Annotated in this window: 89 protein-coding genes and 1 pseudogene (1 of these 90 cut by a window edge); 63 read left to right on the forward strand and 27 right to left on the reverse strand. The window is 52.1% G+C overall.

Annotated elements, in window-relative coordinates:
* The 6 genes from KIH86_RS14130 to KIH86_RS14155 all read left to right on the forward strand — a co-directional run.
* Nucleotides 1–664: CPBP family intramembrane glutamic endopeptidase (locus KIH86_RS14130; protein WP_223110520.1), on the forward strand; the 664-nt coding region annotated here is incomplete at its 5' end.
* Between the two features lie 367 nt (nucleotides 665–1,031).
* Complete coding sequence (locus KIH86_RS14135) at nucleotides 1,032–1,934, forward strand: aldo/keto reductase (protein WP_223085461.1); 903 nt, start codon at nucleotides 1,032–1,034, stop codon at nucleotides 1,932–1,934.
* A 159-nt stretch (nucleotides 1,935–2,093) separates the two neighbouring features.
* Entirely contained in the window at nucleotides 2,094–2,840 is a 747-nt protein-coding gene (locus KIH86_RS14140) for a ThuA domain-containing protein (RefSeq protein WP_223085460.1), read from the forward strand.
* 106 nt (nucleotides 2,841–2,946) lie between these two features.
* Entirely contained in the window at nucleotides 2,947–4,356 is a 1,410-nt protein-coding gene (locus KIH86_RS14145) for a GMC oxidoreductase (RefSeq protein WP_235775415.1), read from the forward strand.
* 544 nt (nucleotides 4,357–4,900) lie between these two features.
* The gene (locus KIH86_RS14150; protein ID WP_235775416.1) at nucleotides 4,901–5,986 is read left to right on the forward strand and encodes an HD-GYP domain-containing protein; all 1,086 of its coding nucleotides are present in this window, start codon (nucleotides 4,901–4,903) and stop codon (nucleotides 5,984–5,986) included.
* A 12-nt stretch (nucleotides 5,987–5,998) separates the two neighbouring features.
* Nucleotides 5,999–6,274: a hypothetical protein gene (locus KIH86_RS14155; RefSeq protein WP_223085458.1), complete on the forward strand. Its 276-nt coding sequence runs from the start codon at nucleotides 5,999–6,001 to the stop codon at nucleotides 6,272–6,274.
* A gap of 106 nt (nucleotides 6,275–6,380) precedes the next feature.
* Here KIH86_RS14155 and KIH86_RS14160 read toward each other — a convergent pair whose 3' ends face one another.
* A complete protein-coding gene (locus tag KIH86_RS14160) occupies nucleotides 6,381–7,208 on the reverse strand; it encodes an AraC family transcriptional regulator (protein WP_223085457.1) in 828 nt (275 codons plus the stop codon).
* A 199-nt stretch (nucleotides 7,209–7,407) separates the two neighbouring features.
* Here KIH86_RS14160 and KIH86_RS14165 point away from each other — a divergent pair, with 199 nt between their 5' ends.
* The 6 genes from KIH86_RS14165 to KIH86_RS14190 all read left to right on the forward strand — a co-directional run bounded on the left by KIH86_RS14165 (nucleotide 7,408) and on the right by KIH86_RS14190 (nucleotide 16,820).
* Nucleotides 7,408–9,591 (forward strand): alpha-galactosidase, encoded by a 2,184-nt coding sequence (locus KIH86_RS14165; protein WP_223085456.1) that lies wholly within the window; start codon nucleotides 7,408–7,410, stop codon nucleotides 9,589–9,591.
* A 115-nt stretch (nucleotides 9,592–9,706) separates the two neighbouring features.
* On the forward strand, nucleotides 9,707–11,509 hold the full coding sequence (locus KIH86_RS14170; protein WP_223085455.1) for a sensor histidine kinase: 1,803 nt from the start codon (nucleotides 9,707–9,709) through the stop codon (nucleotides 11,507–11,509).
* Entirely contained in the window at nucleotides 11,484–13,034 is a 1,551-nt protein-coding gene (locus tag KIH86_RS14175) for a response regulator transcription factor (RefSeq protein WP_223085454.1), read from the forward strand. The genes KIH86_RS14170 and KIH86_RS14175 overlap by 26 nt, the downstream gene beginning before the upstream one ends.
* Before the next feature lie 85 nt (nucleotides 13,035–13,119).
* A complete protein-coding gene (locus KIH86_RS14180) occupies nucleotides 13,120–14,076 on the forward strand; it encodes an ABC transporter permease (protein WP_223085453.1) in 957 nt (318 codons plus the stop codon).
* A gap of 13 nt (nucleotides 14,077–14,089) precedes the next feature.
* Entirely contained in the window at nucleotides 14,090–15,028 is a 939-nt protein-coding gene (locus KIH86_RS14185) for a carbohydrate ABC transporter permease (RefSeq protein ID WP_223085452.1), read from the forward strand.
* A gap of 82 nt (nucleotides 15,029–15,110) precedes the next feature.
* On the forward strand, nucleotides 15,111–16,820 hold the full coding sequence (locus tag KIH86_RS14190; protein WP_223085451.1) for an ABC transporter substrate-binding protein: 1,710 nt from the start codon (nucleotides 15,111–15,113) through the stop codon (nucleotides 16,818–16,820).
* A gap of 261 nt (nucleotides 16,821–17,081) precedes the next feature.
* Here the strand turns inward: KIH86_RS14190 and KIH86_RS14195 are convergent, their stop codons facing one another.
* The 9 genes from KIH86_RS14195 to KIH86_RS14235 form a co-directional block, all read right to left on the reverse strand.
* Nucleotides 17,082–18,539 carry an MFS transporter gene (locus KIH86_RS14195; RefSeq protein WP_223085450.1) on the reverse strand — a complete coding sequence of 486 codons (1,458 nt, stop codon included), beginning with the start codon at nucleotides 18,537–18,539 and terminating at the stop codon, nucleotides 17,082–17,084.
* A 29-nt stretch (nucleotides 18,540–18,568) separates the two neighbouring features.
* Nucleotides 18,569–19,897: a pyridoxal phosphate-dependent decarboxylase family protein gene (locus tag KIH86_RS14200; RefSeq protein ID WP_223085449.1), complete on the reverse strand. Its 1,329-nt coding sequence runs from the start codon at nucleotides 19,895–19,897 to the stop codon at nucleotides 18,569–18,571.
* A gap of 48 nt (nucleotides 19,898–19,945) precedes the next feature.
* Nucleotides 19,946–21,574 (reverse strand): amidohydrolase, encoded by a 1,629-nt coding sequence (locus KIH86_RS14205; RefSeq protein ID WP_223085448.1) that lies wholly within the window; start codon nucleotides 21,572–21,574, stop codon nucleotides 19,946–19,948.
* 54 nt (nucleotides 21,575–21,628) lie between these two features.
* Nucleotides 21,629–22,426 (reverse strand): ABC transporter permease, encoded by a 798-nt coding sequence (locus tag KIH86_RS14210; protein WP_407672282.1) that lies wholly within the window; start codon nucleotides 22,424–22,426, stop codon nucleotides 21,629–21,631.
* Between the two features lie 2 nt (nucleotides 22,427–22,428).
* Nucleotides 22,429–23,274: an ABC transporter permease gene (locus KIH86_RS14215; protein ID WP_223085446.1), complete on the reverse strand. Its 846-nt coding sequence runs from the start codon at nucleotides 23,272–23,274 to the stop codon at nucleotides 22,429–22,431.
* A gap of 13 nt (nucleotides 23,275–23,287) precedes the next feature.
* A complete protein-coding gene (locus KIH86_RS14220; RefSeq protein ID WP_223085445.1) occupies nucleotides 23,288–24,382 on the reverse strand; it encodes an aliphatic sulfonate ABC transporter substrate-binding protein in 1,095 nt (364 codons plus the stop codon).
* 25 nt (nucleotides 24,383–24,407) lie between these two features.
* Nucleotides 24,408–25,193: an ABC transporter ATP-binding protein gene (locus KIH86_RS14225; RefSeq protein ID WP_223085444.1), complete on the reverse strand. Its 786-nt coding sequence runs from the start codon at nucleotides 25,191–25,193 to the stop codon at nucleotides 24,408–24,410.
* Nucleotides 25,194–25,208: 15 nt separating this feature from the next.
* Nucleotides 25,209–26,369 carry an FMNH2-dependent alkanesulfonate monooxygenase gene (ssuD, locus tag KIH86_RS14230; RefSeq protein WP_223085443.1) on the reverse strand — a complete coding sequence of 387 codons (1,161 nt, stop codon included), beginning with the start codon at nucleotides 26,367–26,369 and terminating at the stop codon, nucleotides 25,209–25,211.
* 106 nt (nucleotides 26,370–26,475) lie between these two features.
* Complete coding sequence (locus KIH86_RS14235) at nucleotides 26,476–27,861, reverse strand: aminotransferase family protein (protein ID WP_235775417.1); 1,386 nt, start codon at nucleotides 27,859–27,861, stop codon at nucleotides 26,476–26,478.
* A gap of 226 nt (nucleotides 27,862–28,087) precedes the next feature.
* Here KIH86_RS14235 and KIH86_RS14240 point away from each other — a divergent pair, with 226 nt between their 5' ends.
* The 4 genes from KIH86_RS14240 (at nucleotide 28,088) to KIH86_RS14255 (ending at nucleotide 33,213) form a co-directional block, all read left to right on the forward strand.
* Nucleotides 28,088–28,813: a GntR family transcriptional regulator gene (locus KIH86_RS14240; RefSeq protein ID WP_223085442.1), complete on the forward strand. Its 726-nt coding sequence runs from the start codon at nucleotides 28,088–28,090 to the stop codon at nucleotides 28,811–28,813.
* Nucleotides 28,814–28,928: 115 nt separating this feature from the next.
* Nucleotides 28,929–31,406: a (2S)-3-sulfopropanediol dehydratase gene (gene hpsG, locus KIH86_RS14245; protein ID WP_223085441.1), complete on the forward strand. Its 2,478-nt coding sequence runs from the start codon at nucleotides 28,929–28,931 to the stop codon at nucleotides 31,404–31,406.
* 42 nt (nucleotides 31,407–31,448) lie between these two features.
* Nucleotides 31,449–32,360 carry a glycyl-radical enzyme activating protein gene (locus KIH86_RS14250; RefSeq protein ID WP_223085440.1) on the forward strand — a complete coding sequence of 304 codons (912 nt, stop codon included), beginning with the start codon at nucleotides 31,449–31,451 and terminating at the stop codon, nucleotides 32,358–32,360.
* Nucleotides 32,361–32,556: 196 nt separating this feature from the next.
* Nucleotides 32,557–33,213, forward strand: coding sequence for an FMN-dependent NADH-azoreductase (locus KIH86_RS14255; protein WP_223085439.1), 657 nt, complete (start codon nucleotides 32,557–32,559; stop codon nucleotides 33,211–33,213).
* A gap of 284 nt (nucleotides 33,214–33,497) precedes the next feature.
* Here the strand turns inward: KIH86_RS14255 and KIH86_RS14260 are convergent, their stop codons facing one another.
* Entirely contained in the window at nucleotides 33,498–35,498 is a 2,001-nt protein-coding gene (locus KIH86_RS14260) for an oxidoreductase (protein WP_223085438.1), read from the reverse strand.
* A gap of 223 nt (nucleotides 35,499–35,721) precedes the next feature.
* Here KIH86_RS14260 and KIH86_RS14265 point away from each other — a divergent pair, with 223 nt between their 5' ends.
* The 3 genes from KIH86_RS14265 to KIH86_RS14275 all read left to right on the forward strand — a co-directional run bounded on the left by KIH86_RS14265 (nucleotide 35,722) and on the right by KIH86_RS14275 (nucleotide 44,143).
* Nucleotides 35,722–36,273, forward strand: coding sequence for a TetR/AcrR family transcriptional regulator (locus KIH86_RS14265; protein ID WP_223110522.1), 552 nt, complete (start codon nucleotides 35,722–35,724; stop codon nucleotides 36,271–36,273).
* A 357-nt stretch (nucleotides 36,274–36,630) separates the two neighbouring features.
* Nucleotides 36,631–42,957, forward strand: coding sequence for an OmpL47-type beta-barrel domain-containing protein (locus KIH86_RS14270; protein ID WP_223085436.1), 6,327 nt, complete (start codon nucleotides 36,631–36,633; stop codon nucleotides 42,955–42,957).
* Nucleotides 42,958–43,210: 253 nt separating this feature from the next.
* The gene (locus tag KIH86_RS14275; protein WP_223085435.1) at nucleotides 43,211–44,143 is read left to right on the forward strand and encodes an NAD-dependent epimerase/dehydratase family protein; all 933 of its coding nucleotides are present in this window, start codon (nucleotides 43,211–43,213) and stop codon (nucleotides 44,141–44,143) included.
* Here KIH86_RS14275 and KIH86_RS14280 read toward each other — a convergent pair.
* Both KIH86_RS14280 and KIH86_RS14285 read right to left on the reverse strand, forming a co-directional pair.
* Nucleotides 44,140–44,919 (reverse strand): AraC family transcriptional regulator, encoded by a 780-nt coding sequence (locus KIH86_RS14280; RefSeq protein ID WP_223085434.1) that lies wholly within the window; start codon nucleotides 44,917–44,919, stop codon nucleotides 44,140–44,142. The genes KIH86_RS14275 and KIH86_RS14280 overlap by 4 nt on opposite strands.
* A gap of 24 nt (nucleotides 44,920–44,943) precedes the next feature.
* Nucleotides 44,944–45,519 (reverse strand): LysE family translocator, encoded by a 576-nt coding sequence (locus tag KIH86_RS14285; RefSeq protein ID WP_223085433.1) that lies wholly within the window; start codon nucleotides 45,517–45,519, stop codon nucleotides 44,944–44,946.
* 183 nt (nucleotides 45,520–45,702) lie between these two features.
* Here KIH86_RS14285 and KIH86_RS14290 point away from each other — a divergent pair, with 183 nt between their 5' ends.
* The 10 genes from KIH86_RS14290 (at nucleotide 45,703) to KIH86_RS14335 (ending at nucleotide 54,794) form a co-directional block, all read left to right on the forward strand.
* Nucleotides 45,703–46,692 (forward strand): hypothetical protein, encoded by a 990-nt coding sequence (locus tag KIH86_RS14290; protein ID WP_223085432.1) that lies wholly within the window; start codon nucleotides 45,703–45,705, stop codon nucleotides 46,690–46,692.
* Between the two features lie 27 nt (nucleotides 46,693–46,719).
* Nucleotides 46,720–47,637 carry a hypothetical protein gene (locus KIH86_RS14295; protein ID WP_223085431.1) on the forward strand — a complete coding sequence of 306 codons (918 nt, stop codon included), beginning with the start codon at nucleotides 46,720–46,722 and terminating at the stop codon, nucleotides 47,635–47,637.
* 538 nt (nucleotides 47,638–48,175) lie between these two features.
* The gene (locus KIH86_RS14300) at nucleotides 48,176–49,399 is read left to right on the forward strand and encodes a hypothetical protein (protein WP_223085430.1); all 1,224 of its coding nucleotides are present in this window, start codon (nucleotides 48,176–48,178) and stop codon (nucleotides 49,397–49,399) included.
* A 104-nt stretch (nucleotides 49,400–49,503) separates the two neighbouring features.
* Complete coding sequence (locus KIH86_RS14305) at nucleotides 49,504–49,863, forward strand: ArsR/SmtB family transcription factor (protein WP_223085429.1); 360 nt, start codon at nucleotides 49,504–49,506, stop codon at nucleotides 49,861–49,863.
* Between the two features lie 19 nt (nucleotides 49,864–49,882).
* Entirely contained in the window at nucleotides 49,883–50,704 is an 822-nt protein-coding gene (locus tag KIH86_RS14310) for an N-acyl homoserine lactonase family protein (RefSeq protein ID WP_223085428.1), read from the forward strand.
* 22 nt (nucleotides 50,705–50,726) lie between these two features.
* On the forward strand, nucleotides 50,727–51,323 hold the full coding sequence (locus KIH86_RS14315; protein WP_223085426.1) for an NAD-dependent epimerase/dehydratase family protein: 597 nt from the start codon (nucleotides 50,727–50,729) through the stop codon (nucleotides 51,321–51,323).
* Between the two features lie 233 nt (nucleotides 51,324–51,556).
* Entirely contained in the window at nucleotides 51,557–52,039 is a 483-nt protein-coding gene (locus tag KIH86_RS14320) for a DUF6323 family protein (protein WP_223085425.1), read from the forward strand.
* Entirely contained in the window at nucleotides 52,036–53,424 is a 1,389-nt protein-coding gene (locus tag KIH86_RS14325) for a DUF6179 domain-containing protein (protein ID WP_235775418.1), read from the forward strand. The genes KIH86_RS14320 and KIH86_RS14325 overlap by 4 nt, the downstream gene beginning before the upstream one ends.
* 65 nt (nucleotides 53,425–53,489) lie before the next feature.
* Entirely contained in the window at nucleotides 53,490–53,978 is a 489-nt protein-coding gene (locus tag KIH86_RS14330) for a pyridoxamine 5'-phosphate oxidase family protein (protein WP_223085423.1), read from the forward strand.
* Nucleotides 53,979–54,251: 273 nt separating this feature from the next.
* Entirely contained in the window at nucleotides 54,252–54,794 is a 543-nt protein-coding gene (locus KIH86_RS14335; protein ID WP_223110524.1) for a hypothetical protein, read from the forward strand.
* Nucleotides 54,795–55,066: 272 nt separating this feature from the next.
* Here the strand turns inward: KIH86_RS14335 and KIH86_RS14340 are convergent, their stop codons facing one another.
* Nucleotides 55,067–57,037, reverse strand: coding sequence for a glycoside hydrolase family 127 protein (locus tag KIH86_RS14340; RefSeq protein ID WP_223085414.1), 1,971 nt, complete (start codon nucleotides 57,035–57,037; stop codon nucleotides 55,067–55,069).
* A gap of 132 nt (nucleotides 57,038–57,169) precedes the next feature.
* Here KIH86_RS14340 and KIH86_RS14345 point away from each other — a divergent pair, with 132 nt between their 5' ends.
* Nucleotides 57,170–57,988: a helix-turn-helix transcriptional regulator gene (locus KIH86_RS14345; RefSeq protein WP_223085411.1), complete on the forward strand. Its 819-nt coding sequence runs from the start codon at nucleotides 57,170–57,172 to the stop codon at nucleotides 57,986–57,988.
* A 15-nt stretch (nucleotides 57,989–58,003) separates the two neighbouring features.
* Here KIH86_RS14345 and KIH86_RS14350 read toward each other — a convergent pair whose 3' ends face one another.
* Entirely contained in the window at nucleotides 58,004–58,372 is a 369-nt protein-coding gene (locus KIH86_RS14350) for a hypothetical protein (protein WP_223085409.1), read from the reverse strand.
* A 432-nt stretch (nucleotides 58,373–58,804) separates the two neighbouring features.
* Here KIH86_RS14350 and KIH86_RS14355 point away from each other — a divergent pair, with 432 nt between their 5' ends.
* Together KIH86_RS14355 and KIH86_RS14360 are read left to right on the forward strand one after the other, a co-directional pair.
* Nucleotides 58,805–63,664 (forward strand): LamG-like jellyroll fold domain-containing protein, encoded by a 4,860-nt coding sequence (locus KIH86_RS14355; RefSeq protein WP_223085407.1) that lies wholly within the window; start codon nucleotides 58,805–58,807, stop codon nucleotides 63,662–63,664.
* 193 nt (nucleotides 63,665–63,857) lie between these two features.
* Nucleotides 63,858–64,757 (forward strand): aldo/keto reductase, encoded by a 900-nt coding sequence (locus KIH86_RS14360; RefSeq protein ID WP_223086062.1) that lies wholly within the window; start codon nucleotides 63,858–63,860, stop codon nucleotides 64,755–64,757.
* Nucleotides 64,758–64,891: 134 nt separating this feature from the next.
* Here KIH86_RS14360 and KIH86_RS14365 read toward each other — a convergent pair whose 3' ends face one another.
* On the reverse strand, nucleotides 64,892–65,968 hold the full coding sequence (locus tag KIH86_RS14365; RefSeq protein WP_223085405.1) for a M42 family metallopeptidase: 1,077 nt from the start codon (nucleotides 65,966–65,968) through the stop codon (nucleotides 64,892–64,894).
* Between the two features lie 426 nt (nucleotides 65,969–66,394).
* Here KIH86_RS14365 and spoVAC point away from each other — a divergent pair, with 426 nt between their 5' ends.
* Genes spoVAC through spoVAE form a run of 3 tightly spaced genes read left to right on the forward strand, consistent with a single transcriptional unit; the run spans nucleotide 66,395 to nucleotide 68,225 of the window.
* Nucleotides 66,395–66,847, forward strand: coding sequence for a stage V sporulation protein AC (gene spoVAC, locus KIH86_RS14370; protein ID WP_407672283.1), 453 nt, complete (start codon nucleotides 66,395–66,397; stop codon nucleotides 66,845–66,847).
* Nucleotides 66,844–67,878: a stage V sporulation protein AD gene (gene spoVAD, locus KIH86_RS14375; RefSeq protein ID WP_223085402.1), complete on the forward strand. Its 1,035-nt coding sequence runs from the start codon at nucleotides 66,844–66,846 to the stop codon at nucleotides 67,876–67,878. Before spoVAC ends, spoVAD begins: the two co-directional genes overlap by 4 nt.
* On the forward strand, nucleotides 67,875–68,225 hold the full coding sequence (spoVAE, locus tag KIH86_RS14380) for a stage V sporulation protein AE (protein WP_223085401.1): 351 nt from the start codon (nucleotides 67,875–67,877) through the stop codon (nucleotides 68,223–68,225). The genes spoVAD and spoVAE overlap by 4 nt, the downstream gene beginning before the upstream one ends.
* Before the next feature lie 100 nt (nucleotides 68,226–68,325).
* On the opposite strand, the gene KIH86_RS14385 is transcribed toward spoVAE, so the two are convergent.
* Nucleotides 68,326–69,039 (reverse strand): DinB family protein, encoded by a 714-nt coding sequence (locus tag KIH86_RS14385; RefSeq protein ID WP_223085400.1) that lies wholly within the window; start codon nucleotides 69,037–69,039, stop codon nucleotides 68,326–68,328.
* Nucleotides 69,040–69,244: 205 nt separating this feature from the next.
* On the opposite strand from KIH86_RS14385, the gene KIH86_RS14390 reads away from it, so the two are divergent.
* The 12 genes from KIH86_RS14390 to KIH86_RS14445 all read left to right on the forward strand — a co-directional run bounded on the left by KIH86_RS14390 (nucleotide 69,245) and on the right by KIH86_RS14445 (nucleotide 80,007).
* On the forward strand, nucleotides 69,245–70,201 hold the full coding sequence (locus KIH86_RS14390) for an AAA family ATPase (protein ID WP_223085398.1): 957 nt from the start codon (nucleotides 69,245–69,247) through the stop codon (nucleotides 70,199–70,201).
* Between the two features lies 1 nt (nucleotide 70,202).
* Nucleotides 70,203–71,444, forward strand: coding sequence for a DUF58 domain-containing protein (locus KIH86_RS14395; RefSeq protein ID WP_223085396.1), 1,242 nt, complete (start codon nucleotides 70,203–70,205; stop codon nucleotides 71,442–71,444).
* Nucleotides 71,441–73,684 (forward strand): DUF4129 domain-containing transglutaminase family protein, encoded by a 2,244-nt coding sequence (locus KIH86_RS14400; RefSeq protein ID WP_223085394.1) that lies wholly within the window; start codon nucleotides 71,441–71,443, stop codon nucleotides 73,682–73,684. Before KIH86_RS14395 ends, KIH86_RS14400 begins: the two co-directional genes overlap by 4 nt.
* A gap of 91 nt (nucleotides 73,685–73,775) precedes the next feature.
* The gene (locus KIH86_RS14405; protein WP_223085393.1) at nucleotides 73,776–74,303 is read left to right on the forward strand and encodes a YqeG family HAD IIIA-type phosphatase; all 528 of its coding nucleotides are present in this window, start codon (nucleotides 73,776–73,778) and stop codon (nucleotides 74,301–74,303) included.
* Nucleotides 74,300–75,427, forward strand: a complete 1,128-nt coding sequence (gene yqeH / locus KIH86_RS14410; protein ID WP_223085388.1) for a ribosome biogenesis GTPase YqeH — start codon at nucleotides 74,300–74,302, stop codon at nucleotides 75,425–75,427. The genes KIH86_RS14405 and yqeH overlap by 4 nt, the downstream gene beginning before the upstream one ends.
* A 16-nt stretch (nucleotides 75,428–75,443) precedes the next feature.
* The gene (locus tag KIH86_RS14415) at nucleotides 75,444–76,331 is read left to right on the forward strand and encodes a shikimate dehydrogenase (protein WP_223085382.1); all 888 of its coding nucleotides are present in this window, start codon (nucleotides 75,444–75,446) and stop codon (nucleotides 76,329–76,331) included.
* An 85-nt stretch (nucleotides 76,332–76,416) separates the two neighbouring features.
* Nucleotides 76,417–76,710 (forward strand): ribosome assembly RNA-binding protein YhbY, encoded by a 294-nt coding sequence (gene yhbY / locus KIH86_RS14420; RefSeq protein WP_223085381.1) that lies wholly within the window; start codon nucleotides 76,417–76,419, stop codon nucleotides 76,708–76,710.
* A gap of 83 nt (nucleotides 76,711–76,793) precedes the next feature.
* On the forward strand, nucleotides 76,794–77,396 hold the full coding sequence (locus KIH86_RS14425) for a nicotinate-nucleotide adenylyltransferase (protein WP_223085380.1): 603 nt from the start codon (nucleotides 76,794–76,796) through the stop codon (nucleotides 77,394–77,396).
* Nucleotides 77,368–77,946 carry a bis(5'-nucleosyl)-tetraphosphatase (symmetrical) YqeK gene (yqeK, locus tag KIH86_RS14430; protein WP_223085378.1) on the forward strand — a complete coding sequence of 193 codons (579 nt, stop codon included), beginning with the start codon at nucleotides 77,368–77,370 and terminating at the stop codon, nucleotides 77,944–77,946. The genes KIH86_RS14425 and yqeK overlap by 29 nt, the downstream gene beginning before the upstream one ends.
* Complete coding sequence (gene rsfS, locus KIH86_RS14435; protein WP_223085376.1) at nucleotides 77,943–78,290, forward strand: ribosome silencing factor; 348 nt, start codon at nucleotides 77,943–77,945, stop codon at nucleotides 78,288–78,290. The genes yqeK and rsfS overlap by 4 nt, the downstream gene beginning before the upstream one ends.
* Entirely contained in the window at nucleotides 78,287–79,213 is a 927-nt protein-coding gene (locus KIH86_RS14440; RefSeq protein ID WP_223085370.1) for a CvfB family protein, read from the forward strand. The genes rsfS and KIH86_RS14440 overlap by 4 nt, the downstream gene beginning before the upstream one ends.
* A gap of 29 nt (nucleotides 79,214–79,242) precedes the next feature.
* Nucleotides 79,243–80,007: a class I SAM-dependent DNA methyltransferase gene (locus tag KIH86_RS14445; protein ID WP_223085368.1), complete on the forward strand. Its 765-nt coding sequence runs from the start codon at nucleotides 79,243–79,245 to the stop codon at nucleotides 80,005–80,007.
* 119 nt (nucleotides 80,008–80,126) lie between these two features.
* On the opposite strand, the gene KIH86_RS14450 is transcribed toward KIH86_RS14445, so the two are convergent.
* Nucleotides 80,127–80,285, reverse strand: coding sequence for a hypothetical protein (locus KIH86_RS14450; RefSeq protein ID WP_038694558.1), 159 nt, complete (start codon nucleotides 80,283–80,285; stop codon nucleotides 80,127–80,129).
* A gap of 514 nt (nucleotides 80,286–80,799) precedes the next feature.
* Here KIH86_RS14450 and KIH86_RS14455 point away from each other — a divergent pair.
* Entirely contained in the window at nucleotides 80,800–81,300 is a 501-nt protein-coding gene (locus KIH86_RS14455; RefSeq protein ID WP_235775419.1) for a discoidin domain-containing protein, read from the forward strand.
* Nucleotides 81,301–81,522: 222 nt separating this feature from the next.
* Here KIH86_RS14455 and KIH86_RS14460 read toward each other — a convergent pair whose 3' ends face one another.
* A complete protein-coding gene (locus tag KIH86_RS14460) occupies nucleotides 81,523–82,476 on the reverse strand; it encodes an ArsR/SmtB family transcription factor (protein ID WP_223085367.1) in 954 nt (317 codons plus the stop codon).
* A gap of 377 nt (nucleotides 82,477–82,853) precedes the next feature.
* Entirely contained in the window at nucleotides 82,854–83,756 is a 903-nt protein-coding gene (locus KIH86_RS14465) for an ArsR/SmtB family transcription factor (RefSeq protein WP_223086060.1), read from the reverse strand.
* Nucleotides 83,757–84,074: 318 nt separating this feature from the next.
* On the opposite strand from KIH86_RS14465, the gene KIH86_RS14470 reads away from it, so the two are divergent.
* The 4 genes from KIH86_RS14470 to KIH86_RS14485 all read left to right on the forward strand — a co-directional run bounded on the left by KIH86_RS14470 (nucleotide 84,075) and on the right by KIH86_RS14485 (nucleotide 88,298).
* Nucleotides 84,075–85,319 carry an extracellular solute-binding protein gene (locus KIH86_RS14470; protein ID WP_235775420.1) on the forward strand — a complete coding sequence of 415 codons (1,245 nt, stop codon included), beginning with the start codon at nucleotides 84,075–84,077 and terminating at the stop codon, nucleotides 85,317–85,319.
* A 128-nt stretch (nucleotides 85,320–85,447) separates the two neighbouring features.
* Complete coding sequence (locus KIH86_RS14475; RefSeq protein WP_223085365.1) at nucleotides 85,448–86,326, forward strand: carbohydrate ABC transporter permease; 879 nt, start codon at nucleotides 85,448–85,450, stop codon at nucleotides 86,324–86,326.
* A gap of 48 nt (nucleotides 86,327–86,374) precedes the next feature.
* A complete protein-coding gene (locus tag KIH86_RS14480; protein WP_223085363.1) occupies nucleotides 86,375–87,280 on the forward strand; it encodes a carbohydrate ABC transporter permease in 906 nt (301 codons plus the stop codon).
* 46 nt (nucleotides 87,281–87,326) lie between these two features.
* Entirely contained in the window at nucleotides 87,327–88,298 is a 972-nt protein-coding gene (locus tag KIH86_RS14485; protein WP_223085362.1) for a glycoside hydrolase family 43 protein, read from the forward strand.
* 139 nt (nucleotides 88,299–88,437) lie between these two features.
* Here KIH86_RS14485 and KIH86_RS14490 read toward each other — a convergent pair whose 3' ends face one another.
* From KIH86_RS14490 to KIH86_RS14515, 6 genes are all read right to left on the reverse strand, one after another.
* On the reverse strand, nucleotides 88,438–88,962 hold the full coding sequence (locus tag KIH86_RS14490) for a hypothetical protein (protein ID WP_223085361.1): 525 nt from the start codon (nucleotides 88,960–88,962) through the stop codon (nucleotides 88,438–88,440).
* A gap of 134 nt (nucleotides 88,963–89,096) precedes the next feature.
* Complete coding sequence (locus KIH86_RS14495) at nucleotides 89,097–90,584, reverse strand: response regulator (RefSeq protein WP_223085360.1); 1,488 nt, start codon at nucleotides 90,582–90,584, stop codon at nucleotides 89,097–89,099.
* A 12-nt stretch (nucleotides 90,585–90,596) separates the two neighbouring features.
* Nucleotides 90,597–92,354 carry a cache domain-containing sensor histidine kinase gene (locus KIH86_RS14500; protein ID WP_235775421.1) on the reverse strand — a complete coding sequence of 586 codons (1,758 nt, stop codon included), beginning with the start codon at nucleotides 92,352–92,354 and terminating at the stop codon, nucleotides 90,597–90,599.
* A 175-nt stretch (nucleotides 92,355–92,529) separates the two neighbouring features.
* Nucleotides 92,530–93,363 carry a carbohydrate ABC transporter permease gene (locus tag KIH86_RS14505; protein ID WP_223085356.1) on the reverse strand — a complete coding sequence of 278 codons (834 nt, stop codon included), beginning with the start codon at nucleotides 93,361–93,363 and terminating at the stop codon, nucleotides 92,530–92,532.
* Complete coding sequence (locus KIH86_RS14510; RefSeq protein ID WP_223085354.1) at nucleotides 93,363–94,244, reverse strand: carbohydrate ABC transporter permease; 882 nt, start codon at nucleotides 94,242–94,244, stop codon at nucleotides 93,363–93,365. The genes KIH86_RS14505 and KIH86_RS14510 overlap by 1 nt, the downstream gene beginning before the upstream one ends.
* A gap of 148 nt (nucleotides 94,245–94,392) precedes the next feature.
* A complete protein-coding gene (locus KIH86_RS14515) occupies nucleotides 94,393–95,673 on the reverse strand; it encodes an ABC transporter substrate-binding protein (RefSeq protein ID WP_235775422.1) in 1,281 nt (426 codons plus the stop codon).
* A 644-nt stretch (nucleotides 95,674–96,317) separates the two neighbouring features.
* On the opposite strand from KIH86_RS14515, the gene KIH86_RS14520 reads away from it, so the two are divergent.
* The 11 genes and pseudogenes from KIH86_RS14520 to KIH86_RS14570 all read left to right on the forward strand — a co-directional run bounded on the left by KIH86_RS14520 (nucleotide 96,318) and on the right by KIH86_RS14570 (nucleotide 114,458).
* On the forward strand, nucleotides 96,318–98,483 hold the full coding sequence (locus KIH86_RS14520) for an alpha-galactosidase (RefSeq protein WP_223085353.1): 2,166 nt from the start codon (nucleotides 96,318–96,320) through the stop codon (nucleotides 98,481–98,483).
* A 435-nt stretch (nucleotides 98,484–98,918) separates the two neighbouring features.
* Nucleotides 98,919–103,259 carry a glycosyl hydrolase gene (locus KIH86_RS14525; protein ID WP_223085350.1) on the forward strand — a complete coding sequence of 1,447 codons (4,341 nt, stop codon included), beginning with the start codon at nucleotides 98,919–98,921 and terminating at the stop codon, nucleotides 103,257–103,259.
* 239 nt (nucleotides 103,260–103,498) lie between these two features.
* A complete protein-coding gene (locus KIH86_RS14530) occupies nucleotides 103,499–104,509 on the forward strand; it encodes a LacI family DNA-binding transcriptional regulator (RefSeq protein WP_223085349.1) in 1,011 nt (336 codons plus the stop codon).
* A 313-nt stretch (nucleotides 104,510–104,822) separates the two neighbouring features.
* The gene (locus tag KIH86_RS14535) at nucleotides 104,823–106,988 is read left to right on the forward strand and encodes a YhgE/Pip domain-containing protein (protein ID WP_223085347.1); all 2,166 of its coding nucleotides are present in this window, start codon (nucleotides 104,823–104,825) and stop codon (nucleotides 106,986–106,988) included.
* A gap of 84 nt (nucleotides 106,989–107,072) precedes the next feature.
* Complete coding sequence (locus KIH86_RS14540; protein ID WP_223085346.1) at nucleotides 107,073–108,602, forward strand: spore germination protein; 1,530 nt, start codon at nucleotides 107,073–107,075, stop codon at nucleotides 108,600–108,602.
* Nucleotides 108,599–109,813: a Ger(x)C family spore germination protein gene (locus KIH86_RS14545; protein ID WP_223085344.1), complete on the forward strand. Its 1,215-nt coding sequence runs from the start codon at nucleotides 108,599–108,601 to the stop codon at nucleotides 109,811–109,813. The genes KIH86_RS14540 and KIH86_RS14545 overlap by 4 nt, the downstream gene beginning before the upstream one ends.
* A gap of 4 nt (nucleotides 109,814–109,817) precedes the next feature.
* Nucleotides 109,818–110,054, forward strand: a complete 237-nt coding sequence (locus tag KIH86_RS14550; protein ID WP_223085337.1) for a hypothetical protein — start codon at nucleotides 109,818–109,820, stop codon at nucleotides 110,052–110,054.
* A 10-nt stretch (nucleotides 110,055–110,064) separates the two neighbouring features.
* Nucleotides 110,065–111,195: a GerAB/ArcD/ProY family transporter gene (locus KIH86_RS14555; protein ID WP_223085331.1), complete on the forward strand. Its 1,131-nt coding sequence runs from the start codon at nucleotides 110,065–110,067 to the stop codon at nucleotides 111,193–111,195.
* 104 nt (nucleotides 111,196–111,299) lie between these two features.
* Nucleotides 111,300–112,233, forward strand: a pseudogene (locus tag KIH86_RS14560) (helix-turn-helix domain-containing protein).
* Between the two features lie 31 nt (nucleotides 112,234–112,264).
* Entirely contained in the window at nucleotides 112,265–112,996 is a 732-nt protein-coding gene (locus KIH86_RS14565) for a ThuA domain-containing protein (RefSeq protein ID WP_223085327.1), read from the forward strand.
* A 250-nt stretch (nucleotides 112,997–113,246) separates the two neighbouring features.
* On the forward strand, nucleotides 113,247–114,458 hold the full coding sequence (locus KIH86_RS14570) for an aminotransferase class I/II-fold pyridoxal phosphate-dependent enzyme (protein WP_235775423.1): 1,212 nt from the start codon (nucleotides 113,247–113,249) through the stop codon (nucleotides 114,456–114,458).
* Between the two features lie 79 nt (nucleotides 114,459–114,537).
* Here KIH86_RS14570 and KIH86_RS14575 read toward each other — a convergent pair whose 3' ends face one another.
* A protein-coding gene (locus tag KIH86_RS14575) for an ABC transporter permease subunit (protein ID WP_223085325.1) crosses the window boundary here: on the reverse strand, nucleotides 114,538–115,343 show its 3' portion. The gene runs 7 nt beyond the window's last position; 806 of the gene's 813 nt are visible here — the last part of the coding sequence; its start codon lies off the right edge, out of view; it ends in the stop codon at nucleotides 114,538–114,540.

Below are 115,343 nucleotides of genomic sequence, written 5' to 3' on the forward strand. Positions count from 1 at the left end.
CAATGTAAAGATTGAGAGGATCGACAAAATGAAGAGAGGCTTTAATATCCCTAATGTATTCATTTCATTGCTTCTATTAGCAACAGGACTTTGGGCATTAATTGAAGGGTTTTTAGGGATTTTTTCTAACTTATATCTAATAACAACAGGCGGCATAGGTTACTGGGTTCTAGGCGGAGACTTAAAGAGCTTGATTCGCCCAATAAAGAAAAGGCAGATTCTATTTATTATAAGAATCCTCTTATTTTCGTACGTACTGTCTTTGACGGTATTCGAACTTAGTGATCATTTCCTTCACATGCCCAGTTCAGATAATCCTGTCATTCATCAGTTATCCTGGATTACTCCTTTTGAGAAGATTCCAGGATTGTTCGGGGAAGAAATGCTGGTTATCGTATTATTGGTGATTCTGGAACATTACTTACCCAAAAACCGAACGGGCTTAATTATTGCATCTATCCTTAGTTCATTACTATTTGGAGCCGCCCATCTTAGCACATATGATTGGAATGTCTGGCAGAGTCTGGTTGTGATTGGGCTAACAAGAATTCCCTTCACCTATGCTTGGTATAAATCCGACCGCAATTTGCTGGTTAATGGATTCGCCCATTGGGGTTACGATATGTTGATCTTCATTCTTGCGATTGCCTATGGGAATGCATAACTCAAATCAACGCTGTAAGCATTAGAGCAGTGGACTTCAAGATTGAGAAGAGGAAGATTTACCGAAGCCCGGGCATTCCATAATGAAAAAGCTATGCAGCCAGCGCAAACATGAATGTTACAAATGTAATGATAAAGGTTTATATTTTCCGAATATTTTGCATATAAAATATGTGCGTTTGTTTATTAATAAGTTTACAAAATGTGTTGACTCCATGGGCATAATATTGTAAATTGATCGTGCTAGGTGATTGTCAATGACTTATGGAAGCACTTTCTTTTGAGGGAGGGCCATGAGAGGAAGGAAATATCCGGTTTGGTGGATTGCGAGAGAGCGCATACATTCTGGTTAGAAGGCGGTGTACGAAATGGAACTCCAATTAAACAAACAGCTTTCAATCTCTAAGATTGTCATTGGGTGCATGAGGATGAATGACTGGGAATTAAGCACTATGGAAATTGTCCAGTTCATAGAGTGGTGCCTGGAACGGGGAATTTCTACCTTTGACCATGCAGATATTTACGGGGGCGATCACAGCAACGAGGAGCTGTTTGGAGAGGCACTGCGCATGCAACCATCCCTGCGGGAGAAGATCCAAATCGTTACCAAGTGCGACATCTGTGTTCCGAATGACAAGAATCCAGACATTAAAACTCGCTTCTTCAACACGGATAAACAGTATATTTTGGCTCAGGTAAATGAATCACTGGATAAGCTTCGCTGCGATTATGTTGATCTTTTACTGATTCATATGTTTGACCTGTTGATCAATCCATACGAGCTTAATGAAACGCTCCAGCAGCTTAGAAGTGAGGGGAAAGTTAAATACTTTGGCTTATCGAATCATAATCCCCTTGAATTTGACACTCTGCAGAAGCATACCGACATTGAATTTGTCACGAACCAATTCATGCTCAACCCTTTGGGCATTGAAAATTACCTCAATGGCACAATGACACATTGTCTTAAAGCAGGCATTTCTCCGATGATTTGGTCGCCACTGGCAGGGGGGAGAATACTTAAACCGGGCAATCCGAAAGAGGAAAGCATGATGAACGTTCTGGAAGATATCCGGCAGGAACTTAAACTGGAACATGTCGACGAAGTCGTGTATAAATGGATCTTCAGACATTCGTCCAATCCCGCCATTGTACTGGGAACCGGAAAAAAGGAGCGCATAGAACGGGCCATCCGGTCAGCTAGCGGTGAGGAAATGACCCGTGAACAATGGTATAAGATCCTGATAGAAGCAGGGTATAAGCTGTGGTAGTCGTAGACAAGTACTAAATAGTATGGGAGAGCGGAGCACTAACCTTTGGGTTGGTGCTCTATCCGTTTCGCTAGAGTCATACCATCCATGCTCACTGCATACATATGTATGTAGACTTTGATAGTGATTTACGAATGTGGTTCTAAGGAGATTAGAAGGATGATTGAAGCGATCATTGGCTCGAATGAGTTTCGAGAAACCGATAAGATCCGTGTAACCATCTGGAACGAATATGTAAGCGAGAAGACAAAGCCTGAGGCAGCTGCAGTCTATCCCCATGGTATTCATCATGCGCTTGCCGAAGGTTTGGCTCCTTATGGCTTTCTTATCCGTACGGCAACCCTTGAGCAGCCGGAGCATGGCTTAACGGAACAGGTTCTCCGGCATACGGATGTTCTGATATGGTGGGGACATATGGCCCACGATTTAGTTAAAGATGAGATTGTTGAGCGTGTGTACCAAAGGGTGCTTGAAGGAATGGGGCTCATCGTTCTGCACTCCGGGCACTTCTCCAAGCTGTTTCGCAAGTTGATGGGCACGACCTGTAACTTGAAGTGGCGGGAAGCGAAGGAACGGGAGCTTCTATGGGTTGTGAATCCCGCTCATCCCATTACTGCAGGGCTAGGGGAATACATCCAGCTGCAGGAGGAAGAGATGTACGGCGAGTTCTTTGATATTCCCGCACCGGATGAGCTTATCTTCGTAGGCTGGTTCCAAGGAGGTCAAGTATTCCGAAGCGGCTGTACATTTTACAGACGGCTAGGGAAAATTTTTTATTTTCAGCCTGGTCATGAGTCTTATCCTGCCTATTACAATGAGCAGATTATGCGCGTTATTGCCAATGCGGTCAAATGGGCGGCATTAGCGCATGGGGCTGCACCTGTATTTGGATTTACTCCCAAGTAACTTTTCCAGTGATAAGGGGTGTCGTGTGATGCGTCATATTCCTTATTGTCCGCTGCCGACTCCTACCCGAGAGAACACCTGGATACCGGTTATATCCTTAGACGAAATGGCTTCTAGAGAATACGATGTACTCGTGGTCGGGACCGGCGCCGGCGGAGGGGCTGCCCTCTGGAGACTGTGCGAACAGCTGCACAAGACGAACAAACGGATAGGAGTCGTCGAACGGGGGGGCCTGCTGCTGCCTACAAATGCTTTCAACATTCCAACGGGAACAACAGCTGGCAGTCTATACAACAACCCGCAGATCGGCATTCGGTTGGGCGATGCACTTCCCCAATTTCCGGGAACCCGTCTGGTCTATGCGCTCGGTGGCCGTACGTTGTTCTGGGGGGCGGTTTGTCCGCGTATTCCGGATTTCGAGCTTGCTTCATGGCCCGTTCCCATTCCAGAAATGCACAGGTACTATAGCATCGCTGAACGGATGATGAATGTAACGGATTTGTATTCACGATACTCCACTTTTACGCAAAATCTGCTTGATCGTCTGCGGGCGAACGGTTATCCCGAGGCCGTCGATCAGCCGGTCGGTATTGACCTCCAGCCTACGCAGTATGGAGAGCTGCATACGAATGCCTATTTCAGTTCGATTAGCTTGTTGGCAAGAGCGATGCATTTGCATCCCTACGATCTCGCAGTGAATGCACAGGCGATTCAGGTCCTAACGGATCAGAATCAGAGGACGCGGGGGATACGGGTGATTACACCGGAGCGGACAATCTACGAGCTTCGCTCCAAAACCGTGGTACTCGCAGCAAGTGCGTTGGAAACCCCGCGGATTCTGCTTAATTCGGGGATTCCCGGAAGAGCGATCGGACACTACCTCACCAACCACTCCATCGTCAGGGGAGTTGGTCAAATCAGCAGCACGGATTTACCGGAGATATTGGGTATGATCAATATTTTGGTTCCGCAGACATGGTATCGCCCCATCCAGCTTCAAATGTTCGGCGCTTATTATTCCTATCAATTTCAAACGAAACCGAGAGTAAATAAGTGGGATGACAATGTCCTGATCACATTGGGTAAGGTGCAGTCCCGGTACGAGAACCGAATGTTTCTCGATCCAAACCGGCAGGACGCTTACGGATTGCCTGAGCTGCAAGTCCAATTCAGCTACAGTCCCACGGATTGGGCAATCATAGAGGAATCCGCTGCAGCCCTTCGGGATGTAGCTTCGCTAACAGGCTTGAAGCTCGATTTAACCGCTGAAGGATCAGATGTCTGTTTGTTCCTGCCTGGAGCGGATAATCACGAATCGGGAACTTGCCGGATGGGAAATGACCCCTGGACCTCTGTCACAAACCCGATAGGCTCTGTACACGGAATAACCGGATTATATATTACGGATAACAGCGTGTTGCCCAGTATGGGTGCGGTTAATCCGACGCTATCTACTGTGGCTTTGGCGATCCGGACGGCGGATTATATAGCAAGCGAATGCAGAATTGGACAGTGAGTTTTTTATGATGAAGCATAAGGCTGGAAAGAGACTTGTCAGATGGCAGGTCTCTTTTTGTTTTTTGCAGCGGATGATCAACATGGCAACATTGACCACCAGAGCCGGGAAACATTGCAGCGCTGACCCAAGCACAATCCTACAGAATGCCTAAAATAACACTGTTCAATTAATAGTCCGATACTCACAATATTAGCTTCCTAACTCCAATATACTGTTACTATGGATTCATTTACCGGGAGAATAATAAAATTTCATTTTATAGCTACCGTAATAATCTTTAGGGTTATATAAAAACCTCAGCAAAACGGATCAACCTGAACATCAGCTAAAAAAAGACATTAAGGTACATACTCATTTTTGCAACGAGTTCATATTTGGCGTCAATGCTTCACTTAAGGCGACTAATCCTGCCTATAATCACCGACGCTGCGGAAACCGTAGACCTAGTTCATTGCAAGTCCGGCTGGCAGATTCGCAACGACGCCCAAGTCCGTCCCATCTGAAGTATACAACAGAGAAAGAATGAGGAGGTGGTTCCACAGTGTCGATTGACGAATACACAAGCTTTATCGGTAAACGTTTGGGGAGCAATATCTACAACAGCAACGGAACGTTATTAATTGCGAGGAACACGATTCTGCGGAAGAGCCACATTGAGAAACTGGCCAATTTTAAAATCGATCTCGGGAATGTAGAAGCCGCGGTCATTGATAGTGTGGATGAGCAGCAAGTTCATCCGGATGGCGATCAACCTAAATTGACTGTATCCCTTCGGCCCTCCTCCATCGAAAATCGTAAAAAAGTTAAACGGACGGAAATGCATTTGCATGAGATAGACAATCTCGTACGGGACAATGGCGTTGTCCCTATTGCTGATGTCGAAGAGAAGATCATTCCCTTTATCAATGAAACTGCGAAGAGATACAATCTGTTCGAAGTATTCACCGAGCTTAGAGAACAAGGTGATTTTCGTTACAAGCAGAGCATCGGTGTTGCCGTTATTGCTACATCGATAGGCAAATGGTTAAAGCTGGATGAGGAGGAACTGGGCCTGCTGACGATCGCTGCAAGTCTGTATGATATCGGTTCCGTTAAGCTTCCCTCTTCCTTGGTCAATAAACCGGCAAGATTTGATTATCATGAATTCGAGATCATGAAGCAGCACACCGTTCTTGGTTATGAGCTCCTGACAAACTCGAATGTTGACCCTCGGATCGCCTTAGTCGCCCTGCAGCATCATGAGAGAGAAGACGGCAGCGGCTATCCGAATGGATTGAAAGGAAATCAAATTGACCGGCTGAGTAAAATCGTTGCCTTGGCAGACGTGTATATGGCTATGATCTCGGATCGGCCGCATAGACCGGCATTTACTTTTTTCGAGGTGATTAACGAGCTTCATGAAGGCATTTTGAATAATCGCTTCGACTTGACCATTGGCATGACATTTTTGGATTCGCTTCTTTCGACTCAAATCGGTTGTGAGGTCGTTCTGTCGGATGGACGTAGGGGTAAGATCCTGCTAACGAACGTGAACTATCCTACCAAGCCTCTCATTGCTTTGGATCAAAATGATTTCATTGATCTGAGCAAAACGGATCTCATCCACATCAAGTATGTTATCGGGTAAGGAGATTCTATGATGAATGATGTATCTGTATTTCAACCTTTAAAGACGAACCTTTCCATTTCATCCGAATGTCTGGGTAAGGATATTACGTTCCTGCTGGAAATATCCGGCCCGGATTATAATGAAGCAGCGACACAAAAGCTCGTCAATACCTTGCGCCGCAACGGGTTTTCTACCATTGAGGATGTCGTCAGCGTCAGTGCGAAGCGTATTCAATTGCTAAAGTGGATTGGCGATAAGTCGTTCACGCAGCTTCTAGTTCTACTGAAGAAAGCTTCTGAGTCGTGAATGTGTTTGGTTGTTGAGGAAGCGGGTTGTCTCGAGTCATCGAAGATGACAGAGGAGACGGCCCCTTCTTTTTTTAATTTGCAGGGTTCGGCTTTCGGGGATAGTCTCAGGTCTGGGCATAGGCTTCGGCCCGGTAATGCTTGGGAGAGGAGCCCTTCACTTTCTTGAAAATTTTAGAGAACAGCAGAGCATCGTTATAACCGACTGATCGGGAAATATCCGCGATTGAAAGCTCCGGGTTTCCCATCATTTCACAAGCCTTATTGATTCGATAGCGAATCAGGTAATCCTGAATGCTTAATTGCATCCGTTGTTTGAATAACGAGCACAAATAGCTTCGATTGAGTCCAATAAACTGAGCGATGTCCTCAATCGTAATTTTCTGGGGATAGTTCATTTCGATAAAGTCCTTTACCTTCTCCACATAAATCTCCGCCCGGGTCTCCTTAAGTTCAGGGGAAGTCACCGGACCGAATTCCACGAGCAGCGATAACAATAAATAGAGCAGCCCAGTCAGTCTGGTCTCCCGGGCCTTCCCGAATTCCCTCGACTCATTCATCAACTGCAAGTACCGGTAAATCCTATCATCTCTGTCATAGTTGAAAATCGGGGAAGCCTTCAACAGCCCCGCCTGCTTGAGAAGCAGTTCCGCCGATGTCCCGTCAAAACCAAACCAGCAATAAGACCAGGGGTTGGCAGTATCGGCTTGATAGTAGGTGATAATATCGGGGAAAATCAAAAAACCTTGCCCCTTCCGCAATTGGTACTGGATACCGCCGACTTCAAATACCCCCTCCCCGCTTAAAACATAGTGAAGTAAATAGTGACTTCGTACAGCCGGCCCAAAGAAATGACCCGATATACAGTCCTCCATGCCAAACTGGGTCAGATGCAGTTCGGGATGCTGTTTGCTGCGTGGCAAATATTCAATCACATGAAATCTCCTCATCTAAAATATCCAGCATTATAACATATTTAGTGAGTACTATGCCATGTACTCCATATCTGAATCTAATATATCATTTTGTATAGTGCTGGCTAACATCTTGCATGAGGATATCAAGTATTAAACCATGTTATCTTAACTGGAATTTTTGAAAACATTATGAACTGGAAGAAAGGGGTATTTGGCAATGGGCATTATCGTTCAGGAGCAAACCGGACTGTTTCATCTGCAATCGTCCGGCATGAGCTATATTATTCAAATCGTAGAGGGGTACCCGGTACATGTATATTGGGGAAGCAGATTGAAACATCGGGAACCGATGTCCGATCTGCTGATCCATACCCCGAACAAAGCAGGTTTGGATCGGCTGCCGCAGGAATACCCGCAATACGGGAGCGGAGACTTCCGGAATCCGGCGTATCAGGCTGAGCTTGAGGATGGCACACGTATCACTGAGTTGAAATACGCAGGCTACCGCATCATTAAGGGGAAACCATCCCTGACCGGGCTTCCAGCCGTATATGTCGAGGATGTGGCCGAAGCAGATACGCTGGAACTGGAATTAACGGATGCGTATTCAGGTCTTCAGGTTGTGCTAAGCTATAGCATCTTCAGTGACCGCAACGTCATCGTTCGCTCGGCCCGTTTGAGCAATGAGAGCGCCAACAAGCTGCGGCTTCGCCGTGCCCTGAGTGCAAGTGTCGATTTCCAGGGCAACCGCGATTTCGAGATCACGTACCTTACAGGCGCCTGGGCCCGGGAAGGCAATATTACCCGTAAACCGCTTCATCAAGGCGAGACACGAATCGACAGCAAGCGGGGCATGAGCGGCCATCAATTCAACCCTTTTGCCGCGCTGGTTACTCCGCAGACGACGGAATATCATGGTGACGCTTACGGCTTCAGCCTTATCTACAGCGGCGGCTTTGAAGCGGATGCGGAAGTGGATGCATTCGGCTCCACGCGGTTCAGCATCGGTATCAATTCATTTGATTTTGCATGGCTGCTGAGTCCGGGGGAGAGCTTCCAGACACCGGAGACGGTTATGGTCTACTCCGGGCAAGGGCTGGGAGACTTGTCGCGGACATATCATCGCTTGTACCGGACCCGGCTCAGCCGCGGGAAATACCGGGATGAAGAGCGTCCGATTTTGGTCAATAACTGGGAAGCCACTTACTTTAACTTCAATGCGGATAAGCTGGTATCGATCGCGAAAGAGGGAGCCAAGCTGGGCATCGAGCTGTTTGTTCTGGATGACGGCTGGTTCGGGAAGCGGGATGCCGACAATTCGTCTCTCGGCGACTGGTTTGAGGACCGCCGGAAGCTTCCTGATGGCCTTGCGGATGTTGCGGAACGCATCAATCGGCTGGGTCTGAAATTCGGGCTCTGGGTCGAGCCCGAGATGATCTCGCCGGACAGCGAGCTGTACCGGAAGCACCCGGACTGGTGCCTCCATGTTCCAGGACGGAGACGCAGCGAAGCAAGATGGCAGCTTGTGCTGGATTATACCCGCCAGGAAGTGCGCGATTACATCTTTGAATCGCTGTCTGCCATTTTCTCCACTGTGCCGGTCGCTTATGTGAAATGGGATATGAACCGCTGCCTGACGGAGATAGGCTCTGCCGAGCTTTCGCCGGAACGCCAGAGTGAGACTGCCCACCGCTATGTTCTTGGATTATACGAACTGCTCGAACGCATCACCACTGCATTCCCGGATATTCTCTTCGAGAGCTGCTGCAGCGGGGGAGGCCGGTTCGATCCCGGTATGCTCTATTACATGCCTCAGACCTGGACCAGTGACAATACCGATGCGGTGGAGCGCCTGAAGATTCAATACGGCACCAGTCTGGTTTATCCCGTAAGCGCAATCGGAGCGCATGTATCGGCCGTGCCGAATCATCAGGTCGGTCGGATCACGCCGCTTGAGTTCCGGGGCGATGTCGCAATGTCCGGAAACTTCGGGTATGAGCTTGACCTTACGAAATTCACGGAAGAGGAAAAAGAGATCGTCAAGCGCCAGGTTGCAACCTACAAGGAGATTCGCGGTCTGGTGCAGAAGGGTGATATGTACCGCCTGAAGAGTCCGTTCGAAGGCAACGAGTCGGCCTGGATGTTTGTTTCCGAGGATAAAGGAGAAGCGCTTGTCTACTATTTCCAGGTGATGGCGGTGCCTAACCCGCCACTGCGATATTTGCGTCTGGCCGGGCTTCAACCGGAGCTCGAATACGAGGTTCAGTCGGGATATGGCGGAGACAAGGCGATCATCGGGGGAGACAGACTGATGCAATTGGGACTGCCTCTTGCGTATGAGCAGAAGGATTATGAGAGCGGCTGGTTCAGAATTCGGGCAGTAGAGCCCGGGAAGGCTTGATGCAAAGAAACGGGCAATGCCTGATGAAGTAAAATACTGCAAATAATTCCTTGCCCCTTTTTGAGTGAAAAGGGGCATTTTCGCGCAGCGGCCGAATGGGTCCGGGAGGGTTGACGTGTTCTTTATCCGAATGATGAACGACATGAAAATGAAGAAAAAGCTGGCAATTACATTCATTTCGGCTGCCGTTCTTCCGTTGTTGTTATCCGGCCTGCTGTTGACCGGAAAGCTTCGGGAGATCGTTATTGATGATGCCTTCTCGCAGGTAACGAACAATGTCGAGCGCGTCCGAAAGCGGACGGAAGAGCTGATTAAAGTACCGCTGGACATATCCTACCGCCTAACCGTAGATAACCGTATGATGAGGGTAGCCACCCAACAATACGAAAGCTACGGTGAAGTCATTCAGGCATACCGCGGGTATACGGATATACGCGATTACAACCAATGGTACAAGGAGATCGCAGGCATCCGTGTGTATGCCGTTAATCCGACAGCTCTCAACAACTGGGAATTTATTCAGCCGGATGATACCATCACGGCCGAATCCTGGTACAAGGAGGCTATAGCCCAGAAGGGACTTGCCGGATGGAACTTGATCAAGGATGAACGTGACGGCAACGAGTATCTCAGTCTGATACGTTCATTTCCGCTGGACTCACTGGGGCGAAAAGGAGTTATGGTCATTAATGTGGATAAACAGCAATTAAGGTTGATCCTGGAACAGGAGTCATTCACCACGTTGATCGTGGATAATCGGAATCGGGTCGTCGGCTCCAATAAAGCGGAGTTTTACGGGAAGAATCTATCAGCAATTGAGGGGGATGACAAGATACTTTCCCGTAAGGAAGGAAGCTATAATACGACCGTCAACGGCAAAGCCTCCAAAGTCGTTATCGCAAATCTGACACCGGAGAATAGCTGGAACGGACTTCGGATCATTTCCGTGTTTACCGTGTCCGAGATTACCCGCGATGCCAATCAAGTGATCAGGCTCGGCGCAATCGTGGTAACGGTTAGCCTTATATTTGCAATAGTGCTTATCTATGCTTCCGCCTCGCTGCTATCCGGAAGGCTTCTTCGTCTAAGCAAGCATATGTCCAAAGTGGGATCGGGTTCCTGGGAAACCTATCTCCATATCGATGGTAAAGATGAAGTCGGATTGCTGTCCAGGCAATTTAATTCGCTTGTCAGAAGCGTGCACGACCTGGTCCAGGAAGTCCAGGAAACGAATCATCAGAGGAATTTGGCCCTGCAAAGACAAAGCGAGATCAAGTTCAAAATGCTGGCAAGCCAGATTAATCCGCATTTTCTCTTCAACTCGCTGGAATCAATACGAATGGAGTCCCATATTCGCAAGCAGGACGATATCGCGGAGGCCATATGGCTTCTGAGCACGCTGCTGCGCAGCAGCCTGGAGGCCGGCAACGACAATATTCCTCTCCGCGAAGAGCTTGAGCGTGTGCGCTGTTATCTGGATATCGAAAAGTTCCGGTATGAAGATCGTTTGGAATATCGCCTGACGGTTGATCCGGAACTTGCAGACATACCAGTCCCTCCTATGATTATTCAACCTCTAGTGGAGAATTCCATCGTTCATGGCCTTGATAACCGCGAAGAAGGAGCAGTAATTTCAGTTGAAGTGAAGAGGGTCCCGAAAGGGGCTGAGGTTCAAGTGTGCGACAATGGCGCAGGCTTCCCGGCAGAACGTCTCGCCAGTATTCGAGCGGAGCTTGCTGAATCCGTACATGAACAGGAGAGCAAGCGGATCGGGATGCGAAATGTGAACGATCGGCTTGTGCTGCTGTACGGGGCATCCAGCGCCCTGAGTATCGAGAGCGAGCCCGGGAAAGGCACGACTATTACGTTTTTCATTCCTGGAGGTGTACACAATGATGAAGGTCGTTATCGTGGATGATGAGCCGAAGCTAAGACAAGGACTTCAAACGCTGATTCCGTGGGAGAGTCTCGGTTTTACGGTCGCGGCTACGGCCGGCAATGGCAAAGAAGCCTTGAAGGTCATCGGGGAAGAGGTTCCCGAAGTTATAGTCGCAGACATCAGAATGCCTGTTATGGACGGCTTGCAATTAATTCGGCACTTGAGATCGAATGGTCAGCAATCGCATTTTATTATTCTCAGCGGATATGCCGATTTCGAATATGCCCAACAGGCGATCAGATATGGGGTAGACGGGTATCTCCTAAAACCGGTTAATATCAGTGAAATGTCGGAGACTCTGAAGCTGGTGCGCGAGCGGATCGAAGAGGAACGCCTTCAGGAGGAAGGGTACCGGGCAGAGGCTGTAAACCAGGATCTGGTCCTGCATGACCTGCTCGCTCCAAGGGAGATGCCGGAAGATCCGGCACAGCTGAGAAGCAAGCTCGGGCACGCGAATTTGTTGTGGAGCAGTTACGAAGTCGTGGTCATTTGTCCGCGCGTTTCCGAAGCGGATCGTCAGGAAGCGTTAAATCAGCTGTCGGCCGGACTGAAACAAGGGATTGAGGGGCGGAGAATGGGACTCGTGAGTGTAATCCACCCTTATGTCATTCTCCTGCTCAATGCGCCTCTGCGCGGAAGACAGTCACGCGATAATCTGTACGGCGAGATCCGAAGCGCAGCCGGCGATACCCGATTCGTCGCCGCAACAAGTGGAGCTGTTACCGAACCTGAACAGATTTGCGGCTCATATGCAAAAGCTCAGGAAGCGGTGAAACAAGCTTTTTTCAGCGAGAAGGACCTTCTGTTGGAGCCGGGTCTTCCTCTTCTTCCTTCACCGGAGCTTCCCCGGCTGCCCGATGACAGCTATGAGGAGAAGATGAATGCCTTAATATTCCGCCTGTATTACAGCCTGGATGCGGGCAACAAAACTATGGTGTTCCCATTGTTAAATGAGGCTGCAGCGCTGTTTCTCAGTCAGGAGCAGGATGAGAAGTCGGTCAAACAATCCTTCTTTTTTCTGTCCAACGCGATCATTCATAAGCTCACCGCCGCTTCTCCTATAGAACTAAAAGAGACGGAAACGGTTTCGCGCTTTTTAAACGGGATTTATCAGCATGATTACCTGCAGGATCTCTTGGAAGAGATATGCCGATTCCTATTAGCGTTTGCGGAAGACACCGAGCCAAAAGGCAAGGAGCAGGAAATCAAGAAAATGATCGATTTCATTCAGCGCCATTATGCCGAAGATTTTAAGCTTTCAACATTAGCCGGATTGCTGAACTATAGCACCCCCTATTTAGGGCAGCTATTCAGGAACATGACCGGAGAGTATTTTAACACTTATGTGGACAAAGTACGTATTCAAAAAGCCAAAGAGCTGCTGGCCCAAGGAATGAAGGTGTACGAAGTGGCCGAGCTTGTCGGTTATACGAGCGTCAATTACTTTTTCAGCAAATTCAAGAAGTACGAAAATCGTTCCCCGTCAGATTATAAAAAACCGTAATTTGTAGATGATTTTTCCCGAAATCCTTAGTATGTGCCCGGCCTCCCTTCTGATTTAAGATGGTAATCAAGAGAGGGGAGGAAGTATGAAAACGATAACAATGAATGCGGAAACCGTATACAAAAAGAGAAAAGGAAGCGCCTGGAAGGAGTTTAAAAATCAGAAGTATCTCTACTACATGTCTATACCTTTTGTTCTTTGGGTCTTTGTCTTCCAGTATTTGCCCTTATGGGGCTGGACAATGGCTTTCCAGAAATATAAGCCTGGGCGTGGTTTCTTTGAACAGAAATGGGTAGGCTTTGAGCATTTTCGCGCCTTGTTCAAGGATGAACACTTCTACCAAGTGCTGCGAAACACACTGGCTATGAGCTTTATGGGCCTGATCGCCGGTTTCATCGTACCGGTTGTCTTTGCTCTGCTCTTAAATGAGGTTCGTGTTCAGGCATTGAAACGGTTCGTTCAGACCGTATCGTATCTTCCGCATTTTGTATCCTGGGTAGTAGCCGCAGGGATTGTCACCAAAATGCTCTCCACGGACGGCGGGGTCGTGAATGATCTACTCATGGGCCTGCACATCATCGATCAGCCGATTCAATTTATGGCACAGGGTCATTTATTCTGGGGGATCGTCACCGGTGCGGATATTTGGAAGGAAACGGGCTGGAACGCGATTATTTATCTGGCCGCCATATCCGGTATCGGTCCTGAATTGTACGAAGCTGCACGGGTGGACGGCGCGAGCCGTTTAAGACAGATGTGGCATATCACGCTGCCGGGAATTCGGTCGACGATCATCATCCTGTTCATTATGTCCATCGGCCATCTGCTCGGAACAGGATTTGAGAAACAGTTTCTGCTGGGGAATCACATGGTCATCGATTACTCTGAAGTACTTGATTTGTATGCGCTTAATTACGGTCTCGCCATGGGACGGTACTCCTTCGGTACGGCAATCAATATCTTCAATTCGGTGATAAGCCTGATGCTATTGTTTGCGGCTAACGGGATTTTCAAGCGCTTTACGAATGAAAGTATTATGTAGGAGGTAAGGTGACATGGGGGTTGTTAACAGTAATGCGCCGGTCGGCAAGCTGAAGCAGAGCCTTCAGACGAAATCGGCGCAGGATCGAGTACTTGAAGTCGTTGTGTATGTATCCATGATTGTTGTAACCGTTCTAACGATCTATCCATTCCTGAACGTGCTTGCCGTCTCCTTTAACGATTCAGTGGATACCGTCAGAGGAGGAATCACCGTCTGGCCAAGGAAGTTTACGATGGAGAACTATAGTCTGATTTTCACCTATGGGAGTCTGATAACCGGCTTCAAAATCTCCATTCTGCGGACGATCATCGGCACCGTTGCAGGCTTGATCAGCAGCTCCATGCTGGCCTACACGCTTGCGCGGGAAGATTTTCAGGCGAGAAGATTCATCTCGGTCTTTCTCGCAGTCACCATGTATGTCTCCGGGGGCCTGATTCCGGGCTTCATCCTGATGAGGGATTTGCACCTGATGAATACGTTTGCCGTCTACATTTTACCGGGTCTTGTAAGCGCCTTTAATGTCTTCGTTATCCGTTCCTTCATTGACGCACTGCCCAATGCGTTACAGGAATCAGCCAAGCTGGATGGCGCCAACGATTTTACCATCTACTTGCGCATTATTCTCCCTCTGTGCAAACCGGCTTTGGCGACTGTGGCGCTCTTCCTCGCGGTAGGGCAGTGGAACTCCTGGTTCGATACTTATCTGTTTAACGGGTCTAACGAAGCTTTGACAACTCTGCAATATGAATTAATGAAAATCCTGCAAAGCACGACATCGACTGCAACTAACTCCCAGGATGCCGCTAACATGGCTGAGCGCATGGCCCAGGTGTCGCCGGAGTCTGTAAAAATGGCCATTACGATTATCGTCACAGTGCCGATTCTGATCGTTTATCCTTTTTTGCAAAAGTACTTTGTCAAAGGTATGACACTCGGCGCTGTAAAGAGTTAGAGCGCTTCTGCCTATGGTGTGTCCAGGTTAGCAGCCTGTCTCATACAAACTATATCTAATTCATTATTTAGGGGGTAGCTTCATGAAGTCGGGAAGAAAATGGACGGTTGCATCTTCCATAGTAGCGCTGACTTTAACATCGACGCTTGCGGGGTGCGGCGGGAATAACAGCTCTACGGCCGGAGAGGGAACCAATGCAGAAGGAGCTTCTTCATCCGGGACAGATTTAAAGCCCATCACGCTTAGTTATTTCTCGGAGGATGGCAGTACGAACTGGAACAACATGAAGGATGAGGTCGGCAAGATTATTACGGAGAAAACCGGTGTAACGCTGGATGCCGAGTTTGCCGTAGGTGACCCGGCACAGAAGGTATCGCTGATTGCTGCAACTGGCAACTATCCGGATTTGATTGCCGCGAAAGCGGATTTGGGCAAACTGGTCGACGCTGGCGCTGTCATCGATCTGACGGATTTGATCGACAAGTACGCACCGAATATCAAGAAAATGTTGGGAGACAAGATCGTCCGGACCAAATACAGCCTGGACGATCAGGCGATTTATGCGGTTCCAACCTGGTCCTCCGTTGATGAGAAGAAGATTAAAGCCGACGGAGGATTTGAACTCCAGCACCGTGTTGTGAAGGAAGCCGGATATCCGGAAATACGAACGGTAAAGGATTTTGAAAAAGTCATTCAGGATTATATCGCCAAGCATCCAACGGACGAGAACGGCAACAAAAATATTGGCTTATCGCTGAATGCGGATGATTGGCATATGTATCAGGTAACCAACTCCGGATTCCAGACAACCGGCGGACCGGATGATGGCGAATATTTCATCGATCAAAAAACGTATCAAGCGACTTATCATTTCCGCCGTCCGGAGGAGAAAGAATATTTCCGCTGGCTGAATCATATGAACAGCATCGGATTGCTCGATCCGGAAAGCTTCGTGCAGAAGGCCGATCAGTTCAAGTCAAAAGTGGCTTCGGGCCGGATTCTCGGTCTGGCTGATCCGGAATGGGATTATGGCGACGGACAGAATGCGCTAAAGGCCGCGGGCAAATTCGATCAGACTTACGGTCATTATCCGGTTACCATGAGCGCGGAGTACAAGGATACGAGCTTCTGGCAGGCCGGTTTTGACGGCGGGTACGGAATTTCGATCTCCAGCAAGTGCAAAGACCCGGTACGCGCGATTCAGTTCCTTGATTTCCTGGCATCGGAAGAGGGGCAAATTCTGAACAACTGGGGCATTGAAGGAAAACACTATACGCTTGAAAACGGCAAACGGGTAGTAATACCGGCTGTACAGGAACGGATGAACAATGACAACGCAGGTTTCCAAAAAGAATCCGGTGTCGGTCTTTATTGGAACCTGATGGTGCATTACGGGGATGGAATCAAGGATTCAACCGATAACTATTTCACTCGCAATTATCCGGAAATGTTGACAGCGAGCTACAGCGATGCGGAGAAGGAAACCCTGAAGGCTTACAATGCCGAGCATTGGAAGGATCTGTTCCCTAAGGAAGAGGAATTTGAGCCGAGAGCTTACGGTGCGGCATACACCATGTCACTCGCCAGCGACGATCCTGCGGTTATCCTGGGCGCCAAGATGAAGGACATTACGTGGAAGCGTATTCCTGAAGCGGTAATGGCCAAACCGGCAGACTTCGACAAGATCTGGGACGCCTATATGGCCGATCTGGATAAGGCAGGAGTTAAAGAAATGGAAGAAGCCTACACCAAGCATATTCAAGACCGGATCAAGCTGTGGTCCACTAAGTAATCTCTTTATACAAAAATAACGGGCTCGTTTCCAACTCGATTTGAGGAGGAACGAGCCTCTTTTTCATGATTCCTAGAACAACATAATCGCTGGACTTTCATACTTTTTACTCTGGCTGGTTTCGTTTGGAAATGCAAACTCCAAATCCAGATAACGATCATGCAGCGGCCGTGTCTCGGTATTCCACCGGGGAACGGCCGTTTTGCCTGATTTGATAGCGTCGGCAGCTTCAGAATGCAATGTATAACGAATGCAGTTTTGCTAGGTCGATTCGTTTGCGCCTTTTGGATTGGATTTTTCAAGCAGCCTTTCCCGATTTCTTGTATAATCTTCCTTCCCAAGCGGATAGATGAACGCCGCAATCAACCCTGCAACAATGAATAGCTCAGGCGCAAACGTCATCGTGGACCGGATCGTCATCTGGGCAGGCCCGGACTGGATTTGATTCGGCACATAGCCGGCAGCCTCCAGCAGGATTCCGATCAGAAAAATAGCCAGTGAATTGGACGTCTTCATAAAAAAGGTCATGATCCCGGAATACAGCCCTTCGCGTCTTAACCCTGTCCGCAGCTCATCGGCATCCAATACGTCGGGGAGCATGGACCAGGGGACGACATGGGCAACGCCATAGCCGGAGCCGACCACGGCGCCGATCACATATACAAGATAGGAGGGCGAGTCCGGCGACAGCACCATCCAGGACAGCTGGCTGACCGCCCAGAGGAGCAGGCCGTAGATGATCGTCTTCTTCTTGCCTATCGCCTGGGATACTTTGGTCCAGAGAGGAAGGGTAAGAACTCCCGCTACGATGACGGTTACCAAGAGGTACGACATCTCCTCTTCACGGTTGAGCCAATACTTCATGTAATAAATAACGAAGCCTTCAATGACATTGGCTGCCGCATAGCAGCCGACATAGAGCAGCAGCAGGCGGCGGAACGGCCGGCTTGCCAGCGCAAGCCGGATTTCAGAACCGAAGCGGAGGGATCGCGAATGGACTTCAGGGGTTTGACGTTCTTTTGTCCGGAAGAACAGCAGCAGCGGAATCAGGATAATAAACAGCCCAACGGCAAGTCCCATCGTTCTGTAGCCTTGGAAGGCATCCGTATAGCTGTCCGCAATCATCTTGGGAATTACTGCAGCGACCAGTCCCATCAATAATTGAACGACGATCCGGTAATTGTTGACGCTGGTTCGCTCGTTATAGTCCTCGGTCAGCTCGGCGACCAGACTCAGGTAAGGCACGTAGTAGAGTGTTAAGGTGGTCATGAACAGCATATAGGCAGCGGTAAAATAAATGGCATTTAAAACATCGCTGCCTGCCCCGGGGTAACTCCACATGAGAAAGAACAGCAGGCCTATCGGAATCGCGGAAAGGAACAAAAACGGTCTCCTTCTTCCCCACTTCGTGCGCGTCCGGTCCGTTACAATTCCCATAACCGGATCGATAAACGCATCCCAGATACGGCCAACCATGAAGATTCCTCCGGCGAGCGTAGGCGACAACCCGACATAATCCGTAAGGAAAAACAGGTAGTACATGCCAATCACTGTGATCGTGATGACATTTACGATTTCACCGGAACCGTACAACAGCTTGGTATTCCAGCGCAGCTTCCCGGTTGCTCCGGCGATGTCGGCCAGGGAGTGATTTCTCGGTCCGGACGAAGAGACATGGTTCGGGTTAGACGGTTCAGTGCCGCCGGGTACAGTTGGCATCGTTCATGGACACTCCCTCGATAAAATAATCAGCTCTTACGGGTCATGGAACTGAGATAATCACGCATGAATCCATGAGCCAGGCTTGAGTCCGGCAGGCTGCCAACCATTCCATACATCGCGGTGGAGCCTTCTGCATAGGCCTCGGGACGGGCTGCTACCTCCTCAATTGCCTTATGCAGATCATCGATAAATGCATCCACGCTATTCCGGTGCGCTTGCGTCACCATAAAATGCAGGCTTGGCGGCAGATGCTGGCGGTCCATATGCCAACCTCTGCTCTCCAGTTCATCTGCAACCGCATATAGGTTGAGTTCTTCTGAACCGATGGCAAAGACGCTCATTTGAGGATTGCCCAGTATATGCAGGCCCGGCACGGCAATCAGAGCCTCCTGGAGCCTGCGGGTAATTTGCAGGGTTGTGTCTGCAAGACGGTTGTAGCCATCCCGTCCGAGATAATGCAGGACCGCCCATGCAGAGGCAATTGCCCCGCCCGGCCGTGTGCCGGCCATAGTAGGGGAGGCGAACAAGCCGCCCGGCCAGTCGCTGCGGACATAGAACTGGTGCTGGCGGTACTCATCCTCACGGTACAGCACGACAGAGGCCCCTTTGGAGGCATAGCCGTATTTATGCAGATCGGCAGACATTGAGGTGACGCCCGGCACGCGAAAATCGAAGTCCGGCAACGGCTCGCCGATGTCTTTCAGGAACGGCAGCATAAATCCGCCAAGACAGGCATCCACGTGGAAGGGAATATGATGCTCAAGAGCGATCCCTGCCAATTCTTCAATGGGGTCCATGACGCCATGCGGATAGGCGGGGGCGGAGCCAACAAGCAGAATCGTATTGGCGTTAATCAAGCGGCTCGCAACGGATACATCTGCCCGATACTCCTCCGTTAGAGGAACATATACGGCTTTGATATCGAAATAAGCTGCTGCTTTGGAAAAAGCCGGATGGGCCGTAACAGGAAGGACCATCTCCGGCTGATGAATTTCCGGACGAACGGCCCGGGCGTAGTCCCTGGCTGTTTTGACAGCCATCAGAATACTTTCCGTCCCCCCTGAGGTCATATTTCCAACCGTTCCGCTTCCCCCGCCCAGCAGATCCGCAGTCATGGACACAACTTCCGTCTCCATCTGGCGCAGGGAAGGAAAGGCCCCGGGGTTGAGGCCGTTCTCCTGCGAGAATAGCTGATAGGCCTGTCTGGTCAAATCAGCGATTTCTTCGCCCCCGTAGTATACCAGGCTCCAGGTGCGGCCATCTCGCCAATTGGCATCCTCTCCACGCAAGGCTTGCAGCTGTTCAAGGACCTTGTTCTTCTCCGTTCCGGCAGCAGGAAACTGAGTCTGTACCATATCCGGACACCGCCCTTCTGAATTGATTTCTGATGCAGGACTCTACAATTACTGTTGTGAGGATAAAGCCGCTGCCTCCTGTGCATACACTTGGCGGCCGCCGATAATCGTCTGGAGAACGGGGATATTATGCAGATTGAGCGGATCGGCGGTCAGCGGATTATCCGCCAGAATGACCAGATCGGCCAGCTTGCCGGCTTCAATGGAGCCTTTGTCTTTCTCCTCGAACGCCTGCCAAGCGGCATCTATGGTGATGGCCCGCAGTGCCTGATAGGGCGTGATCCGGTATTCGGGACCGAGCTCCCGGCCGCTGGCCGTCAGCCGGTTGACCGCGACGGATACGAGATGCAGGGGAGAAGGCGGCGTGATCGGCGTATCGTTGTGCAGCGAGAAACGGATGCCCCGATCCACAGCCGAGCGGAGCGGGCTGATCCGGCGTGCCCGGTCTTCGCCCAGATAGACATCACGGTGGTCATCCCCGAAATAATAGACATGATCGTTGAAGAACGAAGGGGTAATGCCGAGTTCCTTAATGCGGTCAAGCTGATCCTCGCGAACAGACTGGGCATGCTCAATTCTGTGGCGGGCGTCTGGCCGCGGCAGCCGCCGCTGGGCTTCGCCGATGGCGTACAGCACATCATCAATAGCCGCATCGCCGTTGGCATGAATGACCACCTGGCGCCCGGCCGAATGAACAGCAAATACAGCCTGTGCCAGCTGCTCTCTCTTCTGTAAAGGAAATCCTCTGAATAGCGGATCATCTTCGGAGAACGGCCGGTGGTAAGGGTTGGTGAGCCAGCCGGTGTATCCCTGGATGGAGCCGTCCTGGAACAGCTTCGACCCTTGCGATTTGACCGGACCGCGGTTATATTCAACCTTCTCCGGCGAATAATCCGGCTGGAAGAGCGGAATGCTGATCAGCTGGAGATCCAGCAGTCCACGATTGTGGGCATCCACGAGCGGCTCAGGGTCTATGCCAACCGCGATTATTGCGGAGGTAATGCCCTGAGACACGTACTCAGCGTTGGCGATGCGAATTCCTTCAGCGTGCTGCTCCGGGGTCAGAGAGGGGATGTGGGCTTCGATTAAAGCGCCATTTTCCTGGATCAAGCCCGTGAGTTCACCGTCCGTGTCACGCTGGATAACGCCGTGCGAGGGCGCCGGAGAGTCTTTGGTAATTCCGGCCAGCGCCAGCGCCTTGCTGTTCGCCACGCCCATATGCGCCGAATTGTGGGACAGCCAGACGGGGTGATCCGGAAAGGCCTGATCCAGTTCATACCGGCTGGGATGCCGATTCTCCGCCAGCTTGGAAGGGTCGTAGCCAAATCCCGTGACCCATCCTCCGGCTGGAATGTTCGCCGCTTTGTCCTTCAGGACGGCTAGCAAATCGGAAATGCTGCGGATCGTTCCGCGCGGCGGACTCCACAGCGGGGCCGACTGCACCTCCAGTATCCCGCTTAACGGGAAATGGCCGTGAGCCTCATAGAAGCCGGGCAGTACGGTCTTTCCTTGAAGATCGATTACTGCTGTTTCCGGCCCTGCCAGCTGCAGCAGTTGCTCCGTACTGCCGACTGCGGCAATGCGTTCTCCTTGCACCGCTACTGCTTCTGCGGTTGTTCCTTCCTGGTCAAAAGTAAGCACCGTGCCGTTAATATAGATTTGTTCCGGATATGCCATAGGGGCACCGCCTTTCTTCAATTAATAATGTGTTGATGAAAATCATCGGCGAAATTATCCTTTATAGGCTTCTCTCCAACGCAGCAGCCTTGATTCGAGCAATCGCACCAGGGAGTCGGACAGCTTGCCGACCGCCGCGAAGATCCCGATGCCCACAAATACGGCGGCGGTCTGTGAATATTGGCGCGCCTCAGCAATCATATAGCCGATGCCGGAGCTTGCCCCCATCATCTCGGCTACTACCAGACAGAGCCACGCGACTCCGAGCGACAGACGGATACCCAGCAAGATGTTCGGGAGTGCTGACGGGATAATCAGCCGCAAGACCTGCTGCAGCCGGGAGTATTCCAGAATTTGCGCCACCTCGTACAGCTTGCGGTCCACACCGCGAACACCGGCAAAGGTATTCACATACAGAGGGAAAAAGGCACCCAGCGCGATCAGCAGCACTTGCGACAGCTGTCCCACCCCGAACCAGAGAATGAATAGCGGAATGATGGACAGCAGCGGTACCGTGCGCATCATCTGCAAGGAAGGGTCCAGCAGTTCTTCCAAATGTCTGGACAGTCCGGTGGCCAGTCCGATGATCAGCGCGAGCGAGCCTCCGAGAGCAAAGCCGGCAGCGGCCCGGAGCACGCTGGCTTCCAGATGTGTGAGCAGCCTTCCGCTCTCTGCAAGCTTAATGAATTGTCTTCCGATCTCTAGAGGAGTTGGCAGAAGAGAAGGAGACAGCACCCCGAATGCTCCCGCTGCCTGCCACAGCAGCAGAACAGCCAGCGGAAAGAACCAGGCTTGCAGGGAATCAGGCACTTTGCCGGAAAGAGTCGATTTCTCCCGGTTGTTTCTAATCATGTTCATAAATTTTCCCCCAGATAGCTGTCACGCCAGCGGAGCAGTCGTTTCTCCAGCAATTTGACGAGCGAATCCGTCAATTTCCCGACGATGGCAAAGATTAGGATGCCGACGAAGACGAGCGAGGTGATGGAGAAATACCGGGCATCCATGATCAGAAAGCCAACCCCTTCGCTTGAACCCATCATTTCGGCCACTACCAGCCCAAGCCAAGCCGCTCCCAGCGACAAGCGGATGCCGAGCAGAATATTCGGAAGGGCGGCCGGCACGATCAGCTTTGTAATAAGGCTCCTGCGGTTAAATTGAAGCACTTTCGCTACCTCGAACAGTTTGGCGTCCACCGAACGGATTCCCAGAAAAGTGTTCACATAAACCGGAAAAAAAGCGCCAAGCGCTATAAGCAGAATCTTGGACCATTCTCCGAAACCGAACCAGAGAATAAACAGCGGCGTTATAGCCAGGTGGGGGACGGTCCGCAGCATCTGGATGGAAGGATCGAGCTGTTTCTCCGCAAACCGTGTGAAGCCTGACCACAGACCGAGGACAAGTCCAACGGAGCCTCCCAGCAGAAAGCCGAGGAACGAACGCCATAAGGAATACCGCAGATGAAAAAACAACTCCCCTGACCTGGCAAGATTATAGAATTCTATGACGATCAAGTGGGGAGTAGGCAGAACGGTGGGGTTGATATGCCCCGCCGTTCCGGCAATTTCCCATACAATAAGCGTCAGCACAGGCAGCAGAAGGCCTTTAAGGATGGTCCTCCGTTGTTTCTGCCTGTTGTGCCGCTTTTTCTTGCGTACAGCTGCTGGGACAGCCGCCGTTTCTTCCAACCGGACGCTCTGCATTGGATTCACCTCATTACTTTGGATCTGCGGCAGCATCCTTAATGGCCTGCTCGATAAACTGGTTATTTACCACTTTGGATACATCAATCTGTTTGCGAATGGTTTTCTCCTTAAGCTGGAAATCCGCTGTTGCCTGCTGCGATGCAATGACTTCGTCGCTGATAGGCAGGTTAATAGGGGTAACGCGATCGCGAAGCGCCTTGATAACAGCTGCATCTACCTGGAATTGCTCGGCATACGTCTTGATCGCCTCATCCAGATGTGCGTTCTCCCAGACGCGGGCTTGTTCATACACTTTCAGGTACGTGGTGATCAATTCCGGATGCTCTTCGACAAGCTTCGTGCGGGCAATAAGGAAGGACGGAGAGAGAACACCCAGCGCTTCGCCGTCGGTCAGGACCTTTGCTTTGCCGCTGAGTACATTCGTCGTAATGTAAGGGTCCCAGGTAGCCCAAGCATCGACACCGCCGGTTTCAAAAGCGGGCTGCGCTTCATTTGGCTGCAGCTGAATGATCTCCAGATCGGAAGATTTTAGTCCGGCCTTGTCCAGACCGCGGTACAGGAAATTGAAAGCATTGCTGCCCTTGGCGACGGCTACCTTCTTGCCTTTAAGGTCTTCGATCTTGGTGATCGTGCTGTCCTTGGGCACAATGACGGCGACATTGTTCTTGCCGTCAATAATATTGGCGATTTCGGTGAAGCCGATATCCGCAGCCTGGGCGGTGATGACCGGTAGATTGCCAAGACCTGCGAAATCCAGACGGCCGGCGGCAATGGCCTCCGTCATCGGGGGACCGCTCTGGAATTCAGCCCATTTCACCTTAACGCCCACCTTGCCGAATTCCTCCTCGAACCATCCCTTGCTCCGCGCCAGTGCGTAGGACCCCGGTCCGGGCTGGATGCCGATCGTCAAGGTCAGTCCGTCGTAATCTTTAGCTGCGGCAGATGAGGGAGCCGCGCTTGCTGCCGGGGTGGAGGCTTCGGCCTTGGCGGTGGCGGTTGTATTCGCAGAGTCGGAGCTGGATGCTCCATTGCTGCCGCAGCCTGCCACCAGAAGTGTCAGGGCAGTTAGTACCATCCATGTTTTGCTTTTTTTAAATAGTTTCATCGTATAATTCCTCCTTGGATTAACTCTATATTTCATAGGCTTCCGTAAGATCGGCAATTCTTGAGTCTTCCACTTTCTCGAACTCGTTTAACACGCCGCGCCGGTATTGCTCAAAGGCGATGCTTGCCTTCTTGCGGGGATGGGGAAGCTGGATGTGCTGCAGACTCTGAATCTGCCCCGGGCGGGCGTTCATCACAACGACCCGTTCCCCAAGAAACACTGCCTCATCCAGGTCATGAGTGACGAGCAGCATCGTGGTTCTGTCCTTCTGCCAAATATCGAGCAACACCTCCTGCATGTGGGAGCGGGTGAACGCATCAAGTGCGCCGAAGGGCTCGTCCAGCAGCAGCACCTTGGGACCCCGCAGGAGCGCACGGGCAATGGCTACCCGCTGGGCCATACCGCCCGATAGCTCACGTGGGTAAGAATGCTCAAATCCCTGCAAACGGACCAGTTCAATCAATTCCTCCACCCGGCGGCGAATCTTGGGGTCTTTCAAGGAAAGATTGCCGGCGATATTTTTCTCCACTGTAAGCCAGGGGAACAGGCGCGGCTCCTGAAAAATAAATCCCTTCTCTATGCTGGGTCCCTGGATGGGCTGCCCGTTCAGTAAAATGCTGCCTTCGTAGGCATTGTCCAGTCCCGCGATAATCTTGAGCAGGGTGCTCTTGCCGCAGCCGCTGGGGCCGATGATCGTGACGAATTCGCCTTCGCTGACGTTCAGATTGATATTATGCAGGGCTTTAACCTGTCCCTGGGGCGCAGCGAAGGTTTTGTACAGGCCGTTGATTTGCAAAATATGCGAATCCATGAGCTACCTCCTTAATTAATGTCCGAACGGTTCGGAATGTCCTCCGGGCCTTGCAATGACGGAGTTCCCGAGCGCAACGGCTTCTCCTCTGGAGCTGGAACCCTGGCCCGTGCGGCTTGCGGCATGTTCAAGCGGCAGCAGCGGGAAGAGCAGCTCTGCAACGCGGTAGGCTTCCTCCAGGTGTGGATACCCGGAGAGCACAAACGTTTCGATGCCAAGCTCCTGATATTCACGCATCCGGAGGGCCACCGTCTCGGGATCACCGACCAGAGCTGTGCCGGCGCCCCCGCGGACAAGGCCGACACCGGCCCATAAATCCGGGCTGACCTCCAGCTTCGAGCGGTCGCCGCCATGCAGCTCCGCCATTTTGCGCTGCCCGACGGAGTCCATCTTGGCGAATACCTGCTGGGCCGCTGCAATCGTATCCTCATCCAGATGGGAAATCAGACGTTCCGCCGCTTTCCACGCTTCCTCCCGTGTCTCACGGACGATCACATGCAGCCGGATACCGAAGCGGACGGTCCGGCCTTCCTGCTCCGCGAGCCGCCGGACGGCTGCGATTTTGGCTTTTACCTGCTCAGGCGGTTCGCCCCAGGTGAGGTATACGTCGATATGCTTGGCTGCCGTCTGCAATGCCGCATCCGATGAGCCTCCAAAATAAAGCGGAGGGTAGGGGGTCTGGACCGTGGGCTGCAGCACCTTGGCTTTGTTGACCTGGATGTGCTTGCCGGAGAACGTGACCTCCTGCTGCTGGATGGCCTGCCGCCAGACCGTAAGAAATTCATCCGCACGTTCGTAACGCTCGTCATGATTCAGAAATACACCGTCTGCCTGAAGCTCTTCGGGATCGCCTCCGGTGACCACGTTCAGGAGCAGCCGGCCTCCGGAGCTGCGGTCAAAGGTCGAGGCCATCCGCGCTGCAAGTGTGGGGGACATAAGGTCCGGGCGGATAGCGACCAGAAATTTGAGACGTGTTGTCAAGGGAAGCAAGGATGATGCAATGATCCAGGCATCCTCACAGCCCCTTCCTGTCGGAATCAGCACTCCTTCATAACCTAGCTCGTCGGCAGCAGTGGCGATTTGCCGGTAATACCCGGGTGTTGTCGCTCTGCTTCCGGTTTCTGTTCCCAAATATCGGCCATCTCCATAAGTCGGAATAAACCAGAATATGTTCACATAGAGACCTCCTCAAATTTGTTTTTGTATATTGGAATACTTGGTTTAAAGGTGTGCTGAATGATTTTGCGGGCCCCGCTGGAACTTTCCCCGGTAATGCCGCTACCTATAACTGTCTGCGGAGCGCATTCCGCAGCGCATCGACGATCTTGTCGATTCCCTGCTTGTCGATGATGAGAGGAGGCGCCATATAGATCACATTGTTATAGCCTGGCACACTGCGCGTCATTCGGCCGATAATTACGCCCTCATCTCGGGCATGCGCAACAATTTGGGCCAGCCGGTTCTCTTGCAGCGGTGCCTTGGAGCTTTTATCCGCCACCAGTTCCACACCGGCCAGCAGGCCTTGCCCCCGGACGTCGCCGACAATGGGGAGATCTTCAAGTTCCTTCAGACGCTCCATCAGGTAGCGGCCTATAACCGCGCTGTTGTCCGTGAGCTGTTCCTCCTCGATAATCCGGATGTTCTCCAGTGCCGCCACCGAACTGCCTGCGCAGCCCCCAAAGGTGCTGATGTCCCGGAAGAACCCGTTCGGGTCCTCCGGCCCGGCCTTAAATTGGTTGAAAATCTCCTGGCGGGCGACCGTAGCCGAAATCGGCATATAGCCGCTTGCCAGACCTTTAGCCAAGGTAATGATATCCGGCTGTACATCGTAATGCTGATGCCCGAACAGAGCTCCCGTTCTGCCGAAGCCTGTAACAACCTCGTCCATAATCAGCAGCACCTCATAACGCCGGCAAATCTCCTGCAGCACCGGATAATACTCCGGAACCGGGGGAATGATGCCGCCTCCGGCGGTAATAGGCTCGACTATGACTGCGGCAACCGAGTCTTCCCCCTCACGCTGAATCACCTGTTCAAGCGCGCGTGCGCAATCTACATTGCAGCCGGGATAGCTTTTTCCAAATGAACAACGGTAACACAGGGCGTGCGGGATTTCCGCGAATCCTTCCGGCAGCGGACCAAAATCAATCTTGCGCTCCTGCTGCCCGCTGCTTGCCAGTGCCGCCAGAGTAGTGCCATGATAATCCCTGTTCCGGTAAATGATCTTGTATTTCTTCTTGCCGGGAGATTTTGCGGAAAAATATTGTCTGACCATCTTGAACGCCTTCTCATTAGCTTCTGAACCGCTGTTCGAGATATAGACTTTCGGCAGCGAAGGCAGCAGAGAGGCGAGCTTGGCGGCCAGCTTGATATAAGGCGGGGTGGCCATTGAACCGGCGTAATATGGCAATACCTTCATCTGCTCGCTTACGGCATTTGCGATGCTCTCTCTGCCGTGTCCCACATTGACGACCCAGACTCCGCCGGCCAGACCGTCCACATACTCCTTTCCCTGCACATCCTTCAGCATATAGCCTTTTCCCTCGGCCATAATCGGCGGGTCTTGTGTTTCAAAAAGCTTGTGATTAGTTAGGTGCAGCCACAGGTGCTCCCGGTGGAGTTCTGCCAGTTCAGCCGCGCTTGGTGCACTAGACAACATCTGTTTCATAACTTGGCCTCCAAAAATAAAAATAAAGGCTAAGTTACGCCTCCATAGGAGTGCGCAGCTTAGCCTTCAGCGATCTGATCAGCTATATAGGATTGGTTGCTACATAAATTAACACAGAAAAAATGAAACTGTCAACAGGTTGTCCGGACAACCTGTTGATGATATAATATAAAATCGCATCAGCTTACTTGGAATTATCATCGAACAGAAAGGAAGGTATGTGCCAATGCTCGACAGAAGCAATTCGATACCTTTACATTTACAAGTAAGAAATTTACTTCGAAACGATATTTTTAAAGGCACATACACGGAGAAGATCCCGCCGGAGCATGAGCTTATGGAAAAATACTCGGTTAGCCGGGCGACCGTCCGCCGTGCCATCCGAACGCTGATTGATGACGGGATGCTTGAGTCCCGCCAAGGTCTCGGCACCTTTGTGGCTGTCCGGCCCATTGAGGAATGGCTGGGCAATTTGAGCACATTCTTTGATATTATCGGGGAGCGCGGGCTTACGCCCGATATCAAGGTGCTGAAGCAGGGGATTGTAGAAGCTCCGCAGGATGCGGCTAAAATATTCGGGGTGCCACAGCTCTATGAGACCATTCGTCTGCGGCTGGCGAATGATACGCCTGTTGTGCTGGAAACCCAGTATTATCCGCTGGAGATCGGCGAGAAGCTGGCTCTGCTGGATTTAACCAACGTGTCGACCTACGACGTGCTGGAAACGGAGCTGGGACTGAATCTGTGGGAAGCGAGCCAGACGATAGGGGCCATTATTCCGGCTGCGGAAGAGAAGAAATTGCTGGGCATGACTGCCGAACCAAGCTGCGCCCTGCTATCCAAACGCCTGGTGCTGGATCATGACGGCAATCCGCTCGAATATGAAAAAAGCATTTACCGCGCAGACAATTATGCTTTTCGGATCAATCTGACCCGCAGAAGGAAGCTGTAATGCGTGTTTGGCGCTGATTTTTTCCTTGACAAAATAAACTTGGCCGCTTTACGATGATACGCATAATTTAACAAAATCCTACTGGAATAGTTAGGATTTAGTTGGGAGTGATTTTATGACGGTTCAATCGGTATTGTCAGTGCAGGAACAAAGGCTTATTCACCCACCCGAGGATCGGACAGTTCCCGGGCATGAAAGAGCGAGCCGCATTCTCCATTCCTTTCAGAATCAGCGGCCCAAAATTGATGTGGAGCGGGCGCGCTTATTTACCGAATCCTTCAGGCAGACGGAAGGTGAAGCTCTGATTCTGAGATGGTCCAAGGCGCTGCTTCATACTGCCCGGCACATCACCGTCTATATTGACAAGGATCAGCTGATAGCGGGAAGAGGTGGATATCCGGGAAGATACGGCATCCTGTATCCGGAACTGGACGGCGACTACCTGGATACGGTGATCAAGGATTTGCCGAGCCGTGGCCAATCGCCCTTTGATCTCACAGAAGAGGATTCCGCGATTATTGTGAATGAGATTTCACCGTACTGGAAAGGCAAAACCTTTCATGAGGCGCTTGCCAAGGCACTGCCCGCAGAGACGCTGAAAGTGACCTATGATCCGGAGGACCCGCTGAAATCCAGATTTATCGTCAATGAAACCGCATCGTTCCGTTCATCCATCCAATGGGTGCATGATTATGAGAAGGTGCTCCGCATCGGCTATAAGGGCATCAAGGAAGAAGCTTTGAGAGAGATCGAGCAGCTTGATCCGTACAGCCCTGTGGACAATATGGAGAAGCTGCCTTTCCTGCGGGCTATTGTGAATGTATCTGACGCTATTGTGCTGTGGGCGAACCGTCATTCCAGACTGGCTGCGGAGCTGGCTGATAAAGAGAAGAATCCCGTCCGTCAGGCCGAGCTGCGGAAAATCGCCGAGATCAGCGCGCGTGTGCCGGAGCACCCGCCCCGGAGTTTCCATGAAGCCGTGCAATCCCAATGGTTCGTCCAGATGTTCTCCAGACTGGAACAGAAGACAGGTACAGTTATTTCGAACGGAAGAATGGACCAGTACCTGTATCCATTCTATCAACAGGATATCCAGCTTGGACGTATAACCGATCAGGAAGTGATCGAGCTGCTGGAATGTGTGTGGAATGCAATGGCGCAGTTTCTGGATCTGTACATTTCACCGACTGGCGGGGCATTCAACGAAGGGTACGCCCACTGGGAGGCGGTAACGATCGGCGGACAGACTCCGGGCGGACTGGACGCGACCAATGAGTTGACTTACCTGATGCTCCAGTCCAAACGGGAATTCCCGCTTAACTATCCTGATTTGGCGGCACGGATTCACACGAGATCACCTGAGCGTTACCTGTATGAGGTTGCGGAGACAATCAAGGAAGGCTCGGGTTTTCCGAAGCTGATTAATGATGAAGAAGTCGTCCCGCTGCTGTTGGCCAAAGGGGCAACCTTCGAGGAGGCCTACGACTACGCGGTATCGGGCTGTGCGGAATGCCGGATGCCAAACCGTGATACGTACACCAGCCCCTGTGCCTATATCAATTTTGCCGCTGCCGTAGAAATGACGCTGCGGAACGGGCAGATGCTGCGCTATCCCGGAGAGACGCTTGGCCTTGAAACCGGTGATCCGGTTAGCTTCGGATCGTGGGAACAGTTCTTTGATGCCTATAAAGCCCAGCAGAAATACTTCCTGAAGAATGCCTTCATCCAGCAGCATGCGATTATCCGGCTGCGCAGCGAGCATTTTGCCGCCCCGTTAAGCACCTCCATGCACAAGCTGTGCCTGCAAAACTATAAAGATATCCACTCCCCACATATCGAGGGCGGAATCGATCTTGGTTATTTTGAATTCATCGGTTACGGCACGGTGATCGATTCGCTGGCGGCGATTAAAAAGGTGGTATTCGAGGACAAGCGGATTTCGATGGCCCAGCTGATCGAAGCTCTCGACCATGATTTTGAAGGCTATGAAGCGATCCGCCAGCTGCTGGCACATGCGCCAAGCTACGGCAACAATGATGATTACGCCGACTCCATTGCCAAGGAATTGGATGAAGAGGCTCTGAAATTCACACGGCAATATTCCAAGCAGCTTGGGGTCAATCTTGACCTGCGCTATGTTCCTTTTACTTCACATGTTCCTTTCGGCAAGGTCGTCGCAGCGACGCCCAATGGCAGAAAGGCCTATACTCCTCTCGCAGACGGCTCCTCTGCTTCGCATGGCGCGGACATTAACGGACCGACGGCCGTCCTGCTCTCCAACTACTACTCCAAGAACTACAACTACCGGGAAAGAGCTGCGAGATTGCTTAACCTAAAGCTTACGCCTTCCGTCATCGCCGGAGAAGATGGGACGCTGAAGCTCGTATCTTTTATCCGGACATGGAGCGATCTGCGCCTGTGGCATTTGCAGTTCAATATTATCAACAAGCAGACGCTTCTGGATGCGCAGCGGGAGCCTGACAAGTACAGAAACCTGCTCGTGCGGATTGCCGGATACAGTGCCTATTTCACAGATTTGTCCGAAGATTTGCAGAATGATCTGATCATGAGAACCGAGCATACGGCGATATAGTGCTGGAATACAGGCAGGGAAGAGCTAGAATGGAGAATGGGAATGGAACATCAGCCGGTTCAAGGCAGCATCTTCAATATTCAAAGATATTCCCTGCATGACGGGCCGGGCATTCGCACCGTTGTATTCATGAAGGGCTGTCCTCTGCGCTGCAAATGGTGCAGCAATCCCGAGTCCTGGACCTCCGCCAAGGAAATGTACTTTGATGCAAGCAAATGCATCGGCATTGCGGAATGCGGATTCTGTCTTCCGGTATGCGGCCGGGGAGCGATCTCAGTCGATGCCGGCGGGGAAATAATCATTAACCGTGGTGACTGTGTACAGGGATGTGTGGACTGCACTGCCGTATGCCCGTCCAAAGCCCTCGATGTATATGGTCGGTTAATGACGGTTGAAGAAGTGCTGAAGATTGCGGAGCAGGACAGCATGTTCTACGCAAGATCCGGAGGCGGCTTGACGTTAAGCGGAGGAGAGGTTACGGCTCAGATCGAGTTCGCCGAAGCGCTGCTTGCCGGGGCGAAGCGGCGGCGAATCCACACCGCGATTGAAACCTGCGGGTACTCGGCCTGGAGCCATCTCGCCAGATTGCTGCCCCATCTGGATATGATTCATTATGACCTGAAATCGCTGAATGAGCAGGCGCATATTCGGTTTACGGGAGTATCTCCGCGCCGGATCAAGGACAACCTGGAGCGCCTTAGCCATTCGTTCGAACGAAGCGCTATTGTCGTCCGTACTCCGGTCATTCCCGGCTTCAATGACTCAGCGGAGGACATCGCCCAGATCGCCGAATTCATCGCCAGCCTGGGCGGCATCCGCCATGAGCTGTTGAAATATCACAGATACGGCTCGGTGAAGTATGCTTTACTGGGCAGAGCTTATGAGCTTGGGACTGAGGAATTATCTGATGAGCGGTTCGAGGAGCTGTCCGGGATTGTGGCTCAATATTCATAATATCGATTCAGTAGATAGTGAGCTGATGGATGAGTTGAACCTGAATCATTCTATCAACAAGAAAAAGTAATTTCAAAAGATACAAACAGGCTCCTGACACACAGCTGTCAGGAGCCTGTTTGTATTATTGGGACATAAAAAGTGACCCAAAATACACTTTTTAGTGCAAGACAAATAGAAACCAGGAGGCATTATCTTGAAGAAAGTACTCTACATTACGGCTCACCCGCTTGATCCAAACTCTTCCTACAGTTTAGCTGTCGGCAAGGAGTTTATTGACACCTATCGCGAAGCACATCCGGAGGAGGAAGTCATCCATCTCGACTTGTTTCAGCTGGATGTTCCGGCAGTAGATGCTGACATTCTGAATGCTAGATATAAGCTTTTTCAATGGAGACAAGCTAACTCCAATACGCCGTTTGAGCAATTGCTGTCTGATGCAGAGCGGGACAAACTTGCATATATTGATAAGCTATGCGACCAGTTCATTGAAGCGGATAAGTATATCTTCGTTTCTCCAATGTGGAATCTGACAATCCCTCATGTTTTGCTGAATTACACGAACTGTCTGGTTATTCCGGGGAAGACATACCGCTACACAGAGACAGGACCTGTCGGTCTTCTGGCCGGCAAAAAAGCACTTCACATCCAGGCAAGCGGCGGAGTATATTCGGAGGGTCCGGCTGCATTCCTGGAATGCGGGGCCAGTTATATACGGACAATTATGCAGTTTATAGGGGTTGCAGATATTCAAAGTATTTTCATTGAGGGAATGGCAGAAATGCCCGATCAAGCCGAGGCTATCAAGCAAGAGGCTATTGTCAAAGCCAGAGAGACAGCCAAGCAATTTTAATCCGTCATGGCGCAAATGAAACTGTAGTCTTTCTGAAGGCTGCTGTGTCATTTTATTGTCAGCTCGGTTTGAGCGATGCAATAACACAACGAACAACTTCATGGACGAAGGGTTGGTACTACGGGAAATGTAATATGCGGTATATCCGGCTCCGGTAAAAGCTCGCTGGCTATGGCTGTACTGTATGCCGAAGGGTCTGTGCGTTATCTGGAATCATTCTCCTCCTATACCCGAAGAAGAGACCTGCCGCCCGGCAGGTCTCTTCTTCAACAGCTGTGCAGCTACTATACGTTTCTAACCACCTCATAGGCATCCCAAACCGCATACATAATATTCTGTACCTGCTTGGCATCCCCTAGAAGATACGTTTCCGAAAGTTCATTCTGGAGTTCATCATACAATGATTTCTGAGGAGTATACCCGATTGCCAGGATCACGGAGTCTGCTTCCACAACGGATTCTTCGCCGCTCTTATTTTTCAGAACAAATCCATGCTCGTCCTTGCCCGAGATTATCGTGTCAGTCAGCAGCCGGATATTTTTGAATTTCACCAGGTCACGGAGCATATCCTCATTGGCATGACAGAGAGGTCCGCCAACGGATAAAATATCATCTTGCATTTCTACAAGCGTCACTTGCTTTCCTTGGTCAACAAGCCAGAGCGCGGTTTCGCATCCGACAAGGCCGCCGCCTACGATAATCGTGGAATCGCCGGGATCTTGCTGGCCCAGCAGCACATCCTCCGCAGTAAAGACTTTTTTGGACTCCCCAATGTTAAATACGCGAGGGGTCGAGCCAGTCGCAAAGATTACAACATCGGATTGGCTGTCCAGGACAGACTGCTTCGTAATCTCACTGTTGAGATGAATATCGACATTCAAATCGTTAAGCTCTGTCTCATACCAGGCAGCGAGCAAATGATCATCTTCTTTAAAATCGGGCGTTCCTCCCGGAATCAGATTGCCGCCAAGCCGGTTGTTCTTCTCGTACAGGGCAACCTCATGGCCGCGGAGCGCGGCAACCCGGGCAGCTTCACACCCGGCCGGACCGCCGCCGATGATGAACACCTTTTTCTTGGCATTTGCCTTATCGACTCCGTACTCTTTCTCTCTTCCGCAGGCGGGATTAACCGCACAGGAGATGGCGGCGAAGGTTTGCAGCCGTCCCATGCAGCCTTCCTGACAGGAGAGGCATGGGCGTATGCGGTCCATTTGCTCCGTCTTGATTTTATTCGGTATTTCGGAGTCCGCCAGTAGCGGTCGGCCAAGGGCGATCATGTCGGTTTGTCCTTTGCGGATCGCTTCGCTGGCCGTGTCCGGATTTTCCATTCTGCCCGCTGTGATCACCGGAACCTTGAGGATATTTTTGAGAATTTCATTATATGGCAAATACAATCCTTTCTCTTGGTACATTGGAGGATGCGCCCAGTACCAGGAGTCGTAAGAACCGACATCCCCGTTAAAGGCATCGTAGCCGGCGGCTTCCAGGATTTTGGCGGCCTCGATGCCTTCTTCAATGTCCCGGCCCTGTTCGCTAAATTCTTCCCCAGGCAAGCCGCCTTGGCGCCAATCCTTGATAAAGCTCTTAATGCTGTACCGGAGAGAAACCGGATAGTCCTGGCCGCATTCCGCTTTGATAGCCTGAACAATCTCGGTAGCAAACCGCAAACGGTTCTCAAGGCTGCCTCCATATTCGTCCGTCCGTTGGTTAAAGAAGGAGATGGCGAACTGGTCCAATAAATAACCTTCATGAACAGCATGGATTTCAATGCCGTCGAAGCCCGCTTTTTTTGCAATGGCTGCCGATTCAGCGAACTTTCGGATATACGTATGGATTTCTTCAACCGTCAGCTCGCGGCAGGTTACATCGTTCAACCAGCGATGAGGGATTGGGGAAGGCGCGACGGCTGTTCTGCCTACGATAGAAGGGATGCTTACGCGTCCGAAGCCTGCGGACAGCTGCAGGAAGATTTTGGACCCATAGGCGTGAACCCGCTCGGTCATCATTTTTCCCGTAGTGATAAAATGGAGAGGATTCAAGGTAGGACAGGGCATGGAAGGCAAGGCGCATTTCTCGATCTCATTCTCTACCATGGTAACGCCGGTAATTAGCAGCCCGGTTCCGCCTTTGGCCCGTTCCACATAATATTCGACCCCGCGCTCATTAAAAGAACCATCCGCATCGCACAAACCTCCAGGGCCCATCGGGGCCATAACAAATCGGTTCTTAAGCTCCAGCTTGCCGATTTTCATTGGCGTAAACAAGATTTTGTGTTCTTCCTTCATAGCATAAACCTCCCAAGGGAATAGTTTCGATGAATACATTCAGTGAATGAGTTCATTGTATACTATCCAAAAAGATAAACTTGTGATATATTTCACATTAGGGATGTGAGAGCGGCAGCGTATATCCTTGAGTGAAAAATATGATACAATTCGCATCAAATATATAGAAGAGTGGAGAACAACAATGTCCCCCAAAAAGTTAAATTCGCGGCAGCTTCAAAGCATGCAGACGAAGAAAGAAATCTATAACAGCGCCTTGCGTCTGATGAAAACGAAGGATTTAGAGGCAATTAAAATCGGAGAAATTTGCAAGGAGGCTGGGGTTTCAGTCGGGTCTTTTTACAATTACTTCAAGACGAAGAGCGATATATTGGTTGAAATGTACGAGCAGGCAGACAGCTATTTTGATGAGAAATATAAAGGGGTGTCCGATTCCCGGGATGCGAAGGAAGAGCTTGTCCGCTATTTCGAGGTTTATGCCGATTATAATGAAAATATGGGGCTGGAAACGATCAAGCAGCTTTATACAACGAATAATAAGCTGTTTATTGCCAAGGGTCGTTATATGCAAACTACTCTTCAGGGCATCATCGAGAAGAGACAGGCTTCCGGGGAGCTGGATAATCAGATATCTTCCGAGGAAATCACCGAGTTTCTGTTTATAGCTGCCCGTGGAGTGATCTACAATTGGTGTCTCCATGATGGCGACTTTAATCTGATCGTCAAGATGAAGCAATATATGGAACGGCTGGTTAGCACTTTTCAGAAACAATAACCGAATTTACCGGAGGCATGGAGAATCTCATCTCCATCGTCCCGCTCGGGCTCATAACAGAGCAGGTGGCTAAGGCTGCCTGCCTTTTTGGTTTGTATCTGAGTATTTGTACAGTTTTTATATAAAAGTGAATAAGCTGAATATTTGTTTTTTACACGTATAGCAGAATATTGCACTTAAAGATTGGAGCATCCTTTCGTATAATCCAATAGCAAACCGGTTTAGTAAAACAAGTTTAGCAAGCGGTTACATATGGGAGGTGATAGGAAGGGCAAGACTCTGGCACTCCGTTGATCCCGGTTTCTGAGCACACATGATTTGCATGCACTCCAATACATGAGGCAAAGGAGAATTGCAATGAGATTGTGGAATACGATGAAAAAACCCTTGAAAAGGCCAATGCTTACGGTGATGATTGCGAGCGTATTCATAGGCGGCTACGCTCCGACTCCTTACGTTCATGCTGCAGCCGGGGAAGAATATGACTCCGTGAATTTAGTGGCGCATTACCCTTTAAACAATACGTACAAAGAACAAAATAAACTGAATCCCTCCCAGATGCTGTCCAGCAGCTCCCCATCCTGGAATGCGGACTACGTCTCATTGGTCAACCCGGGAAATGCAAACGACGGACATATTGCAGGCCCCAACCCGGCAAATGCCGTAACGGGAAAGCGGATTTCATTCTCGCTGGATATCAAATTGAACATGAAGCAGACGCGCTCTACAAGCGGGGTGAATACGCTCTTGTCATACGGAGCGGATAACAACAATAACCTCACGCTTAGACCTTACTACAGTGCAGGAAAGGCTGCGGTTGTCCTGAAACGGAATGGGACGGATGTTGCTGCGGCAGCTTTTCCGTCACCTGCGGCTGATATGTGGCATAACTATACGATTTCGCTGGACGGCACAGCCGGTACCGGCAAGCTTATTGTATGGGTGGACGGAGTCAAGGCCGCGGAGGTTGGTTCGGCGGGAATTGGTGCGGATGAAATCGGCAATGGACAAATCCGGCTCAACCGGACGATCGCGACTTACTCCAATCTGGATTCGCACTACCGCGATGTTCGTGTGTTCAAGGATGCGCTGGATCAAAGCGCTGCGGATTACTTCGCGGGCGAGATTCGCGAATTTACCTGGAACAACCTGCTTGCCTTGAAGCCGCTGACCGATGGCATGGAGGTTAGAGGCGATCTTTCTCTGCTCTCTGATCCCCATATTACCTGGACCTCAAGCGACACCAATGTAATCAATCCGGACACAGGCTCAGTAAACCGTCCGGCTAGAGGCACAGGCGTTAAGGAAGTAACCCTGACTATGAACTGGTTCAATTACAGTCAGGCTTACAAAGTGAAGGTGGCGCCGCTGGATGCAAGCGATGATCTCATTGCCAGCTTCAATTTTGACGATCCCACTAGCGGTCTAGCAGGAGGCGGAGCAAAAGCCGCCGTTCAAGGCACTGCCAGCTACACCAGCTCGTTTGAAGGCAATGGCCAAGCGGCGAATATCGGCAGCGGATTCTGGCTTAATGTAACCAAAGCGGACGGAACGCCGCTTCTCGCCGGGCTTAAGGAGCTCACCATTTCGTATGACAGCAAGCCGAGCGGAGGCAGCGGCTGGGTCTTTTTTGCAGCGCCTAACACCAATACCCAGACCTACTTAAACGAACGCTATCTGGGGGTCCTTGACACGCCGGCTTCCGTGACGGTGGAGCGGTATAACAACAGCGGCGCACGTCCCCAGACTGCGCAATCCGGCAGCGGCACGGAGTGGAAGCATGTGGACGTAGTCATTACAGCCACTGAGAGCCGGCTATACATTGATGGCGAGTTGAAATCAACAGCAGCAAGCAGCCTGGCGTTAACCGACATCCTTACGACATCGGGCGGGATTCTCCAGATCGGGAAAGGCAACTGGGGATCGGGGGAGTACTACGCCGGCTTGATCGATAACTTGCAGATTTTCAATAAAGCGCTTACCCCAGATGACCTGACCGAATTCAGAATCAGGAATGTATCACCGGTCATTTCGCCGGATGCCGGTCAAATCTACGGACCGGTTACCATAACCCATCCGGCGGGGAACAAGTATATCTATTATACGACCGATGGAACAGCGCCTACCTTGAACAGCACGCCATATACAGGACCTTTTGAAATTTCAGGAGATGTGACGGTCAAGGCGGCCGCGATTGCTCCGAGCGGTATCAGCAGCGCCGTCGCAAGTGTTGATTATTACGGCAGCGAGTGGTCGGCTACCGCTAACGAATTCCGTCTGGACGGCGAGGACACCGTCAATAATGTGAAAATCTCCTGGCCGGTGATTTCGGGGACGGATTACTACGAAGTTTATCGCGGCGATGCGCTCATCAACCGGACGAACGGAGACACTGTGGATGAGTATGGCCTTGAGACGGATAAGGACTACTCCTATACCGTTAAGGCGATCAGAGGCGGAGAGCAAATCGCGCTTGCCAGCACCAACACGGTGCATACCTTCTCCTACGATCCTTCGGCCATTACGCAGAAAAAAGATAATTATACCGGGGCGGATAATCTGTCGACTGCAAATACCTACGGAATCAAGGTCGGAAGCACCTGGTATCACTATACGTATACAGCCGCTAAGAATGCCGCAACGGGCATTATTACCACGAGCATTTACGAGTTGACCGGTGGGGATGGACACAGCTATGGCAATGACCGGTTGCTCGGCTCTTTTGAGGATATGCGGGTTGAAAGCGCCGGGTACTCTCTGAACCCCAAGACCGGAAAAGTCGTCTTTACCGCACATGAGGAAGCCAGCAGCGGATATACACGGGCGGCTATATTCCTGGGCTCGGTTACTCCCGGCGGGAATGATTTTGCGGCGACCTTTAGAGGCCGGCCTTTTGACAAGGATTCGCGTGATATGTCCCTGTTTGTGGATGATGACAATAGGGCCTATATTTTGTTCGCGACCCGCAATAATAATGATACAGGGATTCTCGAATTGGACGGGAACTGGGAACAGCCCAAGGCAATGGTGAATACCGTGTTCGTGGGCAAGCATAAGGAATCGCCAACGATGATTAAATACGAAGGACGGTATTATTTCTTCGCTTCAACCACCAATGGCTGGTATCCAAGTCAGGCGGAGTATGCCTCGGCAGAGTCCCTTGCCGGTCAATGGACACCGCTGCGGGCGATCGGCAATGGATCTATGTATGCGACTCAAGCCAACGGAGCAGTCAAATGGACAGGAGCCAACGGCCGGGTTGCATTCGCCGAGAACGGCTACCATTGGGGTGAGCAGTATGCCGAGAATTTCAAGGACCCGATGGGCACATACGCCAGACTGTTCCCGATGGTATTCCATAACGGGATTGCGACAGCCGACTGGTTCCATCAGCTGGATGAGGACCCGGTCCACGGCGTAATTCCGGTACAGTCGGGCCGATATCTCTCACTGGGCAAGAAGGCTGTCGATTCAACCGGCCTGGATGCAGCAGCGGTGACGGACGGTGAGGATTTGGCTTCTTCTCCACGGGTGCAGCATAGTTCAATGGGCTATAACATCGTTATTGACCTGGAGCAGTATGCGCGGCTGTCCGAAATCAACCTGACTACCAGGGAGGTTAACGGGTCGGATACAGTGTACCGCTACACCTTGGAAGGCAGTCGGGACAATACGAATTGGACGGTGCTTGTTGACGGTTCAGCCAATAATGTCGTCGGATTTGTTACGAATCCCATATCGAATGAGGGACATTATCGTTACGTTCGATTAACCGTTAACAGCGTGATCAACGTGATCAATGGTCAAAGCGCGACATGGGCTGACGGAATCATTGAGCTGGCGGTATTTGGAACACCGTACATCGAGAAATCCGCCCTCGAGGCCAAATACAATGATCATAAAGACACGGTCCGAGGAAATTACACGAACGGGACCTGGTCAACCATAACAGCGGCGCTCCATAAAGCGGAGACGGTACTGGGCGATAATTCCGCAACACAGTGGGATGCTGACCGGGCGGCTCTGCAAATTGACGAAGCTTTCAATTGGGCCCAGACCGTCCACCCGGGCAATGTGACGGATTACTCCTCGGCCGGTGTGCCTGTCGGAGAAACCTGGTACGATACGGAAGGAAATCCCATTCAAGCCCACGGCGGCGGATTCCTGCAGCAGACAGCCGAAGACGGCAGGCCAATCTACTACTGGGTCGGGGAGAACAAAATTCACAACAGGGCTGCTTTCTATGCAGTCTCACTCTACTCCTCACGCGACCTGGTCAACTGGACGAATGAGGGGAATATTCTTGACCAATTCGCCGACACGGTTCAAGGTGCGGAATACGGGCTCCTGGATGCGAAATGGGAGCGGCCGAAGCTTGTGTACAATGACAAGACCAAGAAGTACGTCCTATATGGTCATTGGGAAACCGCAAGCAGCTATGCCAGCAGTCAAATCGCCGTAGCGGTAGCAGATCGTCCGGAAGGTCCGTATACCTTCCTTGGTCACTGGCGTCCGGGCGGTACATTGCGCAATTGGCGCAGCGACAATGGCATTTACCTGGATTCCGAATATTACAAGACCAGCGGGACCAAGGTTGCTGTTCCGGCTGATGTGCAGAACGATCCTGCCCAAATGGGTTATGTCTCACGTGACCTGACGGTCTTTACCGATGATGACGGAGCGGCATATCTGGTATCGGCGGAAGGTCACTCCATGAGGGTTCATCGGTTGAATGCCGATTATACGGATATGGACTTGACTACCTATGCATTCAGCGATGCTGCTGCGAAATCGGCGGATTTCGAGTCGTACAGCTTCTATGAGGATGTCGGACGGGAAGCGCCGGCGATTGTGCGCGCGGAGGACGGCTATTATATGGTATCCTCCGGACAATCGGGTTGGCTGCCGAACCAGGGAACCATCAGCTTTAACGCTGATCTCAAGAATCCCGAGGGTTGGACTCCTGTAAAAGAGAACGGCCTGCTCATCGAAAAGTATGCCTTCGGAAACAACAGCACCTACTACAGCCAACCGACCAACATCATGAAGCTGACCAATGAGGACGGAACCAAAACTTATATTTATATGGGTGACCGCTGGCGGTCGAGTCAGCTCTCCGATTCCCGGTATGTCTGGCTGCCGATTACGTTCAGCCAGGCGGAGCATACCGCCTCCATGTCTTATACAACGGGCTGGAAGCTGAATGCGGCGACCGGAAATGTGCAGCTTCCGAAGGTAGTCCTGGTGTCACAGGGCAAGAATGCGACAATCACCAATAATGCTTCGGTCACGGGGATTGAGAAAGCGAACGACGGCTATGCCTTCAATCTTCGGACATCCGGCGACTCGACCTCCTTCTTCGGCGGCCTGTCCGCTCCGTATGAATATACGGTTGATTTGGGGGATGTCTATGATCTGTCCCGAATTGATGTAGCCTACAGGCTGTACAATGGTTCGGAAATGTACCATCGATATCAAATTTATGGTTCAACGGATAACCAAAACTGGACGGAACTGGTCAACAATAATACGAATATTTGGGCCGGCTTCAACTCGGATAAGCTGAGTGGAAGCTACCGGTATGTGAAGCTCAAGGTGAATGAGGTAAGACGTGTCAGCAACGATGCGCTCAGCAACAGCTGGGGAAGCGGGCTGGTTGAGGTCCAGATCTACTCGGCTGCAGCCGATCAGACACCGCCAGCCACAACCGATGATGCTCCTGCCGATTGGGTCAACAGGGATGTCAATGTCACGCTGCATGCGGAAGATACCGAATCCTCTGTGGAGGCAACGTATTTCACAGTGAATGGCGGGCCTGAACAAACCGGAGAATCGATTTCCCTGTCGGATGAGGGCACGCATGACATTACCTATTGGAGTGTGGACGCAGCGGGTAATTCGGAAGAGCCGCATTCCGTGCAGGTAAAGATTGACAAGACGGCGCCTGTAACGACAGCCGAAGTGAATCCTGCAAGTCCGGATGGACTGAATGGATGGTATGCGCACCCGATAACGGTTACTTTGAATGCGAAGGATAATCTGTCCGGGGTTGTCGATACCGTATATAGTCTGGATAATGGCATCACCTGGCAAGCTTATACCGCGCCTATTTCACTTGGCGAAGACGGACAATATGAGTTGAAGTACTATTCAGTCGATAACGCAAAAAATACGGAAGAAGCGGCATCTGCGGTTTCACTTTACCTGGATCAGACTCTGCCCGCGATCGATATCCACAGTCCAACGGGCGAAATTTATCTTGACGCTCAAACCGTCGCAGTGGATTACACGGTATATGATTTGCTGTCCGGGATTAATGATTTGTCTGTTGCCGCTACGCTGGATGGTCAACCGATAGATAAGGGTACAGCTATCGAACTGTATAAGCTGTCTCTTGGAGAGCATGTTCTAATAGTAAGTGTGGTGGATCAAGCGGGTAATTCCGCTTCGGCAACCGTATCGTTCGAGACGACCACAAGCATTTCATCGCTGGAACAGCTTGTCAATCGTTTTGCAGCTGACGGGGCCATTGATAATCAGGGGATAGCCAACAGCCTCCTGAGCAAATTGCAGAAGAATAACCTGAACAGCTTTAGAAATGAAGTGAGAGCACAAAGCGGCAAGCATATTTCGGCTGAGGCAGCATCCGTCTTGCTAAGGGACGCCGAATATCTGTCGGAGTAGACGAAGCGGGAGAAATAGTTATGGAGACTTTCCGGATGGAAGGTCTCTATTTTTGTTGGCTGGGCTGAAGCCATTTCATTACATAAATAGATCAGCGGATGAAGCTGTCCATTTACACAAGCCATTGGTTCATTTGTTCATAGTGTATAGTATCTCTCATGGAAGAGGAGTGACAGACCGATGGCAGGGGCTCCGGGGATGGCTGCGTTATCGGGTGACATATGGATATGTACACGTTGAGGGGGTGAATTCCATGCATAAGGCAATCATCACAGGAGCAAATGGATTTATCGGCAGTTCATTAACGAATTATCTTGCGAGCAAGGGAGTAATCGTATTTGCTGTAGTCAGGAACGAACACTCGAATGTGGATACACTTCTGAAACATGACAATATAAATATGATCTATTGTGATCTTAACCAGGCGGAGCAGCTGGGGTCTTTGATAGCGGATCGGGATATTGATGTGTTCTATCATCTTGCCTGGACGGGGGCGTCAGGACCGGAAAGGGCAGACTATAAGATTCAGCTGGATAATGTATCCAACTCCTTGGAGTGCGCCAGGCAATGCAAGCTCATGGGATGTAAAAGATTCATTGCAACAGGTACGATAGGAGAGTTCATGGCAGCGCTGGCACTGCAGAATAATATCATTTCAGAGCATTTCACCTATGCTATTAGTAAAAAATTTTATCACTCTTTGCTAGACATCTATTGTAACAATCACAGCATTCCTTACACATGGTGCACTTTATCCGGTATATACGGGATTGGGGACCGAACATCCAATATTATTAACTATACAATCAAGAAATTATTACTTAAAGAGTTGCCCGAATATACGAAAGCGGAGCAATTATTTGATTTCGTATATATTGATGACTGTATCAAATGTTTGTTCGAAGTTGGACTGAAACAAGATGTCAAACCCTACTATTTCGTTGGCGGCCCTGCTCCGCGACCCTTGCGTGAATTTATTGAAACGGTCAAAAATGTAGTTTCCCCTGATTCCCCGATTGGGTTGGGAAAAAGAAAAGAAGATGGAATTGTGTACAAGAAAGAATGGTTTACAATGAATGAAACGATCGAACATTTGGGCTTTAAACATGATTACTCATTTGAAGAAGGTGTTAAATTAACTGCTGAATGGATCAAATCATCGGGCACCTCTAATCGCTTATCTTAAGCCTTTAGATGCGAGATATACTCCAAAGCTGTAGTTCCATATACGCGTTTAAAGTGTTTGTTTAAGTGGGCTAGATCAACAAAACCGCATGCATCTACAGCCGAATAGATATCTTTGCTTTTTTCGATTAACCGTTTGGCATGTTCAATTTTGCTGTTCAGGAAGTATTGGTAGGGTGAAATTCCGGTGTGAGCCTTGAACATGCGAATAAATTGAAACTTCGACAGACGAAGCTCTTTACACAGCTCATCTAGCTTAAGCACTTGTTCCAGGTTAGCATGAATCATTTCTTTTGCAGTTCTAATCCGTGCGTTCTCTTTCTTGTTGTCTGTAGAAAAATGGGTTTGGATAAGGGTATCTATGAGGGATATGAGCAATTCACTGCACAATGCCTCGTCTTGCTCAGTCAGTATGGCATGGGACAGATTTAGAATTTTTTGTTCAAGTCTGGAATCATATATGATCGGAGTTGAGAACCGCATAATATCCTTTTTCTCCGAAACCTTCAATAACAAATGCGGATCAATATACAGCATAACATAATCAAGTCCGGCCTTATCATGCGCCATTCCATCATGTGCCTGTTCCGGATTAAACAGCATAATTCCATTTTGATGAGATAATTGCAGACTGCCATCCAGGTTGTAATGCTGAATACCGCGCAATGTTACGCCGATTGCATACTCCTTGTGAGCGTGCTTTTTATATTTGAATTCGGAGATACTTGCCGATAAAGCAGTGATTCCTGCCGATCTTTTATAGAGAAATTTATCCACTTGTTCACCTCCTCGCAAGCGTCGCTACATCCAGATCATTAAGGCAGCGTAAGCCAAAAATAAGGCCATCATCATATTCACAATTTTACTATACTTCTGAAGAAATTCCTTGAAGAGCGTACCGAAAAGAACCCATGTAATAAAAGCCAAAAATCCAATTACCGTTATCGCTGCGATGCTTACTGATATATCAGAGAATGAGGTATAGTAGGGCATAATATAACTCGGAATTACTGTCATAGTAAAGAGTATAACCTTCGGGTTTAGAAACTGCATAAGCAAGCCGGACAAGAAAGTGGTCGTTTGGTTTGCAGCCGGATTTGCTGTATCCGTCTTGTAAATCTGGTAGGCGAGATAGAACATATACAAGCTTCCTATTACCTGCATCACCATTAATATTTTGGGCAGGATCGCAACAAGAATCGTATTCAACATAGCTGAAATAACAAGCAGCAAGCCAAAACCAATCGTTGCCCCATACGTATATTTCATAACTTTTTTGGCTCCCGAATGATGTACGGTGGACAATATGACGATATTTGTAGGTCCCGGGGTAAAAGTAGCAATCACACAGTAAATTAAAAAAGATGCAATATTCATGAGAATTCTCCTTTCAGGTCCTTCTCATATCCTACAACCCAAGTGAAACGCCATATAGTATATTATTGCAGGAAGTCAGCGGATGGACTTGTTCATCTGCACAAGCCATTAGCTTGCCTGTTCATAGAATATAGCGTCGCAATCAATCGGAATCGAACCCTTGAACAAGGAGGCTCGTCCAATATGATTATAGGAACAGTAGTCAATGCTTCAGGCTTGCCCCAAGCAAGGCTCATGGCGGCTTCTGTTAAGCGGATTATGCCTGAGACAACCGTGGTAGTCTGCCTGGTGGAGCAGTTCCTGGTAGAGCCGCTGCCGGACATTGACTGGATTTTTACGGCCAAAGAGATTTCGGCTTACATCGGATTCCCCGATTTTGACGGGCATATGTTCAAATTCAATTCTCTCCAATGCGCAACGGCGATGAAAGCTCAGCTGACCGCCTATCTGCTCAGAGCCTTCCCGGCGGAGGAGCAGATTGTGTATCTCGATCCGGAGATGTATGTATTCAAGCCGTTCAGTGAAATATGGGCAATGCTTACCTATTATGATGTTGTGCTCACACCCCACCATCTGGAGCCCTCCCCTGCCTGGGATTGCTCCCGAGAAATCGGGACGCTGGTAGACGGAACCTATAACAGCGCACTTGTAGGTGTTAGAAACAGCGACGGTGGCCGTTATTTTGCAGACTGGTGGGTGAAGATGACTTCAGGGGATTTTCATACACAGCCGAAAGGGCTGTACATCGACCAGCCTTATCTGAATTTCGTCCCCAGCTGCTTCCATACAGGCATCCTTCGCCATACCGGTTACAACCTGGGCTTCTGGAATCTGCATGAACACTGTAGAGAACTCTACTGGGTAGAAGATCAGTATTATCTGACTGACTGGACTTCGCTGCGCTGCGCGAACTTCAATAATTTTGCCGGGATGCTCGACAGCTCTATGAACGTCTTCATTCCAGACAACTGGGTCTATGCTCAAATGTGGAAGAACTACAAGCAGGAGCTGGAAGCATTGCTGTCCTGGCAATCACCGTTCTCATGGAGTTATGACTATTTTGCCAGCGGGGAGAAAATTTCGGATGAGACCCGATTACGCTACCGGGAGGCTAAAATATACCATGCTATTGAAGCTAATCCCTTCACTCTTTCTAATGAAAGCCAATTCTGACTACCGGATGAAGAAGGAGGATTCGCCATGATCATCTGCTCGGTGACCTGTGCAGATAATCTGCATGAGGCGAAGGTGATGGCCAGAAGGACCAAAGCTCAAATGCCATATGCCCGGGTTATCATCTGTCTTGTGGAGAGGTCGATGCATCCGGCAGCGGTCAACGTTCCCTGGTTCGACGAAGTCATTCTGGCGAAGGATTTAGGAATTCCGGACTTTGAAACCAATGTTCTTAAATACAGACTTTACGAGGCGGCAACCTCCGTTAAACCGGCCTTTCTTCATTTCCTGTTTGACCGGTATCCGGATGAGCTCAACATCGTATTCATGGATACGGACGTCATCCCTTACGCTCCATTTGATGATCTGCTGTTTGCTCTGGAATATCATAACATCCTGCTGTCGCCTCATCTTCTGGAGCCCTGCGAAGATCCGTGGAGCTATTTATGGGTAGGCGTTTATAACACCGGCTTCGTGGCGCTGCGGCGGTCGGAGGAAACGATGCAATTTCTGGAATGGTGGGAGCAGCGGCTGTACCGCTACGGTTTTTATGAAGCCCCCTATTATTGTGACCAGAAATGGATCGACCTCGCACCGGCTTACTTTAACGTTACGGTCTGGAAGCACCCGGGGTACAATGTCGCCTACTGGAATTTGCATGAGTCCGGCCGGAAGATTATTTCGGCACATAACGGGTACTATGGGCTTGAACAGGATCTCCCATTCGTATGCTTTCACTATTCCGGAATGGGCAAGGCTCTGAAGCATTATATGGAGATGTACATTCCCGATCACGGAAATAGTCTGTATGTACTGCTCCGGCTCTTTCAGAAAGAACTGGTCGCTATGGGGCAAGAGGAGCTGTCGCAGCTTCCCTGGAGCTATGACTATCATGCAGATGGCACTCCTGTCACAGCGGAGGAGAGAAGGAGCTATCGCGGCTAGTCTTTGATAACAATCCTGTCCTGCGAGGGGCAGGATTATTTTATGCGCTCACGAATATATGACTAGACGTATTGGATGTTCAAAATAGTTCCAAGACTGGAGATCGAAGTGATCAATATTGTTGTATTCGTCGTAATAATATTAACCATCCTGATTTTTCTGCTTTCGATATCAATAAAGCAAAAGAAATTACGGCGAAATCAAAAAATACTCATCGTAATTATCGAATGCATCTTGTTCTTAGCAATTCCATTTTCGGTCAACAGTTACTTTCTCAAGTCCTATCCGGAACATTATGAGGCACAATTTATAGATGGTTTACTGAATTACATCATTACATTTTTATCTTTGCCTATTTATGTAATTGCATTTATTGGGATCAATAGGTTCTTTAATATTGCTAAGCTTTCCCGGGTTATATATTCAATTCTGCTAATTCTAGCTGCAATAGCAATTCAGGCTGGAGCAATTTTTATCTTTGATCAACCCTATATTATCGATATTCAGGGTTGGTAGGCAGAACAGAGGGGTACGGATATTGAGTGCGTTTATTTCAAATATTCAGGTGTTCATCGGAGCCAAGAATAGCACCGAGCTGCTGGAGGAAGTAGTGCTTGCCATATCAGACAGGATTATTGGAGCAGAATACGAGGAGACGGATGATGCCGACTCAGCTAACCGTTCCCTGATTATTAACGTTTCTTCCGACAGATGGATTTCCGTCTACGATCAGAAGCTGGACGAGCAGGATATCAATGATCTGGACGAGCTTAGCCTAGCCATCTCTGCCCGTGCTGGCGTCCCGGCTGTCGGCTCCATCATTCATGACAGCGACCTGCTGATAATGCGCTTGTATAAAAGTGGAAAAACGGCCGATACCATGATCAACAATCTGGAATTGTTCAACGCGATGTCAGCGGGCAATCGTCCACGGAAACGGAACGGGCAGCCTTCGAAATGGTCGGGGGTTTGTGCGCCCGGTGTAAGTGCAACCGCATTAAAGGCGGTATGGGAGCAAGATACGGTCTTCGCAGACGAGGCTATGCTGCTGGCGGCGGAGCTACTCGCTATTCCGGTTGAAGCGGCGATGAGAGGTTTTGAGGTTGAACCGGATTCCGGGGAAGGCATGCACCAGGAGGCTCAAGCGAGGGTTTTACATTTTCGCAGCAGGATGGGCATCTCCGATGTCTTTCAGCGTATCGATGTGCCCAAATTGGCATTCACATTCGGGCATTCCTTCGCCTCGGGAGATGTTGGCATCCCGTCTATGCTAACATTCGGGTTGACCAATTACGGACAAGCCTTCACCGGCCTCAATGTTCTCATATGGGGGCCGGCTCTTGAGGAGCGGTTGATCGAATTGGAAAGCCTGGGCATCGTGTTCAGTGCCTCTAATGAAACAGACACGGAGGGGGAGTGGAGCGGCGAGCTGCAGCCGTTCCAGTTTGCAATGGTACAGAGAGAAACAGGCCAACGAATCCAGATCAACGGATACAAGTATGAGTTTTCGGAAGTCTTTTTTCCACAAGGATATATGCAGGTGCTGTATCCGGAGACGCCAGCTGAGCATAGCATCTTCAACAAGTGGAAGGAGAAGCTCCAGCTTCCGAACGGTTTGTTCCAGTTGACGTTTAGAGGGATCGGCAAGGGCAAGTCCAATTTCAATATCGCTTTTGTTCCGGGACAAACCTTGGAAGGCCAACTGGGCATGAATTTGCCGGTATATATTGGAGTCGAGCCGGACAGGGAATTAGATTTCTAGGATTATGAGATATATGTCTCGATTGTCTTTACCATTCATTTTTGGGACGAAAAACATGTTATTATGGTTCATAAGATTAAACCATTAAACCGAAAGGGACAAAGATGAATAAACAAGAACGCTTGCTAAGACTGGCCGAAGAGTTTCGTGAATGCAAAAAAGCGCTAACGGCAATCGGGGATGAGACACGGCAATCCATCATCATTGCCCTTATCGAAGGCGAAAGCGGCTGCGAACAGGGAATTCGGGTAGGTGAACTTACCCAAAGAACCCATTTGTCACGGCCTGCTGTATCTCATCATCTAAAAGTGTTAAAGGATGCCAACTTGATTGGGTTTAGTCAAGAGGGAACAAAAAATTATTACTATTTGGACATTTTGAATAGCGATATTTTCAAGCTGAAAAAACTGTTCGATAACATCGACGCATTTATTACGGATTATCAAGAAGGAGAAACAGACTAGTAAAGTTGAGGTGATTCCAATGTCCGATTCAATAAAGGTTCACATTCTGCACTGCGGTCAAGTTCAGGTTGATATCGCCGTCCCATTTAGACAACATACATGGAATCCGCTTGCTCCTGCAGGAATCTTTCGCTCAAGCAAGCATCAGGTTACAATCCCGGTTTCGGCCTATTTGATCGAGCATCCCAAAGGGCTTGTCTTAATTGATACGGGTTGGCATACCGATGTGCGCGGCGACCAGATCAAGTATTTGGGAAGAATAGGCCATAGAGTCAGCAAAGCGATTCTTCCAGAAGGACAGGCTGTTCATGAGCAGCTCCTAAGCAAGGGGATCAAAGCCAAGGATTTGGACTATGTCTTCTTGAGCCATATGGATATCGATCATACTAGCGGCCTTAAGTTAGTGAGTGAAGCAAAACAAATTTTGACCAGCGATCTGGAATGGCAGGCAGCGTCGAAAGGCGGTCTGCGCTACGTCCGGCATACATGGGCGGGAGTCTCTGTGAACACATTCACAATGCAAGCTTCGGAATATGGACCACAGCAAAGAGCTTTTGATTTATTTGGCGATGGTTCCGTTATGTTCATTCATACCCCTGGTCATTCCGTCGGCTTAACTTCAACTCTTGTACAAAGAAACGGGCAATTTCTGCTGCTGGCAGCCGATACCGGCTACGCTCAAAAATCCTGGGAGAAGATGATTCTTCCCGGATTTACGGTTAGCAAACAACAAGCCAAGGACTCCTTGCAATGGGTAAAAGAGATGAGCTTAAGGCCGGACTGCCAGGACGTTATCGCCAATCATGACCCCGACGTTAAGCCGCATTTGATTGAAGTATAAATTCAAGGAGGAGGATGGCGGAATGAAGACTGTTATTTTGCTTGGTGGCAGTGGATATATCGGAACTCATTTAGCCAAACAATGGTTATCTGTTGATTCTAATGTTCGGATAATCAGTTTGTCCCGCAGTGGCCGGCCTCATAAATCGATGACAAGTCCTGCCGATGAAAGACGGGTCGAATGGATAGCTGCGGACCTATTCAATGTGGATTCCTATATATCGAAATTGCCCGAACACGCGGACGCAATCGTTGATTTAGTCGGGACCGCAACTGCGAAAAGTGATGAGGAATTTGTGAGATTGAACGTCGGGCCTGTGAACATTATGGTCGAGCTTATGAACAGGATGCATATTCAGGCAGGATGCTATATATCAGGACGTATGGGGATGCCTTTCAAGAACAAGCCCTTTATTGCAACCAAACAAGAAGGTGAAGCTATTGCAAAAGCAAGTGGAAAAGATATCGGTATTATAAAACCAAGCCTGGTATATGGAGACCGTCCTGACGCGGTATTAATGGTTCCATTTGTGAAGGCGATGGGATTGTTCAATAGAGAATTAAAGCCTGTAAGAGTCGAACAACTCTCAAATGAAATTATTCAAATATGCAGTAACTGATCAGAACGGATATTTTGGCTGTTGCAGCACAAAAACACCCCTTATAGCAGACATTGGAAAAACCAATGAAAGCTGTAAGGGGTGTTTTTTATATAAAAAAAGAAAAGTTTCTTTGACAACAGAAGGAGTAAGTAATATATTATTATAGCATNAATAATACGAAAGTCAATGATTATTTTTGGGGAATTTATTCCCTGATAAAATGCTTGGGATCGAGAGAGGGAGGAAACCTTATGTTTTTATCGCGCCTATTCAACTCCTTGAGTAATTCGATGCAGGAACAGGCTGTAATCCAGATCCTTGAGCTGAATGAGAAGACCAAGGAATATGGGCTTGTCCTGTCTCCAGATGAAGCAAGGCAAATGATCGTTGCCCGGAATCAGGTGCTTCATAACTATGGGCGCGTGGAATTGAGCATTGAAGTGACCAAGGAGCTTATTGAGGTTTTTTCCGAATCTCCCCACATGCGTGAAGAAGATTATGCTTCTACATTGAACGAGCTGCATGAAGTTTTTTACAATCTCAAGAATGAAACCGAGGACAAAATCGGCGACTCCAGATTGATCGAACTGATGAGGGAGCTTTATGACGAAGACTGCGGAGGCTCTCTGGACTTGTTGAAGAGCAAGCTTGAAGAGTATGCCGAAGTTTTTCGGAGAGAGGTGCAGATGAAAGAGGCCAAAGCCATGCTTGAAGGAGATGACAAAACAACTTGAACCGAAACAATCTCAAGCAAAATCAATATACGGTATCGCTTATGATTGAGGGGCATCGAACCGGACTGCTGACCAATCAGGAGATTTACGGCATTCAGAGCAAGCTGATGCTTCTCCTGCAGAATCTGATCAAGCGCTATACTCAGGGGGAGAGCTCTTCGGTTACAGCAGAGACGGCGGAAGACATCTTCACCTCTATGCTATATGCAGTAGATGCATACTTTCATAGCCTGGAATCGCCCGAGGAGGCGGTTACCTATCTAAAAACGGCTGAAATTCCAAGACTCTATGAACAAGGTGTCGAGACAGTAAGCAGATGCTTTGAAGAGACCAAGCGGCTGTATGGCATAATCAGAAAAAACAAGCTCGATGTACCAGTGGATGCCTACAACATGACCATAGACGAGTCTGTGCCCGTTTTTATGAAGAAATACGAAATCCTTTTTGAGGCTCATAACACGATGGCCAGCATTGATTATCCACTTGCGATAGACGATATGCGGCTACAGGGTGTCTTTTACATGAAACAATATTTGGAGCGGCTTCATATGGAGACGGAATTTATTCAGCTGTTCGAACACGAAGACCTTCTGGATACGCTGGTGAATTTCGGGAGAGTGTGCAGGTTTGATTACCGGATCGAATTGTTCAATATGTATGAGCTGATGCTGAATAATGCGGTCTTTTCCACTTTGTCCGGCATGGAGGCAGGTCAGGTCAGAATTTCAGCCTATCAATTTGAACAGTTGGAGCGGGTATTGACGCAAGCGCCTCCAGAGCAAATTCAATTCATCATCCAAGAGGCGGTACACCGTCTCCAGAATGAGCTGCAGATCGGCAGTCGGCATCTGAGAGAATACATGAATCAGTGCAGTACCGGACTGGTGCAGCGGGTCGTCCATGCGGCCAATTCCCGCAGTCTGCAGGCGGTAATCATTACCCGGCAGGAGGAGAGAATCAAGCCTGTAGAATTCTCATTAAACCCGGAAGACCGGATGACCGACATTGAGCTTCGAAAATTGCTGGCTGAAGTCATGGAATGTGAAAATAAAGAAGACAAGGCCCGGCTAATTAAATCCCGGCTGTATTCGCTTCATGATTATTTGGATGTTCTGGAATCGGATATCCTTTACGGAGATGAGTATGAGGCGCTTTTTGACCTTTTCGGCGACATGGAACTCGCTATTCTGGCGAAAATCGTTCTGTACGAGGAACTGCGGAGCGGTTCTCTGGATTTTCAAGCCATAGTGTCAGTGCATGAAGGAAGCGATGAGGAATGGAAGACCCGCTACATTGCATTTATGCAGGGGGTGAGTCCAGAGCGTCTTCGGGTTATCGGGCAGCTTATCGAAATCATTGATTATGAAGCAATTAAGTTCTATTAATGGTTAATATATGGTATGGGTTTGGGTAAGCTAACCTATAATCCGGAAGAAACGAGGCGATAAGCATGTCTGATTTGAACAAGAGTCACCAGGAGGCAGTTAAGACGGTTCGTGAGCTGATCAAGGGCATCGATACGGCGATGTTCACAACGATTTCGGACGAAGGGCTCGTATCCCGTCCCATGAAGACACAGGAAGTCGAATTTGATGGGGATTTATGGTTCCTCACCAAGAAGGATACCAGCAAGTTCGATGAAATTCTGCATGATCCCAGAGTAAATGTCGTGTATGCCGACAAATCCTTTGTCTCGATTCGCGGCACGGCCAAGATTGTAGAGAATGTGGTGAAGAAAAAGGAATTTTGGAATGCAGGGTACGAAGCCTTTCTTAAGACCGGCTATGATGACCCTGATGTCATTTTGATCCAGGTGCATGCCGAAGCAGCTGAATATTGGAAGAGCGGGAATCTGGCCGAGAAAGCGACTTATTTGTTCAGACGAATTACGAACCAGGATACGGAGCGATCGAATCTTAACCAGACCGTTGAATTATAGCGAAAATTCGAATCTGCCGGCTTCCGGCAACGGACAAAGTCCTTCACTTGGATGTGAGGGTTTTGTCCTTTTTTTTGGAATTCAAGTGCGGTCATGCGAACCCTGGAAGCGTTATGGAGTGGGTTTTTGCCGAAATAATACGAACGATAGACCTTTTTTTGCTGAAATAAGTTTTTTTGAGCATTTCTTCCATAATTTATTTGGTATAATCAGAGATAAGCCAAGTGAATTTCAGAGTGAATGGTGGGAATTGCCGCAATGGACCGGTTGGTTATGAAAAAAATATTAATCGTCGCCCTCCCTTTATTCATCTTTGTAGGGTTGATCACCTTGATTCATCTCAGAACTACCGAACTGAACGATTCCTGGGGCAAGGTGGAGCTTCTGGAGGACGGAAGAGTCTGCCTGTATAACGGGAAGCGATACATAAACGAGACGGAGCATTTCACTGCCCGGGTCCTCGGGGAGAGGCTGAGCGAAGCGAAGCGGGTAACCGTCTATGAAGTTCCGGGAATGAATACCGGCAGCTGGCTGGCTGTAAGCTCCGGATCGGAAGAAGTCCTTATATACAAGGAAGAGCATACCCCCGATCTGAGTCTGGAGGCGTTCAGTCCGACATCCGTTGAGTTTAACGGGAACGGGCAGTTTTGCAGAGACCCCTCAATTCTGTCCGCGATTATGGACGCCGCCAATAAGGGAGGGCCATTGCCTCAATTGATCCAGAAGTGGCTTACGGCCCGGACGAAGATCGCTGCAATTACTTCTGTCAGCCTGTATTCCGACAAATATCCGGCTCTGATCTACAAGCCCTTCTAGCATGGGTTGGAGTCGCTGTTGTTGAACAGGGCGATAGAAGCGGCGCAGCGGGAAGCTCTCTTAGGCGTGGACTGGGCGTGAATTCCCGCCTTTTAACCGTCCGCTTCCGGGTTGCTTCGGCTGCAATAGACAAGACCTTGGCGAACACGCCAAGGTCTTGTCTATTATAAGGAAAGCTTGCGATATCCCAACATCCATCCAACATTCTGTTGTCGAGAAGGAAGCCCGGGCAATCGCAGAGGCTTGGAGCCTGACTAGCGTACAGGGCCGGCTCAGGGTTCTTCCCGAATCCAGAGAAGCATTTCGCCTGGAGTCCGGTTGCCCCACAGCGTATAAGGAACGGCGGTCAGCTTCACGGACTGCTTGACCGGGCCTGCTGCGCTGTACAGCGCCTCCGGATCGTCTCCCATGGTCAGCCGGCAGCCTTCCGCTTCCAGGTGAACGATGCCATCGCGCCATCCGCCGACTACCTCGCGAATATCGGAATCCGCCTTCAGACTCAAGGAAGCGAGCGGCGCGCCGTTGTCCTGTTCCTCGAAGCAGTAGACGAGCGGTCCGCGCTGCAGGGCGGTTCTTCCGGCATTCGCCCGGAGATTCGGGTTGGCATACACGCGATGGGGCTGCATACCCAGCGTCACTGCATAGCGGTCGCCTTCCTTCCAGCTCCGCTTCAAATAGGCATAACCGTTCCGGATTTCCGGCGTCACGGGCTCTCCATTCAGCGCGAAAGTGCAGCTTGAAGTCCAGGAAGGAATGCGTACGGCAAGTGTGAATTCCGCAGCACCTTCAACCGGGCCGATCGTGAGCGCGGCATCGCCATGCCAAGGCAGGCTGCTGTCCAGTCTGACGGACAAGCGCGTCCGGTCCAGCTCAACGCTGGCCTCGCTTCCGATGTACAGATGAGTGTACAGGGTGTCGGATGATGAGGTGAAGATATACTGCCCCAGCGAAGTCAGCAGTCTGGCGACGTTGGGCGGACAGCAAGCGCAGCCGTACCAGGGCTGACGGACTGCCTTGATGTGATGCTTGTCCGGATTCTTCTGGCTGGCTTCAGGCCATACCTCCAGCGGATTGACATAGAAATAATGCTTCCCGTCTCCCGCCATGCCGGCAGTCACGGTGTTGTACAGCGCGCGCTCCATAACATCTCCGTACTCGCCCTTCACTTCCGCCTGAAGCATCCGGCGAGCGAAGAAGATCAAGCCGATGGAGGCGCAGGTCTCGGAGTAGTTGGTGTCATTCGGCAGGTCGTAATCAAAGGTGAAGGCTTCTCCCTGGTGAGTGGAGCCGATGCTTCCGTTGATATACATCTGCTTATGGACGGTATTGTTCCACAGGCGCCGGCAGGCTGCAAGCAGACTCTCATCTCCGGTGCGCAGAGCCAGATCCGCCATCCCGGTGTACATATACACCGCACGCACGGCATGGCCGGATGCAACCTCCTGCTCACGGACAGGCTTATGAGCCTGGAGATAATCGAGACCTTGAGGCGTCTTCTGAACGACGCCGGGAGACCAGTGCGAGATGCGTCCGCGAGCTTCCCACTCTTGAAGGAAGAAGCTTGGCTCCTGCCCGCGTTCCTCGATCAGGAAGGACGCCAGCTTCAGGTAACGCGCTTCGCCGGTGATGTCGTAGAGCTTGACGAGCGCAAGCTCGATTTCCTGATGGCCGTCATAGCCGCGAATCTTACCGGGTTCCGGACCGAATCGGCGGTCGATATGATCGGCCATTTTGATTGCGACCTCCAGCAGTTCTCTTTTGCCGGTTCCCTGGAAGTAAGCAACGGCTGCTTCAATCAGATGGCCAGCTGAATACATTTCGTGGCAGTCCATCAGGTTCGTCCAGCGGTTGCCTGGCTCCGCAAGTGTGAAGTAGGTGTTGATATATCCATCCTCGGCCTGGGAGGCGGCAATGAGCTTGATCGCTTCGTCGGCAATCCGTTCCAGATCCTCGTCCGGATTCAGGGCCAGCGAATAGCCGACAGCCTCCAGCCATTTGTACAAATCGGTGTCCTGGAAGACCCATCCTCCGAATTCGCCCTGATCAAGTCCTGCGGCGATCCGGAAGTTGGAGATGGCATGGCTTGGCTCGGCGCCTTCAATCCGGTCGTTAAGCGCTTCCCATTGATAAGGAATGACGGTGTTCCGGACGAGATTCACGTAAGGGGTCCAATAAGGGTCATGCAGGGTGACGTTCTTCAGGTGTAAAGTTTTGGCAACGGATGTTTGCTCGGTACGGTTCATTTCTTCATCCTCCATTATGATGAAATCGTCTTCTGGCAACATCATAATGGATTGGGGATCGTTTGTCGGTAGAGCTTAAGGTATAATAGGTGTCAAAAAATGACCTCATATGAAAAAGGAGACTCAACCGAAATGAATCATCTGCCACTGTATTTGAAGAAGCCTTACCGCTTCCTGAGGGGCGGGCAGTTCCTCTCGGACGAAGCCTGGTCGCATACAGACCGGACTATTGAAGACTTCGAACTGATCATCGGCGTATCCGGGACGGTGTTTATGGAAGCGGATGGCTTAATGTACGAGGTGAAGGCCGGGGATATCCTGATTCTGAAGCCGGGCGTAAGGCATAGAGGGTACAGGCTCTCTTTGCCGGGCGTATCGTTCTACTGGTTCCACTTTCTGTTCGCAGAGGAGACGGAGGGAGATCCCGCCGGAAGAATCCCGTCATATGCAGCTTGTCCCAAGCCGAGCCGGGTGCATATCCTGGCCCGTCAGCTATTGGACGCGGCAAGCGGAGGATATGCGATCGGGAGGGCGGGAGACTATTTTCTGACCTCGCTATTGATCGAGCTTGCGGAGCAGCTGCAGGATCAGGGCGGCATGCCTGCGCTGGACCCTCAGCTGCCGAAGCTGCTCGAATGGACGCGTCTGCATGCGCTGGACCCTCATATTTCAGTGGAGCGGATCGCGGAAGCGATGGGGTACAACAAGGATTATCTGTCACGGATGTTCAAGCGGAGATTCGGTTCGGGGCTGCTCTCCTATATTCACAGAATCCGGCTGGAGGCGGCAAAAGAGGCGCTGACAGGCACGAATCTCCACATCAAGGAAGTGGCCGCGGCTGTGGGCATTGATGATGACAAGCAGTTCGCCAAATGGTTCAAACGTCAGGCTGGTGTGACGCCGACCGAGTACCGCAGGGCATTCAGCCATACGCGGCTCAATAACAGCTGAAGCAGCGCGGAACGCTTAGTCCCCGCCGCCGCCACCGCCGGAATCTCCTCCTCCACCGAAATCGCCGCCGCCCGAATGGCCGCCGGTGTCACCGAAGCTGTGACCGCCATGGGAATGGCCGCCGAAATCGCTATATCCGCCGCCGGAATGATGATGCGTTTGGGAGCTTTGGCCGTCATGGTCGCTATGATGTTTGTGTCCGTGAGAGGGGGACTCCCCGTTCCCTGTGGAATCAAACAGCTCCGGATTCGAGACGGCGAACATGTTAGCGTCTCCATCATTGGACCGTTTGCTTCCCGCCTGCTTGCCGTGACCGTCCCGGCGAACAATTGAGCTAACAAGCATAAAGGCAATGACGACAATAAAAATAAGGCCGATGCTCATAAAAGGCATTCTCCTCCTGCAATTGAAGTATCTAGATTATACCAGTGTCCGGCGAGTCAAGAAAGGCGGAAAAGACGATAAGTGAAGAAGTTATGCCAAAGTGAGCATGAGTGCCGAGATCTGGGGCATATACCAAATCGTTCTCCAATTATCGATTTTATTTTAAACATACATGAAATAATTTATAAGACCGAAAAAATCAAATTGACAAAAACGGCAGGTCGTCAGTAAAATAAGAGCGTCAAATATAATCCGTTTAAATCAATTTAGTATTTTGTGAACTAAAATGAGGAACGGTTTTTATTTTACTGTTTTGTGTAAGCGTTTTATCGAGAGACGGAAATTCAAGGTCGTTCTTTTTCTTACTGAGGATTGAGCGGCAGGTTTCGTTTCGCTAAAATCAGGATTTTTGAAAGAGGAGGATTTATGAGGGTGACAAGAGCAACCAACAAATTCGCGGCCGCCATTCTCTCGGCAGCTCTGCTGGTTCCGTCATGGGGGCTTCCGGCTTCTCCGGCATCTGCCGCTTCGGCGGGAAGCGCCGGTCAGAAGGTAGAGGCCGGACCTGCGGATTACAGCGGACATTGGGCACAGAGCGATTTTCAGGCATGGGTGCAAAAGGGACTCATTGCCGGTTATGGCGGCGGAGTCTACAAGCCGGATCAGCAGATTACACGGGGAGAATGGATGGCGCTGATTAACCGGGCGTTTCAATTTCAGAGCAAGTCGCCGGTCAGTTTCCGTGACGTTGCTGTCGGCAGCAAGTATGAGGCCGATATTCAAAAAGCGGTTGCCGCCGGATATGCGGGCGGCCACGATGACGGAACGATCCGGCCGGAGGCCCCGGTCAGCCGTCAGGAAGCGGCTGTTATGCTGGTGCGGTTATTCAAGCTGAAGGAGGGAAGCTCATCCGTATTGCCCAGCGATGCGGCGGATCTGCCTTCCTGGAGCCGGAGCGCTGTTCAGACTCTGTTGGGCGAGAAATATGTAAACGGTTACGAAGATGGAAGCTTCAAAGGAAGCCGCAGCCTCACCCGGGCTGAAGCGCTGCGGATGATTGACGGAATCGCCGGTGAACTGTTCGTGTCAAGCGGCGATTACAGCGGCATCAGCGCCCGGAATGCGGTCATTGGGGCCGCGGGTGTAAGCCTGAAGGATGCCGTCATTCCGGGCAATCTGTATGTGACCGAAGGCGTCGGAGACGGCACCGTGCTGCTGGATCATGTGAAGATCGGCGGCACCTTGTATGTCAACGGCGGCGGAGAGCATAGTGTGCTGCTTACGGATTCATCCGCTACCGCCGTGGTGGTGAATAAAGCGGGCGGCAGTGTCCGGATCGCAGCGGGCGGCTCGACTGTGGTCGGTGACGTCTATGCCCACTCCGGCGTCAAGCTTGAGGAGCTGTCCGGCCTTTCGGGCACCGGCTTCGGCAGCGTCGTCGTCGAAGGCAGTCTTCCGGCCGGCTCGACGGTTCAGCTTAGCGGAGGCTTCGACCATGTGCGCGTCAACGCCGCCGGCCAGCCGCAGCTGTATCTGTCCAGCGGGAGCATCGCGCAGGCCGCGCTGGACAGCGGTTCGACGATCCGCGTGGATGCCGGAACCGTCATCGGCAGCCTGAGCGTCGGCTTCGACGGCATAGTTGTCGTCCAGGGCGGCGGCACTGTAAATGTCGATGAAGGCTCCAGGAGCCGTGTCCGGTTTGAACAGGCGGCTGTAACAGCTTCGCCAGCTTCTTCCGTGCCGGAAGGCTCTGCTGCCGAACCGCAGCCTTCGGCTTCACCTGAGGCATCGGCAGCTCCGTCGCAGGCGCCGACACCGTCTGCCGGAGAGACGACGCCAACACCGACGCCAGCCGGAGAGGCAACCCCGGCACCGACGCCGACATCGGCGGCCACACCAACTCCAAGTGCAGCAGCTTCGCCTTCCGCAGCTCCTGCCGAGACGCCGACACCGGCTCCGCAGTTCACGAATGTGTCGGTCCATGATCCTTCCATTGTGAAGGACAACGGCGTCTACTATGTATTCGGTTCCCATATCGAAGCGGCCAAGTCTTCCGATCTTCTGAACTGGACCAAGTTCACCAACGGCTATACGACGCCGGGCAACGTTCTGTTCGGCGACCTGCCCGAGAATTTGAAGGTTCCCTTTGCATGGGCGGGCGAGAACGACGCCGACAGCAAGGGCGGCTATTCGGTCTGGGCGCCTGATGTGTTCTACAACAAGGATTACGTCAACGCCGACGGCTCGAAGGGGGCCTATCTGATGTATTTCTGCACCTCTTCGACGTACATCCGTTCCGCGATCGCTTTTGCCGTCTCGCCTAACATCGAGGGACCTTACACGTATGCGGGAACGCTTGTCTATTCCGGCTTCACGAAGAACAGCGCGACGGATGCAGACAGCACGGTGGACAAGAAATGGACCAACACGAATCTTTCATCGCTGATCGGCGAAGGCAAGCTGAGCGGGGTGAACGACAGCTGGTTCAAGTCGGACGGCTCCTATGCCAATTCCACGTATCCGAACGCGATTGACCCCGGCCTGTTCTATGACAAGGACGGCAAGCTCTGGATGACCTACGGCTCCTGGTCGGGCGGCATCTTCGTGCTTGAAATCGACCCGGCGACCGGTCTGGCACAGTATCCCGGCCAAGACGGCAAGACATCCGACGGACGTCTGATCGACCGGTATTTCGGAACGAAGATTTCCGGCGGCTACGGCCAATCGGGGGAAGGCCCATTTATCGTCTATGACAAGAACAACGGCTACTACTATCTGACAGTCTCCTATGGCGGATTTGCGGCAGGAGGCGGTTACGATATGCGGCTGTTCCGTTCCGTGAATCCGGACGGTCCTTATGTGGATGCGCTGGGACAGAGTGCGGTGCTGAGCAGCTCCAAGGGACTCGAGGATCACGGGATCAAGCTGATTGGCGATTTCCTGTACAGCAATCTGAACGCAGAGGCGGATTTCCCCGCTTACGGCTATGTGTCGTCCGGCCATAATTCTCTCCTGATTGACGACTCCGGCAGCATGTTCAACTTCTTCCACAGCCGTTTCCCTTATCGGGGGGAAGCGCATGAAGTGCGCGTGCACCAGATGTTCATGAATGAAGACGGCTGGCCCCTGCCCGGTCCTTTCCGGTATGCAGGCGAACAAGCCGACAAAGTAACGGTGGATGAAATCGCCGGTTCTTATCAATTCGTTAACCATGGCAAGGACATTGCCGAAAGTGGCATCGAACCGACAGTAGCGGTCGAGCTTAACGCCGACGGCACGGTATCGGGAGCGGATGTTACCGGCACCTGGGAGCTTAAGGGAGATTATTATGCGAACCTTCTGCTGAACGAAACGATCGACGGCATACCGGTGCAGTCCTTGTACAAAGGCGTTTTCGTGAAAATGTGGGACCCCACCAGACAGTCCTATGTCATGGCTTTCACCGCCATGTCGGATGCGGGCCGGGTCGTATGGGGCAGCCAGATTGAAACATTGAGCGATCGGCAGCTGGCTGAGCATATCGCCAATCTGATTAATATTGGAGACACAAGCAAGGTGTATAAGAATCTCACTCTTCCGTTGGAAGGCGTCCGCAATTCGGTCATCTCCTGGACATCCTCGAATGAGAGCATCGTGTCTTCAGATGGAACCGTTAACCGTCCGGCAGCAGGCAGTGGAGATGCCGTTGTGGAACTGACAGCGGCGGTAACCGTGGACTCCGCTTCAGTGAGCAAGACCTTCACATTGACGGTGCTTCAGAAGAGTGCCAATCCGCTGGAGGACGGCTTGATTGCAGCCTATGACTTCGAGAGCAATCTGAACGAGCAGGCCGGACGCACCGGCGCGGGAAGCATAACCGGCGGCCGGATTGACGCGGCCGGTGGAGACATTTCTTATGGAACGGGAGTCAGCGGTCAAGCCGCCGTGTTCAACGGAGACTCGGGGGTTCGTCTGCCGGACGGTCTGATTGACGGCAGCGCCTACACCGTCAGCCTGTGGCTCAATCCGGATCAGCTGACGGCATTCACAACCGCCTTCTTCGGCGCCAAGACTACGAACAATTGGCTGAGCCTGCTGCCTTACGGCAACGGAACCGCCCATACTCTGCTCTGGTTCGGCAGCGATGCCTGGCTGTCGGCAGACAGCGGTCTGCAAATTCCGGCGGGATCATGGAGCAACGTGACTTTTACCTATGAGAACGGATCAGTTGCTCTGTATGTGAACGGTGTGAAGAAGTACACCGGAACGAACTTCACAAACATTTTTACGGATGAGACCGGTGTATTCGGACTTGGTGTCAATTACTGGGATACCCCGTATAAGGGCAAGATGGACTCCCTTCGCGTCTATGAACGCGCTTTATCCGCCGAGGAAGCGGGCTGGCTGGTAAACGGAATGCCCGATCTGGCGGTCAAGGTTTCGAGCATTGCGCTCGAAGCGTCCTCCAGGAAGCTTGCGGCAGGTGTCAGCTACACGCCATCCGCGTCAATTCTTCCGGCCAATGCCGGCGATCCGTCCCTGGTCTGGAGCTCGGATCATCCCGAAATCGCTTCGGCTGATCCTGTGAGCGGCAAGGTAACCGGAGTATCGCCGGGAACAGCCGTCATTACAGCAACGGCTGCCGACGGCGGCGGAGCTGCCGCGAGCTTCACCGTCACCGTGGATAACGGAGAGATCGCCTATTATGCGTTCGATGGCGCTTTGAATGATTCCTGGAGCCTTGCGGGCGAGGGTGCATCCATCGGGAACAGACTGAACAGCAGTACAGTCGGCAGCGTCACCTATGGCGCAGGGGTCAAAGGCCAGGCGGCGGTCTTCGATGGAACCTCCGGCATCCGCCTGCCGGATGGGTTGATCGAAGGCAATGTGTATTCCGTATCGATGTGGCTGGACCCCGCCGCACTGACCGCCTACACCACAACCTTCTTCGGCGCACAAACTACGGACAGCTGGATCAGCTTCCTTCCCGCGAGCGGCGAAGGCAAGACGAAGCTGTGGTCGGGCACTGCCTGGTATGATGCCGAGACGGGAATAGCCATTCCGGCGAATCAATGGACGCATGTCGTCTTCACAGTGAATAACGGCAGCGTCAAAGTGTACATCAACGGGGTGGAGAAATTCTCGGGCACGGGCTTCCCGGATATTTTCAAGAATGCCTCTGCCCGTTTTGGCCTCGGAGTCAACTACTGGGATACGCCATATCAAGGCAAAATCGACGAATTGAAAATCTACCGTAAAGCACTTACGGCGGTGGAGGTTCAGCAGGAATACAGCTCGGTCATGATTCCGTAAATCATCAGCGGTCTCCGGTACAGCCGGAGGCCGCTTTTTCATCCTTTGGCATACTTCTTCTGGAATGTTAAATTTATGTAAAAAAATGGCTGGGTCATTTACGTCCCAAAACGGGTATAAAACCTTGGGCTGTATCTAGTCGGGGTAAGTGGGAGAGAACAGTACTATCCACAAAAAGGAGACGATATTCATGATGAATTCCTTGAACGGAGCACGCAAGCAGGAGATTGAAGCGGCGAATGCAGCCCGCCGGGTCAAGCTGCCGGACGGCACACTCGTGTCCGCGATCGGCCAGGGAACCTGGAATATCGGGGAGAACCCGGCATACAGAGAGGAAGAAATCGCCGCTCTGCGGCTCGGTGTCGAGCTCGGCATGAATGTGATCGATACGGCTGAGATGTATGGTGAAGGCCAGTCCGAGTCGATTGTGGGGGAAGCGATCCGGGGAATCCGGGAGCATGTCTTTCTCGTATCCAAGGTCTATCCCCACAATGCCGGGGCAGACCGGCTGGCGAGAAGCTGCGAGGCAAGTCTGAAGCGTCTCGGAACCGACCACCTGGATTTGTATCTCCTGCATTGGCGGGGCGATGTGCCGCTGGAGGAGACAGTGGAGGGTATGGAGCGTCTCGTCAAAGAAGGGAAGATCTTACGCTGGGGCGTTTCGAATTTCGATTCGAAAGACATGAAGGAACTGCTGGACGTTCCGGGCGGCGCGAACTGCACAACTAACCAGGTGCTCTATCACCTCGGCTCCCGGGGCATCGAAGTTGAGCTGCTTCCGTGGCAGCGGAGCAAGCTGATGCCGATTATGGCTTACTCTCCGCTGGCACAGGCGGGCGCGCTCCGCAAAGGGCTGGTATATAGCCCGGTTGTCATGGAGATTGCCGAAGCTCATGGAGTGCAGCCCCTGCAAGTTTTGCTGGCATGGAGCATCCGTGAAGGCGGTGTAATTGCAATTCCCAAAGCGTCCACAAGAGACCATGTGCTGCTGAACGCATCGGCAGGATTAATCGAGCTGTCCAAAGAGGAGAGCGTCCGGCTGAATGAGGCCTTTCCGAAGCCCGCGTTCCGTGTGCCCCTTGATGTGATATAAGATAATAAAGCTAACAAAGCCCGCGCGAGGCCTGATCAGGCTCTGCGCGGGCTTTCTTCTTGCCGTATTACGGTGCATGAATGGCGGCATAGCCGTAACACCAAATTGCTGTGTTACCGCCGGTTCCGCATCACTCAGCTCCGTTCGATAATCGTCTGCAGCGTCGTCCGGTCCAGTCCTTCGACAAGCTTGATCAGCAGCTCGCGGGCAGCATCGATGTCGTCAGTGTGGACCATCGAGGTCGAGGTGTGGATGTAGCGCGAGCAGATGCCGATAACCGCCGAAGGAACGCCGATGCCGCTGACGTGAACCTGTCCGGCATCTGTTCCTCCTCCAGGGGAGACGAAGTACTGATACTTGATCTTGTGGGTATCCGCCATGTCCTGCACATATTCGATCAGGCCCCGGTGGGTAACCATGGTCGGGTCGAAGATGCGCAGCAGTGCTCCTCCGCCAAGCTGGCCGAACGCCTGGCGGTCCCCGGTCATGTCGGCGGCAGCGCTGGCATCAAGGCCGAAGAAGATGTCCGGCTGGATCAGATTGGCGGCCGTGCGGGCGCCGCGAAGACCGACTTCCTCCTGAACAGTAGCCCCGGCGTAGACGGTGTTCGGCAGTTTCTTGCCGCTCAGCGTCTTCACGAGATCGATTGCCAAGCCGACGCCGTAGCGGTTGTCCCATGCCTTGGCGAGAATCTTCTTCGGATTTTGCAGAGGGGTGAACGGACAGATCGGAACAATCTGCTGCCCCGGCTTCACGCCATAGCTCTCGGCCTCGGCGCGGCTGTCTGCGCCGATATCGAGGAACATTTTGCCGATATCTCCGGCCTTGGACCGTTCCTCCTGGCTCAGCAGATGGATCGGGGTGCTGCCGACCACGCCATTGACAGGACCATTCGGCGTAATAATCTGAAGCCGCTGGGTGGATACGGCAGCCGCAAGCCAGCCTCCAAGCGGCTGGAAGCGGATCATTCCGTTTTCAGTGATGGCGGTCACCATAAAGCCGACTTCGTCAAAATGGCCGGCAACCATAATTTTGGGCCCGTTCTCTTCGCCGCGCAGCACGCCGAACAGGCTGCCGAGACGGTCGTGAACAAATTCATCCGTGTAAGGGGACATCGCTTCCTTCACAAGCTGCCGCAATTCGCGCTCAAATCCGGGAGCAGAGGGGAATTCAGTTAAAGTTTTGAACATGTCGAGGGTTTCCTGGTTCATCTGTCTATCTCTCCTTAAATCATACTCAATCCCTAAGTATGAACCTTCGGGAAAGGCTTGTCCATTTTTAGACACCGGGGATGGAAGGCGTGAATAGAATAACAATCAGGGAGAGGTTGGGCACAACCGGAAAGGACGCGAGAGGCATGAGGAGGAGGGCCAGGGAACGGGAGGCAGTTCTGATACTCGTTCTATTTGTGCTGCTGGTGGTAATCTTGCTGTATTTTACCGGATTATTTTGAAATCGCTCCGTGAATTTATGCAAAATGCTCCTGTAATAAGGAATCCTCCTGCGGCGAACAATAAAGGAAAATCTTTTATGCGATTTTGGTCCGCAGCGCGGACCCTCGTTCGCCAAAACCATAGGAGGTGCCTTCATTGCCGGCCAATACCAAAAGCCCGGGAGTCAAGCAGCGGCTTGATTCCCTGTCGCCGGAAGCCTACAAGCAGGTTGCCAAGAAGCATGAGCCTTCCCGGCCCGTCGTCAGAAATTGTATCCGCGCCTTTCTGTCAGGCGGCATGATCTGCTTGATTGGACAAGCTATTCAGCAGATATTCATGTCCGCGTTCCATATGAGTTCCAAGGATGCGGCTAGTCCGACCGTTGCCGTGCTGATTTTCATTTCCGTCATTTTGACCTGCTTCGGGGTGTATGACAAGCTGGCCCAATGGTGCGGGGCGGGGACCGCCGTGCCCGTCACAGGCTTCGCGAACAGCATGTGCTCGGCTGCGCTGGAGCATCGCTCCGAAGGGATTGTACTGGGCATGGCGGCCAACATGTTCAAGATCGCCGGTTCGGTTATCGTCTTCGGGACCGTGGCGGCTTTCATTATCGGCATCATCTACGCCTTCATGGGACATGGAGGGGGTCATCTATGAGACAGCTCGGCAAGCAAACCTGGGAGTTTGACTCCCGGCCCGTTATTATCGGCTCCGCTGCGGTGGTAGGACCGGAAGAAGGCGAGGGGCCGCTGTCCTCCGACTTTGACTTTATTTTCGACACGCTGGAGATGGGGGAGAAGTCGTGGGAGAAGGCGGAACGGAAGCTGTTCGAGAAAAGCGCGCGCCTGGCGCTGATGAACGCCGGCATCGAGGATAAGGAGCTTGAGTTCTTCGTCGGCGGAGACCTGATGAACCAGATTATCAGCGCCACCTTCGCGGCGCGGAAGGTGGGCGCGCCTTATCTGGGCGTATTCGGCGCCTGCTCGACCTCAATGGAGAGCCTGGCGGTCGCTTCCATGATCGTGGATGCCGGGGGAGCCAAGTATGCGCTTGCGGGAACCGCGAGCCATAACTGCACGGTGGAGAAGCAGTTCCGTTATCCCACCGAGTACGGCTCGCAGAAGCCGCCGACGGCCCAGTACACGGTTACCGGCTCGGGCTGCGCGGTCATTACGCGAAATGACGGAACCCGCAGCGGCCCGCATGTCACCTCGGCCACGATCGGCAAGATTATGGATTTGGGGGTCAAGGACCCCTTCAATATGGGGGCCGCCATGGCGCCTGCCGCAGCCGATACGATAATCGCCCATTTCCGCGATACAGGGCTGTCCCCGGGACATTACGATCTTATTGTAACGGGGGATTTGGCGTCGGTGGGGCTTCCCATCGCCAAGGAGCTGCTGGCCAAGGAGGGGGTCCCCATGGAACAGACGAAATTCTCCGACTGCGGGCTCATGATTTATGACCGGGAGCGGCAGAAGTACGTGATTGCGGGCGCCAGCGGCTGCGGCTGTTCGGCGGCAGTGACGTACGGCCATCTTCTGAAGCGGCTCAAGAAGGGGCTTCTGAAGCGCATTCTGGTCGTTGCTACGGGAGCGCTGCTATCCCCCTTATCCTACCAGCAAGGGGAGAGCATCCCCTGCGTCGCCCATGCGGTTTCGCTGGAGAGCGGAGGTGAGCAGGGATGATTTATGTATGGGCTTTTGTGGTCGGAGGACTTATCTGCGTTGTGGGCCAGCTGATGATGGACGGCCTCAAGCTGACGCCGGCGCATACGATGAGCACACTGGTTGTCGCCGGAGCGGTAGCCGACGCCTTCGGATTGTACGATCCGCTGGTGAAGTTCGCCGGGGCGGGAGCGTCTGTGCCGATTACGAGCTTCGGCAATTCCCTTGTCCACGGCGCGCTGACCGAACTGGAACGCGACGGCTGGATCGGCGTGGTCACCGGTATTTTTGATATTACGAGCGCCGGGATTTCGTCGGCGATCGTCTTCTCCTTCCTGGCCGCTCTGCTGGTGCGGCCAAGAGGATGATTCGCGAAGCGCAGGACCGCCCGCCGGACACTCTCCGACGGGTTTTCTTTTGCGCCCAGCGCGGCGGAACTATTTTTACAATGAAGATAATAGGAAGGAATCAGGTCCGCCGCGGCTGTTTCTCTTTCCCGGCACGCTGAAGCGCTCCCTTAATGCGCATCGCTTTGTTTAAATGAACAAAATGATGGCGCGTGGCCGGCATCAGCATGAGTCCCCCCACGGTTTTGCCGCTCCAGTAATCGGCCAGCCAGCCCGCCTGTGGCGTCACGGCGCCTTGCTCCCGTATGCGGAGAATGCGTTCCGGCTCCACCTTTCTTCTGAACTGCCCCGGCTCCATCGACTCAACGATCTCCCGGGTCCGCCTCGCGACCGCTCTCCGGTATTCCAGCAGACCTTCCACCCGCATTTCCCTGCTTAGCTCCGCCATTTCCTCCTCAGTCATCTCATTGCCGGAATGGATGAAGCGGATTCGCATGGCATCCTGCATGCCAGCCTTCTCCAGCACCTGCCCGGCGCCGGCTACCAGCATATTCATGGCAATATCCTCGATCCGCGCACTGTGCCATAAATGCCAAATGACCGGGTTCCGGCTATCCGGGGATTGCACGGGGAAGCGACGCAGCATATCTTCCGTAATGTTCATCAGAAGCATGTCCTCATATCCGGCTCTGTTATCTCCCCCGCCGGAAGCATGCAGACGGCCGTGCAGACGCAGCAGCAGGGAGACGGACTCCCTATGCTCGCCTGGGACCAGAATCATGGCTGTCAGTCTTTTATGTTCCTCGTTCCATGTCTTGCGCTCTGTCAAATTCACGGAAAGGCCCCCCAAGTCAGACAAATTCACAACCTATCCTGTACATTTCCCCCAGACATGCGGAAAATCCTGCCGTCTGCGAAGCGGATACGTATATATGTACGTATTTTTTCAGGTTAAACTGCACTACAAATGTACTTTGCCCCTCTATATCATGTAAAATAGTAAGTATACGGTTATTCTGACTTAGGAGGTATTGCTATATATGCCCGTACGCCAAGAATCGATGCAAATCGTCAATGATATCCGCAAGAACTTAGAATCCTGCATTCTCGGCAAAACGTTTGAAATAAGACTTCTGCTGACGGCATTGCTTGCCGGCGGCCACGTTCTGATCGAGGATGTACCGGGAACGGGCAAAACCCAACTGATCCGCGCGCTCGCCAAATCCATATCGGGCGATTACCGGCGGATTCAATGCAACCCCGACATTCTGCCGAGCGATATTACCGGAGTTTCGGTATATCATCCCCGGGACGAGATGTTCCATTTCCGGCCGGGGCCGGTAATGACGAATATACTGCTTGCAGATGAAATCAACCGCGCGACGACGAAGACCCAGTCCGCTCTGCTTGAAGTCATGGAAGAACGGAATGTAACGGTAGACGGGGAGACGTATGAGCTTCCGCATCCCTTCATGCTCTGCGCGACCCAGAATCCGATTGAATTCGAGGGCACCTACACGCTTCCGGAAGCTCAGCTGGACCGGTTCATGATGCGGATCAGCCTCGGTTATCCGGATGCGTCCACAGAGAAGAATCTGCTGCTCAGCCATCAGGACGGCCAGCCGGTGGACAAGCTTCAGGCTGTGACAGAGATGGAGCGGATCGCCTCCATTCAGGAAGAGATCCGGGAAGTCTATATCAGTGAGCCTGTGCTGGGTTACCTGCTGGACATCGTCAGGGGTACCCGGGAGCATCCGCTGGCCATGCTGGGCGCCAGTCCCCGGGCTGCGCTGTCCTACATGATGGCCTGCAAGGCCTTCGCTTTTCTGCAGGAGCGGGATTATGTGCTCCCGGATGACGTCAAGACACTGGCATCCTACACGCTTGGCCACCGTATTCTGCTGCGTCCCGAGTCAAGGCTCGACAATATTACCGCCAATTCGCTGCTGAACGGGCTGCTGCACAGCATTCAGGTTCCCGTTACGATGAGGCAGTAGGATGAGACGTTATTTGTCCGCAGCCGCTTTGAAGCTGCCGGCCAAGCTGGCGGGTGTGATCGCCGTCTGGAGCGTCACCCTGCTGTATGTGCTGTTTCAGGGCGGCAAGACGTCAATCATGCTGCTTACGATGGTGACGATCCTTATTCTCTATTTGATCGCAGGCGGTTTCGCCGGCGTGCGAAGAGCCCGCGGCAGCCGGATGCTATACCTGGAAGGGGAGAAGCAGGACCTGCTTCATGCCGGAGGCTTCCTCCGGGTGAAGCTGAGAATTACGCTTCCCGGATTTCTGCCGCTGCCTTATGTTGTCGTTAAGGAAGTGTTGAAACGGCATAACGGCGAGTCCTGGATTTTCGAAGAAAGCGTGGTTCCGAATTTCAAGGGCCGTGGCGAGCTTAAGTTTCAGACGCCTCCTCTGGAGCGGGGGCGCTATTTTTTCTCCGATACGGAGATTGCCAGCAACGATATTTTCGGACTGGTTGAATATAAGGGGAGATTTTCGGCGCAGGGCCAGTTCGGCGTTCTCCCGCGGATGGTGCCTGTTCCCGCCTGGATACTGTATGAGCGCAATTCGCGTGCGGCGGGGCCTCAGGTGTCTCTGGCGCCTTCGCGCAGGGAGACGACCCAGATCAACGGTGTCCGCGATTATGTATACGGCGACCGGATCAGCCGCATTCACTGGAATGCCACGGCGAGAACGGGCACTTGGAAATCAAAGGAATTCGAGCATGAATCGCTTCCGAAGACCATGCTTGTGCTGGACGGCACAGCCTTGGCTTACGCCAATGAGCCGCAGTTTGAGCTGGCCGTCTCGACGGCGGCTTCGCTGCTGGGTTATGGCATCCGCGAGCGGATCGGCATGGGACTCTGCTGTCTGGACAAGGAGATCAAGGTGTTTCCTCCCGCGGAGAGCGGCTTGGAACGGCAGAAGATGATCCAGTATCTGGTCGACATCGAAGGGGAGGGAAGAGGTCCGCTTCTTCCAAGGCTGGAGAAGAGCTGGCGCATGTTCCCGAGGGGAGCCTATTTCGTACTCATTAGCCCCAAATACGGCAGCGAGGTGTCCGAAGCTCTGCGCTGGGCGGAGAGCCGGGGTATGACTCCCTGCCACATCCAGGTGCAGAATCCGCAGTCGCACCGAAGCCATGAATGGCAGGATGACTCCAAGGCGCAGGGATATTTGACTCATCGGGTAGGCAATCTTCAGGAGCTGCCCGCCGTGCTGGGAGGATATCCGTCATGAGCAGCTGGTGGAATCAGTTGAAAGCTTCCTGGTACAGGTCATTCAGCCTGCTGTGGATCATCATCATCGCCCTGCAGTGGCTCTCCTATACCGATCCGATCTGGCTCCAGCAGACGAGCGATTCGGTGCTTCTGACATTGACGGTCGCCGCCATTATTGAAATTCTGCTGCCGATTCCGCTGCTGTACCGCATGGTGATAGAAGGCTGTGCCGTTCTCTATATCGTATTCAGGACGATTAATCATTACGGACTTTATATTCCTTATCCATCAGCGCCAGCCAGCGACCGGTTGGATGATCTCCTAACCCAGATGACGCCCTACCTCTGGTTCGCACTCAGCGCCTGGGTGCTGATGCTCCTGGTCTCATATGCCGTTACGAGCAAAGCCCGAATCCTGCTCTTTATCGGCACGAACATCACGGCCTTTGCGGCGCTGGATTCCTTTACATCTGAGGTGCTCTGGCAGGAGGTGGCATGGACGGTGCTGGCCGGTTTGGGCTGGCTGGTAACCTGCCACTTGAAGAGCTTCCAGCGGCTATATCCGCGAAGCTGGAGAGCGATGCTGAACTACCCGATTAAAATTGTCGTCAATATCGTTCTTGTCGTCGCGCTGGTCATTGTTGCCGGAGTCAATGTGCCGTCTGTCCGGCCCACGCTGACCGATCCGTATACAGCATGGAGAGAATGGAACGGCACCGGAGCCACCCAGAACCGGAGTGCTGCGAAGGCGCAGACGAACAGCAGCGACGCGGGGAGCAAAGGCACCGCCTCAGGCTACAGCCTGGACGATTCCAATCTGGGCGGCGGCTTTGCCTTCGATTATTCTCCGGTGATGTCGGTCACCACGGATACGCGCATCTACATGCGCGGGGAGACGAGAAGCGTCTATTCCGGCAAAGGCTGGAGCGACAATACGCAGAGCCGGCGAGGCGGACTGGATAGCGCCGGGGTTGGCGAGGAACTGGAGAACGATTATGTCTCCAAGGTTCCAACCAAGGAGCTGAAATATTCGGTCCGCATGCTGAGCAACAACCGTTATCCCGTTCTCTTCGGCGCCTATTCCATTTCGCGCATCGACTCTATTGAAGGAGGAAGCGAGGCGGAGGGCATTTCCTGGAGAAGCCGGGACGGAGAGGTTCTTGTAGGCAGTGATCTGGTCATCCAGGGGAAATCGGGGACTTATCCGAAATCATACGAGCTGACATCGCAGCTGCCCGTGGTCCCGGTGCAGGAGCTTAGCGCCAAGACATACGCCGAGCTTTATGACGGACTGGATGTGCCGGAGACTTACCTGCAGCTCCCGGGCAGCTTTCCGGACAGCGTGCGGAAACTTGCTACAGAAGTGACAGCCGGGGCCGATACACCGTATGAAAAGATCCTTCTTCTGCAACAATATTTAAGAGAAACATTCCCTTATACGAATCAGCCCGATCTGTCCCGCAAAAAAAGCAGGGATTTCGTAGAGAGCTTTCTCTTCGAAATCAAGGAGGGCTACTGCGACTATTATTCTACGGCGCTCGTAACGATGGCCCGTTCGCTGGATATTCCGGCCCGCTGGGTCAAAGGCTACGCGCCTGGAGAGCAGGCGCAGATTCCCGACAATATCGCGATTCAGGCCGGTAGTCCAGCGAACAGCAACTACACCATTACCAATGCGGACGCCCATTCCTGGGCCGAAGTGTATTTCGGTGAATACGGCTGGCTTCCGATTGAAGCCACACCCGGGTTCAGTGCGCCAACGCTGACCGGAGACACAGCCGATGATCAGCCTCAGCCCTCCGAGAGTCCGGAGCAGAGCGCACAGAATGAAGAGCAGGCTGCCGCGGCCAATGCAGCGCCGGATTCCGGCGCGCTCAATGCCTGGATCGTGGCAGCCGCCGCCGCTGTTGTTGCGGGATGGGGGATTTATCTTCTCTGGAGCCATCGCACGAGCCTTCGCTTCCTGCTGCAGCGTCTGCGGTATGGACGGCCGCTGTCACCGGCGGAGAAGGTTGTGGCCGAGACAGAACGCTGGGTGGCGATGATGCGGAGAAAAGGCTTCAAAAGGGAAGGTAACGAGACGCTGCGTGAGTCCGTCAACCGGTGGAGCGAGGATCGTCCCGCTATCGCGGGAACACTCGCCGCTCTGCTCGGAGGATTCGAGAAGGCGAAGTACAGCCCCGAAATAATAGAAGACAAAGATTGGCAGACCGTGTATACTGAAACTTTACGGCTGCGCACGATTCTCAGACAGAAATAACGGATAGAAGCCGCAGTATTCGCGGCTCCGTCCGGATTTTCGTGGAACTGAAGTTATGATATAGTTTGTCGTATGAAATCGAGGTGAACGTATGTTTGAAATGCTCGTCCCCAGACTTCGGGTGAACACGGTGTTCGACATCGATCTGGAGGACCTGTACAGAAAGGGATACCGGGGCATTATTACGGATCTGGACAACACGCTGGTCGGAGCTAGGGCGCCGCTCGCCACACCGGAGCTTCTGGTGTGGTTTGACAAGGTCAAGCAGCTCGGCTTCAAGCTGATCATCGTGTCCAACAACAATATGGACCGGGTATCCAAATTCGCGACCCCGCTGAACATCGAATTCGTGCACGGGGCGCGCAAACCGAGCAACGCTCCTTTCCATAAAGCCATGAGACTGATGGAAATCGGACCGGACAGCACGATCGTTGTCGGCGATCAGATGCTGACGGATGTGTACGGCGGCAACCGGCTCGGTCTTTATACCGTGCTGGTGCTTCCGATCTCTCCCAAGGAAGAAGGGTTCGGGACGCGGATTAACCGCCGGGTGGAACGCATCGCGGTGACCCGGCTTCGCAAACAAGGATTGTGGCATGAGGAGGAAAGCAAGGAATGAATCAAGAGTTGGAACGATCGCAGCAGAGTCACTGCAGCGGCTGCGGCGTCAAGCTGCAGACCGATAACCCGGAACTCCCGGGTTATTTGCCGGGGGCTGCGTATAACCGGGAGCCGGTCATTTGCCAGCGCTGCTTCCGCATCAAGAATTACAATGAAATGTCCTCGGTATCCCTGGATCAGGACGAGTTCCTTCGTCTGCTCTCCGGCATCGGGGAGAAGAACGCGCTCGTGGTGCACATCGTCGACCTGTTTGACTTCGAGGGAAGCCTGATCTCGGGACTGCAACGGTTCGTCGGCAGCAATCCCGTTATTCTGGCCGTCAACAAATGCGATCTTCTGCCCAAGGTGACCAACTGGAACAAGCTGCGCAACTGGGTGCAGCAGCGCGCCAAGGAGCTTGGGCTGAAGACGGCGGAAATCGTGCTGTGCAGCGCCAAGCGCGGGCAGGGCTTCGACCGGCTGCTGGATGCGGTTTCATCGCTGCGCGGCCGGCGCGACGTCTATGTGGTCGGCGCGACCAATGTCGGCAAATCCACCCTGATCAACCGGCTGATCTCGGATTACAGCGATCTGGAGCAGGAGCTGACGACCTCACGCTATCCCGGCACTACGCTGGACAGCGTCAAAATCCCGCTTGACGACGGTCATTATATCGTCGATACGCCGGGTATCGTCTACCCTTGGCGCTACAGCGAGCTGGTCGAGCGGCGTGATCTCGACGCGGTCATGCCCGTCAAGCCGCTGAAGCCGGCTGCCTACCAGCTTAACGCCGGGCAGACGCTCTTCTTCGGAGGACTTGGCCGGTTCGACTTCATCCAGGGCGAGCATCAGTCGTTCACCTGCTATATCAGCGGCAGTCTGAAGATTCATCGGACCAAGCTGGAGCGGGCCGATGAGCTGTACCGGGATCACCGGGGCGAACTGCTGTCGCCTCCTTCGCTTGAGGATGCGGACAAGCTGCCGACGTGGCAGCGGCATGAATTCCGGATCAGCCGGGGAAGCCGGAGCGACCTCTTCATTTCCGGTCTCGGATGGATCAAAGTGAACGGAACGGAAGGCGCGGTCGTCGCTGTCCATGTCCCCAAGGGCGTGAAGGTGCTGGTCCGTCCTTCACTGATTTAGGGAAGGAGCGTTGTCCATGACAACATCGGCTAAGCCGTGGGCTTCGGAGACGGGAGAGATTCTGCTCGGCGTTATCGGAAGTCCTATCGCACATTCCAAATCTCCGCAGATGCATACGGCGGGGCTCAAGGCTCTGGGCATCAAGGGCGCCTATGTTCCGCTGCATGTGCATCCGGACAATCTCGGCGAGGCGATTGCATCCATCCGGACGCTAGGCTTCCGGGGAATCAATGTGACTCTGCCGCATAAGGTTGCCGTCATCCCTTATCTTGACGCCGTCGACCGGTCAGCCGAAGCCATCGGAGCCGTCAATACGATCGTCAATGACGGAGGAGTGCTGACCGGCTACAACACGGACGGGCTCGGCTATGTCCGTTCCCTGAAATCAGAGGCGGCCAGTGATCTTGCCGGCCGGCGGATTATAGTGATCGGCGCCGGCGGAGCGGCCCGTGGCATTCTTGACGCGCTGCTGCTGGAGCAGCCCGGATCGGTCATCATCGCGAACCGGAGCCGCGAGAAGGCGACCGAGCTGGCAGAGAGCTGGAGCGGACGCGGCGATCTCAAGGGGATCGGCCTTGAAGAGATTGAAGAATATGTCCAGGGTGCGGACATTGTAATCAACACCACTTCGGTCGGCATGCACCCGAACGTGGACCAGATGCCGATCGATCCGGACATTCTTCCGGAAGGCATCGTGGTCAGCGACCTGATCTACAATCCGCTGCATACCCGGCTGCTGCTTGAGAGCGAGCGGCGGAGAGGCTGCGCAATTCACGGCGGGATGGGCATGTTTCTCTATCAGGGAGCGTATGCCCTGGAATACTGGACCGGACGCCCGGCGCCAATCAAGGAGATGCGGCAGGCGCTTCTTGAGAGCCTTGGCCATGGGAGCCATACAGGGTAGCTGAGCTGCCCAGGCATTTAAAATAGAAGCATGCAGATTCGGGTAATATGTAGATAACACATGAAGAATAAGGGAGTATATATACATGACGTTAACCGGCAAACAAAAGCGCTATCTTCGGTCGCTGGCCCATCACCTGGACCCGGTGTTCCAGGTAGGCAAGGGCGGAGTGAATGACCAGTTGATCCGCCATATTGAAGAAGCGATCGAGAAACGCGAGCTGATGAAGATCAGCGTGCTGAACAACTGCGCCGAGGACCCAAAAGAGGTCGGCGGTCAGCTGGCTGAACAGTCCGGCTCCGAACTGGTGCAGGTCATCGGCAAGACGATTGTCCTGTACAAGGAGTCGCGCGACAACAAGACGATCGAGCTTCCGTAGACTGCGGTCAGGAGAGACAGGGACAGCCGCCCCGGCGGCAGGTGCCTGTCATGGCGTAGGACAGAAGGTGAGGAGGTGGGAGTGTGAAGGTTGGCATTATGGGCGGAACCTTCGACCCCATTCATAACGGTCACATGCTGGCCGCGGAGACTGCGAGGGACGCCTTCGGACTGGATGAAATCTGGTTCATGCCTTCCCATATCCCCCCTCATAAACATGCGGCGGGCGTATCGGGAGAAGACCGGCTGGCCCTTGTCCGCGAGGCGATCAGGAATAACGGTGCGTTCCGCATCCTGGACTGGGAGATCATCCGTGGCGGCGTCTCTTACACGATCGATACGATCCGGATGCTTCAGGAGCGCTATCCTGAAGAGGAGTTTTATTTTATTATCGGGGCCGATATGGTACAGTATCTGCCGAAGTGGAAGGATATCGACGAACTGGCCCGCAGGCTGACCTTCATCGGTCTATCCCGGCAGGGAATACAGCTGGACCTTGGGGCGCTTCCTTCGGATATCGCAGCCAGCGTCCGGCTTGCGGAGATGCCGGTGATCGGGATATCGTCCACGCTGATCAGGGAGCGTGCGGCTGCCGGGCGTTCGATCCGGTATCTGGTCCCTGAGGCGGTATACGATTATGTGGTGAGGAGTGAGCTATATGGAGTTCAGCCGCGAGGCACTGATTGAATCGGTATCATCCCAGATGCCAGAGAAGCGCTGGAAGCATACGCTTGGCGTCATGAAGACCTCGGTGGAGCTGGCCCAGAGGTACGGAGGCGATCCGGAGCGGGCCGAAACCGCGGCGATCCTGCATGACGTAGCCAAATACTGGCCGGTGGAGCGGATGCGCGAAATTATTGAAGACAACGGCCTGTCGGCCGAGCTTCTCCGCTATGACAAGCAGCTGTGGCATGCAGAGGTGGGTGCTTTTGTGGCGGAGAAGGAGTACGGGATTACCGACAGGGAGGTACTGGACGCCATCCGGTTCCATACCTCTGGCAGAGAAGGCATGACCCTGATGGACAAAATCGTCTGCCTGGCCGACTATATGGAGCCCGGCCGTGATTTCCCGGGAGTTGACCGTATCCGGAAGCTGGCGAAATCGAGCCTGGAGGAAGGTCTTCTAGCAGGATTTGATTCAACGATCAGTCTGCTGCTGGAGAAGCAGAAGATTGTCTTCCCGCTGACGGTGCTGGCAAGAAATGATTTAGTACGAGCATTGGAGGAAAAGGAATGACCATACAATCCAACGAGCTGCTTCAGCTGACGCTGAATGCGGTTGAAGATAAGAAAGCAATGAATGTCGTGGCCCTGGATCTGCGCGGGATTTCGCTGATCAGCGATTACTTCGTGATCTGCCACGGCAACTCGGATACGCAGGTGCAGGCAATTGCCACGGAGGTGCGCAAGGTCGCCCAGGAGGCGGGGACCGTTATCAAGGGCATTGAAGGCATGGATTCGGCCCGCTGGGTACTGATGGACCTTGGCGATGTGGTTGTTCACATCTTCCATCGCGACGAGCGCGAATACTATAACATTGAGCGTCTGTGGTCCGACGCGAAGGTCGTGGAGACAGTATGAGTCTGATCGCGGGAACGATCGTCAAGCTGGAAGTGGCGAGGGAGGTTTCTCCCTACGGATTCTTTCTGAACGCTGGCGACCAGGATGTGCTGCTGCATTATACGGAGCTTACGGACAAGGTGAAGCCGGGAGATACGGTTGAGGTCTTTCTGTTCTTCGATACGGAGGACCGTCTGGCCGCCACCATGAAGAAGCCATTCTTGACTCTTGGCGAAATGGCGCTGCTGGAAGTGGCGGACATTCACCCGCGGCTCGGCTGCTTCCTGGAAATGGGGCTTGGACGCCAGCTTCTGCTGCCGATCCGCGAGCTTCCCGAGCTTAAGGAGCTGCACCCGCAGGTCGGCGACCGGGTGTACGCCATCATGGAGCATGACAAGCAGGGACGTCTGCGCGCCAAGCTTGCGGGAGAACAGGAGCTGGCTCCGCTTGCCTTCCCGGCTCCTTCGAGCTGGAAGGGCCAGTGGCTGAAGGCCAGAGTCTACAAGCCGCTGCAGATGGGAACCTTCGTCATCGTGGACGGCGGTGTGCTTGGCTTCGGCGCCATCGGCATGATCCATTCCTCCGAGCGGCCGAGACTTCTACGCCTGGGCGAGGAATTTGAAGCCCGTGTGGCGCATATCCGCGAGGATGGCCGGGTGAACCTGTCCATGGCCCAGCGCAAGGAAGTAGGGCGGGACATGGACTCGGCCCGGATACTCGAGTTCCTGCATAACCGGCCGGGAGGCGGAATGCCTTATTCCGACGCAACGCCGCCGGATATTATCAAGCAGCGGTTCGGCATCAGCAAGTCCGCTTTCAAGCGCGCCCTTGGCAAGCTGATGAAGGAAGGACTTATTACGCAGAAAGAGAGCTGGACTTATTTGGCCCAGGACGGCAAGGGACAGCCTGACGGCGACGGAACCGGCGGCGGCTCCGCCCAATAAGCAAGGTAAGGAAAGCGAAGTGTTGTCAAATGCCCTCGTACGGGAAATTTGCTTATGTGTATGATGAATTGATGGCTGACATGCCGTACCCGCGCTGGCTCGAATTCGCGGAGACGGCATGGAAGCGGCTGGGGCGGCCGGAGACCGTGGCCGAGCTCGGCTGCGGAACCGGAAGTCTGACGATCCCGCTGACGGAGGCGGGCTATCATATGACAGGCATCGATCTGTCAGAGGATATGCTGGCGGTGGCTCAGCAGAAGATGGAAGACCGGCCCCGGGGACGCCGGTTCATGAGAGATGGCAGCGTGCAGTGGATCAGGCAGGACATGCGTGACTGGGAGCTTCCCGAGAAGGTGGACGCCGTGATCTCCTTCTGCGATTGCCTTAATTATTTGCTTGAGGAAGAAGACATTGCGGCTGTGCTGCAGCGAACCTACGACGGATTGAAGCCGGGCGGCAGCTTTCTGTTCGATGTGCATCATCCCCGGACCTTGGTTCGGTACGAGGAAGAGCAGCCCTTCATTTATGATGATCCGTCCGTGTCTTATATCTGGACTTGCGAGATGGATGTGCCCCGGAGGGAGATTGAACATCACCTGTCGATCTTCGTCCAAGAGGAAGGCGACCGTTACCGCCGGTTCGAGGAGACGCATGTGCAGCGGGCATATGATCCGGAGTGGATGAAGAAGGAACTGGCCAAAGCCGGCTTTCAGGATATTGAAGTATACGCCGATTTCGAGTGGATCGCTGCCGGGGATGACGCGGAGCGGTTGTTTTATGTGGCGGTCAAATAAGGAAGAACACCTGAAGGCATCCGTTGGTCATCGAGCGTTTTGTTTACTAATATCTGATAAAAAAGGGATATTCCCAAAGGCGGAACAGCGCCTTAACGGAATATCCCGTCTTTCAACCCTTAGCGATGTTCGATCAGGTCAATGGCGCCGAGCACGATATGCGCAAGGCCGAAGCCGAGCACGCCTGTTGCCGCCAACTTGTACTTGCTGCCCAGAAAGGCTGCTCCCGAAGCAGTTACGACAGTGCCAAGAACGGTAGGAATCAAACCTTCACGCATTTGAAACACTCCTTCTCGTTGGTTTGAAAGACAGGAGTTAGTGTGGATAGCCAGCGCCGTTTTTATACGGTGCTTATTTGGGTACCGGATTTATAGCCTGAACCCGCCTTCTTTGCAGACTTTGTAGAGACGCCCATCTCTTCGTTGTTGAAAGGGAAGGCTTTCGTATTATTAGGTCAGTCAGAAACTAACTTCTGGTTGAGCATGTGAAATTGATCAACAGCGGAGCCTCTGAGACTTTGAGTTTCAGGGGCTTCGTTTTTTATTTTTTTATAGAAAAGCATCCGTTATTTATTATGGTGTGTTGTGATTTTTTGATAGCGGTCACAAATAAATGAGAATGTGTCGAACCGTTGTCCATGGTTAATCGTGTATTAGTAAAGGGTATTATTTGTGAGATATTGGAAGAAAATCATGCAATTATATGTAAATTCATTAGATAAAAGGTTGAAATTATGGAATATANCCAAATTGTTGGCTAAAAATAGAAGATAGGATGGAGGAGGAATCGTCAATGTTTATTAAAAAGAGAATGTTGTCTTTAACAACAGCTTTAACCGTTTTGGTATCCTGCTTAACGTTAGGAGGAGCAGCTTTCGCTTCTGAAGAACCGCACAGCGTTGCTGCCAATAAGCCGGCATTCGCAAGTTCTGTAGAGGGAAACCATGCAGCGGCTAATGCGTTTGATGGCGATGCAACCACCCGTTGGTCATCCCAATACTCGGACCCTCAATGGATATATATAGACCTTGTAGGAAATTATCTTATTAGCGAGGTTAAGCTGAACTGGGAAGCAGCATATGCAAGTGAATACAAAATTCAAGTATCCCGTGACGCTGTCAATTGGACGGATGTATATTCAACAACATCAGGAGATGGCGGGATTGATGATATCACCTTTACACCTACAAATGCACAGTTCGTAAGAATTTATGGAATTCATAGAGCAACAAGCTGGGGTTACTCGCTTTATGATGTGGACGTCATTGGGGTATCACACCCGATAGCTCCCTAATGAATTTGGACCGCAAGCGGAGGTTTCTTAGAGTAAGGCGAATACCAAGTAATAATTAGAGACTGTTTTCAGCAGCCCCCGATGTGATATGCTCCCCATATAGTAGACAGGTGAAATCATAGAACCTGTTGCTGTAAGAGGAGCATTTTTTGGCGCCGATGCGCACAAAAAAGACCATAGCCGATATTCCGGCATGGTCCTCGCAGCCATTGCTAAATGTAATTATTCTGCGGTCGACACTTTGGGCGATCTGATATTCTCGACTTCATGCACATCGTACAGTACACGGGCCAGGAGGTCCTGGCTGTAGTTGCCGAAATGCTTGCCGTAGATCGTCAAGCCGCGCTTGTTGACCGATTGGTCCGTTACGGCGATCCGGAAGGTAAGCTCGCTGCGGTAATCCAGCTGAATTTTATCCAGCGTCACATCCGAAATCCGGCAGCCGTCGATGAAGCTGCCTTCATTGTTGATCCGGATCAGCTTCAGCATGCCGTATTGGTTCAGATGCGGCGGCCACCAATCCGGGTTAAAGGTTCCCCGCACATCGCCGAAATCGCCGGGGCTGGTCCAGCAGCCCAGCTCGACCCCGTTCAGATAGAAGTAAATATCGGATGGGTAATTGTTGGAGAAGCCGGGTGCCTCGGAGCCAAGCTCCATCGAGAATTGAATTTCCCGGAAGCTTTGATTCGCCTTCAGATAGTTCGGAATCCGGTATTCCAGAAAGCCCTCCGCCATCCAGACAATCTCCGAATTGATCCGCTGCGGGTCCGCGAAATATCGCGGCTCGTCAAAATCTCCGATAATGCTGTCCTTGGTGGCAAGGCCGCAAGTAGGAACAGCAGCATAGTTGCTGTAATGCCCTACCTGGATTTCCACTTCATATAAATTGTCGACATCCTTGCTGCGCAGATCGACCATCAGCCGGTCTTTGTTCAGATAACACACCTTCTGAATCCCGTGTTTGCCGACTGAGGTATTGATTTCGATCAGCCCGCTCTCCTCCAGCTTCTTAATATGCATGGTGATCGCGCCATTGCTCAAATTGAGCCGTTTGGCGATTTCGTTCAGGTTCAATTCCTGGTTGGATGCAAGCATTTCAAGGATCTGTATGCGAATTTCAGAGCCGAGTGCCTTAAAGATGTCGATTCCGCTCATTAGGTCTTTTATATAGATCATGAAAGTACCTTCCCTCAATACTTTAATAACAACAAAGCTTTAAATAATTATAAACTAATTTAAAACGAAAAGAAAGATTGTCTTTAGTTTACAGGAGTGGAATATGACGGATTTTCAAGCCAAGTTCGATATTCTTCCATAAAAGCTTTGGGAGCAGAATTCCATTCTAGACACTTGTGCGGATGCCGATTGATAAGGAGGACAACTTGAGCCTGTTCTGAGTCGCTCAAATAATAATGATCGGTTACAGGCCAAATTAAACGGCCTCAGTCCAATGGAGCTCAGGACCAAGGCCGCTTACTGTTATTATTTGTACTGTGCTGCTAGAAGGGGGCCGTTCATTATAGAACACTCTCCTCTAAGTGATATAGAGAGGATTAAAGATAGTACATTTTAAACAAGATGTCCTGAGGGTGATTGCCGAATTTCTTGCCGAAAATCGTAGCTCCGCCGACGTACTCGGCATCTTCTTTGACCTCGACACGGAAAGTCCAGCGGTCGCAGGTTGTGTCCAAATCGTCAACAGAAATTGAGGAAAGAGGGTCTCCATCCATATAGATTCCGTGGCTTGTGATCCGGATCGTCTTCAGCAGTCCATATTGGTTGAGGTTGCTCGGATACCAGTCGGGCGTATATTTCCCCCGGATGTCTGCAAAATCGCCAGGGCTTCTCCAGGTTCCAAGCTCCATCCCGTTAAGGGAGAAGGTTATGTCAGACGGCCACACATCATTGGAGAACGGAAATTCGGATGAGAGTTCGAGACTGATCTCGAACTGCTGAAGCTTCTCTTCTTTCTTCAGGAAATTGGCGATGTTGTACTGGACGAACCCTTGGGTAAACCACAGGATTTCTGCATCCACCCGTTTGGGGTCCATAAAGAATTTCGGCTCGTCGACACGGCCGATAAATTCCTTCTCCGTGGCGAGTCCGCAGGTCGGCTTCAGATCGAAATCCGTGTAATGCCCAATCGGGACGGAGGTTTCATAGGATGCAAAAGAATGAAAGATCTTCTTGGGGAAGTTAATCTCGATATGATCCACTTTTAAGATGGAGATTTTCTGAAGCCCCGATTTTCCCGGGACCTTTTCGGTCTTGATGATTCCGGCATCCTCCAGCTTTTTGAGATGCTTTATTACAATCGGACTGCTGATCCGGAGCTCTTCAGCCAGATCTTTGACATTCATCTTGTTCTTCGAGAGTAATTGGATAATCTTTATACGGACATCACTTGCCAAAGCCTCGTAAACCATCAACGAGGACTCGTCAATGGACAATTGCATCATCTTCACTTCCCTTGAAAGGATATCTCAGTTAACATCAGTTAACAGAAGTTAACATTTATATAATAATACCACAAAGATTATTAATCTGTATATAAATTAATACTGGAGATAATTTTGGCGAAAAATAACCCGTAATTCACGAAAGTAACTTAACAAAAAGGTTAATTAAATAGTTAAAAAAGATTAGAGATTTATTTATTTGTTATTGACACCGTTTTCAGATCGAGTGTATACTTAACCCAAGTTAATTGTTCACTGGCACGGGACAGAGGCGAATGATTGGCTAGTTGATACAGGTACAGGAGGAGAAAGCATTTGAAAAAAAAGTTGGGGTTAATAATTACAATGGCTGCGCTGGCAATGACCGTGTTGGCAGGCTGCGGAGACAAGGATGAAAAGACGATTACGTTCTGGACTCCTTTGACTGGTGATGATGGCGCTTACATGGATCAGATCGTTAAAGAATATAATGCGACGAATCCGGAAATTAAAGTTAAGCATGTCATCACATCCGATATGTACACCAAGCTCTCGACAGTAATCAACTCCGGTAAAGGCATTCCGGATCTGGCCATCATTCACGCTGACCGTGTCCCCGGTTATGTTAAACAAGGTGTGCTGAACCCAATGACGAATGTTATGGCAGCGCAACCCGAGGTGAAGGAAGATAACTATCTTGCGCAGGCATGGAGCGCCGGCAATATTGACGGCACACAGTATACCATCCCGCTGGATATTCACAGCAACGTAATGTATTACAATAAAGACTTGCTGAAGAAATACGGCGTTGAGAACTTCCTGGACGACAACGTTGTCACTTACGACGAAATGATGTCCCTGAAAGGCAAGCTTAAAGAGGGCGATTTCGTAGTCAATGACGCCCTGCTATCTTGGGTTATCCTGGCCCAAATTAAAGATCTGGGCGGCGATATCCAGAAGGATGACAAGCCTTACGTCAATTCGAACGAAATGAAGACGGCTCTGGAAGAAATCAAAGGGCTGAACGACGCTGGTCTGATCACACCGCAAGGTGAAGATGGCTACCTGATGTTCCAATCCGGCAAAGTCCTGTTCTCCACGGACGGCACCTGGAGTTCTACGGCACACGCAAAGGTCGAAGGCCTGAACTTTGGAGTAACTAACATTTACTCCAACTCACCGACCACTTTCTATAACAGAGGATCTTCCCACATGTTCGCGATGTTGAAGAGCAGCACGAGAACGGAAGCCAAAGAAAAAGGTATTGCCGACTTTATGGAGTACGTTCGTGAACATTCCATTGAATGGGCAAAAGCCGGTCAAATTGTAGCAAGTAAGCAAGTTAACCAAAGCGACGAGTACAAACAATATATGCAGTCGTTCTTTACTTCAAACGAAGCTGAAACTAAATCCCTGCTGATCTACACTTGGATCTACTATCCGTACGTAGCAGAAGCGCTTGACACTTACGCATCCGATATCGTTCGCGGCAAGACTCCGATCGACGAAGGCCTGGCAACGATGCAGAAATTCGTTGAGGATAAGATTGCCCAAGCCAGCACTGAGACGACGGCTAAATAAGCAGGAGCTGGGATAAAACAAATATGCAGGAGTGGTATGGCGGCTGGGCCGCCATATTACTCCTGCGTCGTCTCATTCCTTTGAATATACGTTTGACCTAATTCCTTGCAAAGGAGATACGAGTGCTAATGAAAAAGAAATTAAACCTGGCTCCTGCATTTTTTGTAGGCCCGCATCTTATTTTGTTCATTGTTTTTGTCTGCATACCGACGGTATATGGTATTTACTCTTCGTTTACCAGTTGGAACATGTTGAATGATCCGGTATGGGTGGGACTCGATAACTATAAGACTATTCTTTTTGACACAACATCCACGTTCCATTTTCAATTTACCAATGGCTTGAAGAACACATTGCTGTTCGTGCTGTTCTCCGTCCCGCTTCTGATTATTATTCCGCTGGCGATTGCGGTTGCTCTGGAACACAAAAAAGTCAGGGGAGCAAGCTTTATGCAAGCCATCCTCTATATTCCCGGCTTGATCTCCATTTCCGCTGCGGCTCTGATCTGGGCTCTGATCTTCAACAAGCAGCTTGGGATTACCGGGAACGTCTTCGGTTCCGATACGGTATGGGCGGGCAATCAGCCTTATGCCTGGATTATTATCATTGTCCTTACGATTTGGGGCGGTGTCGGTGGCAACATGATCATCTACCGTGCCTCGATTAGCGGTGTTGGACAGGACTTGTACGAATCTGCCGAGTTGGACGGTGCAGGCCCGATCCGGAGATTTACCAGCATTACTCTGCCATCTATCCGTTTCCCATTAATTTATACTTTCGTTATGACCACAGCCGGTTCGTTTAACGTATTCGGTCAGCCGTTGATGATGACCAAAGGCGGACCTGAACAGAGCACGCATGTACTGATCATGTACATTCGCCAGTTGGCGTTCGGAAACGGCGAATCCATCGCGGGGATGGCCTCTGCCATGGCGGTTCTGCTCGGACTTGTCATACTGATCGTATCAGCATTGCAATACTACGTCATGAACCGGAATGCTGCATAAGTGCCATACGAAATTAATAACCGGAAACGAAAAAGGTAGGTGTAAACCATGTCAAATCAGGCGTTAAACGAGAAAAGTATAAAATTGTTGAGAGATTCGGAGACACGTAACGGTGGCCGGATCAGTATTTCCAAGTATGTTGCTTATACATTCCTGATTATTCTGTGTCTTGCTTGGGCGCTTCCTGTTGTGTTCGGGATTTCAACTTCTTTCCGATCCCAGACAGAAGTGGTATCCCAAGGCTTTAGACTGTTTCCTTCAACTTGGACGGTTGAGAATTACCAGACCATCCTGGAGAACACATCGACTGCTCCAATTTTAAGATGGCTTGTGAACTCCATTTATATCGCATCCTTCCATACCATCCTTGTCGTGATTGTCATATCGATTACAGGCTACGGTTATTCACGAATGAGTTTTAAAGGAAGAGATGCGCTGTTCTTCACTCTTCTCGGTATTTCTTTTTTCCCTGGCGTCGTCAATCTGATTCCTTCCTATAAAGTTATTGATGCGCTTGGCTGGGTGAACACCTCTTGGGCTATGATTATTCCGGGTCTCGCGGGTATGGGCAACATCTTCCTTGTAAGGCAGTTTATGAACGGTATTCCGAAAGAACTGGACGAATCCGCACAGATTGACGGCGCGAGTGATTTCAGAACTTATTTCTCGGTTATTTTGCCGCTGGTTAAGCCGATTTTGATTGTTTGCGGCCTGTTCTCTTTCACCGGATCCTGGAACGACTTCCTCTGGCCGGTAATCGTGTACACTGACGTTGTAAAAATGCCGGTTACAGCCGGCTTGCTGCTCCTGCAGGACATTTACGGCAATTATCGAATGATCGGACAGCTGATGGGTTCCGCCATTCTGGCAATTATCCCGACGATGCTGTTGTTCCTGTTCGCGCAAAAGTATTTTGTGCAATCCATTAATTTGAACTCAGGTATTAAAGGCTGATTTAGATAAAAAAAGATAACATATTGTATGGGAGTTGTAAAAAACCATGTCTGATATTACCCCAATATTGATAAAGAACCCGCTCATCGAGCAGAGGGCAGATCCGTTTGTTTACAAGCACAGCAATGGCAAGTATTATTTTACAGCCTCGGTTCCGGAATATGACCGAATCGAACTGAGATGCGCAGACTCGCTTGAAGGATTGGCGGAAGCTGCGGGCAAGACAATCTGGGTTAAGCATGAAACGGGATTGATGAGCGCCAATATTTGGGCACCCGAAATCCACTATATTGATGGTAGCTGGTACGTATATTTCGCGGCCGCTCATACCTCGGAGACGAAGGATGGCCTGTTTGACCACCGGATGTTTGTGCTGGAGAACCAGTCCGAAACTCCGATGGAAGGGGAATGGACAGAGAAGGGCCAGATCAAGACCCAATGGGAGTCCTTCGCGCTTGATGCGACCACGTTTGAACATAAAGGAATTCGATATTATGTCTGGGCGCAGAAGGACCCGGATATTCCGGGGAACTCCAATCTGTACATCTCCGAGATGTCCAATCCCTGGACGCTGACGGGCAAGCAGACGATGATCACAAAGCCTGAGTATGACTGGGAAACGATCGGATTCAGCGTCAATGAAGGCCCGGCAATTATAAAACGGAACGGCCGGATCTTCATGACCTTCTCCGCAAGCGCGACCGACTTCAATTACTGCATGGGCCTCTTGTGGGCCGATGAAGACGCGGACCTGCTGGAGGCATCCTCCTGGAACAAGCTGTCTCATCCGGTGTTCGCCACCAATGAGGAGAACGGACAGTATGGGCCGGGTCATAACAGCTTCACTGTCGGCGGGAACGGGGAAGATATCCTGATCTATCATGCCCGGAATTACAAGGAGATCGTCGGCGACCCCCTGTACGATCCGAACCGCCATACCCGCGCACAAGTATTCGGCTGGGATGAAGAGGGCATGCCCGTGTTCGGCGTACCGGTTAAAGACAGCGCAGCGAGATAATCATGCACATCGCAATGAAAGCTCAGTCTGGCTCTCCAGACAAGCAGCAATGAAAGTCCATAACAGCGAACGAGGCTGCTTCCGCAAGTCATCCTGGGATGACCGGAAGCAGCCTCGTATTGTTATCGGTTCAATGAATTTAAGGAATGTACTGTTGAACAATGGAAGTAATCTCACCATTTTCAATGGTCAGGTGGTAAGGGAAGGAGCTTAAGTCGATTACCTCGGTATTGGCAAAAGCCTTCAGGAAGGCATCCAGTGTAACCGGTTCGTTCCATTTGATATCCAGATCGCCCGGATTGCCTGTGTGATCATAGATCTGCATCGTGACGGTGGCGCCCGGAGCAATCGGGTATTGAGTCAGCGCTTTGCTGTCATTGACAATGTAGTAGTCATCGGGAGTTCCGCCCAGCTCGGCATAGGCTTCAGGCTCGCGCTCCGCAAATACGCGGTTGGCCTCCTCGCCTTGATACCAGTTGATTTCATCTGCCGTCAAGAGTGTGCCATCGCCCGAGGACTTGAGGGAGTGAATATACACCGTAATATGCTGCTCGCCGCCGTCGCTCTGAGCGACAGCCTGGCTGCCGAGCGAACTGGTCCCGCCTGTAAGAGACAGAATCAGCAGCAACAGGGCAGGCAGTACAAACATTTTGATTTTTTTCATCTTGACGATCCCCCTTGGCTTAAAAAAAGCACGGTATAAGGCTATATACCCACTATCATATTTCTTAAACTGTGCTTGTATACCTTCTAACGTTCCAGGGGGGAAAAGGTTGCAAAATTTCCGGGTGTTTTCACCTAATTCCGGATTTTTTTATATTCGTTCGGCGTCACGCCGACCATTCGCTTGAACAGTTTATTGAAGTAGGCCGGATCGGGGTACCCGACCTCGGCTCCGATCTTGTGAACCTTCATCCCCGGTGAACTTCGGAGCATCTGCTTGGCTTTCCTGATCCGGATTTCCGTAATATATTCGGTCAGCGTCAGCCCCGTTTCCTGCTTGAACAGCTTGCTCAGGTAGCTGGGGGTCAAATACACCATGCCAGCCAGGGTTCCAAGTTCGGCATGCTGGCTGTAGTTGGCCGAAATCCAGCGCTTGATATGCTCGACGGCATTGCCGCCCATTTCCTGCCGGAGCTTGCGTATCTCTTCCAGCGTCCCTTCCAGGACCGAACGGAACTGCCGCTCAATTTCGCCTATGCTCATCGCGGAAGCCAGAGACCGTTCGAGCTGTTCGACCCGTTCTCTTCCGAGCAGCGAATCGAGTTCCTGGAACTCGGTGGCCGCGGTATCCAGAACAGACCGGCATACCTGAAGGATATCCTCCATACCGGCCCGGCGGCTCTTAAGCAAGTCGAATTCCTGATGTACCCACTCGCCGATCTGGCTAATATGCAGCATTTGCAGATCTTCACGTAGAGCATCCCAATCACCGCCGGCCCGGCGGTGGCCCGGTTCCTCTCTGGATGGCAGATCGCCTTGCCATGCGAAGAAGACGGGGGCATCGCTGTAGATACCGAGTTCGCAGGCCTTCTCGGCTTCGGAGAATACGGCCTTCAGCTCGCTTACTCCGGCTCCTGGGCGGCTTGCTCCGACATGAACGGCTCTTCCGTAGCTTACGGACAGCAGCGGGGAGCAAGCACTGCGGATTTCGGCTGCGCCAGGCTCCCGGTCGAAATAGGCAATCCACACCAACTGGCGATCGCCAAGCGGCAGGCAGTCCGCTGTCTCATCGGTAGTCCGCCAGTTGTCCGCTCCTTCCTTCAAGGTGCCGGAAGAATCGCCCTTCTGGACATACACGACAAAATAGGGTGCCGGCAGAGCGAAATCGGGAGGCAGCACCTCCGTAAAGACATCACTGTGCAGGCAGGAATCAAGAAGACGGGCGCGCATCTGCTTCTCTTTAGCACCGGCTTGCGATTTTTCGCTGTCCAGACGATGAAGAAGCTCCAGCAACTGTTCCTTGTCGATCGGCTTGAGCAGATAATCCACGGCCGCGTAGCGGATTGCTTCCTGGGCGTAGCTGAACTCAGTGAAGCCGCTCATAATAATGCAGCGGATCTCGGGATGCTCGGTCCTCAGCTCGCGGATCAGCGCGAGCCCGTCAATCTCGGGCATCCGGATATCCGTGAGGACTACGTCCACCGGCTCTGTGCCGATGAACTCGAGAGCTTCCCGCCCGTTGGAGCAGCTGCCGGCCACCCGGAAGCCGCTCTCCCTTCCGATAATGCGGGATAGTCCGTCTCTAATGAACACTTCATCGTCAACGATAAGTATGCTTAACAAAGAATCCCTCCTCTAACGAATGGGGAGAACAAGGTCGGTGTCGCTTGGTGTGCTGTCCAGCTTGAGCCGCAGGGTCACACAGGTTCCGATTCCCGGCTGGCTCCATACCTGAATGCCGGAAGATTCGCCATAATGCAGTTTGATTCGCTCATTTACATTATGCAGCCCGATGCCGAATCTGCTGGAGGATGCCGTGTTGATCAGGCTGAGATTCAAATGTTTTAAGGTCTCGCCGTCCATGCCAACGCCGTCGTCTTCAACGCGCAGCAGCACGTAGTCATCCTCATAGCGTGCCGTTATCTTGACATTCCCAAGCCCCTGTTTGGGCTCAAGACCGTGAAATACGGCATTCTCGACGAGTGGCTGGAACACCAGCTTCAGGATCGGCAGATCCATCAGACCTTCAGGGACGTCCACAAGCAGGCTGTATTTATCGGGAAATCGGATTTGCAGAAGATTGAAATAATTGCGGACATGCTCCAGCTCTTGCCGGACGGTTACAGACTCATCGTTTCGGGTGATGCTGTATCTCATCTGCTGTCCCAGCAGATAGGTTAGCTTCGCAATTTGGGTGTCGTCACGGCTCTCCGCCAGCATGCGGATCGACTCCAGCGTATTATAGAAAAAATGCGGGTTGATCTGGTTCTGCAGAGCCCGCATGTCGGCTTTCTGCTTGCGTTTCTCCGTCTGCTTCACCTCGCTCAGCAGGTCGCGGATACGGATAATCATCCGGTTGAAGTGGGTTCCCAGCATCCCGATTTCATCGTTGTACCGGGGCTGAATCCATACATCCAGATTACCGTGTTGAACTTGCTTCATGAGGCGGATCATGGATTTCAAAGGGCGTGTCAGAGCGTAGGAGAACAGGGTTGCGACGAGCAGGGCGAAGGACAGGATGATGAGATTCGTCACAAGCTGCTTTATCCGGTTCATCTTGATTCCCGACAAAATGCTCGACAGCGGGATATCGACGGCTGTAATCCACCCGGTCTCCGAGGAGACGTGATAGGCGGTAAGATAGCTCTCGCCATTCCTCGTATACTCATAACTTCCGCTTGATGATCCTGCGTGGGCAAGAAGCGCCTGGAGCTGGTCGGAAGAAGAAGCTTCTCCGCTGGCATATACCAGTTTGCCGAAATTGTCCACAATAATCGAGCGCCCCTGGGTCACCGAATCTACGGATTTAAGAATATCTCTGAACATATGGATATCGACATCAAAAATGACCATGCCAATGTCATCCAGTGTGCTGGTTGACCGGACGGTTCGCAACACGCTGAATACTTCCCGCTTTTCACCCAGGTTGACGTCAATTGCATGCCGCCCCTCCAGAATGGGCGAGGTTCCAGCGCCTTTCAGCAGAGACTTCCAGCGTGGCAGCTGATCATCAGTGTTTAGCTGGTTAATGCCTACCATTTTATAGTAGAAGACGGAATCGAAACTGTCCACCAGATAGACGGCGGTAATCTCCGATTTTGTATGGATGAGATAATCCAAAAATTTGCCAACGCTTACATTCTTGTCCCAATCGCTATACCGCTGCTCCATATAATACTGGACATCGGTATTGTATAGGGGAAGCAGCGTCGAGCCTTTCAAATCCGCGATATATCGGTCGACGGTGCCTCCCGCGTTTGTCGTCATCTGCTCGGCGTTGGCGGTGGCGTTGCGCAGATTGGTTTTATTCATCGAGTGAGCTGACAGATAACTTACATATGTGATGGGCAAGGACAGCAGGAAGACAAAGATGACAATCAGTTTTTTCTCCATGGACAGGTTGGCGAGGAATATCCAACATCTCTGTAAAAGCTTGCCGAACCAAGAAATCATGGCTGACGGTCCTTTCCCGCAAAAATGTATATCGTATTTGCTCTGGAATCAACGAGAAACGGTTGCCCAAGTCCCATTGATGCAGGACAAGGCAGCCGTTTCATTAAATTCTATGTTATTTTACCGCGCCATTGGCAACGCCATCGAAGATGTACCGCTGCAGGAACAGGTACAGGATAACCGTAGGCAGCAGGATTAGCAGGATCGCTGCGCAGATCAGGTTCCAGTCGGCGGAGTTCACACCCTGGAATCGCATGAGCACGGTGGTGACGACGCCAAGACTCTGCTTGGGCATGTACAGGTAAGGAATATACATGTCATTGTAAATGCTGATGGTCTTCAGGATGACCAGAGTCGCCGTGGCCGGTGTCAGCAGCGGGAAGATGATGGAACGGTAAATTTTAAACAGTGACGCGCCTTCCACCATCGCCGCCTCATCCAGATCCACCGGAATGTTGCGGATAAACTGCAGATACAAAATGATCTGGATTACGTCCGCTCCGATATACAGGATGATCGGCGCTCCCATCGTGTTGTACAGGCCGAGACCCTTGATGATGCCGAAGGTCGCAACCTGAGTTGTAATGCTTGGAATGACGGTGGCGCCCAAATACGCGGCGAAGATAACAGGCTTCAGCTTGAAGCTGAAGCGGCCGAGTACGTATGCCACCATCGTACCGAAAAGAATGTTCAGCGTCAATGCAATAACAATAATAAAGATGATATTGCCGAAGCCGCTTAGCAGACCGCCGCGTTCGAATACGGTCTTGAAGTTGTCAAAGTTCAGGAAGCTGTTGGGAAGCGCCATCGAGTTGCTGCTATTGAACTCGTCGGTTGATTTAAAAGCATTGATTATAACCACATATGGCGGAAAGAGGACAACGAATGCCCCGAACAGGAGCGTCAAATATTTCAGAAGGTTGATTGGTTTGAAGATGGAATCCCGCATTACTTGTCGCCTCCTCTGTTAAGAACCAACTGCTGAAATCCTAGTACGACAACAACGAACATCAGCAGGATGATACTCATCGCCGAGGCGAGACCGTAGTTATTATAAGCAAAGGCGGTATCGATGACACGCATTACATATGTCTGGCTCGCTCCAGCAGGGCCGCCTTTGGTCAGGACGAACGGCAAGTCGAAGACTTCCAGCGCACCGGTTACGGTGAGGAACAGATTAAGCTGGATAACCGGCTTCATGTTCGGCAGCGTGATTCTCCACAGCGTCTGCATGGAATTGGCGCCGTCGATGGTGGCCGCTTCGTAAATATCCTTCGGAATGGCTTGAAGGGAGGCGATATAAATAACCATGTTGTAGCCCATGAAACGCCATAAGCCGGTAGATGCCAGCGAATAGTTGACCAGACCCTCTCGTCCAAGCCAGCTTGTTTCGCTTAAGTGGGCAAGCCCCAAATTGCTGAGCAAAAGATTCAACGATCCGTTAGTCGTATCGAATACGAAGCCGAACATGAAAGCAACCGCGACACCGTTCATGATGTAAGGCAGGAACAGGAGGATGCGGAAGAAATATTTTCCCTTCAGCTTGCTGTTCAATACGATAGCGAAGTAGATCGCCACAATATTTTGGACAATGCCCATTACGAAATAGGCAAAGTTATGTTCGAAGACTTTGAATATATCCGAGTTCGCAAACACTTCGCGGTAGTTGGCCAGGCCCACCCAGGGTTTTTCAGGGCTGTACCCGTCCCAATTGGTGAAGCTGTAATAGATCAGTTTGATTGCCGGGTAATAAGTAAATGTAGCCAGGAGAAGCAGGGGGATAAAGAGAAACGAGCAAATAATCAGTATTTTTTGTTTATTATAGGTCATGGTTCCAAACACTCCGTCTACCTTCTTTCTTTTGGGAGGCTTCCGTTACGGCAAAATGGATTATCCCGGGGGTAGCGATAATCCATTTTGCGGCGAACGGTGTAGCGGCTACGAGCTAATTACAGCCAGTGAGGCAAATTCCGCCCGATTATTGTCCAAGGACCTGCTTCTTGGCTTTAGCCCAAGCAGTATTCCACTTGTCAAATACAGTTTGCGGGTCTTTGGCGAGCACGTATTCCTGGATAATAGCCGGAATATCGATCTGCGCCTTGTTCTGAATATCCATAACCTGAGCGTTATCAGGAGTGCCTTCTTGCATTTGTACACCAGTTGCCTGGAATTCCTTCAGCTGAGCCAGGCTGGATTCCTTGCCTTTCAGCGGAGAAATGAAGCCTGCGAAATCTTCAAAGCCCGAATCGGTCAGCATCCATTTCAGGAAAGCTTTGGTTGCTTCGAGATTCTTGCTGTCTTTGTTGACGGCGTAGAAGTAGTCAGGGGAGAGAGCGGCCTTCGGCGTACCGGAGTTGTCAATCGGAAGCGGGAAGAAACCGATGTCTTCGGATGCCGCGCCAGCGCCAATAACCTGATTGATTACCCAGTTGCCCAGGAAGTACATTGCGAACTTGCCTGATGCGATGTCTTTCTTGGATTGCTCCCAGTTGGTGGAGTTGATGTCTTTCTCCAGATATCCTTTTTCGTTCAGTTCACGAAGCAGGCTGAACGCTTTGCCGTAGCCGTTATCCGCGGTGAAAGGCGTATCGGTATTCAGCTTGGTGTTCGGGAAGTCAGGGTTGTTCTCGATCAGACGCGGCACGTCGTATACCCAGTTGTTCAACGGCCATTTGTCTTTGAAGTTGGAAGCCAGCGGAATAATGCCTTTCTGCTTCAGCTTGTCGCAGGCTGCGAGGAACTCATCCCATGTCTTCGGTACTTCGGTAATTCCGGCTGCTGCGAATGCCTTCTTGTTGTAGACAATACCGGAAGTGGAGTTGCCGGAGGTGATGCCGTACAGCTTGCCGTCAAAGGATTTGAAATCTTTGAACGTGATCTGATCGTTCATTCCCATGTCGTCCAGCGGAGCGAAGTATTTCGGAAGGTCCGAGTTCGGGATCGTCGGAATGAACATCAGGTCCGGAAGCTCGCCGCTCGCCATTCTGACCTTCATCTGCTGGTTATAGTCGGTTTGGGAACCTTCAAATTCAATTTTGATGTTCGGATATTTCTCGTTGAAGCGCTTAACGTATTCGTCGTATTCTTTGCCGATCATGTCTGTCCGGTTCGTCAGGAAGGTAACGGTTCCTTTGATGTCAGATCCGTCTCCCGCAGGCTTGGCCGATGCCGAAGCGCTGTCAGTGGCAGTCGCCGGAGTGGTTGCCGACGCGTTGTTGCTGTTGTTGTTATTGTTTGAACCGCAAGCTGACAAAACCATGGAAAGCGACATTGTTGTAGCTAAGCCAAACATTATTGTTTTCTTTTTCACTTCATACTCCCCTTTTCGTTATGGTGTTAGCGTTTACATCGATTATTATATGGTTTGAAACCGCTTTTTTAAATGGATTGTATTGTACTTTCTTGTCTTTATTTATGGTATTATCACCCCAACCAAATATCATGCATAACAAAATCATAACAGAATACAACAAAAAATAAGCGGTTACAATGAAATGAGATGGGACCAATGATATTTTGAAAAGGTGGTTCTTCCCGAATGGAACTGCGGTTACGATTCGATACCCCGCATCGGGAATTCTGCGCAGCTTACTGCTGATAACAACAACTCGGCTGGATGAATGAAGAATGATATCTGCAAAAATTCGGCGGCTTGTCGCATAACCATATAATAGGTCCGGAATAGGGCAATATTATGAAGGAAAACAATTTTCTATAGTTAGCAGGACGAAGAGTTCTCTTTATACACCTGGGTTTCGGTTCGACGGCAGCCTGTTCTCCGATGTGATCCTCCAGGTTGTGTTTCAAAAAACCTTGGAAGTGGATTTCCAAGCTATACGCCTCTTCTTGGCTGATTCATCACTTACGATATTAAGTATTTACGAAAAAAGGGGATAGCATTCAATGAGTATTTATGTCTGTGAAGAACGAAATCAATTTCATCTTCAGGCTGGGGACAGCAGCTATGTGATTGTGATCGAGAACGGGCTTCCGGTTCACGCATACTGGGGAAGCAAACTGCGTGAGCACGGCAATTTGACCGGTCTCACGGTCAACACGCCGGAGGGGGCCGGGCTCGACCGACTCCCGCAGGAATATCCGCAGTATGGAAGCGGGGACTTCCGCACTCCGGCATATCAGGTTCAGCTTGAAGACGGCACGCGGATTACCGAATTTCATTATAAAGGATACTCGCTCCTCTCCGGCAAGCCGGCACTCGAAGGACTCCCTGCCGTCTACGTGGAATCAGAGGGCGAAGCCGACACGCTGGTTCTGGAGCTTGCGGACGACTATTCGGGGCTTAAGGTTTCGCTGCTGTATACCGTGTTCAACGACAGGAACGTAATTGTGCGTTCCGCGAAGCTGTCCAACAGCGGAGAAGAGAAGCTTGTGCTGCGCCGCGCGTTGAGCGCGAGCGTGGATTTCACCTCTGGCGATGATCTTGAGATGGTGTATTTGTCGGGCGCCTGGGCCCGCGAGGCGGTGGTAAACCGCCGGCCGCTGGCCCAGGGCGCCACAAGAATCGACAGCCGCCGGGGGATGAGCAGCCATCAACTGAACCCGTTCGCGGCGCTTGTCCGGCCGGATACGACCGAGGACCACGGTGAAGCGTACGGCTTCAGCCTTGTGTACAGCGGAGGCTTTGAAGCGGAAGCTGAGCTGGATTCGTTCGGCTCTGCAAGATTCGTGATCGGAGTGAACTCCTTCGACTTCTCCTGGCTGCTGAATCCGGGCGACAGCTTTCAGACGCCGGAGACGGTTATGGTCTATTCGGCTGGGGGACTGGGTGAAATGTCGCGGACGTACCATAAGCTGTACCGGACACGGCTATGCCGCGGCATATACCGCGACAAGGGACGGCCGATTCTCGTTAACAATTGGGAAGCCACGTATTTCAATTTCGATGCCGACAAGCTGGTATCGATTGCGGAGGAAGGCTCCAAGCTGGGCATTGAGCTGTTCGTGCTGGATGACGGATGGTTCGGGAGACGCGATTCCGATAACTCGTCGCTTGGGGACTGGGTAGAAGACCGTCGCAAGCTGCCGCAAGGACTGGCTGATGTCGCTAACAGGATTAACAATCTTGGCCTGAAATTCGGCCTGTGGGTGGAACCGGAGATGATTTCACCGGACAGCGAGCTGTACCGGAAGCATCCGGACTGGTGTCTGCATGTTCCGGGACGCCGACGCAGCGAGGCCCGCTGGCAGCTCGTGCTCGACTATACGCGCAAGGAAGTCCGCGATTATATCTTTGACTCGCTCAGCCGCATATTCTCCACGGTGCCTGTTGCTTATGTCAAATGGGATATGAACCGCTGCCTGACGGAGATCGGTTCCGCGGAGCTTCCTCCGGAGCGCCAGGGTGAAACCGCGCACCGGTACGTGCTGGGCTTATACGAGCTGCTGGGACGGATTACGGCTGCATTCCCAGAAATTTTGTTCGAGAGCTGCTGCAGCGGCGGCGGACGATTCGATCCCGGCATGCTGCACTATATGCCGCAGACATGGACGAGCGACAACACCGACGGGGTGGAGCGTCTCAAGATCCAATACGGAACAAGCCTGGTCTATCCCGTCAGCGCCATCGGCGCACATGTATCTGCCGTTCCGAATCATCAGGTGGGGCGGATGACACCGCTTGGATTCCGGGGCGATGTGGCTATGTCCGGCAATTTCGGCTATGAGCTTGATCTGACCAAGTTCACCGGGGATGAGAAAGAGCTTGTGAAGCAGCAGGTCGAGAACTACAAGGAGATCCGGAGCCTTGTTCAGCAGGGAGAGCTCTACCGGCTTAAGAGTCCGTTCGAGGGCAACGAAACGGCCTGGATGTTCGTATCGGAAGATAAGCGTGAAGCGCTGGTCTTCTACTTCCGGGTGCTGGCAGAGCCCAATCCGCGGCGCCGGAGCCTGAAGCTGGCGGGCCTGAATCCGCTCTTCGATTATGAAGTTGCGGGGAAAGAGGAGTCCGCTGTTCACGGCGGTGACCAATTGATGTCGGTCGGTCTGTCGCTTCCTTACCGGCAGTTCGATTACGAGAGCGGCTGCTTCAAATTAAGAGCTGTTAACTAGCCTAGCGCCTTGGCCGTTATGAGCATTGAGCTCAGGCAACACTATACTTGTTTTATTTCTGGCTATGCCCTCTTGTAAAGACAAGAGGGTCTTTTTACGTGTTGGGAATTCAAGATGAATAGGGAGTCAGAGACGGGAAAATGCAGAATTTTTAGCTCGGAATAAAAGAGCAACAAGAAAGCGGATTCATATATTGATTTGTTTTCTCTTTTGTTTGTCGATTTTTGCAAATAAAGAAAACACAGTCATATAAAAAGCAATACAAACCCTGTTTTTTTTAGAGTTATGCTGATAAAATGCTTTTAAACCGCTTACATAACAGTACGAGTCTTATTAATGATTGGGGTGATGATAACAAAAAGAAAACAAATTTGCTGTTTGTTATGAAGGCGGGGAAGGTTTTAGCAATCTGAAATAACAGAGCAGGAGGCATACATGAAAAAGTTTCGTAAGCTCGTTGTAACATCCCTGACAGCGGTAATGCTGATGTCAGCCGTTGCACCGGCCATGGCCGAGACGGGGAAGACAGTGACGGCTCAAGCAGCCGCCGTATCTTTCCAGGATTCAACCCAGCATTGGGCGGCATCCAGCATTGCCAAGTGGACGGCGAACGGGGTAATCAGCGGATACGGGGACGGCTCGTTCCACCCGAATCAGAGCATTAGCCGGGCTGAGTTTGTAACCGTACTCAACAAGCTGTTTGGACTGTCTGTCAAGGCAACCGCCAATTTCTCCGATGTTCCGGCCTCGGCCTGGTACAGCGACCAACTGGCAATCGCCAAGAACGCCGGATATTATGAAGGCTTCTCCGGCAACCGGGCGCAGGCCACTACGGAGATTACCCGGCAGGATGCGGCTACTCTTCTGGCCCGAATCTTTGAGCTGAGCGCAAGCTCCTCGCAGACGGCTTCGGTCTCCGCATTCAAGGATTCCGGAAGCATTAGCTCCTATGCCAAGGATGCCGTAGCAGCTCTATCGGATGCAATCAAGGGATACGAAGACGGAAGCTTCCAGCCAAAGGGTAAGATTACCCGTGCAGAAACACTCACTCTGATCGATCGGATTGTAAGCGGTTATTTCCCGGCAGCCGGCGAGCAAAGCGGCGGAACAGTAAGCGGCAATGCCGTTATCCCCCATGCCGGAACTGTTCTCAAAAATACCGTAATTAACGGCAATCTGTATTTGACGGCAGGCATCGGCAGCGGAGACGCCAAGCTGGACAGCGTGACCGTAAAAGGCAAGACAGTAGTTGCAGGCGGCGGCGAGCATACCGTTACCTTCAATAATTCCACACTGAACGAGCTCGACGTTAACCGCAAGGACGGACGTGTCAGAGTGCTGGCTTCCGGAACAACCCGGATCAGTGGGTTAACCGTCAACAGCAATTCCAAGCTGGAATTGGAAGCAGGCGCCGTTATTGACCAGCTGGTGCTCAACGCTCCTTGTGAAATTGTGATTCCGGCAGGAGCAAAGATCGGAAGCCTGGTTATTAATGGAAGCGCTGCCGGTTCGATCATTACCGGAAACGGCGATATCGGTACGGTGACAATCAACGCTTCGAGTGTAAGCATTAACGGAACGGTTCTGTCTAATGGAACTGTAACCGTGGTGGGCGGCCAGATCGTTGCTCCTACGGCGACTGCAACTGCAACTCCGGCATCGGGAGGGTCCGGAGAAGCAACGCCAGTGCCGACGGCAAGTCCTACGTCCAGCGCTTCTGCTGAACCGACCGCAAGTCCATCGCCAAGTGCTTCAGCTACACCAACCGTAGCTCCTGATGCGACTGTGAACCTTGCGGACAAGGATGCTTCCGCTGCCACGCGTTCCCTGTTCGTCTATCTGAACGAACTCCGCGGCAAGCATATTCTGTTCGGTCAACAGCATGCCACAGACGAAGCACTGTCTGCTCCGGTTAATGGTGTCACGTCGGACACATACGCCGCTGTTGGAGATAATCCGGCAGTATACGGATGGGATACGCTGAGCCTTGAAGGCTTTGAGAAGCCGGGAGCGCTCACGAACACCCCCGAGCAGAATCGGGATGCATTGATCGCTTCGATGAAGTCGGCCTATGAGTCCGGCGGAGTGCTGACGCTCAGCGCCCACATGCCGAACTTCGTTACCGGCAAAGATTTTTATGACACAACAGGGAATGTAGTATCCCATATTCTTCCTGACGGTGATAAGAATGCCGAATACAACGCATTCCTTGACAAGATTGCTGATTTCGCGCTGAATCTGAAGGACGACAACGGAAATTCGATTCCGGTTATCTTCCGTCCGTTCCATGAACAGAACGGTAACTGGTTCTGGTGGGGAGCTACCTTTACAACAAGCCAACAGTATCAGGAAATCTACCGTTATACTGTCGAGTACCTGCGCGACATCAAGGGCGTCCATAACTTCCTCTACGGATTCTCGCCGGGCAGCCCGTTCAACAGCAATGAGGATACCTTCCTGAAAACGTATCCGGGCGATGATTATGTTGACCTCTTCGGGTTCGATACGTATTATGACGGAAACAACCAGTCCTGGTTCGATGGAGTAGTGAAGGATGCCAAGCTGATTTCCCAGCTTGCGGACAAGAAAGGTAAAATCGCTGCATTTACCGAGTTTGGGTACGCCAACGTGAAGCCGACGGGTAATGCCGATCTGAAGTTCTATACGAAGCTGGTTGACGCGTTGAAGTCAGATCCAGATGCATCACGCATGGCTTACATGCTGACTTGGGCGAACTTCAACTCCAACTCGATTTATGTTCCTTATCGCAATTCGCCGGAATATGGCGATCATGAGCTGCTTCCGGATTTCACGGACTACTACAATGATGATTACACTTATTTCGACCGCGAATTGAGTGGCGTCTACAATAAGAATGTAGCGACAGAGGAAGAGAAGCCATTCCTGCATATCGTTAGTCCGGTAGCCCAGACTACGATTCAGAACAATACTACAACGATCCGTGCGAGAATTCTGGAGACGCAGCCTGCCAAGGTAGTCTATCTCGTTCAAGGCTCGGATACCGAGCATGAAATGACGCTGGACAGCCAGGGCTTCTATTCGGCGGCCTGGCAGCCAACGGCAGACTTGAACGGCGAAGCTGTCCAGTTGACGGTGAAAGCTTACGCCGCAGATGGTTCGGTAATACAGCAGACTATTACGGTATATTTGAACATTACAGAAATCACGCTCAAGCAGTTCACCTTCGATAACGATATCGCGGGTGTGCAGAGTACGGGTGTCTGGTCACAATCCGGCAACATGACCGCCTCCTTCGAGCATGCTGTCTTGAACGGCGACGGTAAACTGCAGGCCAATGTAACAGGTCTCGTCTACGGCGACACCTGGCAGGAAGTGAAGATCGGTCTTCCGGATATCGCAGACAGCGTTGATCTGAAGAAAGTGAACCGTATTTCCTTCGACGTATGGATTCCTCTGGTCGCTGGAGAGGAGGCTGCGAAATGGGATATTTCAGCAGCAGCAGAAGGAACGGTTTATGTATCGCCGGCTGGTATAAAATTCGAATCCAATTCGGCCAATCTCAGTTCCTTGGAAAAGGTTACTGTAGGTGATGCAGTGTACGGCAAATATACGGCTACGATAGATCTGAACGACAAGGATGTCACTGATAGCGCAGCCGCTCTGGAACTGTCGCTTGTAGGCAAGAGCCTAAATTATGAAGGTCCTCTGTACATCGATAACATTCGGTTGATCAATGCTTACATGAGCGCTCCTGCAGACCCGACTCTGGCAGACAACTTTGAGGGTTACAAAGGCAGCGATGCGCTGCTCGGCAATACGTACACTCCGAAAGGCGATGCCAACTCCGTTACGCTGGATAGTGCGCATGCCAAGAACGGCGATTATGCATTGAAGCTGGATTACACTTTGGCGGGACAGGGGTATACAGGCATCGTTAAGAGCTTGGGAACAGTCGACTGGTCGAAGACTGGCAAGCTGAATTTCTGGTTTGTTCCGGACGGCAGCAACAATAAGCTTGTCATTCAAGTTAAAGCAAACGGCGTTTCCTTTGAAGCTTATCCGTCTCTTCAGGGAACTGAAGCAGGCTGGGTTGAAATTCCGTTCAAGGATTTCACCGTAGCTTCCTGGGAAAGTGCCGCCAACCAAGCCAAAAAGCTCGACACAGTGAACGCGAAGAAGGTTACCGAGTTCGCGATTTACATCAATCGTCCTGACGGCTCCACCGATACCAGTTCCATGTCGAGCACACTCTACTTCGACGACATTCAGGCTGTAGAGGGTGCGGAAGGTGATATTCCGACAGGTTCGGAGGATGAAGAGGATACCGGTCTCCCGGCAGGTACTATTTATGGCTTCGAAGCAGCAGGAGACGAAGATAACTGGAAAGTTAGCAGTTCGACAACTGCCCAGACTCCAGCTGTAACCGATGAATTCTCTTCAGAAGGAACGCATTCGCTCAAGACGACGTTCACACTGGCTGCCGGCAGCAACTTTGAGTTGAAAAATGAACAATCCCTTGATCTCAGCAACTCCAAGACTTTGAAAGCAAAGGTGAAATTGTCATCGGGTACTGTTAATGTCTATCTGTACATCAAAACCGGATCAGGATGGACATGGTATAACAATGATGTTACTGTAGTTGATTCCGAGACAGATGGTTTCACAACACTTGCCTTCTCACTTGAGAACGTTCCTGACTTGAATGATGTTAGAACGATCGGACTCAAGGTTGAAGGCATTTCCGGTACTACAACATCCACGATTTATCTGGACGAAGTGACTAACGAAAGATAGTTGTTAAGATGATCTAAAAGTTTTGCAAAAAACAGAGCTGCCGGATTGCCGGCGGCTCTGTTTTGTTCTATAGACTATAGTCCCGGAGGACGGAAACAACTGCGTTTATTCGTTGCCCGAGCCCAATGGAAGGTACCCTAACAAATTTGTCGCTTGCGCGTTTGTTATGCAGCCAGTAAGATGAACTATAATATATGCAGACGATAACATGTTGACAAAAAAGTATGAGGTGCATCCATTTGGCAGGAAAGGTAACCATTCAGCAAATCGCCGACATGGCGGGCGTATCCAAATTTGCCGTGTCACGGGCGCTATCGGGAAAGAGCGGCGTCAGCGAGAAGACCCGGGCGCATATCGTCCGGACGGCAGGCAATCTGGGCTTCTTTAATACAAACAGAGTCGCACCCCCCTCGGTTCAGGTACCCCAAACCGCCGGCATATCGGGTACGGTAGTAATTCTGTTTCCAAATATCCGTTACCAGAACGTTGAGAACAAGTTCTGGGGTGTCGTCTTTGAGGGCATATCCAAACGGCTGGAGCATTCCGGTCTAAATATCGTCACGCTGACCCAGCCTTCGGGCGAGAGCATTACCCGGATTCTGAATCCGGAGACGCTGCTCGGCGTAATCGGAGTCGGGACGGTATCGACGCAGGCGCTTCTTCAGATTCGGGATCTGAACGTACCCCTGGTTCTGATCGATCACATAGACCCTGCGGTTGTATGCGACGGTATATTCGCCGATAATTTCGACATGATGCGCAAGCTGATGCTCAAGCTGATCAGCCGGGACTACCAGAAATTCCAGTTCGTCGGAGACCCTTCCTATGCGTATAGCTTCGGCGAGCGCTGGAGAGCGTTCGAAACGGTCCTGGAAGAATATCAGATTCCTCATCAACAGATGGAAAAGCTCCTGAAGTCGGGGAAGAATGAATATGATCTGATTATGGACATTCCCCAGGAAGAACTGCCCGATGTCTTCATCTGCGCCAATGACAGCATCGCGGTCGAGGTAAGCAAAGCGCTGCGGGAGCGGGGCATTATTATTCCTTCGGAATGTGCGGTGACCGGATTCGACGATACGCCGCTGTCCGAGGATCATGTGCCCCCGCTTACATCCGTCCACGTTCCCAGAGAGGCGATGGGAGCCAAGGCTGTGGACCGGCTGCTGGAGAGAATACGGAACAAAGAGGATTACTTCGAGAAAGTCATGCTGATCGGCGATGTCGTCTTAAGATCCTCTACGCGGTAGATCGGCGGGAGAGCAGACCGTTCTTCATCGTGCCAGCGGATGAGGTTGGCGCAGTTTTTCAACCTTTGAATAGCCGCTTGGAATAGTTCGATCTGCAAATACAGCCGTATAAACAAATCGTACAAACAGCATTGCCAGAGCGGCGATGTTCATCGGATAGGCCAAAGGGCTGCATTCCCATTTCGGGGATGCGGCCCTTTTTTTTCGAAAATCCAGGGTGTATGAGGTTCTCGCGTTAAAAATTCCGGTTCATCAAAGAGAGCGTTAAGGGACATAGTAAATAACGGAAAAAGTCTGGCTTGGGAGGCAAGCGATGTCGAAAATCATACAAATCTATGCAGGCGATTGGAGGCGGGTCTTCAAGGCGCCGATGGCTGCTCTGCTTATTGCCGCGCTGATTGTGCTCCCTTCCGTCTATGACTGGGTTAATGTGGCCGCTGTATGGGACCCGTACACCAACACGTCCGGAATCCCGATTGCCGTCGCCAGCCTTGACAAGGGAGCCACTGCCAGAGATATGAGCTTCAATATCGGAGACGAGGTAATCGAAAGTCTTCGCAACAACACCAGTCTCGGATGGCGTTTCGTAAGTGCGCAAGAAGCGGCTGAAGGGGTTCGTAACGGACGCTATTATGCTTCCATCGTCATTCCGGCGAACTTCTCTGCGAGATTGGCGGGGATGCTGGAAGGGCGGTATATCAAGCCGGAATTGATCTATACGGTGAATGAAAAAATCAACGCGATCGCGCCCAAGATTACCGCAAAGGGTGCTTCCTCCGTCACCTCGCAGATTGACCGGAATTTCACGGAAACCGTGAGCGGGACCATCCTGTCAGTGCTGAAGAGGGCCGGCAAGGAATTCCAGTCCGAGCTTCCGGTGATCCGGAGGGTGGAGCAGGGGCTATTCACGCTTGAAGGGCGGCTGCCAGAAATTGAGAAGGCCGGGAAGATGATCATTAAGCTGGAATCCAAGCTTCCGGAGATGAAGCGGATTGCGGAAGCCGCCGCCGGACTGAAGGACAAGCTCCCGGACGCGGAGCGGGCGGCGTCAGAGCTTCTCCGGCTGGAGGAACGCTGGCCGACTCTGGAGGGAATAGCCGGGGAATTGCCGTCGCTGCAGGACAGGCTTACGCAGATCGGGCAGGCGTCGGAGCTTGTCACAGAGCTTGACCGGCATTTTGCGAAGGTCTCCGTGGATCTGGACGAGGCGGAGAAGGTGCTTGCAGCAACCGCCGCCGGAATTGCCGAGGCGCAGAAGAAACTGCCGGAAGCGGAGACCTCCGGAACGGCGGAAGCCGCTGAGGGACAAGGCTCCCCGCAGCAAATGAGTCTGAGCGAAGGAGCGCAGGATAATGCGGCGGCGCTCGACGTACTTGACCGGGCATCGTCATCAACGGAAGCCGGTCTCGCCGGACTGAAAGAGCTGCGTCCCCGGGTTCAAGCCGTAGAGGCCGTCATTCATGATGCGGCTGAACGCATTGCGCTTCAGAAATCGGAGCTCGAACCGCTTCTAACGGAAGCTCTGCCTGCGATCCGTGAGGGACTTCCCGCCGCCGGTGAGAAAATCCGCGCCGCAGCGGAATTTGCAAGCAAAGAGCTTCCCGCCGTCAAGGAGTGGCCTGGCGTAATCGCTTCTATCCTTCCAAAGGCGGAGCAGGGTATCCGCAGGGCTGCCGATATATCCCGCAACGACCTGCCCGGCCTGGAGAATGCTGTCCGTCGCGCGGCATCCACAGTGCGCCAAATCAAGGGGGAAGTGAATCTGGATGAAATTGCACAGCTGCTTGGCGGCGACATCCGGACCCAGAGCGATTTTCTGGCTGATCCCGTGGAACTGAAGGAAGAGAATTTGTTCCCGATTCCGAATTACGGCTCCGCTATGACTCCGTTCTATCTCGTGCTGTCGCTGTGGGTTGGTGGGACGCTGATGGTCGCTTTGCTCAAGACCGGCGTTTCCGACCGGGGGAAGGCATATAAGCCGTATCAGATTTTCCTTGGCAGGCTGCTCACCTTTCTGAGCGTCGGCCTCCTGCAGGCCTTGACTGCGTCTTTGGGCAATCTGTTTATTCTGCACGGCTATGCCGCCGACAAGCTATGGTTTGTTCTGTTCGCCATGCTCGTCAGCCTTGTATTCGTAACGATTGTCTATGCGCTGGTATCCGTGTTCGGCAATATCGGCAAGGGGATCGCGATTGTCTTCATGGTGCTGCAGTTCTCCAGCTCGGGAGGAACCTTCCCTGTCAGCACGGCAGGACCCTTCTTCCAGATGCTGCACCCGTTCATGCCGTTCACATATGCCGTCGGACTTATGCGGGAAGCAGTCGGGGGAATTCAACCTGATGCAGCGGTCACGGATGCGCTTCGCCTGGCAGCTTTTGCCCCTGCGGCCCTGGTGCTCGGTCTGCTGCTCAAGAAACCGCTGGAGCGCTATATCCGGGCGGCAGCGGAGAAGGCGGAAGCGTCGGAGCTGATCTCCTGACCGGAAGCTGTGGCTGAATATTTTACCAGAAGTGGAGCATATTAACGGAATCCATTATGTTCGCATTAATTGAGGTGAGCGACCGTGAACGGAGATCGTCCACAACCCGGGGACCGGCTTGAGGCCGGACTCGAAGCCAAGATATCCATGATTCGCAGTTCCCTGGGGAACAGCGCCGACCTGACGGTGAAGACGCTGACGATATTGGGCAGCCAGCGTGCTGCCGTGGTATATCTGCAAGGCATGATTGATACCCAATTGCTTCAGATGATTCTCTCCGTGCTTCTTGCGCCCGTCCGGAACGGATTTCAGAGAGAAGAGAAGGATAGCCCGGATTGCCCCGCCTGGGATTGGATTACGTATCTGTCCGAGGAAGTGCTGGTTGCGGCGAACTGCCAGCTCCTTGAAGATTCGAAGGGACTGTTCGCCTGTCTGATGGGAGGACGAAGCATTCTCCTGGTGGAAGGAGAGCGCCGGGCCATTGCCATGGAGACGGGCGGAGGGGAAGAACGGGCGATAACGGAACCTACGTCGCAGGCGGTGGTCAGAGGTCCGATGGAGGGCTTCACGGAGAACATCAGAACCAATCTCTCCCTGGTTCGGAAGCGAATCAGGAATACCGATCTATGGACCGAGTTCTATCATCTCGGAACCGAGACGCAGACGCTGGTGACCGTGATGTATATGAACAACCTTGTAAGGCCGGAGGTGTTGGACGAACTGCGCAAACGTCTGAACGCAATCAACATCGACGGAGTGCTGGAGAGTGGATATGTCGAAGAATTTATACAGGAAACGTCTTTTACCCCCTTTCCCACCGTGTTTAATACAGACCGTCCCGATGCCGCCTCGGCGGCTCTGCTGGAGGGTAGAGTCGTGATCCTGGTGGACGGCACGCCCTTCGTGCTGATCGTTCCCGCGCTCTTCGTGCAATTCTTCCAATCGGCTGAGGATTATTACCAGCGTTCGGATATCAGTACACTGATCCGGATCGTCCGAATAGCCTCGCTGTTTATTTCCATGCTGATTCCCGCATTGTACATTTCATTCACCACCTTTCACCAGGAGATGCTGCCAACGCCGATGCTGATATCGCTTGCGGCGCAGAGAGAAAGCGTGCCCTTCCCGGCTTTTGTCGAAGCGCTTCTGATGGAAATGATCTATGAAGTGCTGCGTGAAGCGGGAATCCGGATGCCCCGTACCGTCGGCCAGGCGGTATCTATTGTAGGGACGCTGGTCATTGGACAGGCTGCGGTCGACGCGGGCATCGTATCCGCCGCCATGGTTATCATTGTGTCCATAACGGCAATCTCCTCCTTCGTTATCCCCTCGGTCAGCATGTCCATAGCCGTCCGGATCGTTCGATTCGGCATGATGCTGATGGCCGGAGCCTTCGGACTGGTGGGGATTTTCACAGCTATAGTGCTGCTGATGCTGCATCTCACAAGTCTGCGCTCGATGGGCGTCTCGTACATGTCTCCGCTTTCTCCTTCGCCGGAGGGAGAATGGAAGGATACCATTTTGCGGGCTCCCTGGCCTTTGATGCGCAAGCGGCCCTCCACTGCCAGACACGGAAAACGTAACCGACAGGCTGCCAAGGGGCGCAACTCATGATCGGGGGACGTCTGAGGAGATTGCTGCTCGGCCTGCTGTGCCCGCTGCTGCTATGCCTCCCGCTGTCCGGCTGTTGGGACCGGCGCGAACTGAACGAGCTTGCGCTAACCCTTGCGCTTGGAATTGACAAGTCGGGGGACCAGTACACGCTGTCGGCCCAGGTGGTGGTTCCGGCCGAGATTACCGCGAAAGCCAGCAGCAGCGGGGCGTCGCCGGTAACGCTGTATCAGGAGAGCGCGCCTACTGTCTTCGAGGCGCTTCGAAAGATGACGATCGGCAGTCCCCGCCGAGTCTATTTGGCGCATTTAAGAATTCTGGTCTTCGGGGAACAGCTTGCGAGAGAGGGAGTCGGAGATGTGCTTGATTTCTTTAACCGGGAACCTCGGGTAAGGGGGAATTTTTTTGTGATGGTTGCCAAAGGTATGGAAGCGCAAGAGGCGCTGAAGATCACGACTTCGCTTGAACGGATTCCCGCCAACAAGCTGTACAATTCACTAAATCAATCCACGGGCTACTACTCCCCAACCTCGACCGTCGATATGCGGGAGCTGATCAACCGGGTCATACAATCAGGGAGAGAGGCTGTGCTGACCGGTTTGATGCTGGAGGGCGACGAAAAATTGGGGGAAGACGTCAAAAATATATCGAAGGTGCTGCCCCCTGCAAGACTGTCCTATCACAATCTGGCTGTCTTTCGCAAAGACAAGCTTGTGGGCTGGCTGGGGGAGGACGAATCCAAAGGGTACAACTACATTACGGATCAGATTCAGAACTCGGTAGGCCATATTAAAGTGGACGGCGGCAAAACGCTGCTGGAAACGACAAACAGCAGTACCCGCATCTCGGTGAGCGAGAAAAACGGCAAGCCTGTCATCGATATTCATGTGAAAAATGCCGAGAACGTGGACGACAACTCCAGCTCTGCGGATGTGACCGAAATGGAAATACTGCATAAGATCGAGCGGGAATCGGAAGAGAAGATCATCCAGCTCATGAATGCCGCAATCGAAGCGGAGAAGCATAGGCTGCATTCGGACTTTCTCGGATTCGGTGAGGAAATCGCCCGGCATAAGCCCCGTCTCTGGAAAACACTGAAGAACGGCTGGAACGGAAGGCTGGAGGGTCTTGAGGTGCATTGTCACGTGAAGGTTCATATCAACCGGATCGGAACGTCGGGACATTCCGTCAAGCAGTTCATGGAGGAGGAATAGAGACATGCTGACGATTGTAGCTGTTCTTCTGGCGGTCGCTGCGGGGGTGCGAGAACTGAATCTCCTCCTCCGAAAGCGCCTGTTCAAGGATGCCGTCGTATGCGGCATACTGTCGCTAGCTGCTACCGCATGTGCCGGAATCGCGGCCAGCGGCAAGGTGCTGCCAAGTCCGCTCCAATTGATATTCGTTCTGTTTAAACCGCTGCATCTGCTCATGATTTCCCTGTTTCCCCCAGCTTGAAAGGATGTGAATGAACGCCGTGAACAGCGCTGCCGCTCAGACCATAGGAACACGCCAGATCGCGCTGCTGCTCATCTACGTCATTGTCGGAGACAATTTGTTCCTCCTCCCCACGGTCGTTGCCTCTTCGGCGGGAGCCTCGGGCTGGATTTCCGTACTGTCCGGCATGCCGGTCGGCATATTGACGATATGGCTGATGTATACGCTGTGCCACAAATACCCCGGGAGCTCCTTGATGGAAATCTCCCGGACGGTTCTCGGCAAATGGGCTGGCAGCCTCGTGGCGGCCTGGTATCTTGTGTATTTCATGATGGGGGCCGCTATAATCCTGCGGGAGGCGGTCGATTTTATCAATACGCAAGTTTTGACGGATACCCCGATGCGTTTCATTATGTTTACAGGAACGGTAAGCGTGTCCTTTGCGGTCATGAAGGGGATCGAGCCGATTGCGAGATCGGCGGAGATATTTTTCTATACTTTTATGGCGGGGCTTCTCCTTATGCTTCTACTGACGACCAAGGATATCGATACCGGGCATATTCTCCCTCTGATGGGAAAAGGGCCGATGCATATTGCGGAAGGCACTATGTACTCCATCGGTTTTCCGTTTTGCGAAAGCAGCTTTCTGATGATGATGTTCCCGTTCATCCGCCAGGGCCGGAATACGCGCCGGGATTTGCTGATTGCGGGTCTGATCGGCGGTTCCATGCTGCTCCTGGTCGTTCTGTGGTGTCTGCTTGTGCTTGGCCCATACTATACCGGCAATGAATTGTATCCATCCTACATCCTTGCGCAAACCGTCAACATCGGTCATTTTCTGGAGCGGGTGGAGGTCATTCTGGCTATTAACTGGATGTTCGGCGTCTTCTTCAAGTGCACGGTATACCAGTTCTCCTTCATGAACGGACTCGCCCGGCTGTGCAGGCTTCAGGACGAGAAGCCGCTTGTTATTCCCGGGGCGTTCCTGCTGTTCGGGCTGGCATATATGATTTCACCGAACATCACGTATTACATGTTCACTATCAATTTGGATTATACCTATTGGGATATCATGAACGGAATTCTGATTCCGCTCATTCTCCTTGCCGTCTCCGGCATACGTTCAAAGCGGTCCAAGGCCAAGTCCGGGTCCCAGGCATAGGGGTAAGATTTCTTTTTTCGCAATAACCGTAAAAAAATATTCTCTTTGCCTCTGTACTGCCTTATCATCAATATCAGACGAATTCAGAATAAGGTGACGAAGGCATGAAACTGTATTTGGAAATCCCGAAGCTGGACCGGCATTTTCCGTTCCGCAGCTTCGTGAACGACGGGGACCGGCTCTGTTATCCCCACTGGCATAAGGAGATTGAAATCATTTATGTCAGCAGGGGGACAGTTGACCTTGGCGTGAACGACATGCCCATACGGATGCAGGAGGGCGATATTCATTTCGTGGCGGGCGGCGATGTTCACTATGTGCTGGTGTCGCCAGGAAGCGAACGGATCATTATCCAGTTCGATCTGAGCCTGTTCCAGGAGCTCTCAATGCCGGCAGCCGGCGGGTACTCCTTGAGAGAGATGTTCTCAGGGATGGAGCATGCCGGCCGGAACTGGCCGGCGGGGCTGATGGACCGGATGCGAAGGCTCATTCTCGATATTCACCTTGAGAATACTGGCGGGAGCGAGGGCTATGTCTACATAATCAAGGCGAGGCTTCTGGAAATGCTGGCGCTGATTATCCGCGAGGTGCCGAGAAGCGGAGCGCAGCGGCAGTCCAAATTGTCGGTGCAATCGTCCACCAAGTCCAGGGAGACACTGGAGAAGCTGCAGCGCATTTTCGCTTATGTCGAGCAGCATTACCGCGAGCCAGTGACGCTGGGAGAGGTCGCGGGGCATATGGGCTTCAGTCCCTATTATTTCACCAAGCTGTTCAAACGCAGCACAGGGATGACCTTCATTGCTTTTCTTAACGAGTACAGGCTGAGCAAAGCGAAATGGATGCTGCTCAGCGGAGACGCTCCGATGGCGGAAATTGCGGAGGCCGCCGGTTTTGGGAGCGTCAAAACCTTTCATCATTTATTCAAAGAGTCAGCTGGTATATCACCGATGAAGTACCGAATGGACAATATCCGGGAATAATTCGGCAGGAATCCTGGAGGAAAGCGCCTTCTCCACGATGTATGATAAGGATTGTTAATCCATTCACTTGGGAACAGGGGAGAGCAGTCATGTTGAGAGTAACCGTATGGAACGAATTCCGCCACGAACGCGATAGCGAAGCCGTCCGCGCCGTCTATCCGGAGGGTATCCACCGGGTGATCGCCGGCTTTCTGCAGGAAGCGGGGATGGAAGCCGGGACAGCCACGCTGGATGAGCCGGAGCACGGCCTGAGCGAAGAAGTGCTGAACCGCACGGATGTGCTGGTATGGTGGGGCCATGTCGCCCATAAGGAAGTCAGCGACGAGGTTGTGGAGCGCATCCATCAGCGCGTTCTGGAAGGCATGGGGCTTGTAGTGCTGCATTCGGGCCATATGTCCAAAATATTCATCAAGCTGATGGGCACAAGCTGCGATTTGAAGTGGCGTGAAGCCGGGGAGAAGGAACGCTTGTGGGTGATGAACCCGAGCCATGAAATTGCGGAAGGCATCGGCGAATATATCGAGCTTGCGCATGAAGAGATGTACGGGGCGCATTTTGACGTGCCGGCGCCGGATGAATTGATCTTCGTCGGCTGGTTCGAGGGAGGCAATGTCTTCCCGAGCGGTTCCACATACCGCAGGGGGAAGGGGAAGATTTTTTACTTCCAGCCGGGCCATGAGACGTATCCGACTTATTATCATCCAGACATTCAGCGGGTAATCGCCAATGGTGTGAAATGGTGCCGTCCGGCGGAGCGCGTAAGTCCCGTCTATGGCAATTCGCAGGCTCTTGAGCCGATCAAGAGCGAAATAACGCTGTAAGGCAGAGAATGTGCGGCACTGTTTGGTAGTGCTTGATATTGTGGTTAACCGGCCCGGGGAGCTATGTCCCGGCCGGTTTTTGTTTTATGCGGGTGTACAGACAGGTCGGAAGATTTCGGGACAAAGCGCTGCCTGAATGGGGCGGACAATGCTATACTAATTAGGTTGATGCATTACGGCACAGCGCCGCCGCATCTCCGAGAGGCCTTGCGCCGACTTAGAAATAAGATGAACAGGCGGGTGTATTTCATTGTCCATACGAAATTCCCAATATAAATGGCGGGCACAGCTTCTGTCCCGTCTCGGCTCCTCCATCTTTCAGGATGTCGCGGCATGGAAGGCCGAAGCGGCCGCATCGGGCGCCGATGTTATCGATCTGGGCATCGGCAGTCCCGACCGCGGACCGGCTCCCGAGATTCGCCGTGTTCTCAGCGAAGCCGTTCTCAGAGAGGACAGCTATGCCTATCCGTCGTCCGAGGGAGGACTTGCCTTCCGCCGGAAAGCGGCGGAATGGATGAATTTTCGGTTCGGCGTAGAGGTTGATCCCGAGACCGAGCTGCTGTCGCTGATGGGCTCGCAGGACGGGCTGTCTCATCTGGCGCTGGCTGTATGCAATCCGGGAGATCTCGCGATTGTGCCCGATCCCGGCTATCCGATCTACTCGGGTGCGCTGGCGGTAGCGGGCGTGGAGAAATGGCCGCTGCCCCTCAAGGCGGAGAACGGCTTCCTGCCGGATCTGGACGCCATTCCGGCAGAGGTGCTGGAGCGGGCTTCATTCATCCTGCTGAACTTCCCGGGGAATCCGGTGTCGGTCAAGGCGGATCTTGCCTTCTTCGAAAGACTGATTGCGCTCGCCCGGAGATGGAATCTGCTTGTGGTCCACGATCTGGCCTATTCGGAGATGGGCTTCGACGGCTACCGGCCGGTCAGCATTTTACAGGTGTCGGGTGCGCGTGAGACAGCGGTGGAGTTCCATTCCTTCTCGAAGAGCTTCAACATGGCGGGCTGCCGGATCGGCTTCCTCGCCGGGAACGCCGAAGCAGTGGGCGCACTGCGCAGCCTGAAGGGCAACATTGACTACGGCGTGTTCGAGCCGGTGCAGGAAGCCGCTATATCCGCGCTGGACCTGGCGATGGGTCCCGATGCGGGCGAGGGCATCGGCGCGCTGTATGAGCGCCGGCGCGACCGGTTCATCGCCGCGCTGGGCGATGAGGGCTGGAACGTGCCGAAGCCGGCGGCGGCGATGTTCGTGTGGGCGCCGCTGCCTGCTGCGGCGGCCGCCCGCGGGCTCGACTCGCGCGGCTTCGCGCGCGAGCTGCTGCTGGCCAAAGGCGTCGCGGTCATCCCCGGCGACGCCTTTGGCGAGGAAGGCCGCGGCTTCGTCCGCATCGCCCTCGTCGAAGACGAGGAGCGGCTTGTGGAAGCCGCACGCCGGATCGGCGCGTTCCTGCGCGGGGCCTGACGGCCCCATGGCGCAGCGCGCCGCAAGGGCGCCCGCCGCGTTACGGGCGGGCGCGGGCATGCCTGCACAGCCCGCGCGCCTACAGCGGCAGGTCCCGCCGCTTGAACAGCGCGATGCCCAGCGCGAAGGAGATAAGCCCCACGGCCAGCAGCGCGATGGCGTTCACAGCGGTGTCTGACTGCCCGGAGACGATTTCGCCGGGCCGGTACAGCGTGAAGAGCGTCGCGTATTTCAGCCAGTCAAGGCTTGTGCTGATCTTGGCGAGCAGATCGAGCGAGAAGAATCCAAAGGCGATGAGGCCGGCGATGCCGAGCGCCTTCTTCTCGTCGTTCGCGAGGCAGGAGACGAGAAAGGTAAGTCCGCCGACCGCGAAGAAGAGCAGGAACGCGATCAGATTCAGCTGCAGGAATCTTCCGCCGTCAAAGGCGTATGTTGAGCCGAGAAACCAGGCGTTGCCCAGGAAGCCCGCAAGCGTCGTAACGCCCATAATGACGGCAAGGGCGGTAACAAGCACCAGAGCCTGGGTTCCGGACACCTGCGAGCGGGTCGTCGGCGCCGACAGCAGGTAGGCCATGGAGCCGCGGTCCACCATCCCGGCCATCAGCCGGGTGGACATCTGCACGCAGACGATCGACAGGATCAGGACCAGAATCAGCCCATAGTACTCCCCCGAAATAAACGACTCCGCGCTCTGAAATCCGGTGGTCAGGTTGAAGGCATTCGTCACCCCCTGCGGCATCGACTGCACGAGGTCGTTCAGCGCGCCAGTATGATCCGCAATTCCGGGATAGAGCCAGATCATCAGCAGCATATAGAAAGCGGAGCCGACCGCGTAATTCATAATGCCTTTGGCGTTCACCTTGAGCATTTGCTTGTACAGGGATA

Origin of the sequence: Paenibacillus sinensis, assembly GCF_019904155.1 — a bacterium.
Classification (GTDB): domain Bacteria; phylum Bacillota; class Bacilli; order Paenibacillales; family Paenibacillaceae; genus Paenibacillus_AQ; species Paenibacillus_AQ sinensis.

What these genes read in the sequence shown, in the direction of transcription:
- KIH86_RS14135 (WP_223085461.1), top strand. Translation starts at nt 1,032, where the DNA reads ATGGAACTCCAATTAAACAAACAGCTTTCAATCTCTAAGATTGTCATT.
- KIH86_RS14140 (WP_223085460.1), top strand. Translation starts at nt 2,094, where the DNA reads ATGATTGAAGCGATCATTGGCTCGAATGAGTTTCGAGAAACCGATAAG.
- KIH86_RS14145 (WP_235775415.1), top strand. Translation starts at nt 2,947, where the DNA reads ATGGCTTCTAGAGAATACGATGTACTCGTGGTCGGGACCGGCGCCGGC.
- KIH86_RS14155 (WP_223085458.1), top strand. Translation starts at nt 5,999, where the DNA reads ATGAATGATGTATCTGTATTTCAACCTTTAAAGACGAACCTTTCCATT.
- KIH86_RS14165 (WP_223085456.1), top strand. Translation starts at nt 7,408, where the DNA reads ATGGGCATTATCGTTCAGGAGCAAACCGGACTGTTTCATCTGCAATCG.
- KIH86_RS14175 (WP_223085454.1), top strand. Translation starts at nt 11,484, where the DNA reads ATGATGAAGGTCGTTATCGTGGATGATGAGCCGAAGCTAAGACAAGGA.
- KIH86_RS14180 (WP_223085453.1), top strand. Translation starts at nt 13,120, where the DNA reads ATGAAAACGATAACAATGAATGCGGAAACCGTATACAAAAAGAGAAAA.
- KIH86_RS14185 (WP_223085452.1), top strand. Translation starts at nt 14,090, where the DNA reads ATGGGGGTTGTTAACAGTAATGCGCCGGTCGGCAAGCTGAAGCAGAGC.
- KIH86_RS14190 (WP_223085451.1), top strand. Translation starts at nt 15,111, where the DNA reads ATGAAGTCGGGAAGAAAATGGACGGTTGCATCTTCCATAGTAGCGCTG.
- KIH86_RS14195 (WP_223085450.1), bottom strand. Translation starts at nt 18,539, where the DNA reads ATGCCAACTGTACCCGGCGGCACTGAACCGTCTAACCCGAACCATGTC.
- KIH86_RS14200 (WP_223085449.1), bottom strand. Translation starts at nt 19,897, where the DNA reads ATGGTACAGACTCAGTTTCCTGCTGCCGGAACGGAGAAGAACAAGGTC.
- KIH86_RS14205 (WP_223085448.1), bottom strand. Translation starts at nt 21,574, where the DNA reads ATGGCATATCCGGAACAAATCTATATTAACGGCACGGTGCTTACTTTT.
- KIH86_RS14210 (WP_407672282.1), bottom strand. Translation starts at nt 22,426, where the DNA reads ATGATTAGAAACAACCGGGAGAAATCGACTCTTTCCGGCAAAGTGCCT.
- KIH86_RS14215 (WP_223085446.1), bottom strand. Translation starts at nt 23,274, where the DNA reads ATGCAGAGCGTCCGGTTGGAAGAAACGGCGGCTGTCCCAGCAGCTGTA.
- KIH86_RS14220 (WP_223085445.1), bottom strand. Translation starts at nt 24,382, where the DNA reads ATGAAACTATTTAAAAAAAGCAAAACATGGATGGTACTAACTGCCCTG.
- KIH86_RS14225 (WP_223085444.1), bottom strand. Translation starts at nt 25,193, where the DNA reads ATGGATTCGCATATTTTGCAAATCAACGGCCTGTACAAAACCTTCGCT.
- KIH86_RS14235 (WP_235775417.1), bottom strand. Translation starts at nt 27,861, where the DNA reads ATGAAACAGATGTTGTCTAGTGCACCAAGCGCGGCTGAACTGGCAGAA.
- KIH86_RS14240 (WP_223085442.1), top strand. Translation starts at nt 28,088, where the DNA reads ATGCTCGACAGAAGCAATTCGATACCTTTACATTTACAAGTAAGAAAT.
- hpsG (WP_223085441.1), top strand. Translation starts at nt 28,929, where the DNA reads ATGACGGTTCAATCGGTATTGTCAGTGCAGGAACAAAGGCTTATTCAC.
- KIH86_RS14250 (WP_223085440.1), top strand. Translation starts at nt 31,449, where the DNA reads ATGGAACATCAGCCGGTTCAAGGCAGCATCTTCAATATTCAAAGATAT.
- KIH86_RS14260 (WP_223085438.1), bottom strand. Translation starts at nt 35,498, where the DNA reads ATGAAGGAAGAACACAAAATCTTGTTTACGCCAATGAAAATCGGCAAG.
- KIH86_RS14265 (WP_223110522.1), top strand. Translation starts at nt 35,722, where the DNA reads ATGCAGACGAAGAAAGAAATCTATAACAGCGCCTTGCGTCTGATGAAA.
- KIH86_RS14270 (WP_223085436.1), top strand. Translation starts at nt 36,631, where the DNA reads ATGAGATTGTGGAATACGATGAAAAAACCCTTGAAAAGGCCAATGCTT.
- KIH86_RS14275 (WP_223085435.1), top strand. Translation starts at nt 43,211, where the DNA reads ATGCATAAGGCAATCATCACAGGAGCAAATGGATTTATCGGCAGTTCA.
- KIH86_RS14285 (WP_223085433.1), bottom strand. Translation starts at nt 45,519, where the DNA reads ATGAATATTGCATCTTTTTTAATTTACTGTGTGATTGCTACTTTTACC.
- KIH86_RS14290 (WP_223085432.1), top strand. Translation starts at nt 45,703, where the DNA reads ATGATTATAGGAACAGTAGTCAATGCTTCAGGCTTGCCCCAAGCAAGG.
- KIH86_RS14295 (WP_223085431.1), top strand. Translation starts at nt 46,720, where the DNA reads ATGATCATCTGCTCGGTGACCTGTGCAGATAATCTGCATGAGGCGAAG.
- KIH86_RS14305 (WP_223085429.1), top strand. Translation starts at nt 49,504, where the DNA reads ATGAATAAACAAGAACGCTTGCTAAGACTGGCCGAAGAGTTTCGTGAA.
- KIH86_RS14310 (WP_223085428.1), top strand. Translation starts at nt 49,883, where the DNA reads ATGTCCGATTCAATAAAGGTTCACATTCTGCACTGCGGTCAAGTTCAG.
- KIH86_RS14315 (WP_223085426.1), top strand. Translation starts at nt 50,727, where the DNA reads ATGAAGACTGTTATTTTGCTTGGTGGCAGTGGATATATCGGAACTCAT.
- KIH86_RS14320 (WP_223085425.1), top strand. Translation starts at nt 51,557, where the DNA reads ATGTTTTTATCGCGCCTATTCAACTCCTTGAGTAATTCGATGCAGGAA.
- KIH86_RS14330 (WP_223085423.1), top strand. Translation starts at nt 53,490, where the DNA reads ATGTCTGATTTGAACAAGAGTCACCAGGAGGCAGTTAAGACGGTTCGT.
- KIH86_RS14335 (WP_223110524.1), top strand. Translation starts at nt 54,252, where the DNA reads ATGAAAAAAATATTAATCGTCGCCCTCCCTTTATTCATCTTTGTAGGG.
- KIH86_RS14340 (WP_223085414.1), bottom strand. Translation starts at nt 57,037, where the DNA reads ATGAACCGTACCGAGCAAACATCCGTTGCCAAAACTTTACACCTGAAG.
- KIH86_RS14345 (WP_223085411.1), top strand. Translation starts at nt 57,170, where the DNA reads ATGAATCATCTGCCACTGTATTTGAAGAAGCCTTACCGCTTCCTGAGG.
- KIH86_RS14350 (WP_223085409.1), bottom strand. Translation starts at nt 58,372, where the DNA reads ATGAGCATCGGCCTTATTTTTATTGTCGTCATTGCCTTTATGCTTGTT.
- KIH86_RS14360 (WP_223086062.1), top strand. Translation starts at nt 63,858, where the DNA reads ATGAATTCCTTGAACGGAGCACGCAAGCAGGAGATTGAAGCGGCGAAT.
- KIH86_RS14365 (WP_223085405.1), bottom strand. Translation starts at nt 65,968, where the DNA reads ATGAACCAGGAAACCCTCGACATGTTCAAAACTTTAACTGAATTCCCC.
- spoVAD (WP_223085402.1), top strand. Translation starts at nt 66,844, where the DNA reads ATGAGACAGCTCGGCAAGCAAACCTGGGAGTTTGACTCCCGGCCCGTT.
- spoVAE (WP_223085401.1), top strand. Translation starts at nt 67,875, where the DNA reads ATGATTTATGTATGGGCTTTTGTGGTCGGAGGACTTATCTGCGTTGTG.
- KIH86_RS14390 (WP_223085398.1), top strand. Translation starts at nt 69,245, where the DNA reads ATGCCCGTACGCCAAGAATCGATGCAAATCGTCAATGATATCCGCAAG.
- KIH86_RS14395 (WP_223085396.1), top strand. Translation starts at nt 70,203, where the DNA reads ATGAGACGTTATTTGTCCGCAGCCGCTTTGAAGCTGCCGGCCAAGCTG.
- KIH86_RS14400 (WP_223085394.1), top strand. Translation starts at nt 71,441, where the DNA reads ATGAGCAGCTGGTGGAATCAGTTGAAAGCTTCCTGGTACAGGTCATTC.
- KIH86_RS14405 (WP_223085393.1), top strand. Translation starts at nt 73,776, where the DNA reads ATGTTTGAAATGCTCGTCCCCAGACTTCGGGTGAACACGGTGTTCGAC.
- yqeH (WP_223085388.1), top strand. Translation starts at nt 74,300, where the DNA reads ATGAATCAAGAGTTGGAACGATCGCAGCAGAGTCACTGCAGCGGCTGC.
- KIH86_RS14415 (WP_223085382.1), top strand. Translation starts at nt 75,444, where the DNA reads ATGACAACATCGGCTAAGCCGTGGGCTTCGGAGACGGGAGAGATTCTG.
- yhbY (WP_223085381.1), top strand. Translation starts at nt 76,417, where the DNA reads ATGACGTTAACCGGCAAACAAAAGCGCTATCTTCGGTCGCTGGCCCAT.
- yqeK (WP_223085378.1), top strand. Translation starts at nt 77,368, where the DNA reads ATGGAGTTCAGCCGCGAGGCACTGATTGAATCGGTATCATCCCAGATG.
- rsfS (WP_223085376.1), top strand. Translation starts at nt 77,943, where the DNA reads ATGACCATACAATCCAACGAGCTGCTTCAGCTGACGCTGAATGCGGTT.
- KIH86_RS14440 (WP_223085370.1), top strand. Translation starts at nt 78,287, where the DNA reads ATGAGTCTGATCGCGGGAACGATCGTCAAGCTGGAAGTGGCGAGGGAG.
- KIH86_RS14445 (WP_223085368.1), top strand. Translation starts at nt 79,243, where the DNA reads ATGCCCTCGTACGGGAAATTTGCTTATGTGTATGATGAATTGATGGCT.
- KIH86_RS14450 (WP_038694558.1), bottom strand. Translation starts at nt 80,285, where the DNA reads ATGCGTGAAGGTTTGATTCCTACCGTTCTTGGCACTGTCGTAACTGCT.
- KIH86_RS14455 (WP_235775419.1), top strand. Translation starts at nt 80,800, where the DNA reads ATGTTTATTAAAAAGAGAATGTTGTCTTTAACAACAGCTTTAACCGTT.
- KIH86_RS14460 (WP_223085367.1), bottom strand. Translation starts at nt 82,476, where the DNA reads ATGATCTATATAAAAGACCTAATGAGCGGAATCGACATCTTTAAGGCA.
- KIH86_RS14465 (WP_223086060.1), bottom strand. Translation starts at nt 83,756, where the DNA reads ATGCAATTGTCCATTGACGAGTCCTCGTTGATGGTTTACGAGGCTTTG.
- KIH86_RS14475 (WP_223085365.1), top strand. Translation starts at nt 85,448, where the DNA reads ATGAAAAAGAAATTAAACCTGGCTCCTGCATTTTTTGTAGGCCCGCAT.
- KIH86_RS14480 (WP_223085363.1), top strand. Translation starts at nt 86,375, where the DNA reads ATGTCAAATCAGGCGTTAAACGAGAAAAGTATAAAATTGTTGAGAGAT.
- KIH86_RS14485 (WP_223085362.1), top strand. Translation starts at nt 87,327, where the DNA reads ATGTCTGATATTACCCCAATATTGATAAAGAACCCGCTCATCGAGCAG.
- KIH86_RS14490 (WP_223085361.1), bottom strand. Translation starts at nt 88,962, where the DNA reads ATGAAAAAAATCAAAATGTTTGTACTGCCTGCCCTGTTGCTGCTGATT.
- KIH86_RS14500 (WP_235775421.1), bottom strand. Translation starts at nt 92,354, where the DNA reads ATGGAGAAAAAACTGATTGTCATCTTTGTCTTCCTGCTGTCCTTGCCC.
- KIH86_RS14505 (WP_223085356.1), bottom strand. Translation starts at nt 93,363, where the DNA reads ATGCGGGATTCCATCTTCAAACCAATCAACCTTCTGAAATATTTGACG.
- KIH86_RS14510 (WP_223085354.1), bottom strand. Translation starts at nt 94,244, where the DNA reads ATGACCTATAATAAACAAAAAATACTGATTATTTGCTCGTTTCTCTTT.
- KIH86_RS14515 (WP_235775422.1), bottom strand. Translation starts at nt 95,673, where the DNA reads ATGGTTTTGTCAGCTTGCGGTTCAAACAATAACAACAACAGCAACAAC.
- KIH86_RS14520 (WP_223085353.1), top strand. Translation starts at nt 96,318, where the DNA reads ATGAGTATTTATGTCTGTGAAGAACGAAATCAATTTCATCTTCAGGCT.
- KIH86_RS14525 (WP_223085350.1), top strand. Translation starts at nt 98,919, where the DNA reads ATGAAAAAGTTTCGTAAGCTCGTTGTAACATCCCTGACAGCGGTAATG.
- KIH86_RS14535 (WP_223085347.1), top strand. Translation starts at nt 104,823, where the DNA reads ATGTCGAAAATCATACAAATCTATGCAGGCGATTGGAGGCGGGTCTTC.
- KIH86_RS14545 (WP_223085344.1), top strand. Translation starts at nt 108,599, where the DNA reads ATGATCGGGGGACGTCTGAGGAGATTGCTGCTCGGCCTGCTGTGCCCG.
- KIH86_RS14550 (WP_223085337.1), top strand. Translation starts at nt 109,818, where the DNA reads ATGCTGACGATTGTAGCTGTTCTTCTGGCGGTCGCTGCGGGGGTGCGA.
- KIH86_RS14555 (WP_223085331.1), top strand. Translation starts at nt 110,065, where the DNA reads ATGAACGCCGTGAACAGCGCTGCCGCTCAGACCATAGGAACACGCCAG.
- KIH86_RS14565 (WP_223085327.1), top strand. Translation starts at nt 112,265, where the DNA reads ATGTTGAGAGTAACCGTATGGAACGAATTCCGCCACGAACGCGATAGC.